We start from the raw sequence: 115343 nt of genomic DNA, 5'->3' as shown, positions 1-115343 counted from the left end.
AAGAACAGGAGCGCTTTGAGACTAACAGCTATACTGTAATCTTACCAATCAGAGGTGGAGGAGAACGACTAGGAACTTTGGTTATTGGTAGAATGGATAGTGACTTTAAAGATGATGATTTAGTATTAGCTGAATATGCATCTACAGTAGTAGGAATTGAAATTTTACATGAAAAACAGGATAAAGAGAAAAATCTAGCTCGTGATAAAGATATGGTCAATATGGCTCTAAATTCATTATCATTCTCTGAAAAAGAAGCTATAGAACATATCTTTAGAGAATTAGATGGTACTGAAGGTTTACTTATCGCTAGTAAAATTGCAGATAGAGTAGGGATTACTAGATCTGTAATTGTTAATGCGTTAAGAAAACTAGAAAGTGCTGGAATTATTGAATCTAAGTCACTAGGTATGAAAGGAACTTATATTAAAGTTCTAAAGGAGTATTTCTTAGAATTAATGTTTTCTAATGAATTTTAAAAAGTAAAATTGTAAAAAAAGAAAGATCGTTTGTTTACGGTCTTTCTTTTTTCGGTTTACGATAGTTTTTATATTTCTTATGAAAGTTTGTTTAAAAATTTTTCATTGTTAATTATAACTCTTGTATGTGTAGCGTCCCCTATTTTCTTATCTGCTTCGAAAGCTTCTAAAGAAAAAATAATAATCTTTTCTTTGATAATATCTGTTATCTTACCTTGAACTGTAATTTCCTTACCAACTAGAGTAGGAGCTAGGTGATTAATATTGATGTTGCTGCCAACACTACCTAACTCATCTGATAAAAATGTATTTAAGTAATTTTTTGCTGTATTCTCCATGAAAGCAACAAGGCTAGGTGTTGCAAGAACTTCTAAATCACCACTTCCCATAAATTTAGCAGTGTTATTATCTTGAACTAAATAATTTTGTTTGAATTCTTTATTAATTTCTATATTCATAATATTGTCCCTCTGTTATTCATAAAATGTTACTTCGTAGTCTACAAATTCGTTGTTTTTATAGTTGAATTTAGCTGAGAAAAATGGTTTATCTTTGACAAGCCAGTCAAGAAAGATGTAATCTCCTTCCCAAGTTTTTATATTTTGTATCTCTGATTTTTTTACCCATATTAGATCACCTTCGTTGCAATCTTCAGTCAAAGTACCTTTGTAGTCAGTTGCGGTATACACATATGTATACCAATCTTTTTCACCATCAAAATCGGGGAAGGTTATAATTCCTCTTAATTTAGGTTTTATAATATCGAGGTTTGTTTCTTCTTTTACTTCTCTAATAACGCAGTCTTCAGGACTTTCTCCTGGTTCAAATTTTCCGCCGACGCTAATCGTCAAGCCTTCATGAATATCGTTTTCTTTTTTATTTCTTTTTAACATTAAAAAGTTTTCTCCGTCATCAACGTAGCACATGGTTGCTAGAACATTGTTCATTTAATTATCTCCTATATTCAAATAAAAAGTAGGAAGGAGGAAATGAACTCCTCAATGCCTACTTTATAAAATTTCTATGATATTAATTGTTAAAATTTACTTTTCTTCGCGTTTTTTATCGATACCTACTACGTCAAATAAAGCAGCAAAAATTGTAAATAATACAGCTAAAATTGCGCAGTCACGAATTGTATTGATTTCACCATTGCTACCTAAAATAGATGATACGATAAATACTATAACAGCTGCAAATATAAATGACCAAAATAGTGAAATAATATATTTCATTGCTACCACTCCTTAAATAATATCTATATTTCCTATTATACAACTATTCTAATAAACTAGCAAGATTTTTGTTGATATTTTCTACATTTATATATCTTTTAAATTGTAAAAAATAGGTGTAAAATAAAAGTATACTTGATATATTGAAAAATAATGGAAAGTTTAACGAAAACATGTTGATTAAATTACAATATGTTATAGATATAATTTTAAAATGTGTTATAATATATACAAAGTTATGGAGGTTGCTAATGTATCAGAAAATATATATAGACAAAAAAATTAAAAATTTAATTACTGAAAAAATTGAGAAAGTTTTTAGTGATCGTAGTATACCTTTTGAGTTTTTAGAAGATCTGAGTATAAATGATAGAAATTCATTATATATAACTGATAATAAAGAAAGACTTAGTGAGAATTTAATAAATGTATTTATACTAAGAAAAGAATATGATTTTCTAGATGTTAAGAATGCGATATTTATTAGAAATATTGAAGATGTTGTTAATGTATTAAAAAATGATGTTTGGAAAAAGTGGGCTCAGGAGTTACAGTTTTTAGCACAATGTAGTTTAGCCTACAGTAAAGATAAATTTGATAGAGAACGTTCTGAGAGAATTCGTGATATTGCTTGTGAGATGTTATCTTATAAGTATGATTTACCTATCGAAAAAATAAAAATGGACTTTGCTTCTGAAATTGGTTATCAAACTCCTAAGGTTGAGACAAGAGCAGCAATAATTAAAGATGATAAGATATTATTAGTAAAAGAACAGCTTGATGGGAAATGGGCGCTTCCTGGAGGTTATCAAGATGTTAATGTAAGTATTCGAGAAAATGTTATAAAAGAAGCAAGCGAAGAAGCTGGTGCTGTTGTACAGCCATTAAAAGTTGTTGCTGTATTAGATTATAATAGGCATCATCATGTGAACTTTCCACTAGGGATGGTTAAAATATTTGTTTTATGTGAGTATATTAATCATAGTTTTAACGAAAATACAGAAACTTTAGGTGCAGAATTCTATTCACTTGATGATTTACCAGAATTATCATTAACAAGAACTACGAAAAAACAATTAGAGATGTGTTTTGAATGTTATAAAGATCCTCAAAATTGGGATACAATTTTTGATTAGATTATGTAAGGAGCTGATTTATAGAGTATGAATTTACGTGAGACATTAATTAATAAAAATCTTCCTGTTCATGAGCAACTTATTTTTTGCTTATTATTAACAATGGTTGGTGGATTTTTCGATGCATATACTTTTGTTAATTGTGATGGTATATTTGCAAATGCGCAGACAGGGAACTTAATTTTTGTTGGAATAGACTTAATTGAGGGTAACTTTCGAGAGGTTTTACATTACTCAATACCAATCCTATCATTTGTAGTAGGGGTATTAGTAAGTAAGTGTATCGAAACAAAGTATAAAGAGTTATCTATATTTAAACATATTTACATTTTATTACTTATTCAAATTTTTGCTTTATTTGTAATTTTGATTAAGTATAAGTATTTTGGTTTAGATATTAGACCGATTGTAATTTCTTTTATTTGTGCTATTCAATTTGATGGTTTTAGAAAAGTAAATAATTTAGTTTTTGCTAGTGTATTTTGTACTGGGAACTTGCGTTCTATGAGCGAGCATTTATATAAGTTTTTTGTATTGAAAAAGAAAGAGAGTAAAATCCCATTATTAATATACTTTACTCTTATTTCGGTGTTTCTAACAGGGGTAATTTTAGGGGCTGCAATGTCAAAATATTACCTAAATAAAGCAATTTTGTTACCTTTAGTTATCATATGCATTAATCTATTTTTTGTTTCAATTATTTACCACAAGTTTGGAAGAAAAAGAATATAAAATAATAAAATTTCAAGGCGATTTTAGATATCATTTTTTATCATTAAAAAGCGTCTTGAATTTTTTTATATTTAGCTAAAATTTCTTGTAAATGCATTTACATAAAGTTTTATAGATGATATAATCAATATAGAAATAAAAATTAGGGTAATTTTAATACTAAGGGGGTAATTTTATGAACGAGACAGTATTAAAAAATTTCAATGAATATTTACTAAATAGAAAAGAGTTTTCTACAAACACTATTAATTCTTATGATAGGGATTTAAAGAAAATCTTTTTATATTTAGAGGAGAAGGGATATTCAACACAAGACTATTCATGGTTAAATGAAGAATTTATTTCTAGATATATTGATTATTTAAGAGAGAAAGAATATTCTTCTGCAACTCTTTCAAGAACAATCTCTACTGTTCATATTTTTGTAGAGTATTTATGGTTTGAAAAATTTATTCCTAACAGAGTAAATATTGATGTACATATTGATAAAGAAGAACACCAAGATTTAGTAATTTTTACTAGACATGAAATTTCTAAAATTTTGGATGTCAATACGAAAAATTTAATAGGTTATAGGGATAAAGCTATATTTGAATTATCATATTCGATTGGTATTAAACCAACTGAATGTATTAATTTAGAACTTAGAGATGTTAATACAACTATCGGATATTTAAAATATAGAAAAAAAGATGGATATAGAACAATAGCTCTTAATAAAGAATCTGTTGAAGCTATAGAAAAATATATTGTAGAGTTGAAAAAAGAGTATCCAAACATTAAAGATGATAGTAAGTTATTCTTAAATCATGATGGTGAGGGTATTAGTCGCCAAGGTTTTTGGAAAATATTCAAGAAACGTCAGCAAGAATTAGGATTAACTAAAGAATTAAATACTATGAATTTTAGAAATTCTCTAGCTATCCACTTACTTGAAGATAAAGTGCCAGCTGAAGAAGTTCAAGAACTTTTAGGTTTGAAAAATATTCATAGTTTAAAATTATATTTCTCTAGTCTAGAGGGGAATAAATCGAAAAGAATGATAACGAATCATCCAAGAAAAACGATTAATTAAAGGATAAAATAAATGTATAATGTTAACTTAGAGGTTTTTCAAGGTCCACTTGATTTACTTTTGCATTTAATTGAAAAGATGGAAATTGATATTTACAATATACCTATAGCTCGTCTAACAGAGAGTTATTTGGAATATATTAATAATAGTGATGAATTTTCATTAGAAAATGCAGAAGAATATATTGTAATGGCAGCCACATTGCTTCATATAAAAAGTAAAAATTTACTTCCTAAGTTTGAAGACGAAACTATAGAGGATGAAGAAGATTTAGTGCAACAACTTCTTGATTACAAAAACTATAAAGAACTTAGTGAGAAACTTGATAATCTTCAGAAGATCAGAGCTCAATTTTTAGATAAAGAGAGTATGAATATTGAAGAAGAAGGTAGTGTTGAAACTCTAAGAATTCCTTCTTCAAAATTATTACGAGCGATGGAAAATATTCTTAGATCTCTTGAAGATAAAGAAAATGAAGTATCTTTAGTAAGTTATCGAAGAGAAGTGTCTTTCGAACAAGTGAAAGAAGAACTAGTCAATAAGTTTAAAAACAAAAGAAATATGTCTTTTTTTGATTTGATTAAATCATATCCTCAAAAGAACGAGGTTGTTTTAGTGTTTATGGGGATATTAGCGATGATTAAAGATCAAGAGTTGCTATGTGTTGACAATGATAGTGAAATCATTCTAGAATATAAATCAAAGGAAAATTAATATGCTATTAGATGAGATAAAAAAAATAATTGAGGCTTTACTTTTTATGAAAGGTGAAGAAGGGCTTAATATTGAATATTTCTCTACTTTTATGGAAGTCGAGCCTCATGAAGCTGAGAATATGCTTAATATCTTTTGTGAGGAGTACAATAATGCTAATAATTCTTTAATTATTAAGAAATTTGGTACAACTTATAAAATGTTATTAAGAGATGAAATGGCTGAGGTTATTAAGAAAGCTGTTATTTCTAAAAACCTTGTTAAGTTATCTAAAGCTTCTTTAGAAACTTTAGCGATTATTGCATATAATCAACCGATAACAAAAGTTCAAATCGATAAAATAAGGGGTGTAAGTAGTGATTCTATATTACACTCTCTTGTTAGTAAGGAGCTTATTGTTTCTAATAAAACATTAGATACTATTGGTAAACCAAAGTTATATGAAACAACTGATATATTTTTAGATGTTTTTGGATTAGAAAGTTTAGAGCAATTACCAAAATCGGAAATTGTTACTAGTGAAGAAATAAATAAATTTTTACAAAATTAGGAGGATAAGATGGCAGAAAGATTGCAAAAATTAATAGCTGCATCAGGATACACATCAAGAAGAAAGGCTGAACAGCTTATTTTAGATGGAAAAGTAAGTGTTAATGGAGAAGTTGTTAAGGAATTAGGTGTTAAAGCTGAACCAAGTGACATTATTATTGTTGAAGGTGTACGTTTACTAAAAGAGAATAAGAGATATTACTTATTCTACAAACCAGAAAAAGTAATTACTTCAATGTCTGATGAGAAAGATCGTACATGTGTAAAAGACTTTTTTGAAAATGTTAATGAACGTGTAGTACCTGTAGGAAGATTAGACTATGATACGTCAGGTGCACTTATTATGTCTAACGATGGTGAGTTTATTAATTTAATAACACACCCTAAGCACAAGATTAAGAAGACATATGTTGCTAAAATTAATGGTAAATTAGAAGATAATCACCTTAGAATTCTTCGTAACGGGGTGAGAATCGATAATTATAAAACTGCTAAAGCGGAAGTTAATGTTGTTAAAAATAAAAACAAGAGTGGTAATACTTTAGTTAGATTAACAATACATGAAGGGAAAAACCGCCAAGTAAGAAGAATGTTTGAAGCATTAGGTTATGAAGTGATTAAGTTAAAACGTGAATCTATTGAAGATTTAACGTTAGAAGGATTAAAAAAAGGTGAATATAGACCTCTTACTATTCATGAAGTAAAACGACTTATTAATAAGGCTAAGAATGGTGAGAAGTAAATAAGAAATTAGGAAGTGATGTATTGTGTCAGAGAGAATATTAATAATAGATGATGAAGAAAGAATAAGAAAATTATTAATAATGTATCTTGAAAAAGAAGGGTATATTGTCGATGAAGCTAGTAATGGTCATGATGGTTTAGAAAGATTGAAATATATGGACTATTCTTGTGTACTTCTGGATGTCCAATTACCTATGTTAAATGGAAAATCTATTTTATCAGAGCTTAGAAAAACTAAGGCGACACCTGTAATAATTATGTCTGCTCAAGCTGATGAACAGAGTAGGGTTGAAGGATTTGAATTAGGTGCAGATGACTATGTTGTTAAGCCGTTTAGTCCAAGAGAACTTATGTTAAGGATAAATGCGATTCTTCAACGAACGAAACGTAGTGTTTTTTATACTCCAGAACTTTACGCAAAAGATGTTCTTGTATTTCCTGGATTAATAATTGATGTTAATTCACATAAAGTTATTGTTGATGATACTGAAGTATTATTAACACCAAAAGAATTTGATCTTTTATTATTCCTGGCTAAATCACCGGATAAAGCATTTAAACGTAATGAGATTCTACGAGCTGTTTGGGATTATGATTTCTATTCGGATCTAAGAACAGTGGATACGCATATTAAAAGAGTTAGGAAAAAATTTGATAAAATATCTCCGATAGTTGCTCAGATGATTGTAACTGTTTGGGGGATAGGATATAAATTTGATACATCACAAAATAGTCTATAAAAGGAGAATATATGCTAGCATTTTATAGAAATTTAGCAAAGTTAACTAGAACTGCAAGTAAATTAGCAGGAAAAAAGGGAACAGATTTACCAGGTAAGGTATTAAGAAAAGTAAATGATAATGTGCTTACTAAATTAGCTAGTGATTTCGATGAAATTGTTTTTGTAACAGGGACTAATGGAAAAACGACAACATCAAATCTTATAGGTCATACTTTAAGATCTGCTGGTGAAAACTTTATTAATAATTTTGAAGGAGCAAATATGTTAGATGGTATTATCTCAACGTTTGCTATTCAAGGGAGAAATAATACTAAATTAGCCATTATTGAAATTGATGAAGGTTCTATTAAGCGTGTTATGAAATATATTACACCGACAAAATTTGTTATCAATAATTTCTTTAGAGATCAAATTGATAGATTTGGAGAAATTGATACTCTTATTGCAACAATTGGAGAACAACTTGAAGGTAAACAAATCCAGTTAATCTTAAATAGTGATGATCCTTTTGTTACAAGACTTTCTAAGTATGGTGAAGATAATATTTATTTTGGAATTGCAAAGGAAGCATATCAATTTTCTGATTTTGGAATTTCTGAATCTAAATTCTGTCCAAATTGCGGTATGGAGTTGATTTATGATCATGTTCATTATAGTCAACTTGGTTTTTACCATTGTTCTAAATGTGATTTTGAACATCAAAGTGTAAAATATGAAGTAACAAAAGCAACTGTTGAGCCTTTTATTAATATGAGTATTAATAATGGGGAAGTAATTGAGACGAAACTTGCTGGTGATTATAATATTTATAATCTACTTGCTGCTTATTCTCTACTTAAAGAATTAGGGTTATCTGAAGATAAAATTAAAAAAGGTTTAGGAACATATACTCCTACTAATGGACGTATGCAAAGTATAAGTTTTGCAAATGGTTCTACAGTGTTATTAAATCTTGCAAAAAATCCAGCTGGATTAAATGCATCACTAGCTATTGCTAATTCGATTAAGGAAGAAATAAATTACTTATTAGTACTTAATGATAATGGTGCTGATGGAATTGATATATCATGGATATGGGATACAGACTTTGATATATTATTAGGTCAAAATATTAATAATATTGTATGTTCAGGAAAAAGAGCAAAAGAATTAGCATTAAGATTAAAATATTGTGGAGTTAACGCTAATGTTGTAGTGAATGAGGCAATACCAGAAGCTGTAGCTAAACTGAAAAGTTATAATGAAAAGTATGCAATTGCTATTCCGAATTACACAGCTTTAGTAGAAACTCAAAGAGAATTGGAGAAATAATTCTATGGATTTAAAATTATATCACTTTATGCCAGATAAATTAAATTTATATGGAGATATAGGTAATGTTATAGCATTAAAGAAACGTTGTGAATGGCGTGGAATTAACCTTGAGATTGAAAATATAACTTCAACAGATGGTGTGAAATTAACAGATTGCGATATGTTTTTTATTGGGGGAGGATCTGATAGAGAGCAGTGCATAGCGACAGAGCAATTTAGTAAGATTAAAAATGAGTTTAAGTCTGCTATTGAAGATGGTATTCCAGCTCTTACTATTTGTGGAGGTTATCAATTTCTTGGTGAGTATTATAAAACTGTAGATGGTGACAAACTTCCGGGATTAAATATACTAGATTTTTATACAGAATCAAAAAAAGATGCACCGCGTCTTATAGGTAATATACTAGTTGAATCTGAGAAATTTGGTAATATTGTAGGGTTTGAGAATCACGGTGGAAGAACATATCACAATTATGAAACTCTAGGTAATGTTGTGGTTGGATATGGAAATAATGATGAAGATAAAAAAGAAGGGATATTATACAATAATCTGATTGGAACTTATCTTCATGGTCCAATTTTACCTAAGAATCCTAATGTAACAGATTATTTAATCAAAGCTGCATTAGATAACAAATATGGAACTTATGACTTTATAGAATTAAATAATGATATAGAGTTAAATGCCAATAAACACATGGTCGAATTATTAAAAAAATCTGTAAAATAAATAAAAACTAGGTGAATTTATATTTGATTCACCTAGTTTTATTTTTAAAATTGTTGGATACATTCTTTGAATTTAGTTATTAATTCAGGAATTAATTCTTTATCTAAGCATGAGAAAGCTATTCTTATATGCTCGTTATCCATAGAATATACCCCATACTTGTATTCGTTTAAGAATTTTAGTCTAAATTCATGAGCGTTAATTGTGTTTGGTAATTTAATAGTGAAGAAATAGCCAGAGTTGAAAGGTAAAACTGTGACTAAAGTATCTATTTGTTCTTTAGCGATAGCTGATTTTAGTTCGTTGTATCTGTCTTCGATAATACTATCATTTTCTTCTTTTTCTTTAATTGATTCTTCGTTATCTAATAATCTTATTGCGATTTGTTGAGATAAGTTTGAAGGAGAAGATGTAGTACTTCTTAAATATCCTTGTGTTTTTTCTTGAAGTTTTAGTCGTAATGAGTCATCCTTTGTGTAATATGTGATGAAGCCTACACGTAATCCCCAACTATAATATTCTTTAGTGATTCCATCTAATTTAACTATTAAGCAGTTTGAATTCTCTGCAAGTTTATACGTAGCACTAAGAGTAGGAGTTTTGTGATTATTCTCGAAAAATAGTCCGAAGTATGCATCATCAGAAACGATAATAAGTTGTTTATTTGGATGCTCTTTAGCGAAAATATTAATTACTTCGACTAATTGAATTAATTCATTATCAGATGGTGTGTATCCTGTCGGATTATTTGGAAAGTTTAATATTAAAGAAATTTTATCTTCTTTTATAGCATAAAGTGTATTTTTGAAATTATTAATACTAAATTTATTATTTTCATCAAATTGATTGTATTTATAGATGTTATTACCTAACTTAATAGTGTATATTTGAGCATAGTTTTGCCAAAACAGATTTGGTAAAAGTAGAGCATCTCCTGCTTCACTAAATAAGTTTGCCGCAATATCAATACCTTGCGTAATACCTGTAGTTACCATTGGTAAAGATAAATATTCATCATTAATTTTTGGATTATCTTTTAAGATTTTTTCTTTCCATAATTCTCTCATTTTAGGTAATCCTGGTGTTGGAGAATATGGTAAATATTCTGAATTATTAATTTCTGTTATTACTTTATTAATTGACGGTAATGCCATCGCTTTTTTATTTGCTGTAGCAATACCGATAGTAGCATTTATTGCTCCTGGAACAACTGCTGTTTCTTTCGATTGAATTAGTACGTCTTGAGGTAAAATAATATTTTCACCTAATTTTGAAAAAAATGACATAGTATTCCTCCTATTTCGTATATAAATTAATTATACCACTAATATCTGATTACTAAAAGATTTTAACAAGAGTATTTTTATAATCGTAGCTAAAATTTGTTATTTGTGTTAGGATAGTAATATCTGATTAAAGTAGGAGAATTTGAATGAAAAGTGTAGCTTTATTAAAAAATAAAGGTGTAATGAATTTTACTCCGATATTCTTATTAATTATTGCATATTCATTTATGCAAGGAATACTCTTTGAATATGTCTTTAAAAGTCTAGTTGGTTATAATATTATATCTGTTTTATGTTCGTATATATTTTCAGCGGGTATTTTATTATTTTTTGTTAAGTATTTTGAAAACACAACGTATGATTATTTTGGTTTTAGTAAAGAAAATAATTTAGTAGCTATTAAAGCAGGTTTTGGATTAGCTATATTTAGTGTTGTGGGAGTAGTAGCTATTTTATTGATATCGAATAATATATCGCTAACATTATCTAATGATTTTAAAATTAGTACAATAATTATACTTATTATATTAGTTTTAATCCAAGGTTTTCTAGAAGAGATTGTTTTTAGAGGTTATTTGATGACTAGATTAGCAGCAAAAAAAGGGAAATGGGTAGCAATTATATTGAGTTCACTATTTTACCTAGTATTCCGTATGTCTAATCCGATTACATCAAAACTAGATTTAATAAATATATTTTTAATATCAATTGTCATGTCATTATTATATTGGTATTTTGATAATATTTTAGTTATTGCAATTTTTCATGCTTTTTGGAATTGTATTTCAGGTGTGATACTTGGATTTAATATAAGTGGCATTAGAGTATCGGATTCACTATTTGCTGTTAAGGCAATTAGTGATAAACAAATACTAATCGGAGGAAGTTATGGAATAGAAGGTAGTATTATTGCTACAGTTTTCTTTGCTATTTTAGGACTTTTAGTGTATATGGGCTTATATCTAAAAATGTTTAGAAGAATAGCAAAAAATAAATAGAAATTGAATAAGATATAAAATTTTAAGATTTAAATTTTATATCTTATTTTTTATTTGGAAAAAATATAAATAGATATGTTAAATTGTGCTCTAATAGCACTTATATTAATTATTATATAGTATTATTTGCTAGTAAATATAGTTAGAATATGTTATAATAATGTGTATCTTTTTGGGCTTTATATCGATTTGATAATAAGAAGATAATAAGATATAAAAAAAGTTCAATAATGTGAGGTGTAATTATGGTTAAAAATAAAGATGAAGTAAGATGTTCTTTTTGTGGAAAAAATACTAACGAAGTTTTTAAAATGATTGCTGGGAATGACGTATTTATTTGTGATGAGTGCGTTGATTTATGCTCAGATATAATCGAAGAAGAAATTGACTATAGAAATGCGAAAAATAAACCAGTATTTAAGTTATTAGAACCTCAAAAAATCATGGAACATTTAAATGAGTATGTAATTAGTCAGGATAAAGCTAAAAAATCTGTAGCTGTAGCTGTTTATAATCATTATAAAAGAATTATAGCTAAAGAAAATAATGATATTGAATTACAAAAGAGTAATATTGCTTTAATAGGTAGCACAGGATCTGGGAAAACATTAATTGCTCAAACATTAGCGAAGATGCTTGATGTACCTTTTGCGATTTCTGATGCAACTACATTAACAGAAGCAGGATATGTAGGTGAAGATGTTGAGAATATTCTTCTTCGACTTATTCAAAGTGCAGATTATGATATAGAAAGAGCAGAAAAAGGTATTATCTATATCGATGAAATTGATAAAATCGCTAAAAAAGGTGAGAATGTTTCGATTACACGTGATGTTTCTGGGGAAGGGGTTCAACAAGCTCTTCTTAAAATTTTAGAAGGTACTGTCGCTAGTGTTCCGCCACAAGGTGGAAGAAAACACCCTGGTGAAGAAATGATAAAAATAAATACGAAGAATATACTATTTATTATTGGTGGTGCATTCTCAGGTATTGAAGAAATTATTAAACGTCGTCTTGGAGAAAAAGTTATTGGTTTTTCTAAGAGTGATGAGTTAAATGATAATGAGGATATCATTTCTAAAGTAAAACACGAAGATCTTGTTAAGTTTGGTATGATTCCAGAGTTTATAGGTCGTATCCCAGTGGTTTGTTACCTTGAGGAACTAGATGAGAAGGATTTAGTTAGGGTACTAACAGAGCCTAAGAATTCGGTAGTTAAACAATATGAATATTTATTTGAACTTGATGGAGTAAAACTAGTATTTGAAAAAGAAGCATTAGAAGAAATTGCTAAAGAATCGATTAAGAGAAAAACAGGAGCTCGAGGCTTACGTTCTATTATCGAAGAGTTACTTTTAGATGTAATGTTTGAAATTCCAAGTAAAAAAGATATTAAAACTTGCACGGTAACACGTGATAATGTAATTAATAAAACAAAACCAATTTTAAAATAAATAGGTTAGAGAGGAGTTCGTTTTGACAAAATATTATTTATTAGAGAATAGAGATTTATTCTTTCCGTCTAATACTTATACAATAGATGTAACGGACAAAAAATTTTTAAAAACGATAAAAACTGTAAAAAAAGATAAAATTCCAGTTTTTGTAACGTATAAGAGAAAACCAATTGATAGTTATGATGATTCATTTTCTGAAGAGGATGTATTTGATAGTAATGGGTTCAATGTTTTCTTTGGTACTTATGGTCAACTTACAATTGACAAAAAGAATAAAAAGTATGAATATCATTGCTACGGTATAGCTGAGGTTAAAAGTGGTGTTTATAACAATAATATTGTAGAAAATTTAGATATTAATATAAGAGAAATTGTAGATAATGGATTTGATAAAGCCGGATTATTAAATAGCATTAAAACAAAATTTGAAAGTTATTTAAAGAGAGAGAACTTTGATATAGACTATTATAAAACTGATGATTTGGAGAAATTTATAAATAAAAATATTAAATTTTTCCCAATCGATAAAATGCTTAAACAAAGAGTGTTGTTTCTACTAGATTTAGAGAAAAAAGCAATCTTCTTAAACAGAAGTCTAGAAGCATTCTTAGTTGGTAATAGTTTTAAACGAGAAATCGATGAAAAAGTTCGTGCAAATATCGATAATCAGCAGAAAGAATACTTTTTACGCGAGCAGATGAAAGTAGTTCAGGATGAACTAAGACAAATTTCACCTGAGGATGATGATATTGAAAAACTTCGTCAGGCGATTAATGAAATCGAATTATCTGAAGAAGATAAAGCAGTATTATTAAAAGAAGTAGATCGTTTAGAAAAGACACCAGTTATGAGTCCAGAACATTCGATTATAAGAACATATCTTGACACCGTGGTTGCTTTACCGTGGAATACTTTAACAGCAGATGAAATCGATATAAAAAATGCAGAAAAAATTCTTAATGAGGATCACTATGGACTAGAGAAAATTAAAGAAAGAATATTAGAGTTCTTGGCTGTTAAGAAGTTACGTGATGATATGAAGTCACCAATATTATGTTTATCTGGACCTCCAGGTGTAGGTAAGAGTTCTTTAGCTAAATCTATAGCCGCTTCTATGGGAAGGAGTTTTGTACGTATCTCTTTAGGAGGAGTTCATGATGAAGCTGAAATTCGTGGTCATAGAAGAACATATCTAGGTGCATTACCAGGTAAGATTATTCAGTCGCTGAAAAAAATTAAAACTAAGAACCCTGTAATACTATTAGATGAAATTGATAAAATGGCTTCTGATATTAAAGGAGATCCAGCAGCTGCGATGCTAGAAGTAATTGATCCTGCTCAAAATAATGAATTCGTGGATCATTATTTAGATATTCCATTTGATTTATCAAAAGTATTATTTATTGCTACAGCTAATAATTTAAGTTTGATACCTGCTCCACTAAGAGACAGAATGGAAGTTATCGAACTAGAATCATATACAATTAAAGAAAAAGAAAATATTGCTGCTAAATATTTAATTCCACGTCAAACTAAAGAAAACGGTCTAAAAAAAGGACAAATCACTTTTAGTAAACAAGCTATTAATAAAATAATTAATGGTTATACGTATGAAGCGGGAGTAAGGAATTTAGAGCGAGTTTTCGGGGCTATCTGTAGAAAAGCTGCTTTAAAAGTTCTTCAAGGTGAAGAAAAAATTAAAGTTGGAGTTAATAATCTAGAGGATTTTGCTGGTCCTGAAAAATATAGTGCTAAAGATAAGAATGTAAAACCTGAGATTGGTTTAGTTAACGGATTAGCGTATACAGTAGTTGGTGGAGATACATTAGAGATTGAAACGAGTATCTCGAAAGGTACAGGTAAAATTATCCTAACAGGTAAACTAGGTGATGTAATGAAAGAATCAGCTCAAATGGCTATTTCATTCTTACGCTCTAATGCAGAAAAATTAGGAATTGAAGGTGTTAATTTCTCAGAAATTGATATACATCTACATGTACCGGAAGGAGCAGTTCCTAAAGATGGTCCATCAGCGGGTATTACGATTACTACTTCAGTATATTCAGCTTTAACTAAAAAGCCAGTTGATAACAATATTGCAATGACTGGAGAAATGACTCTACATGGTAAAGTGTTGCCAATCGGTGGAGTTAAAGAGAAAATCTTAAGTTCTGAGAAAATGAATATAAATACTATTATTATTCCAACTAAGAACAAAAAAGATTTAATTGATATACCTGAAGAAGTTCTTGAAAAATTAACTATTCACACAGTAGACAATATTCAAGAAGTGTTTAAAATAGTATTTGGAGAATAATAATGAAGAAGTTAAATACACATAATGTAGATTTACTTATAAGTGCCGTATCAAAAAAACAATATCCAGAGCATGAAAAACCAGAAGTTGCGATGTGTGGTCGTTCAAACGTTGGGAAATCATCTTTTATTAATACAATTTTAGAGAGAAAAAACTATGCTCGTGTTTCATCTAAACCAGGGAAAACTCGTACACTAAACTTTTTTGATGTAGATGATCAAGTAGTCCTAGTAGACGTACCGGGATATGGATATGCAAAATTATCAAAACCTGAAAAAGAAAAATTATATGATATGATTGTTGAGTATTTTACTAATAGTGAAAATCTTGGATTTGTATTACACTTAATTGATAGTAGACATAAGCCTTCTCAAGATGATATTGAGATGAATGAATTTTTAAATTACTACGAGATTCCATTCGTTATAGTTATGACAAAAATTGATAAAATATCAAAAAATGAATTGGCTAAAAATACAGGGATTATAAAACGAGAATTAGACCTAACGAACAATATGGCGATTATTCCATTTTCTTCGGTTACTAAAATAGGTAAAGATCAAGTACTTAATGAAATTGCTAAAGTATTAGAAGATTAAAAATTGAAATAGAGGTGAGAGGTGACTTAAAATTCGTGATTTCGGGGAAATCAATTTTGTCGAGTCACTTCTTATTTTTTGATTTTACTTATGGTATAAATGGTGTTTTTTTATAAATATTTTATCTTTACATGGCAAAATAAACCTGGTATAATAAGGTTTAGGTGAGTCAACAAAAAAAGTTGACATTTTTCACCGAAAAGTATTGACATACTTTTAGTTTAATGTTAGAATAATATCTAGCTTAGAAAACTTAGCGTTATAGATTCAACTTTTTCATTAAAACACTTCATAAACACACACACACATAAAATTAATAAAAAAGTTGAAACATAAGGAGTACAAACATGGCAGTAAAAATCCGTTTAAAAAGATTAGGTGCTAAAAAATCACCTTTCTACCGTATCGTTGTTGCTGATTCAAGATCTCCACGTGATGGACGTTCTATCGAAACTATCGGTACTTACAATGCTGTTAAAGAACCAGCAGAAGTTAAAATCGATGAAGAGTTAGCATTAAAATGGTTAGGTAATGGAGCTCAACCTTCTGACACAGTTAGAAGTTTATTATCAAAAGAAGGAATTATGAAAAAATTCCACGATTCAAAATTAAATAAATAATATATTTAGCCCCTTAGTTAGTAAGGGGTTTTTGTTTTATAAAAATTGTGCTATAATAAAATATAAAATTTTTAAAACAGCCAACTTCATTAATTAGCATGAAGAGAAATTAATATAGAAGGAGGATAATATATGGAATATTTAATAGAAATATTACCTAGTCTGATTAATGGTGGACTTATAACATTAGAAGTGTTTTTTCTAGTTTTAGTATTATCGATTCCGTTAGGTGTAGTAATAGCGTTTATTATGCGCTTTAATATAAAGTTATTAAATTACTTTATTAATATCTATATATGGATTATGCGTGGGACGCCGTTGTTACTACAATTGATTTTTATCTACTATGTATTACCATCTGTGGGGATACGATTCGATAGATTACCTGCTGCAATAATAGCATTTACGTTAAACTATGCAGCTTACTTTGCTGAGATTTTCCGTGGAGGTATTGAATCAATACCTAAAGGTCAATATGAGGCAGCAAAGGTATTGAAATTTACTCAATTTCAGACAATTAGATATGTTATTTTACCGCAAGTAATAAAAATTGTATTACCTAGTGTGTTTAATGAAATAATGAGTCTTGTTAAGGATACATCTTTAGTTTATGCATTAGGAATTAGTGACCTAATATTAGCAAGTAGAACTGCTGCTAATAGAGATGCTAGTTTATTACCAATGTTTGTTGCAGGGGCAATATATTTAATCTTAATAGGTATTGTAACAGTTGTATCTAAACAAGTTGAAAAACGTTATAATTACGACAGGAGGTAATGTATGTTAGAATTAAAAAATATTAGTAAAAAATTCAAAGATAGACAAATACTTTCAGATTTTAATTTAACTATAGAAGAGAATAAAATTTTAGCGATAGTTGGTCCTTCTGGTGGTGGGAAAACAACCCTATTAAGAATGTTAGCTGGTCTTGAAAAAATAGACTCAGGTGAAATTATCTATAATGGTGAGTCTCTTCCGATTGATGAATTGGAAAAAAGAAATCTTTTAGGTTTTGTGTTCCAAGATTTTCAGCTTTTCCCTCATCTTACTGTCCTAGAAAATCTAGTTTTATCTCCAATTAAAACTATGAATATGGAAAAAAATGATGCTGAGAAAAAGGGGATTGAATTGTTAGAAAAACTTGGTTTAGAAAAACAGATTAATAATTATCCAACGTCATTATCTGGTGGACAGAAACAGCGTGTTGCATTAGCTCGCGCTATGATGATAAATCCAAAAATTATAGGTTATGATGAACCAACTAGTGCATTAGATCCTGAATTAAGATTAGAAGTTGAAAAATTAATACTTAAGAATAGAGAACTAGGTATTACACAAATTGTTGTAACTCATGATTTGCAGTTTGCTGAAAATATTGCTGATAGTATTCTGAAAGTAGAACCGAAATAAGAGGTGGTTAAATGAGAAAATTAAGATTCTTTCTAACACTTGTTATTACTGTTTTAATAATTACAGGTTGTGCATCTGGAGGAAAAGATAAACCAAAAAAAGATAATTGGAATGATTTTCAAACAGATAAGAAGATTGTTATTGGCTTTGATAATACTTTTGTACCGATGGGCTTCCAAGATAAAAGTGGAAAAAACGTTGGTTTTGATATAGATTTAGCGAATGCTGTCTTTGAAAAATATGGGATTAAGGTAGAGTGGCAAGCTATAAACTGGGATTTAAAAGAAACAGAATTAAAGAATGGAAATATTGATTTAATTTGGAATGGGTATTCGAAAACTGCAGAAAGAGAAGCTGTTGTTCAATTTACTAAACAATATATGGTAAATGAACAGGTTGTAGTTGTAAAGAAATCTAAAGGTGTCAAAAATGTAACAGACTTAAAGGATAAGATTTTAGGTGCTCAAAATGGTTCATCCGGATACGATACTTTTAATGAAAATCCAGAAGTTCTTAAAAATATTGTGAAGAACAATGATGCTACTCAATATGAAAGCTTTAATGAGGCTTTAATCGACTTAGAAAATGATAGAATAGATGCATTATTAATTGATAGAGTGTATGCGAACTATTATTTAAAACAACAAAACAAATTGGAAGACTTTGATATTTTAAATGCTGGATTTGATAGTGAAGCTTTTGCGGTTGGAGCAAGAAAAGCAGATGTAACACTTGTTAAAAAAATTAATGAAGCATTCTATGAGATGTACAAAGAGGGGAAATTCCAAGAGATTTCTAAGAAATGGTTCGGAGAAGATGTTGCAACTGAAGAAATAAAAAGTAAATAATAATATTCGAGGTAATCAAAATATTGATTACCTCGCTTTTTGTAATATGATATAACAATATATATCTTTGTATGTAATGGTTAAAAAATATATAAGGGTGTCAACAAAAAAAGTTTACAAATATTAGTAAAAGTACTTGATTTTTTTTAGAATATTATTTATAATAAGTAGGTATGTGATTAACTCACTGAAAAATAACTCTGTTCGTATTAAAAGCGTTCAGGGCAGAAGGAGACGATAATAATGAGAGAAGGAATTCACCCAGATTACCGTAAAGTTGTATTCATGGATACTACAAGTGGTTTCAAATTTTTAAGTGGTTCAACTAAACCATCTAAAGAAACTATCGAGTGGGAAGATGGAAATACATACCCATTATTAAAAGTTGAGATCTCTTCAGATACCCACCCATTCTACACAGGGCGTCAAAGATTCGCTCAAGCAGATGGTCGTATCGAACGTTTCAACAAAAAATACGGTATCAAGTAAGAAAAATAAAACAGACATTTCTTTATTGGATTGTCTGTTTTTATTCTATTAGTAATTGTATAATATAAGCCCGAGGGGATATGTAATGATAGAAAATAGAAAATTCGGATGGATAGAATGTATTTGTGGTAGCATGTTTTCTGGTAAGTCAGAAGAACTGCTAAGACGTATAAAACGTGGAGTAATTGCTAAACAAAACGTGCTTCTATTCAAACCGTCTATAGATAATAGATACGAAGAGAACAAAGTCTCTACTCATAATGGAAATAGTTATGAATCTGTAAATATTGATAAAGCAGAGCAGATTTATGACTATATAAATGATAAAAAATATGATATCATAGGAATTGACGAAGTGCAGTTCTTTGATGATAAAATTGTTGAAGTTATAAATAAACTTGCTGATGATGGAGTTCGTGTTATTGTTGCAGGTTTAGATATGGATTTCAAAGCAGAACCATTTCATCCTATGCCTGAGATTATGGCTATTAGTGAAATGGTAACTAAACTTCATGCTGTATGCAATAAATGTGGAAAAGAAGCAAGTAGAAGTCAAAGGTTGATAAATGGTGAACCTGCTAAGTATGATGATCCAATCGTAGTTATTGGAGCTAGTGAATCATATGAAGCTAGATGTCGTCATTGTCATGAAATTAAAAGATAAATTAGGAGGAACAAATGGAAATTTTTGGACAACTTGAGATAGTTGAAGAGCGTTATGAAAAGTTAAACGAATTACTTAGTGATCCAGATGTTGTAAGTGATACAAAGAAACTTATGGAATATTCAAAAGAACAACGCTCTATTGAAAAAACAGTAGCTGTATTTAGAGAATATAAAGATATAGTACAACAAATTAAAGATACAAAAGAACTTCTTGAAATTGAAGAAGATAAAGAAATGAAAGAAATGATGCAAGAAGAAATTAAGGAATTAGAACCAACTCTTGCACCTATGGAAGAAGAATTAAAAATTCTATTATTACCGAAAGATCCTAACGATGGTAAAAACGTTGTTGTTGAGGTTCGTGGAGCAGCAGGTGGAGATGAAGCACAATTATTCGCAGGTGATTTATTACGTATGTACACTAGATTTGCTGAATCTCAAGGATGGAAAGTTGATGTACTAGAACGTTCTGAAACTGGAATTGGTGGTATTAAAGAAGCAATCTTCATTATCTCTGGTGAAGATGTTTACTCTAAGATGAAATTCGAAAGTGGAGCGCACCGTGTACAACGTGTCCCTACAACAGAATCAAGTGGACGTATCCACACTTCAACTGCAACAGTAGTAGTATTACCAGAAGCTGAAGAGATTGAAATTGATATTAATGAAAATGATATCCGTGTTGATACATTTGCATCAAGTGGTGCTGGAGGTCAATCGGTAAATACAACAATGTCAGCTGTACGTTTAACTCACATTCCTACAGGGGTTGTAGTTTCTATGCAGGATGAGCGTTCTCAGATTAAGAATAAAGAGAAAGCTATGAAAGTATTACGTGCTCGTGTATATGATAAATATCAACAAGAAGAACAAGCTAAGTTTGATGCTGAACGTAAATCTAAAGTTGGTACTGGGGACCGTTCTGAACGTATTAGAACATATAACTATCCTCAAAACCGTGTTACTGATCATAGAATTGGTTTAACTATTCAAAAATTAGACCAAATTATGGAAGGTAAACTTGATGAAGTTCTAGAAGCACTTCGTATTGCTGAACAAGCTGAAAAAATGGCGGAACTTAATAAAGGTGAAGAACTATAATGAACAGAAGGCAAGCTATAACAAAAGCTTGTCTTCTTTTAAGAAGACAAGGAAAAGAAGAGTCTTTAGCTAGATTTTTACTAATGTATATACTAGACGAAAGTCCACAGTTATTCTCGAATAGTCTGTCAGAGCAAATATCTAAAGAAAATGAAGAAAAATATTTTTCTTTGATTGAAAAACATATTAAAGAAGATGTTCCATTAAGTCATTTAGTAGGTTTTGAATATTTTTATGATAGGAAATATAAAGTTACTAAAGATGTCTTATCACCGAGAATGGAGACTGAGGAGCTTATATATAAAGTTATTGAATATATAAATACCTCTAATAAGAACAAATTCAAAATTCTAGATCTTTGTACAGGAAGTGGTATAATAGCTATCACGCTAAAAAAAGAATTAGAACAAGTTTCAGTTGATGTTATTGCTAGTGATATTAGTAAAGAAGCTATTGAAGTTGCAAAAGAAAATTCACAATCTCATGATGCTACTATTAAATTCATAAAATCGGATATTTTTAATAATATTGATGATAAATTTGATATTATTGTTTCAAATCCTCCATATATAGACCGTAAGGATAAGGTTACAATGCAGGATAATGTACTAAAATATGATCCACATCTTGCATTATTTGCTGAAGAAGAAGGTATGTATTTTTATAGAAAAATTATAGAACAGGCGAATGATTATTTAAATGAAAATGGAGTCATTTTTTTTGAAATAGGATATGATCAGAAAGATAAGATTATAAAACTAGCAGATATGAATGGCTATTCGGCTGAAGTTTATAAAGATATAAATGGCCGAGATAGAATGGCGTTTTTAGTTCGTAAATAAAAAAAAGCGAGAGTTACTTAGAAAAGTATCTAAGTAATTTTCGCTTTTTGCCGTTTGATAATCTGTTTAAAAACAAAAAATTAAAGTTCCCTATATACTCCAACACATTCTCCAATTATTTCTACGTTACGTGTAACGATAGGCTCGTAATCAGGATTGCAAGGATAAAGAATTACATTGTCATTTTTAACGAAGATTTTCTTTAAAGAAGCTTCGTTCCAATCAGTTAAACGAACTGCGGCAATTTTCCCATTTCTAACTGAACTTTGTTGGCGGATAAATACTAAATCACCATCAAAAATACCAGCTTCAATCATACTATCTCCCTTTACTCTCAGTGCGAAATCAGCTCTCATTCCTTGATCTATGAAAATATGCTCATCATATTCCTCTTCAATATAAACACCATCACCAGCACAGATAGTTCCAAGTATAGGTAGTTTAGAAACATCATCAGAAAAATCTTCTGTGTTAAATGACTTTTCTTTAGGAGTTTCGATATCCATTGTATCACTGTCACCAACAAGCCAATCTGGATTAACTGATAGGTATTCGGCTAATATAATAAGCTTATCTCTTTTTGGAGTATATTTTCCTTTAGACCAATCGCTAATTGATGATGGAGTAATATTAGTAGAACGAGCAAGTTCAGCTTGCTTTATATTCTTTTCTTTTAAACATTGTTTAAATCTAATACTAAATGTTGTAGTCATAATATTTTTTCCAATCTTTTTTTATCTATATATAAATTATAAAGTAAACCGTATATAAAATCAAGTGACTTTATAAAAAAAATTAAGAAATATGAATTTTTTACTTGATTTTCGGTTTTCCGTATGTTATTATATAAGTACGATAAGAAATTAAGTTTTACGTATGAAAAGAAAGAAGGTAATTTTATGTTTATATATTGGATAATCATACTAGTTTTATTAGCAAAAGTATTTACATTTTTTGAGACTAATAAATTAAAAATTGTAAAAAGAGGGAAATTGAACCGTAAAGTGTATTAATATAAACATTTTCTGTTCTGTAGGTTATTATGATAAAAAAATATTGTTTACTACTTTAAGATTAGGTGTACCGTAATTAGAGCCTAATCTTATTTTTATATACTAATATATATCAGTCCATACTACAACATAAATATTTTTACTAATTCTTATAGTTATAACGTTTTCAATTGTGTTTTCGACATAAAAACTATGTACTAATACTAGAAAATATTGTATAATAAAAATATAATAACAAAACTAGGAGGATTTCTTAAATGAAATTAGTATTAACTAGACATGGTGAAAGCCAATGGAACCTTGAAAACAGATTTACTGGATGGGTTGATGTAGACATCACTGATAAAGGTAGACAAGAAGCTATTAAAGGTGGACAAACTCTTAAAGAATTAGGTCTTACTTTTGATGTGGCTTACACTTCATACCAAAAACGTGCTATCAAAACATTAAACCTATTCTTAGAAGAATTAGATTTATTATGGATTCCAGTACACAAAAGCTGGAGATTAAACGAAAGACACTATGGAGCTTTACAAGGTCTTAACAAAGCTGAAACAGCAGAAAAATACGGAGACGAACAAGTTCACATCTGGAGAAGAAGTTTTGACGTAGCTCCTCCTGCGTTAGATAAATCTAGCGACATGTACCCAGGAAACATCGATAGATATAAAGAAATTCCAGAAGGAGAAATCCCATCAGGAGAAAGTTTAAAACTTACTATTGATCGTGTATTACCATACTGGGAAAGCGATATTTCTAAACAAATTAAAGCTGGTAAAAACGTACTTATCTCTGCTCACGGTAACAGTTTAAGAGCGTTAATCAAATACTTATTAAACATCTCAGATGAACAAATCTTAGATCTTAACTTACCAACTGGTACTCCATTAGTATTTGAAATCGACGAAAACTTAAACATTATCTCAGCACCAGAATTATTCTAATAAGTAATGAAAAAGCTGATAATATTACTAACAACCTTGCTAATTTTGCAAGGTTGTAGTTCTAAAGGTGATATTTCTACTGAACAATTACAAAACCTTACAAATTCTGTTTCAATAAGCCAGCTAGAAAAAACAGAATTTAATAAAAAAGATAACAAATTAGTAATCACCACTAATGAAGAAGTAATTACTAAAGAAGGTTTTGAGACACTTCTAAAATCGTTAAAATTAGATAGTTTTAATGGAAAAACAGTTAGTGTTGATGGTATTAATTCGAATGAGTTTAATAATAAAGACTTCAATATTGTAATCGTTACTAAAAATAATAATACTGCTACATTCAGTGTTAAAGATAGTGCTAATAAGAGTTTTGAAATTTCTAATAAGAAATATTCAAAAGATTTTATGAAAAATAAACTTACTGCATTTTCTAAAGAGTTACTTAGTTTCGATGAATTAGCAGGAGCTATTCAAACTGATCTTGATAAAGGACGTTCTTTAGGAGATAAAGTAAATAAATTCAAAGAAGTAACAGAGAAGGTAAATGCTTCAATGTTAACATTAAAATCATTATCTAACGATACTATTGAATATGGAAAGTTAGATGAGGTTAAGCAAATAGTTCAACGTTTAGATTCTTTAACTAAAAATGTTGTTACAGCTGTGAATACTTCAGTAGAAAGTAAGAAAGGTGCTGCAATAGATGCCGCTTTCTTAAATATTAATGATATAGATAAGATTGCACGTGATCTTGCAGTAATGTAAAATAAGAAAACCTAGAAGTAGTTTTAGCTACATCTAGGTTTTGTTATTTGTACTTAAATAAAATCTGTTGGTTTTATATTGTCCATACCAATCATTGGATCGATAGAGTTAATATTTTGAAAATCTAATATATATTCTTTAATTTCTTCTAATTCAATATTTTGTATTTCCGCTTCTCTATCAGTAGTGAAGAACCACTCTAGTGAGGTTTGTCTAGTTACGACATTTGTTGGTTCAATAGATTTATAAAATACCTTTGAATCACCACATAATATTAATTTTTTCTTAGCTCGTGTTATTGCCGTATATGTAAGATTTTTATTTAACATAAAATTATAATTATCAATAAATGGAATTATAACATTTTCAAATTCGGAACCCTGTGCTTTGTGAATCGAACAAGCATAAGAGAGAGTAATTTGATTTAGTTCTGTCTTTTCGTAGGTTACATAATTGCCGTCATAATCTATTACTATTTTAAATTTATTTCCTTCTTTATAAATTTGTTCTATATATCCGATATCTCCATTAAATATATTATCTTCAGGTCTATTAACTAACTGCATAACACGATCGTTAACTTTATAAATTAATTCTCCATATTCAATTTGCTCTTCATTATCGTTAAATCTGGATTGAATAGCCATATTAATTTCGTTGATTCCACTTGTACCTTTGTATATTGGAGCTAGTATTTGAATATTTTCTTTTGCAGAACCTTTTATTAAATCATCATAAATGGCAGAGATGACATTTATCATTTCATTTTTGTTTGCTGAGATAAATTCTTTATCATCGAAATTCTCCAAAACATCAAAGGGAATGTTATTTTTTATTGAGTGCGAGATATTAATAATACTTGAATGTTCACTTTGTCTAAATATTTTATTTAATTTCACTGTGGAAATCGCTTTGGAATTAATTAAATCATTAAGGACATTACCAGGAGCAATAGAAGGTAGTTGGTCATTGTCTCCAACTAGTATAATTTTAGCATCTTTGTTAATGATTTTTAGTAAATTGTACATTAAAAATACATCAATCATACTAGATTCATCGATTATAACTAGTTCTGATTTGATATGTTTTTCACTAACAAATTCTTCCATATTCTCGTCTTCTGTACTCCAACCAATAGCTTTATGAATTGTTGAAGCATAAAAGCCAGTACTTTCTGACATTCTTTTTGCAGCCTTACCAGTAGGTGCACATAAAGTAAGAATACTTCTAGATTCATCAAGTAAGTCATGAATACTGTAGTTTTTAATTTTTTGGAAAATTTTTATTACAGCAAGTATTATTGTAGTTTTCCCTGTTCCTGGACCACCAGTTAAAATAGCGAAGTTATTTTTAATACAATTTTTGATTGCGGCTATTTGCACGATATCGTATGATATCTCTAATTCATCTTCAACCTCTTCTATATATTTATCAAGTAAGCTGTCGCTTATATCAAAATCATCTTCAAGTTCTAATCTTTTACTAATGTCACTGTAAATAGAGTACTCAGAATAGTAAATTTCAGGTAAAAATACTCTGTCTTCAATTTCTATTAGTTTACCGCTATCTAATGCGTAGTCATAAGAACTTAGTATATCTTCTTTAGCTACGGCTATATTTCTAGAGCTATATAGTATATTAAACGTATTATAGAGTAGTGTGTTTTTTGATATATATGTATTACCGGTTGAAAAACAAAATGAGTTTATTGTGTAAATAAAACCATATAGGATTCTTTCGCGGTCGTTTGCAGCTATTTCATTAGTTTCGGCTATTTTATCTACTGTTTTAAAGTTAATACCTTTAATATCTTTTATTAAGGAGTAGGGACTTTCCGTAATAGTACGAAGTGTATTATGTTTATAGAAGTTATATATTTTTAGAATCAAATTATTGCTAAGATTATACTCGTTAAGTTTAAGGATAATGTCTTGTGTTTGTTTATTTGCAACAATAGTAGCATATATTGTATCTTTTCGTTGTTCTGGAATACCTTTTATGTTAAATAGAGAATCTTTATCTTCATAAATTTTATCTAATGCATCAACTCCAAGTGTATCAACTATTAATTCGGCTGTTTTTCTTCCAACACCTTGGAATATAGAGCTTGAAAGATAAGAAACAATAGCTTCTTTATCTTTTTCAATCACAGGTTCTACAACAATTGCAGATAATTGTGTTCCATATTTTCTATGTTGTACAATTTCTCCTTTAAATGAATATAAATCATCTTCAACGAATTCGAAGTCGTTAAATGTACCGACAACACTAAGATAATCTCCATCAACAAAATCGTACTGATCATTTAAAAATATAGATAATATATAATAATTATTCTCTTTGTTGTGAAAAATAATTTTATTTAAATAACCTTCTACAGTTTGCATAATTAACTCCTACTAATTTCTTTATATGAACAATAATAATATATTATAGAAAAAATGTCTAGTGTATATGAGGTTAATATAAAGTTTATTAATGTTTATAAAGTATTAATAGAAACTATAATTTTATAGAGTTAGAAAAATTATTATAGAAAATAAATATGTTATTTTAATTACAAACTATGTTTCGTTATGGCAATATTTTTTATAAAGTGTTATAATAATATGATAACAATTAAAGGAGGTTAGATTTGTGATCACTGTAAAAGATGTATATAATCAACTTAATGAATTAGCGGATGTTAAACTTGCTGAAAAATGGGATAATGTTGGTTTAATGTTAGGTGATAATAATAGTAATGTTAATAAGGTTTTAGTTTGCTTAGATGTAACTACAAAAGTAGTGAAAGAAGCTATAGATAATAATATAGACTTAATAGTTTCCCATCATCCTCTTATTTTTAAACCACTGAAATCATTAGATTTTACAGATGATTTCAAGTCTAATATTATTAGAGATTTAATAAAAAATGATATTTCAGTAATTTCATTTCATACTAACTTAGATTCAGCGAAACTAGGGCTTAATGATTACTTAGCCAAACTGCTTGACTTAGATGATATTAGAGTCTTGTTTGAGCATAATTTAGATAAGGAAGCTGGGTTAGGAAGAATAGGGAGATTGTCCTCATCATTATCTATTGAAGATTTTATAGTATATATTAAAGAAAAATTCTCATTAGAAACTGTTTCTGCTGTTATTGGAAATAATAAAGAAATAAGTACAGTAGCACTATTAGGAGGAAGTGGGGCTGATTTCCTATATTCACTACCGGAAGTTGATATCTATTTGACAGGAGATGTAGGGTATCATGCTGCACTTGATGCAGTAGAAATGGAAAAGAATATTATTGATATCGGCCACTTTACAGAAAATTTAGTAAAAGACTTATTACAAGATTATATTTCTAAGCAAGGTATTGAAGTTATTAAATCAAATGTTGAAAAATCACCATTTAAAATTTTATAAAGGAGGAATGTAATATGGCAAAAGCAACACCAACTATGGAAGATTATATTGAAGTTATTTACTCTTTAGTAAAAAACAAAGGCTATGCACGAAGTGCGGATATAGCAGAAAAGCTAGATGTTTATCCATCTACTGTAACTAAAATGTTAAAAAAACTTGATGTTGAAGGCTATATTGTATATGAAAAATATAGAGGTATTGCCCTAACCGAGCAAGGAGAAAAAATGGGGGAATATGCTTTAACAAGACATGAACTATTAGAAGATTTTCTAAGATTAATAGGGGTAGATGAAGATAAAGTTTACGAAGAAGTAGAAGGTATTGAGCATCACTTCGGTAAAAGTTCATTAGAAAAAATTAAAGATTTGATGAAATATTTAAGAGAACATAACTATAAAGCGTAATGGAGAATTAGAGTGGCAGATAAAGAGTATTTAAAATTATGTAATCATATTTTAGAAAATGGAATAGAAAAAGAAGATAGAACAGGTGTTGGTACTAAGAGTATATTTGGATACCAAATGAAGTTTAATTTATCTGAAGGGTTCCCATTATTGACTACAAAAAAAGTAAATTTTAATTTAGTATGGTCTGAACTATTATGGTTCATCAAAGGAGACACTAATATTAAGTTTTTACTTGAAAATAAAAATAATATATGGAATGAATGGGCTTTTAAAAAATGGATAGAAAGTGATGAATACACTGGACCAGATATGACAGATTTTGGTCATAGAACACTAGTTGACGAAAAATTTTCTAAACAGTATAAAGAACAAATGACTATTTTTAAAGAAAGAATTCTTTCAGATGAAGAGTTTTCTAAAAAGTTTGGTGATTTAGGTAATGTTTATGGAAAACAATGGAGAGATTTTAATGGAATTGATCAATTAAAAAATGTTGTCGAACAAATTAAAACTAATCCATCTTCTCGTCGTTTAATAGTTTCGTCATGGAATCCAGCAGAAGTTGATACTATGGCACTTCCACCTTGTCATTCATTATTCCAATTTTATGTGAACGATGGGAAATTAAGTTGTCAGTTATATCAAAGAAGCGGAGATGTATTTTTAGGTGTGCCATTTAATATTGCATCATATTCATTACTTACTATTTTAATTGCTAAGGAATGTGGTCTTGAAGTAGGAGAATTTGTTCATACGTTAGGTGATGCTCATATTTATAAAAATCATTTTGATCAAGTAAAAGAACAAATGTCTAGAACGCCTTATTCATTACCGGAACTAAAAGTTAAAGATTTTGAAAGTATCTTCGATCTTAAAATTGAAGACGTTGAGATTGTTAATTATGAAAGTCATCCATTTATAAAAGCACCAATAGCGGTTTAGGAGGTATAATATGTTATCATTAATAGTTGCATACGATAAAAATAAATCAATAGGTCAGGAAAATACTATTCCATGGCGTTTGAAAAATGATATGCTAAGGGTTAAAGAATTAACAACTAACCAAACTATTATCATGGGACGTAAAACTTTAGATAGCATTGGTAGAGCACTTCCAAATAGAATTAATAGGGTTTTAACTCGTGATAAGGATTCTTTAAGTCACTATTCAAATATTGAAGTATATACAGATGATTCTATTTTAGATAATATAGAGACGGAAAAGGCTTATATTTTCGGTGGGGGAATGATATATAATAAATATTTTGATAAATGTGACGAAATGTTTATAACAGAAGTAAATACAATCGTCGAAGCTGATACGAAGTTTCCTGAATTTGATGAAAACGAATGGGAACTAATTAGTAGAGAAGAATTTTTTAAAGATGAAAATAATGAATTTGATTTTGTGTTTATACATTTTAAAAGAAAGAGGACAGAGTAAATGGTAGAAAAAGTAAAAGTAATTATTGATTCATCTAGTGATTTAACTTTTGATGAAATTGAAAAATATAATGTGGATGTAATTCCTCTGACAATTAATATAGATGGTACAGAGTACGATTATCGTACAATTAGTAATGATGAATATATTGAGAGAATGAGAACAGCAACTTCGTATTCGACAAGTCAACCTGCAATTGGAAAATTTATAGAAGCTTTTGAAAAATGGACTAATGAAGGATATAAAATAATTGTTTTAACACTGTCTTCGGCTTTAAGTGGAACTTATAATACAGCAGTTACTGCTAGTTCAGAATTTGAAGGAGTGTACGTTATTGATACTAAGACTACAACACGAGGTATGGTTTTCTTACTTAAAGAATGTCTAAAACAACTAGATGAAAATGTTGATGTAGAAGTAATTGCAGAGAACTTAAGAGAAAAAGCTAAGAATATTTTAACGTATGTTACAATCGATAAACTTGACAATTTGGTAAAAGGTGGTAGACTAAGTAAGTCACAAGCTTTAATTGGGGGATTACTAAATATTAAAGTTTTAACGCAGTTAAAAGAAACTGAGTTAGTTGCTTTAGATAAAGTACGCGGTAAGAAAAAACTTGTTCATACTTTAATAAAATATATTGAAGAAGAAAAGCAAAATAGAACTATAAAAAATATCAGCTTGCCGAATGCTTTAGCTGATGAGTATGTAGATCTAATTAAATCAGAATTAAAAGAAACTTTTGGGTATGAAGTAAGTGAAGATGAAATATTTACAACAACACCAATTATTTCGACACATACAGGAGAAAATGCAGTAGGTATCTTAGTAGAGTTAGTATAATCGGAGGTAAAGATTATGACAAATTTCGATGAAACAAGATTATTTGATAGCAACTTTTATGATAAAAATGATATTCACAACATTCTAAAAAATGTTGTTGAGACAATTAAGCAGCGTGGATACGATCCTATTAATCAACTAATGGGATATATTAAAACTGCTGATCCAGTATATATTCCTAGAGATAATCATGCAAGGGAGCAAATAAGATTAATAGAAATGGATGATATACTAGAGTACTTATTATACTTTTTTATACAGGAGTCTTAAATGTTAGATAAAAGAATTATGGGCCTTGATTACGGATCAAAAACTATCGGTGTTGCCGTTAGTGATTTGTTAGGGTTTACTGCTCAAGGTATAGAAACCATAAATATTAATGAGCAGGTTAAAGATTTTAAAATTAAAAGAATTAAGGAATTAGTTCAAGAGCATAATGTAGGAACAATAGTAGTTGGTCTTCCTAAAAACATGGATAATTCTGTAGGTTTTAGAGGAGAAGCAACACTGTATTTTGTAGAAGTATTAAAAAAGAAAATTAAAAATGTTGAAATTATTTTACAAGATGAACGTTTGACTACAATGGGTGCTGAAAGAGTACTTCTTGAAGCTAATGTTTCAAGAAAAAAAAGAAAAAATGTTATTGATAAAATGGCTGCGGTATTAATACTTCAGACATATTTAGATAAATTAAATTAATATATATATTTTAGGAGGATAATAAAATGCAAGAGAAAGATTTAAAAAACATTAGTATCGATAATACAGAAGAGGTGTACACACTTAGTACATTAGAAGGCGAAGAAAAAGAATACCGTAAAATTTTAGAATTTACTAATCCAACAAACGGTAACTTATACTACATTTTCGCTGAAGAAGAAACAATTGACGAAGAGGAAATTAGCATTTTCCCAATGGTATGTGTTGAAGATGGTGAGGATAGTGTTAGATTTGAACCAGTTGAAACAGATGAAGAATATGATATGATTTCAGAAGTATTAGATACTTTCTACTACGATGAAAGCGAGTAAAAGATGAGAGAAGATAAAATTAGAAGAAGTAGAGAACTAAAGAAAAAAAATAGGAAGAAAAAATCAATCATTCCTGTAATTATTACTTTCTTTGTTGTTCTAGGAATAGTAGTCTTATCACTGTTTTACTATATGACAACTCCAGTTGATAAGTCTAATAATAAAGATATTCCCGTTGAAATTAGAGAAAATTATGGTAGTGCTAAAATTGCACAGGAGTTAAAAGCTAAAGGTTTAATAAAAAACGAAGAAGTATTTAAAATCTATGCAAGGTTACACCCAAATACATCATTTTACGTGGGTAACTTTAATTTAAAACAAAGCATGAGCTTATCTCAAATTATGCAAGAGCTTGGTGCTAAAAATAAAGCTAGCTCAGGTAATTCATTTGCTTTAATAGAAGGTGATAGTATTATTAAAATTGCTAAGAATTTAGAAAAAACCAAATTAAGTAGTGATGAATTTTTAGAAAAAGTTAATAATGCTGAATTTATTAAAAAATTACAGAAACAGTTTCCTGAATTAATCACAGACGATGTTTATGGAAAAAATATTAAATATGCTTTAGAAGGATATTTATACCCGGCTATTTATGATATAAGTGATAATGAGACTGTAGAAAGCTTAATAACTAAAATGGTTAAGTTAACTAACGAAAAAGTAGTGCCATTATACAAGAAAAATAATAAAACATGGAAAATAAATGGACAGGATAAACAAATTTCTATTCATGATTATATGACAATGGCAAGTATTCTTGAAAAAGAATCTACAAAATCAGATGAGAATAAACTTATTGCAAGTGTATTCTTAAACAGATTAGCTCAAGGAATGAAATTACAGACTGATCCTTCAGCAAACTATGCAGCTGATAAGTTAACTGGAGCGCCAACACAGGCAGAATTATCGCTAAATTCACCTTATAATACATATGCAGTTATTGGTTTGCCGCCAGGACCTATTTCATCGATTGGGTCTGCGTCGTATGAAGCTTTAAATAATGCTGAGAATACAGACTATTTATTCTTCTTGCATGCTACAAAAGATGGAAAAGCTTATTTCTCAAAAACTTACCCAGAACATGAAAAATTAGCTAAAGAACATATCGAAGGTTATATTCCAGCTGGAAGCTAACTAATATATTTTAAATGTAATATTAATGTCAATTTTGTTTGAATTAATTTCAAGATATAATTGATAAAAAAGGTAACGACTTGTAAAGTAAATTTACGAGTCGTTACTTTTATATTAGGATTGCTACTATTGAATTAATATGCATTATAAGGTAAAATTAGTTGTAAGATTAAAATTTAGGAGTTTTTATGCAACAGTATTTTATAAATGAAGATTTGAATGTTGAATCAACATATGAATTGTCTAAAGATGACAGTAATCATATTGTAAGAATTATGAGAAAGAAAATAGAAGATAAAGTATATGTTGTATTTAATAATGAAATTAAATACATTTGTACGATTGTTGATAATAATGTAGACAAGGTTCTTATTACGCCGTATGAACAAGTAATAGGTACTAATGAATTATCGACAAAGATAACAGTGGCTATTCCGCCATTAAAAAATGATAAAATTGAATATTTAATGCAAAAATTAACTGAATTAGGTGTTAGTAATATAGTTTTATTTAATTCTGAGAGAAATATTGCCAAAATAAAAAAAGATAAGGTAGATTCTAAGTTGAATAGATGGAATAAAATTGTAAAAGAGGCTGCTGAGCAATCTAAGAGAAATGTAATTCCTGATATTACTTATGTCGATAGTTTAAAAGATTTAATTGTATTTTCTGAAAAATTTGATAGTAAAGTTGTAGCTTATGAGAAGGAATCTGTTAATGAGGAAAATATCAACTTGAAAAATTTATTGCATTCTGATTTAAGTAATAAAGAGGTTATAGCTGTTTTTGGAAGTGAAGGTGGACTTTCTGAGCAGGAGGTTGATTTTTTAACTGAAAATAAATTTGATGTGATAGGATTAGGAAAAAGAATACTGAGAGCTGAAACAGCACCGCTATATTTTGTTAGTTGTGTTGCATATTTTAGTGAATTTAATTAAAGGAGTTAAATTATGAGTGTTGAATTAAATTTAACAGCAAAAGAAATTTATGAAAAAGAGTTTAGAAAAAATAGAGTCAAGGGATATAGTGAAGAAGATGTTAATGACTATTTAGATTTAATAATTGAAGACTATATGAAGTTAGATAAACTTATAACTAGACTTAAAGAATTAGAAATAGAAAATCAAAACTTAAAAATTAAAATTGAAGCTTTAAAAAATACAAGTCGTGAAGATAAACCTGTTCAGGTAACAAACTTAGATATATTAAAAAGACTATCAAAACTTGAAACAGCGGTTTTTGGAACAAATAATATTGATCATGACTTATATTAATTAAGTTTAAAGGAGAATTCCATGAATATTTTATTAATAGTTTCGGGGGGGATTGCAGCATATAAGTCAATTGATTTATGCAGCTCTCTTGTGAAACAAGGTAATAATGTTAAAGTAATACTTACAAAAAATGCTGAAAATTTTGTTACACAGCTACCATTTCAAACTTTAACAAAAAATAGAGTTTACACAAGTACTTTTGAAGAAGTCGATGAAAATGAAATACAACATATAGACTTAACAAAGTGGGCGGAGAAAATAATTGTAGCTCCAGCAACAGCTAATTTAATTTCAAAATTTTCAAATGGAATTGCAGATGACTTAGCTACTTCATTAATGCTAGCAGTTAGAGATACATCTGCTGTTTATATTGTTCCAGCGATGAATACATTTATGTATAGAAATCCAATTATTCAAGATAATATGAATAGATTAATTAAACTTGGTTTTAATTTTGTGGAACCTGATAGCGGGCTTTTAGCATGTGGTGATGTAGGAGAAGGTAAATTTCCAACTATTGATAAAATTGAAAGTTTTGTGTTTCAAGAAGTTGAACAGGATTTAAAAGATAAAAAGGTATTAGTAACAGCGGGACCTACAAAAGAATTCATCGATCCATTTCGATGCTTAACAAATCCGTCTACAGGGAAAATGGGTATCTCTATTGCGAATGAGTGTGCAAGAAGAGGAGCGGAAGTAATCTTAGTATCTAGTGTTGATAATGATAGTATTAGCAATAATGTGAAGAAAGTAAAAATCACTAGTACAAATGATATGTTTGAAGCAGTAAAAAATAATTTTAAGGATTGTGATTTTATTATAAAGGCAGCTGCTGTTTCAGATTATACACCAGTTCAGATTTTTGATAAAAAAGTGAAAAAACAAGATGGGAATTTAACAATTGAATTTCAAAGAACACAAGATATATTAAAATATGTTGGCGATAATAAACATGAGGGGCAAAAAATCATTGGTTTCGCAGCTGAAACAAATAATTTGATAGAGTATGCAAAGGAAAAGATTGTTAAGAAAAATCTTGATTATATTGTTGCTAATGATATATCTAAAAAAGATATAGGTTTTGGTAGTGATGATAATGAGGTCTATATAATAGACAGACACGATAATATTAAGAAAATTGATAAAAGTAGTAAAAATAATATAGCAAAAGCTATAGTTGATGAAATATCAAAATAAATGGATTTTAATTTGAAGGAGGTGAGATTATGTATGCTGAGGTAATAATTGATGTAAATAATCATAATGTTAATCAAGTATATTCTTATCTTGTACCTGATGAATTTAAAGATATAGATATAGTAGGATACAGAGTCGAGGTTCCTTTTGGAACAAGAACGGTTCAAGGTTATGTCGTTGATACTAGAAGTGGGAATTCTGAAGTAGAAGTAACGAATAAGTTTAAATATATTAAAAGACTAAAGGATGACTTTCCAATATTAACAAAAGAAATGATTTTATTGTCTAAAGTAATGGCTGATGAACTATTTTGTACAAGAATACAGGCAATTGAAACAATTGTTCCTACAAGCCTAAAGAATAAGTATATAGAATACTATGAGCTACTTGATGGTAATAAAACATTACTTTTAGATTATACAAAACACTTCAATACGGATAACTTAATCGAAAAGAATAAATTCGAGAAGATATTATCAATTGAACAAATAGGATATTTAATCTCACTAAAAGCAATTAGACTGATAAGTAGAATTAAAGAAATTAAAAACAACGAAACAGAAGAGTTTTATGTGCTAGATAAATATGAAGATGTTAAATTAACAAAAAAACAAAAAGAACTAGTTGATTATTTAATTACTAATAATAAAATAAAAAAATCAAAGGTTAAAGATAGACTAAATATAGGAAACTCTGTTACGAAAAAACTACTTGAAAAGAATGTAATTAGAATTATTGAAGAAGATGTTAAACATGATATAAATACATCTATACTAGACAATAATACGAAATTAAGTGGACATCAACAAGAGATTTATGACAGAATTAGTGAGAATTTCAATACTAATAAATTCAATGAGTATCTTTTACATGGTGTAACAGGTGCAGGGAAAACAGAGATTTATATAAAACTTGTTGAAGCGGTTATTAGAGTAGGGAAAGAAGCTATTATTTTAGTACCAGAGATAATATTAACACCGCAAATTGAAAAGAAATTTAGAAAAGTATTTAGCGATAACATAGCAGTTATACATTCTAGACTCAATGCAAAAGAAAAGTATACTGAGTGGAAAAAAATTCGTGATGGTAAAGTTAAAATATGCTTAGGGACTCGTTCAGCAGTTTTTGCACCGTTTAATAATCTTGGTATTATTATCATTGATGAAGAGCATGAAAATAGTTATAAACAGACTGAGTCACCAAGATATGATGCTAAGGATATTGCTAGAAAGCGTGGAATCTATAATAAATCTACTGTAGTATATGCTAGTGCAACACCTTCAGTTGATCTATATTATAATTTTGAAAAGAATAATCCCAATAATTTATTAAAGCTTACACATAGGTTTAATAATAAATTGCCGATGATAAATATAGTTCATACCGCAGAAAAAGAAGATGTAATTGCTAGTGAATTACTTACTAAGATAAAAGAAAAAATAGAGAAGAAGGAACAAGTACTCTTATTAATGAATAAACGAGGATATACTAATTTTATTCGTTGTTTTTCGTGTGGACATTTATATAAGTGTGAAAATTGTGATATAAGTTTAAACTACCATAAACATGATAATTCACTACACTGTCATTTTTGTGGATATCAAAAGAAAATTTCTAATATACTTAAGTGTTGTGAACATCCAGAATTAGTTTCGGGGAATTATGGTATACAGCGCGTTGAAGAGTACCTGTATCAAAATATACCAGGTGTTAGAATTACAAGGATGGACTCTGATACCACTAGTAGAAAAGGCGCATATGAAAGGCTACTTACTGATTTTAAAAATCACAAATCTGATATTTTATTAGGAACGCAGATGATCTCAAAAGGACTAGATTTCCCAAATATTACTTTAGTTGGTGTATTATCTATTGATAATATGATAGCACTACCTAGTTTTAAAGCAAATGAGAAACTATTCCAATTACTAGTTCAAACTGCTGGTAGGGCTGGACGAAGTAAGAAGGAAGGAGAAGTTGTCTTTCAAACTAATATAGCCAGCAATATACTAGATTATGCAATTGAACATAGCTATGAGAAATTTTATAAATATGAACTTAACAGAAGAAAGTTAATAGACTATCCTCCATTTTGTAAAATCTCATTTATAACAATAAAAGGATATGATGAAAAAAAGACAGAACGTGTAGCTAAGATGATATTCGATTTTATTAGTAAGAAACAAACTAATTTATCAGTATTAGGGCCTAATAAGAGTCTATTTTATAAAATAAATAATGAATATAAATTCAATATTGCTATAAGATATCAAGATGAAGATTATAATAAACTTTATTCTTTATTAAAGTATATTAATGATTACTTTGCCGAAAGTTTTTCTAGGGAGAAAATTACAATAACGATTGATAATTCTGCACTGGATTATATGTAAATAATTCAAATTAATTTGTATTAAAAATAAATTATATATTTTAAAATAAATGTAAATAAATCAGCTCAAAATAGTTTTAATTTGAGTTGATTTTATTTTTTAAAAAAGCGGTAAAAATTTGAAAAAAACGCGATTTTATCGTATAATATAATGATGTAGATTTATATTTAATGACTGGAGGAACATTGTGGAAATAGAACAAGTTATAAAGATTTCACAACTCTATGATTTTTACTCTGAATTACTTAGTGATAAACAAAGACAGTATTTAGATGACTATTATTTTAACGATTTGTCGCTAACAGAGATTTCTGAAAATTATAATATATCAAAACAAGCTGTATCTAATAATATTAAGAGAACAATATTAGAATTAGAACAGTTTGAAGAGAAGTTAAATTTAATTAAATTAAACAATCAGAGATTGTTTTTACTAAATGAGATAAAAAAATCAACTACTGATACAGAAGTACTAACGTATGTTGAAGAATTGATAAAACTAGAAAATTAGGAGAGCTTGTATGGCATTTGAGAATTTATCAGAAAGATTACAAAACACAATAGCTAAGCTTACTGGAAAAGGTAAAGTTTCAGAAGCGGATGTAAAAGAAATGATGCGTGAAGTTAGATTAGCTTTATTAGAAGCGGACGTTAACTTCAAAGTTGTAAAAGAATTTGTTAAGAAAATAAGTGAAAGAGCTGTTGGAACAGAGGTTATGAAATCTCTTACTCCAGCACAACAAGTTGTAAAAATCGTAAATGAAGAATTAGTTGACCTACTAGGTGGATCTAATGTTGAATTAAACCAAGGTGGTAAAATTACTACTGTTATGATGGTTGGTCTTCAAGGGGCTGGTAAAACAACAACAGCAGGTAAATTAGCGCTTAAAGTTAAAAAGACTATGAAGAAAAAACCGCTTCTTATTGCTGCTGATGTTTATAGACCTGCTGCAGTTCAACAATTAAAAACATTAGGTAAGCAACTTGATATCGAAGTATTTTATGTAGATAAAGATCCAGTAGATATTGTTAAGGATGGATTAGCTTTTGCTAAAGAAAATTATTTCAACTATGTAATCATCGATACAGCTGGACGTTTACACATCGATGAACTATTAATGGATGAATTAAAAAACATTAAAGCTGCTACAACACCAGATGAAATATTACTTGTTGTCGATTCTATGATAGGGCAAGAAGCAGTTAATATTGCGACTTCATTTGATGAACAACTTGATATTACTGGTTTAGTACTAACTAAGTTAGATGGTGATACTCGTGGTGGTGCTGCACTATCTATTAAGTCTATTACAGGAAAACCAATTAAGTTAGTCGGTATGGGTGAAAAAATGAATGACCTTGAGTTATTCCACCCAGAACGTATGGCATCTCGTATTTTAGGTATGGGTGACGTACTTACATTAATTGAAAAAGCACAAGCTTCTATTGATGAAGATGAAGCTAAAAAAATGCAGGAAAAAATTCTAAATCAAAGTTTTACTTTTGAAGATTTCTTAACTCAATTAGAACAAGTAAAAAAATTAGGTAGTCTTAAAGACATACTTGGAATGATTCCAGGAATGGGTAAACTAAAAAATATGAATTTAGATGCAGTTGATGAAAAACAATTTGTCTATATCGAGGCTATTATTAAGTCAATGACAATTGAAGAAAGACAAAATCCTGATATTATAAACGTACCACGTAGAAAACGTATTGCACAAGGTAGTGGTCGTCCTCTTAATGAAGTTCATAAACTAATCAAACAGTTCGAAGAAATGAGAAAAATGATGAAACAATTCGGCGGACTTATGAATGATAAATCTAAAAGAAAGGGTCTTGGAAGAATGTTCGGTGGCAAACTTCCATTCTAGTTAATTATGAATAATATAGTTTTATTCCAACCAGAGATTCCAGCTAATACAGGAAATATTGCACGTACTTGTGTTGGAACTAATACAAGATTACACTTAATTAGACCGCTAGGATTCTCTATTGATGATAAACATGTAAAAAGAGCTGGTTTAGATTATTGGGAACATCTAGATTTAGTTGTTTGGGATAGTTTTGATGAGTTTTTAGAAGCAACTAATGATAAGCACTATTATCTTATAACTAAATTTGGAACAAAAAATTATTGTGATTTTGATTTTTCAAATACAGATAATGAGGATATCTATTTTATCTTTGGTAGAGAGACAAAAGGTTTACCAAAGGAATTTAGAGAGAAATATAGTGAACAAGCATTACGTATTCCAATGAGCGAAAATGTTCGTTCTCTAAACTTGTCTAATACAGCTGCATTAATAATTTATGAAGCTTTAAGACAACAAAATTTTAATAAATTAAAATAGTATGTGAGGGGAGAATTTAGGGTTTTTGTCTTGAATTAGCCCCTCTAAATAAGAATATATAAGGAGAAAATCATGACATTTGTTGAAATTATAGATGATAATAACTTAGTAGAAGATAGTACAAAAGATATGTTACTGAAACTATTAGAATGTGCTGCAGAGTATGAAAATATTGATACTGAAATTACTGAGATGTCGTTATCATTTGTTAGTAAAGAAGAAATACAAGAAATTAATCGTGACTATAGAGGCAAAGATGTACCTACAGATGTTATCTCTTTTGCATTAAATGACGAGGTTGAAGATGAAATTGATATTATTGGTCTTGAAGATGAGATTAATTCTATTGGTGATGTGATTATCTGTGTAGATATTGCTCATGAACAAGCAAAAGAGTACGAACATAGTTTTGATAGAGAAATAGGTTTTCTTGCAGTACATGGATTTTTACACTTACTAGGTTATGACCACATGACTGAAGAAGATGAAAAAGAAATGTTTGGTAAACAAGATGAGATTCTTGAGAAGTTTGGTTTAAGGAGATAAGCATGTTTGAAGAACAAATTAAAACGGGATTTGTCACAATTATAGGTAGACCTAATGCTGGTAAATCTACGTTATTAAATAATATTTTAAAACAAAAAATAGCAATAATGTCGGATAAACCACAAACGACACGTAACATTATAAATGGTGTTTATACTGATAATGATTCACAAATAGTTTTTATTGACACACCAGGTATTCACAAGCCAAAACATAGACTTGGTGATTATATGATGAAACTTGCTAGTAGTGCAATTCAAGAATCTGAGATAGTTTACCTAATTATAAATGCGAGTGAGAAGTTTGGGCCTGGAGATCAACACTTAATAAACATAGTTAAGGAATTAAAAGTTCCAACATTTTTACTAATTAACAAAATCGATTTAATTTCACCTGAACAATTGATTCAGATTATTGAATTTTATAAAGATTTATACGATTTTGTTGAGATAGTTCCAATTTCAGCATTAAAATCAATAAATGTTGATAATCTATTAAATACAACAAAAAAATACTTACAACCAAGTTTTAAAATGTATCCTGATGATGTAATTACGGACTCTCCGGAGTATTTTGTTATTTCAGAATTTATTAGAGAGAAAGTATTACAATTAACAGAGCAAGAGATTCCTCATTCAATTGCTGTTGTAATTGACAGAATAGAGAAACAACCTGGTAAAAAGAAAAATATTATCGCTACAATTGTTGTTGAAAGAAAATCACAAAAAGGTATGATTATTGGAAAACAAGGTAAAATGATTAAAGAAATTGGTTCTAGAGCAAGAAAAGATATAGAGGTTCTTCTAGGAGAGAAAGTGTTTTTAGAGCTTTGGGTTAAAGTAATAGATAACTGGAGATCAAAACCAAATCAAATTCGTGACCTTGGCTATAGGGATGATATCTTTGACTAATAGAAATTTTATTACAGGAATAATAATAAAAAAAATAAGATATAGAGATTACCATGAAATATTACACGTTCTAACTGAACAAGGTAATATAGAAAGTTTTTTTTACGAAAATGTCCATAAAAGTAAGAAGAAAATTAAGGTGAGTACACCATATGAGGTATCTATTAATTTTTTTCCTACTAGTGGTATGAACAAAATTACAAACCTTGAGATAGAAAACACGTATACAAATATTGTATATGACATATTAAAAAATAGCTATGTTGCCAATATGTTGGAATATGTTAATTTAATAAATGATGATATTTTTAATATGTATAAGTTATTGAAGGTATGTTTAAAAAATATAGAAAATGATGTTTCTGAAAAACTTGTTTTAATATATTTTTTGTGTCAAATTTTAAAAGGTCAGGGTTTTATGTTTAAATATCAAAAAACAGATCAACCTTATGTAGGATATAGCTTTTTAAAGAATAGCTTTGTTGATAAGTTTAATATTGATCATAGTGTATATGGTCTTAGTGATTCATTAGTGAAACTTACATATTATATGACTGTTAAAAATATCGACTTTTTAGAAAGTTTGGAAATAGAAAACAAAGATTTAATTCGATTATTCTCATTTTTAAATATGGTATTTAAAGAATTTGTAGGAATAGAAACTAAATCTTATACTAAAATATTAGAACTGGAAGAGATGCTCGGTTCTAATTAAGAAAGAGGCCATATATGAATAATGCAATAGGAGTATTTGATAGTGGAGTAGGTGGACTAACAGTTGCTCGCGAAATTATGAGACAGTTACCCAATGAAACTATCTATTATTTCGGCGATGTTAAAAATTGTCCCTATGGTGATAAGACAAAGGAAGAAATAATAAAAAATACGGATAGAGCAGTAAAATTCTTAATAGATAAGGGAGTAAAGCTAGTCGTTTTAGCATGTAATACTGCAACAGCTGCGGCACTAGACTATCTGCAAAATAAATATGAAGTACCTATTATAGGAGTTGTTCAACCTGGTGCAAGACGAGCTATACAAGCAACAGAGAATAATAAAGTACTGGTATTAGGAACCAAATTTACAGCAAATTCAAAAGTATATGATATAGAAATCGAAAATATCAATTCTGATATTATAGTTTTTGATAAAGCTTGCCCAGCTTTTGTACCGTTTATTGAGTCAGAAGGAAATCTTGATAAAGAGGCTACTAAAAATTTAATATCTGATACATTAGGTAATACTAATACACTAGGAGTTGATACTGTAGTTCTTGGTTGTACACATTATCCTATATTGAAGAAAGATATAGAAGAATATTATGGTAATAATATTAAAGTTATTTCTTCAGGAAGAGAAGCAGCACGTGAAGTAAGTACTGTTTTAGGATATACAAAATTACATCAGAAAAAGTTTAATAAAAAAGAACACAGATTCTTTATTTCACAAAAAAGTGATAATTTTGATAGCATTGCTTCTAAGTGGTTAAAGAAAGATATTAATGCAGAAGTAGTTGAAATATAGGAGTGATAAAATGAAAGAATTGATTTTAGCATCGAATAATGCACATAAAGTTGAAGAAATTAAAAGCATATTGAGTGATTATAATATTCTAACTTTAAAAGATATTAATTTTACTGATGAAATTATTGAAGATGGATTAACATTTGAAGAAAATGCTTTGATAAAAGCAAGAACAATCTCAAAATATTCAGGAAAAACTGCAATAGCAGATGATAGTGGACTTAGTGTTGAACTATTAGAGGGTCGTCCTGGAGTTTATTCTGCAAGATATTCAAAAGAACAAACTGATGCAAAGAATATAGAGAAAGTATTATCTGAGTTAGATGGTAAGAAATCAAAAGCTAAGTTCGTATCAGTAATAGCGTTAGTTAAACCTGATGGTACGGAACTTACTTTTAGAGGAGAATGTCATGGTGAAATTATCTCTGAACAAAGAGGTAACAATGGTTTTGGATATGATCCTATATTTTATGTTCCAAGTTTAGAAAAAACATTTGCAGAATTAAGTTCTGACGAAAAAAATAGTATCAGTCATCGAAAAGAATCGTTGGAGAAATTTTCTAAATTTTTGAAAGAAGAAAATAATGAAAACTAAAATAATACGAGAAGATTGTATTGCCTGTGGTAATTGCAATGCGATATGCCCTGATGTATATGATTATGACGAAGACGGAATAGCGTATTGCATTATCGACGATAATAAGATGACTGAGGAAGTTGCTGAAAAGTATCGTAGTTTAGTTTTAGAAGCAAAAATTAATTGCCCTACTGAGGCAGTTTTTGTAGAAGAAGACTAGAAAGGAGAGAAGATTGAGCAATAAAAAGACAAAAAGCACAAAAAAAACAAGTAAAACTAATAAAAACAAGAAAACCACTAAGGTAAGTGGTAAAAATACAAGTGTAAAGAAAAGTCCAAAGAAAAATGTTATTCCCGTTTTGTCTAAAGAAGCCTATCGTGGATTATATTTTGTAATTTCTGTTCTTATAGTAATTTTAGCTGTTTTACAAATGGGATTTATTGGTAGATTTTTTGATGCATTTTTTAAATATTTATTCGGAAGTTTTAGTTATCTTATCTATATAATAATAGTTGCAACGCCAATATATTATATTATGAATAAAAAGCTAAAAACTCCAGCAATTATAGTAGTATTATTAATTTTAGTAGATTTTCTATTTCAGTTAATTTACATTGGTAATAGTGATAATAATTTATTAGGTTTTAATGATATTTACAATAATAGAGTTAGTTCATATGGTGGAGGATTATTATCATATTATCCTGTTAAATTCTTAATTTATTTATTATCTTATTATGGTTCATTATTGGTAATAATATCAGCTATAATAACAGTTATATTTTTATATTTTAATATTAATCATAGGGAGTTAGTCTTAAGGATTAAACATCATATAGTTAATGCATTTGATAAAAATGAGTATATAGAAGATACTTTAGACGATTACCAAGAAGAGGATGATATTATCTATGACGAATATAATTCGTCTAATATTAATAGAGAAAACTCTAATGAACAGAGATATAATAAAATTAAAGATAAAGATTTAGTTGTTGATATAAGAGAATTCAAAGAAGATGATGAATTCTATGATGAGGAAATTGTACAACGTCCTTCTAGAAAACAGACTAAATTAAATAAAGAACATATTACTGTAGAAGATGAAACAGTTAATGAAATAGTTTCGGAAGAGTCATATGATAATTATCAACTTCCACCAGTTACACTACTTAATAACCCAGTTAAGAAGCAAACTATTACTAAAGGTGACGTAGTAGAGAAATCAAAAATTCTTCAAAGTACATTTAATAACTTCGGTATTGAGGTTAAGATTGTCAAAGCAATAGTAGGACCATCAATTACACAGTTCCAAATCTTACCAACCCCAGGAACTAAGGTTAGTAAGATAGTAAACTTGAGTAATGATATAGCACTAAATCTAGCAGCTAAGGATGTGCGTATTGAAGCACCAATTCCCGGTAAATCATTGATAGGTATAGAAATACCTAATACGGTAAATGAGCTAGTAACGATGAAAGAGGTTTTTGTTAATGATGAAGATAATTCACCACTGTCTGTTGCATTAGGTAAAGATGTATCCGGTGAATCAATTTTCACTAGAATTGATAAAACTCCTCACTTATTAATAGCAGGTTCTACAGGAAGTGGTAAGTCAGTTTGTGTAAATACGATAATTACAAGTATATTATTAAAAAATAAACCAGATAAGGTTAAACTGATAATGATAGATCCTAAGATGGTTGAACTATCAATTTATGATGGTATACCACACTTACTTACTTCTGTTGTTACAGATCCAGTAAAAGCAGCCGATGTTCTTCATAAAGTGGTTCTTGAAATGGAAAACAGATATAGAGAATTTGCAAGAGCTCGAGTTAGAAATATGGAAGGTTATAATAAGATAGCTGCAAAAGATCCAGACTATAAAGAACTACCATATATAGTAGTTATTATAGATGAGTTAGCTGATTTAATGATGGTTTCTTCAAAAGAAGTAGAAGAATCAATTGCTCGAATAGCACAAAAAGCAAGAGCAGCTGGTATACATATGATAATAGCAACTCAAAGGCCATCGGTTGACGTTATTACAGGAGTTATTAAAACTAATATTCCATCGAGAATTGCATTTGCTGTAAGTTCTAGCATTGATTCAAGAACTATCCTTGATAAATCAGGTGCAGAAACACTACTAGGTAAAGGGGATATGCTTTACTTATCAGCTGATTCAAGTAAACCGGTACGTGTACAAGGAGCTTTCTTATCCGATGAAGAAGTAGAAAAAGTGGTTGATTTTGTTAAAAGTCAGTCTGAAGCACAATATGATCCAAATATGACTCCAAGTGAGGTAAGTTCACAAAATGGAGGCTCATCTGCTGAAGATGTAGATCCATTATACAAAGAGGTACTATTATTTATAGCTAAAACTCAAAAAGCTTCAGCTTCGTTATTGCAAAGAAGATTTAAAATTGGTTATAATAGAGCAGCAAGAATAATAGATATGCTTGAGGAAGATGGATATATTGGACCTGTAGATGGAAGTAAACCAAGAAAAGTATTTCTAGAAAAAGAATATGCAGAAGATTACGAATAAAATGTTTACATGATATAGTTTACGTAAAATATATTATGTAAACCATAAAGATAAATTAGAGGTGAATAAAAGTGAAAAAAAATAGTAAATTATTAATAGGATTACTAACTATAGTAATTTTAGCAGTTATTGGATTATCTGCTTATGCTTATCAAAAGCAACAAGCAATGAATAGTAATAAACCAAAAGTTGAAAATAAAAAAGAAGATCCTAAATTAGAAAAATTTATTAAGGATACAGTTTCTAAATTTGATAAAGAGAATGATTTAAATAAAAAAATTGAAATATTTAAATTACTTGTTGATAAAAAGGGCGATGTAGCAAAAGAGAATAAAGATAAGCTTAATAGTGAGTATAATGATGCAATTAAAAATATGCGTGAAAAACTAATTAACGTTGTTAAGGATAAAATCAGAAATGCATCATTAAACGATGAAGATAAAAAAAATAATGGGAAAGTAGATTCTGTGAAAAAAGAATTAAACGAATTACAATCTACTTTTGAAAAAGAAAAATCAGTTTTATTTGAAAAAGAAGAAGACTACAATTCTATCGCACAGAGTATTAAAGATGCTTTAACAGTAATAGAAGCTCCTAAGTCTACAGAATCAAATCAATCTCAACAACAAGGAGCGCAGGCTCAAACACAAGCTACAGCAGAACCATCTGAATCACCAGCTCCTCAACAACCTGCAAATACCTACACACCAAGCAGTAACTCTTCTAGTAATAGTAGTTCAAGAGCTAATATTAGTAGACCAAGTACTCCAGCAAATAATACAGTAGTTAATGAAACACCAACTAGTAGTGGTTCTAGTACAGTTCAAGAAACACCAGCAGCACCAGTAGTGCAAGCTACACCTACTGAATCGACTGCTACAGTAAGTTCAGGTACTGGTGAATAATACTTTTGAAATACAGGATAATTGGTTTTATCCTGTATTTTTTATTGTAGCAAATTATAGAATATGATATAATTATTATGAATTGAATTTATACTTTAAGTTAGAAGGGTAAGTAAAAATAATGAATCTACCAAATAAAATAACATTATTTAGAACAATATTAATACCTGTATTTATAGTTTTTTTACTAGTTGATATGGGCGGAAGTATTTCTATTCTAGGAGGAAGAGACATATCCTTAAATATTTTTATAGCAGCATTAATATTTATTTTTGCATCATTTACTGATTTTATAGATGGTTATTTAGCAAGAAAATATAATTTAGTAACCAATATGGGGAAATTTTTAGACCCATTAGCTGATAAACTTCTTGTAGGTAGTGCATTTATAGTAATGGTGGAATTAGGACTGATGCACAGCTGGATGGTAGTTGTGGTAATTGCAAGAGAATTTGCAGTAACAGGTCTTAGATTATTAGCTGTTGAAAAGGGTGAAGTTATTCCGGCAGGAATACTAGGAAAATTAAAGACTATTAGCCAGTTAGTTGCTATAATTCTTATATTATTAGGAAATCCTATTTTTAATACTATAGGATTTAAACTAGATTATATTCTATTGTGGATATCAGTAATTTTAACGATACTATCTGGAATCGAGTATTTCAAAAATTCATTACATGTATTCAAATAATGTTAGTGATAGGGTTATCCTATCCTAACATTATTATTTTTTGAGAGGTGTTTTGTAAATGAATAAACTATTAAAAGAGAAGGATTTTAAAAGAAAATTCCCGATTAAACTTGTAAAACATAAAAGCGAATGGATAACTTCGTATGAAGATGAAAAAATAAATTTACTTGATATACTTAAACAATATAAAGTAACTTTATATCACATAGGAAGTACAGCAATTCCAAATATTTATTCAAAGGATATAATAGATATAATTTTAGAAATCAATAAAAGTAATGACTTTGATAGTATAATTGATATTCTGAATGTAGAATGGAAACTACGTTGGAAAGAAGACAATAGAGCTTTTCTAGTTAAAGGATATGGGGAGGATGGTTTTCAAACTAAAGTCTACCATCTTCACATAAGAAAAAAAGGTGATATTGAAGAAGTTAAATTTAGAGATGTTTTAATAAAAAATCCAAAAATAGCAAAACAATATGAAAGATTAAAATTAGACTTAGAACTAACGTATAAGTATGATAGAGAAGGCTATACTGCTGGAAAAACAAAATTTATAAAAGATATTATAAAAAGATATAGTTTACATAAATAACTTTATGTAAACTATATCTTTATTTTACTTCTTTTTTATTGAAGTACTTAAATAATCCTTGAATTGCAACTATTGACCAAACACCTTCAAGTAAAACAAATCCCCATTGTTTTCCGATAAATGCATCTATTCCTAAAATTAGAGCACCAATGGCATTTAGTAATAGATAGTTAAGAGAAGTTGTCTTAAGTTTTCCTAATTGACTAAATACAAATCCTATTAGTATTAATAGTGATCCTAAAACTTGTACAATAATACCCATCTTTAACCTCCTAATTTTTAGTAACTTTTATATTTTACCTCAATAGAAGATATAATTCAATACTAATCATCAAGTTTATCAATATTTTGCTTAATAATCTTTTTTGATTCATTAATGTATAGCATTGATGTATCACTGTTAGAATGTCCCATTTGAGTCATAATTATTGGTATATTACCATTAGTTTTTAAAGCTAGTTTTGTACCGTAACTGTGTCTTAATTTATGAGGAGACATTGGAACATTAAAAGTATCTGTATATTTCATTACTAATTTTTGAATAGCTCTTATTGATAGTCCTGTTTTATTTTTACTAATAAATACATAATCTTCTCTATTAAGTTTAAAAGATAGGGAAGTAATGTATTCATTTAGTCTATCTAAAGCAGATTTTGTTATTATTACTGTATCTACCTTATTTCCTTTTCTGATAACATTAATTTCGCTATTTAGAAAGTCTATGTCTTTTACTTTTAAATTAGCAAGTTCGTTAACACGAATACCACTCTTTAAAAATAGTGTTAGTATAGCTAAATCCCTGGCTTTGTCTCTTAAGAAAAATGATTTACCGTGATTAGACAAAGTCTTTTCATATTCAAATTCAACATACTGTAAGAATTCTTCATCTTGAGAATCTAAAAATATCTTTTCTGATATTTTCTTTGATCTTGAAGACAATGTTTCTTTAACACGATTAATCGGGATTTTAAGCATAACATTTCTTTCGAAATAAGCTTTACCTTGCTCAGTTTCACTCGTTACTGTAAGGAACTTATAAAGTGACCTCATAGCAGCTTTATAGTTATTTATAGTAGTTTGACTACGGTATTTACCATTAACTTGTTCACGAGATAGACTCTTAAAATAACTTTCCATTTCTTTTTTTGAAATATTTTCTAATGTAGAAAGACTGACATCTTTTATAAGTTCAGCATCAGATATAGTTTCTCTGATAGTCCAATTTAAAAAGTTCTTATAGGTTTCTAGATATCTGTGCAAAGTTAACGGAGATAAATTGTCATAATATGTATCAATAAAATCTTCTATATAGTCAGGAAACTCTGGAAGTATTTTGTTGATTTTTTGTTTATAATAATCACGTTGATTCATTGGTATTACTACATTCTCCTTAATTTTACAAATTATACATATAATATGTATTATACGAACAATTATATTATAACATATTTGGCTGGTTCTTTCAATATATGTTTGTCCCCTAATATTTTAATCTTATAATTTTATTATAATAGTTATTCTTACTATTAGTTTTTAAGTATTATTATTTTAAATTAATTTTGTATCAAAATATGATATTGTATATTGTATTTCTTAATATTAAAACTAATTACTGTGTTTTTTTGTTTTCTGCTCTCTATAAAAAAATATCACCTATTTAAACGTCGTATAAGCGTCCTAAAATTATTTTTTGTATAATTATACCAAAAAGAACTAAAAACGCTCAGAATTGATTTAAATGCCTGTTCTTGGTATTTTTCTCATTTTTATATCATTTTTTATTAAATTAATGTAAAAAGCTATCTAAGTTTCCTTAGATAGCTTAAAGTTTATCGCTTAATTATACACGCTCAACTTTTCCAGATTTTAAAGCTCTAGCAGAAACCCAAACTTTTTTAGGTTGTCCGTCTACTAAAATTGTTACTTTTTGTAGATTAGCTTTGAATTTTCTTTTATTTGCGTTCATTGCGTGTGAACGAGTATTTCCTGAACGAGCTTTACGTCCAGTTACGTAACAAACTTTTGCCATGAATTAATCCTCCTTTTGGAAATAGTTTATTCATAACATTTACTACATACACAAGTAATAATATAACATACCTTAACATAAATATCAAGTAAAAACTTTGATTTATAAAAATTTTCTTTATGCAAACGATGTTATAAACAATATTATAATAAACGCTATGACAGAAGATACTGTTGTTCCTAGTGTCCAGGTCTTAAATGTAGTTTTAAAATCTAAATTCAAATATTGTTTAAATAACCAAAATCCAGGATCATTCACATGTGAACAGAACATACTTCCTGCTGTGATGCTTAGCATTATAAATACTGGTGAGTAACTTACAGTACCAACTAGTGGTTCGACAATAGCAAGTGTTGTTATTGCAGCTATTGTAGCACTACCTAATGATATTCTTAATATGGCAGCTACTAGGAAACTAATAACAATTGGTGATAGATTAAGACCATTAGTCAGTCTAACAATTTCATCAGTAACTTTAGAATCAACTAATACTTGTTTTAAACCACCTGCAGCACCATTAATTAGTAACACTACTGCAATTGTTTTAAGAGATTGGCTTAGTAATGGAACAATACTTCTTATTCTTAAATGTTTTGCTATCATTAATTCAATAATAGCTATTAATAAACTTATTATTAATGCAGTAACTGGATTACTTATAATTGTTAAGATACCTTTTATTGTTTCTGACAAATTAGGTATACCTAAAGCTATTGTAGGAATTGTAATTAAAAGTACTGGTAATAACATTAATAAGATAGCAAAAGAAGTACTCATAGTTTGATTTTCAATCTTTAGAACGCTTATATCCTTTTCTTTAGTATCTGAACTAACTCTTGTTTTTACTAAATTAGAATTAGTTAGTAGTAAACCACCAATAAAAGCTGTAGGAATAGCGACTATTAATCCATAGTAAAATACTTCGGCCATATTTAAATTGAATGTTTTAGTGATAATACTCGGACTAGGGTGTGGTGGGAATAAAGCATGAATAGTTAGAACCCCTATACTTGCGGGAAGGGCTAAATATATTTTATCTAGTTTTAACTCCTTTGCTACTGCAAGAATAATTGGAATTACTAAAATAAAAGCTACATCAAAGAATAAAGAAAAACTTATACACATTCCAGCTATAAGTAAGCCTAATTGGATTCTCTTAAGTCCAAATACACTAATCATTTTCTTTGCCGTAATCTCTACTGCACCTAATTCTTCCAATATTTTACCAAACATTGCTCCTAGACCTAATATTAATGATAAATGTCCTAGAAGAGATCCAGTCCCCTTCTCTATAGAATCTATCAATTTATTAGCGGGAAGTCCTAAAAATAATCCTAGAATAATAGCTACTATTAATATTGATAAAAATGGCTCAAAATGTAATTTTGTTATTAAAAATATAAGAGCACTAATACCAATAAATACTAACAATAATTTATAGGAATAATTTCCTAAAAAAAATGCTAATGAAGAGTATACTATTAATCCTAAGATAATAAATATCTTATCTAATTTCATTATATTCTCCTTAATTTTTCATTAGGTAATTATAACATTATTAATATAGATAAGTAAAGATAAACGTTTTATAATTTATTTTTTTAAGAGATCAGCTATTTTTTCAAATGTTCTAAAATTTCGTATAGTAATGGACCCATAGAAACTTTCTTTTATTAAGTACTTATGATAGGAAGTTTTTAAGTAACTTGTTTCGTTGTATTTACCCCAGAACACAGCATATTTACCAAAATGAACAGCTTCATCTTGTAGAGGCATTTTTTCTATACGTTCTCTCATAATTGAATAGTCTATTTCATTAGTATAGAATAATACATCTTTTCTATATGAATCGTTAAACCACCAACTCGGTAAGTTCTCAAGTTCCTCAAGATACTCACGCTGACTAAGTATTACTTTATTAATTTTAAATGGATAAGTATTCAATATTATTGATATGTTTTGATTAATAGTTTCGATAGTATCAGAAGTATCAAATATTATATTACCACTATTTATATATGAAATAACATTAGTATAACCTAAATGTGAAAGCATCTCTTTAAACTCAGCCATAGAGACTTTATTCTTTCCACCGACATTAATACCACGAAGTAAAAGTACGTATTTCATTAGTTTCTCCTTTTATAAAAAACTCTCTATCATCTAAATAATAGAGAGTTTTATTATTATTCTTAAATTATGCTCTTGATACGTAAGAACCTTCAGCAGTATTGATAACTAATACATCTCCTTCTTTAACGAAAAGAGGTACTTGTAAAGTGTATCCAGTCTCAACTGTAGCAGCTTTAGTAGCTCCTTGTGCAGTATCACCTTTAACACCAGGTTCTGTTTCAGTTACAGTAAGTTCTACTGTTGTTGGTAAGTCAATTCCTAAGATTTCATCACCGAACATTAAGATTGAAACTTCCATGTTTTCTTTTAAGAAGTTTAATTCATATTCTAATTGTGCTTCAGGTACTTCGATTTGCTCGTAAGTAGCGTTATCCATAAATACATAAGCTTCACCAGTTGAGTAAAGGTATGACATTTTTTGGTTGTTAATTTGAGCTTTTGCAACTTTTTCACCAGCTCTGAAAGTTTTATCGTTAACAGCACCAGTACGCATATTTCTTAATTTAGAACGTACGAATGCAGCTCCTTTACCAGGTTTAACGTGTTGGAATTCCATTACTTTCCAAATGTTTCCATCAACTTCGATAGTAACTCCAGTTTTAAAATCATTAACTGATATCATTATTGTATTTCTCCTTTAAATTGTATTAATATTATTATAAATAAATTTTTTTTTAAAATCAAGGTAAAACTCACTAATTTTAGTGTAATTTATACAAAGTTCTCTAATAAATAATTTTAGGTTTACATAATTATATTTACGTAAACTATAATTATTTGCTTTCTATTACAGCTTCTACCATGTAGATTCTATTACCTTTTTTAATAAACTTATCTTCATACTCAGTATGAACGTTCTCTTCTTCATATACACTATTAGTTAAATCTAACGAAAGTCTATTAAAAGTAAATCCATATTTAGCATAGCTCATTAAACTGTATTCAAATAAACCTTGGTTGTCAGTTTTTTGAACTATTGTTTTGTTTCCATTTAAAATAGCTTCGTAACGAGCTAAAAACGTATGGAATGTTAAGCGTCTTTTCTCATGTCTTGTTTTAGGCCATGGATCAGAGAAGTTAAGATATAATCGATCAACTTCACCTTCAGCAAAATACTCTAATAGATCTTCAGCATTCCCTGAGATAAGCTTTAAGTTTTCTCTATGAGTTTCTTCAACTTTATCTAATAGAAATGTTAAGACAGTTGGTTGTGCCTCCATAGCTATAAAGTTAATTTTTGGGTGTTTTTCAGCAAGTGTATGAATAAACTTACCTTTTCCACTTCCTATTTCTAAGTGTATTGGATTATCATTTCCAAAAATTTCTTTCCATTTTCCTTTATTATCCTTAGGTTGTAAAAATACAACTGGACTATTCTCTAGACGCTCTCTAGCATCTGCTCTATTTCGAACTCTCATTCATGCACCTTTCTATTTTAATTCTATTGTTTTATTAAATATTTGTTTGTTTTCTAATACTTTATCTTTTGAGCCTAATACACAAGTATATGCTTTAGATTTGATATTTTCAAATTCTGTTGCTAATTTTCTTAAATCTTCTACTGTTGTATTCTTTATTTCATTTACAAGTTTATCATAAACTTCAAATGGAGAATTAGTGATGTATTTGTTTAATGAATATGCAGCTTGCGCACTTGGTGACATTAGAACATCTAATGAATTTAGTGTACCTATAATATATTTATTAAGATCTTTTTCATCAGCATCAATATTGGCTATGTAGTTGTTAATATTATAATATATCTCTAGAGTTTCCGTTAAGTTTGGATCACGATATGACCATAAATTAAAATCACCAAAAGCATTAAATATCACTCCAGAACCATAGGCTCCATTTTTTACACGGACATTATTCCATAAATAATCTAAGCTTAATATATGTCTTAGTACTAAGTGTGTACCAGTGTAATCATTTATATTATAACCCGCACCAACGTATTGAACTAGTGAATCAAAGTAAAAACCTTCAGAATAACCTTGTTCTTCTAATTTAATTTCAAGACCTTTTTGTTTATCTAATTCACTAGGGTATTTAGCTAAATACGAAGATATAGTTTCTTTGAAGTTAGTATATTCTTCTTTATTACCGACAAAGTTTACTAATAATCTAGCTTGATTAAAAATTAGACTTGTAACAGTGTATAACTGTTCTTTAATTTTATCACTATTTTGCTCATAGTTGTTTACTAATTCACTTATAAACAAGTAGAAATCATATTCTCCATGATATGAAGCAAGTTTACTTTGAGGATTATAGAAACCACTAATACGACGTGCTACAAATGCATGTCCAGAATTTTTAAATCTACTTTCTAGCATTAACTTAATTTCTAAGAGAACATTGTATAGTGCTTCTTTATCTTCAAAATCTGCATAAAGTGTAGTTTCATCTAAAATCTTAGCTAGTTCTCCAGCTTTTTCTACTAAATTTTTCGCACTGATTATGAATTTCACTTCACATTCTTCACTCTTATATTTTCTAAAAACATCTACATAAGAACTAATACCACCAAGATTTGCACCTATTTCTTTTATTACTTCAGCTTCAGTTTTATTTTTTGTATTAAAGTTAAATAATAAGTATGATAATACTGATGCATATTGTAACTGTTCAACTTCGAAATCACTTATGTCAAATAGTAATTTAGAATATGAAATACCATTAGTTACAGTATCATAGTGTGAAAAATTTATACCTTTGTATTCTTCAAAGAATGTTTCTTCGAATGGATTTTTTAATTCTACTTCTTTAGCATCAACACTTTTGATTTTTTCTAAATCTTCTTTTTTATCTGTACTATTTTGCCATTCTTGTAGAGACTTAGTGTTTTTTACTATATCTGCTAATTCAGTTTCTGATAAAGTAGCTTTATATTCAACTAAATCTTTTTCCTTATTCTCTTTTTCTAATGTAGGAATTAAGTGTAATATAGCTTGTTTATTATTTTCAATTAGAAACTGTTTAGCAAGAGTTTCGTATTGTTTATTAACGCAATTTTCTTGTAAATGAGAAATTACGTTGTCTAAATCAAATGCATCTAATATATTATCTTCACTATATAACCATGTTCTTAATAATCTAATAGCATAAGATACACCCTTAGGTGACGAAGTTTTATTAATCTCTTCCTTGATAGAAAAGTTCTTTTTGTTAATTGAAGCTTGAACTTGTTCATAATCAAAGCCTTTATCAATAATACCTTTTAATAAAGATTTATATTCTGCATTAAGACTTTCTAATTTATCATCGCTTACGTATTTAAAGATAATTGAGTATACAGTTTCTTTACGATCTTTTTGAACGTAACTATATACATCTTCACAAATATTGTTATCAATGAAATATTTTCTAAATTCTGTATTACTACTTCCAAGAAGAATATCATCTATTATATCGATATTCTCGATTTTACTAAACTCATTACTATCACCAAGAATATAGTTATAAGCTACATAAGCTTTATCTTTTACATCTTCGTTAAAATATGTACGTTTAACAATATCCGCAGTAAAGTTTTCTTGACGTGTTAAGTTGTAATCGCTATACTCTTTATACTCGTAATTATTTAGATAACTATCAATATGATTCAGATATTGTTCAACATTTAAATCACCATATAAAAAGATATAGCTGTTGCTTGGGTGATAATTATAATTATAAGTCTCTAAAAATTCTTCTTGTGAAATTGAAGGGATAGCTTCTGGTTTTCCTCCAGAAGAATATTTATAAGAAGTATCACTAAATAGTTGTTCCGTTACATATTGATCTAGTACTTCATCTACTGATGAATAAGCACCTTTCATTTCATTGTAAACTACACCTTTATATATTAGTTCATCTTCTTTATCTTCAAGATGATAGTGCCATCCTTCTTGGGCAAGTATATTTGGATTGTTTTTTAGATTCGGATTAAATACTGCATCTAAGTATATATCCATTAATATTTCTAAGTCTTTTTCATTTTTAGACGATACTGGATACATAGTTTTATCAGGAAATGTCATTGCATTTAAAAATGTATTAAAAGAACCTTTAAGTAGTTCTACAAAAGGTTCTTTTACTGGATATTTCGCTGAACCACATAAAACAGAATGTTCTAAAATATGAAAAATACCATTATCATTGTAAGGAATAGTTTTAAAACTAATGCTAAAACTTTTATTTATATCATCATTTTCAAAGAAAACTAATCTAGCACGAGTTTTTGTATGCTCATAAAGATAAGCATTTGTATTTATATTTTTTAGATATTTCTTTTCTATAAGTTCAAATGTCATATTATTTAATTATTATAGTAGATTACATTTTAAGTAATGTAAGAACGTCATAACCTTGTAGTTTGTCCATACCGTTTAGACCATCTAATTCGATTAAGAACGCGATACCTACTACGATTCCTCCTAATTCTTCTACTAATTTAATAGTTGCTTCAATTGTTCCACCTGTAGCTAATAAATCATCAGTGATTAGAACACGTTGACCTGGTTTAATTGCATCTTTGTGCATTGTTAAAGTGTTACTTCCATATTCTAAATCATATTCGTATGAAATAACTTCACGTGGTAATTTATTAGGTTTTCTTACAGGAACGAACCCTATACCTAGTGAGTAAGATACAGGACATCCAATAATGAAACCACGAGCTTCTGGTCCTACTACTACATCAACTTGTTTTTCTTTTGCATAGTTTACAATTTGATCTGTAGCGTACTTATACGCTTCTCCATCCGCCATTAAAGTAGTGATATCTTTAAAGCTAATTCCTTCTTTTGGCCAATTTGGTACGATTGAAATGTATTTTTCTAAATTCATTTATATTTATTTTCTCCTAAATGTTTTCTTAACTCAATTATTATACTATAAAATAAGAAAATAAGCAATTTATAATACTGTTATTATAAGCAAGAAAGCGATAATCCTAAATACTATGCTTTTAATTTATTAGTGTGATAAAATAAAGTATATAATATTTTACGTGGAGGTTAAATTATGAAATTTACATTTACAGATTCAGCAATTGAATATATTTTAAAACAAATTAACAAATTTGATGAAATTACATATGATATTATAATTGACTACGCTGATGGAAATAGTCCTTATAATGAAAATATAAGTGGTTGTCACTGTCAAGTATACGATAAGTATAGAGTATTAATAGTGAGTAAAAATGATGTAAATATTAAGTGGAGTAAATATGATAAACAGGTTGAATCAAATCTTGGATCTGTATACTTCCCTTCTTACTATGACATGATGTTTGATAAAAATAATGTTTTTGACTATAAGGATTTTACTCTTAATTTAAAAAGTGAAGCGGGAATAATTGCTGATCAAGTTCAACTAATTATTAAATTATAGTTTAAGTTAATTTTAATAAACTTTGCTAATATATACTCTATTATTAACAATGAAAGGAGAATAATTTGAAATCTTTTCTTAACAGCAGAAAATTAACCTTTATTCTATTTTTTGTGTATTTATTCATACTTTCTTGGGTAATCGTGGCCAAAATGGATTGGAATTTATTAAAAAGTAGTAATCTTTCTTGGATAAATCATCCACGAGTTCTACTTCATCCAGGAATAACATGGAGAACAGTTAACTTAATACCATATAGTCATTTTGATATTGTGGAAGTCCTGTTGAATATTCTTTTCTTCATACCATTTAGTTTCTATATAAAGATGTTATACCCCAAATCTTCAGGTTTTAGAGCGATAATATTAGCTTTTATATTGAGTTTGACTTACGAATCAATACAGTATGTACTGACTATTGGTTTTCCTGATGTAACAGATTTAATTGATAATACTCTTGGAGCGATTCTTGGAGTGATTATTATCAATATTATTTCAGTTATCTTTAGAGAAAAATTAAGAATATACATGAATGTTATATTAATACTTTTTTCTGGATATATTATTTATGACATTCTTTATCTTATAATTTAATACAAAAAACCTAATACAAAAAACGATAGATTCTAAAATTAAAATCTATCGTTTTTATTTTTTATAATAGTAAATTAATCTACTTTATCTTTTTCTTCTAAATCCTATTGCAGCTAGTACTACTCCTAGTAATCCTAATAATGCAGCTCCTGCACTATTCTCAGTTAGACCAGTTTTAGGAAGTATATTGTTAAATCTTTGTGATACAGGATTTTGTGAAGTATCACTATTTTTCTTATCATCTACTGAAGGTGTACTTGGTTGTTCAGAAGGAGACTCTTGAGGTTTCTCTGCTTTAGGTTGCTCAGGAGTTATTTGCGGTTTTTCCTCTGGTTTAGGTTGTTCAGAAGGTGTTGTTCGAGGTTTTTCTTCTGGTTTAGGTTGTTCAGAAGGCGTTGTTTGAGGTTTTTCTTCTGGTTTAGGTTGTTCAGAAGGCGTTGTTTGAGGTTTTTCCTCTGGTTTAGGCTGTTCCGGAGTTACTTGTGGTTTTTCCTCAACTTTTGGCTCTTCTTTCTTAACATCAGCCTCAACTGTCGTTACAAGTTCAACTAATTTATCGTCGATATTTGTAGCATTTTTTTCGAATAAAATTTTAGTAACTCTATATTTATCTCCAGCTTTCATATCATTATCAGTAATTTCTAATTTTCTATCATCTTCATTAGAAACACTTGTTGAACTAAGTTCTTTAACTTCATTACCGCGGATACGTTCTACCTTAGTAACAATATACCAGTTACGACCATAATCATCACTCTTAAGTAGTTCGGCCATAGGTTTTGTTTGTTTACTTAGGAATTCTTTGTATTTATCTAAACCTTGTAAGATACCTTCTCCACCATAGAACTCAGAACGTCCTCTATACCAGTGTAGAAGATTTAGAATTGTTAATTTCTCATCTTTTGGTTGAATAGTGACCTTATTATCTTTTGCTACAACATTTAATTCAGTAGCTTGTTTTTGTGGGTAGTAACCTTGTGTTACTTCAGGAGAAATTCCTAATAGTTTTGTGTCAGAATCATTATACGGTAATGTTGCTGGTAAATTGTTATTAGCAATATCAAGGATATGTAGACTACCATTTGCTTTAATTAATTCTAATGGTATATTACTAATTTGGTTGTTAACTAATCTTACAGTTGCTTTATTTTTAGCTAGAGTTTTCCATAAATCATCAGATAAACTAGAAATATGGTTGTTATTTAAAGCAAGAGTATTTAATTTAGTGAAATTAACTCCATTTTCTGGAAGTGATGTTAATTTGTTGTTAGCCGCATATAACTGTGTTAAAGAAGTTAAATTAGCAACACTGTCAGGAAGTTTAGTAAGTTCATTGTCAGTTACAGATAAGAATGTTAAACCTGTATTATTTTTAAATAAATCATTTGGAAGTGAAACAATCTTATTATTTGATAAACTTACAGTTTTCAGCTTTTTATTATTAGCAAAAACATTCGCTGGTAATGTTGATAACCATGATTGACTGAATTCAACAGATTCTAATTCAGAGTTATTTGCAAATAAACCTTCTGGTATATTACCTAAGTTGTTAGAAGATAAGTTCACAGTTTTTAATTTTTTGTTATTAGCAAATAGGTTTTCAGGTAGTTTAGTAACACCATTTCCTCCTAAGTTAATACGCTCAATATTAACTGCATTTTTGAATAAATCTTCAGGCAATTCACCGAAATTGTTACTATCAGATGAGAATGATTTAACACCAGGTCCCATGTGTTTTAGTAAATCAAGATTATAAATAGCCCCTTTATCAACTTTCCCATCAATTTCTAATGATCCAATATTAATATCACCAGTAAAGTTTTTTAATTCATCTTCAGTTACTTTACCATCGTTATTAGCATCTACCCCATTAGCTATTAATTTCTTCTGAAGTAAGTCGTCGCTTTTCTTACGTTCTTCATTATTTTTCTCTACTAATTCAAATCCATTCCAGCCTTTTTTGATCTCAGGTTTAAATTTAAGTTTAACTGTAGTATATTTATCAAAGTTTCCTTTATCACTTTCTAGAGATCCCATATAAGAAACTATAACACCACCTAAGTGTACTTGGTCTAGATCTTCAACCGGAAGTGTAAATAATGCTCTGTCATATTGTCCCGCAGAGTTCTTCTCACCAAAGTTCTCTTTCACACCTGATTCCCATTTACCTTTATTTTGAATAGCAAAATCATATAATCCGTGAGCAAATAAAGTATTTAACATTGTTATACTCATTTTCCCATCTTTAACTACTAATTTTACATTTTTATCAAAGAATCCTTCTAACATTGAAGTTCCTTGTCTTCCATCAGCGTATAAAGCGTTAAATCCTAAAGTATATTCACCATCTTCTAATTTATCAGTAAGTGAATAAGTTTTTTCTTCTTGTTTTTCAGGAGTTTTTTCTGGCGTTGGTTTTTCTTCAACTACTTTATTACCAGTAGTATATGTTTTACTTTCGCTACCGTCATTTGCTTTAAATACAATTGTATTATCTCCATCAAAGTTCCAAGCTTTAAATGCTTTAAGACTTTCTCCACCATCATCGAAAGTAACTATTTGATCTTTCCAGTTTTTACTGAATAGTGATTTATCAAATGATTTTCCGTTAATAATTACTTCTTTAGTATTTTTAAGAACATCTTCCGGTTTAAATCCATTAACAAGTGTAATATTTAATTCATCAGCATAACTATTTTTCTCTACTTTAGAAACAAGGTCTTTTTGGGCATATGAAACACTAGTTGTAGGTGTCTCTTGCTTTGGTTCTGTAGGCTTCGTCTCTTCTTTTTTATCAGTTGCTGTTGGATATGAAATTATAGTTCCATCAACAAGTTTAACTTCTAGTTTATTATCTGAATCTTTTAGCGCTTTTACTAAATCTTCGTTAAAAATTCTAATTCCAAGATATTTTGATGTTTCTACTTTATCTTTGAATACATCTTTAGTCACAGTAGTTCCATTTAAAGTTACACTTGCTATTTCTTCAACAAAATTATCATAAACAGATGTATCAGATAACTCTAAAGTTAAGTGTTTTTCATCTTTCCAGTTTTTACCTTGATCTAATTTAGAAATAGTATATTTAGCATTTGAAGCTGGTTTGTTAGTATCAGTTTCTTTTGATGGTGTAGGTGTATCATTACTTGGCTCTACATAACCAGTATCCTCATATGTTGTTTTAGAACCATCTTCAAATGTAAACTCAATTTTGTGCTTATCTTGTTTTTTGTAATGTTCAGTAATAGCTTTATCTGCAGCAGTAACTTGACCATCGTAAAGTTTATAATATTTACTATTTGTATTTTGTTTATCGAATCCGAAATCTTTTCCATCTACTGTAAGTTTAGTTACTTTTGACCAGTAGTTTTTATAAAGATCAGAACCTTCCAAGAAGAAGATTAGAGAATCGTTATCTATTTGTGGTTCTAAAATTTTTAGACCATCACTAATTAATTTTGGTTTAGCGGTTGGATCTACATATCCTTTATCTTCATATACAGCTTTTGAACCATCTTTAAAAATAAATTCAATTTTGTGTTTATTTTGTTTATTATAATACGCCTCTATGTCTTTATTATTAATATATACGGTAGAATCATATAATGTATAATTTTTAGAAGTAGAAGATTCACTATTAAACCCAAAATCTTTTCCATCAATTAATACTTTATCAATTTTTTTCCAATACTTATTAAATATTGTATCTGATGTATCTTGAGCTTCGATAGTGAATTCTAAAGATCCGCTAGCACCAATTTCTGGTTCATAAATCTTTAATCCTGTACTCTGTTGATCTTGTGCATAAACTACATTAGAATTAAGACTAAATTTAGAATTATTGAAATCTACAGAACCTATACTTAAACAGATAGGTACTGCTAATCCAATTATTAGTTTATTATTATATTTTTTATTCATGATGTTCCTCCATAAAAACAATGATAATCAATATCGATTAATGATAGTTATATTATACTACAACAGGATAAAAGATACAAGTGAAAACGTTAAAAATAAAAAAAAATTAGAGGCAATTCCTATGAATTTAGCATATAAAATACTGAATTCATAGGAATTTCCCCTAGTAAATTTCGTTCATAAAATTGCCACAATGAAAAAATAATTAATATTAAAAATTAAAATCTTTTAGTGATTAAATCATAGTGAGTTTCAATGTCTTCAGGCTCTGTTGCATATCCTCTTAAATCATAGTATTCTCCATCTTTTTCCACAACAGCTGTTGGATAAGATTCAATCCCATAGTTAAGTGTTTTTATAAAATCAGGGTGAATAAGATTAGAATTTTTAAACGCAATTGTTAATTTTAGAGCAAGATCATAGCTATCTAGTCCATATTTTTCACACAATTCAACATATGTTTGAACATCACTAAGACTTTTTCCTTCAATAAAGAATTTACATTGAATGTCATAAGCAAAGTGTAATGTTTGTGAATTAGGAATTAGCTCTTTTACAATATCCATAGCAATTGCAGGATGAACAGAGTTTAATACCATTTCACCTTCTTCAAGTACTTTGTTATATTTTTCTCCAAATTCTACATTATACATTTCAGATATCTTTTTATTTCCTTCCTGGAAATATCCATATTCTTTGATTTTTTTACTATTATCACCAAAGAATAATCCACCAGAAATTATTTCAATTTCTACATTTGAATGATTTTCATAAAATTTAGTGAATATTTTATCGAATCCATAACACCAACCACAGTACGCATCCCAAAAGTATAAAATTTTCATTTAAATCTCCTTCTAATTTACATTAAACTTCAAGTATTTTATTAATATTAGTAATACTCTCTTTTAAAAGTAAGTTTTCAACTTCAAATATATTTTCCATACTTATAAAACTTGATGATTTTTTCAAATCAACAGTTTTATAATCTGGATTAAGTATTATAGTGTTATTTACAAAATTAATTAACTCTAGTTCTTTAAAAATTTGAATCATAATTTTTAAACTATCAACATTTGTTTTTAATACCGCTAGTAATTTATCTAATTGTTGAGCTACATTTATTTGTTTGTTATTTGTTGAAAGTATTAGATTAAATAATTTAATTAATCTATTTTTATCAATAAGATATACGTCAGATAAAACTTGCTTCTCTTCACATATTAAAAACACTTTTTTAGGTTTTAGATTTATTATTTTGTATAGATATTCCTTAGAAGTTGGTATATCTAGTAAATAAATATATTCAAATTCCTCGTCTATTAAGCTATCTAAATCCTTATATTGATAGAAATTATTATCTTTATCATCTTTGTATTTAGAGAGTTTTAAACAATTGATATCAATATTTGCAATATCATAGTTTATGAATCTCAAATCTTCGAATAAAAACTCTTTAATATGTATATCTATAATATGAGCCTGTAATTTTGTACGACCATTAAAGTTATTTTTATCTATGTTACACACTAAGTCAATAATATCGTTTTTCTCAACTTTATCAAAAGTTACACTGTCTTTGAAAGTAATACAATCTAAATTTCCAACCTCATCTGCTATTGTTAATCTTAAATATTGTTTTTCAGAACCAAAGTATGCTTTATTCAGAACCATTGCATTTTCTATTAATACAGTAGGTTTTTCAAAATCCATACCATATGGTTTTAGAGCATCTAATGAATTTAGAAATTGATAACTAATATCCTCTAGTGAAGTAACAATATCGATATTCTTATTAGCTTTCAAATTATTATTTTGTTTAAATTCTTCAAATTCATTATCTAAAAATTCTTCAATCTTTTCAAAATTAGATTTTTCAAAAGAGAAACCAGCAGCCAATGTATGACCACCGAATGCTAAGAATAAATCTGATATTTTGTTCATTGCTACGTAGATATTAAAATCAAAAATACTTCTCGCAGAACCCTTAAGAACCCCTTCTTTTTCGTTCATAATAAAAACTGGTTTTTGGTACTTTTCAACAATATTCGATGCTACGATGCCTAGTACACCTTCGTGGTATTCACCAGAAACCATAATAACATTCTTTTGTTTTTTTTCTGAATTTTCAATTTTACTTATTACATCTTTTACTATGTCTTCTGTAACCTGTTTTCGTTGAATATTATATTGTTCAATCTGTTCAGCTAAAGCTCTCGCTGTTACAGGCTCTTCTGCCATAAGAAAAGTTAAACCTAATTTAGCGCTATCCATTCTACCAATAGAATTTAATTTAGGTGCTATATAAAAACCTACAGTTTGCTCATCGATTTTTGTATCTATACCTGATAGTTCAAGTAACATCTTAAGACCTATTCGAGGATCTTCATTTATTAATTCTAGTCCCTGTTTTACAAATATTCTATTTTCATCTGTAATTGAGACCATATCAGCTATTGTACCAATTGCAACTAAATCCAATAAGAAATCAGGAAAGATTTCCAATAATGCGTGGGCTAGTTTAAAAGCAACACCTACTCCAGCTAATTTCTTGAATGGATAGTTACCTTCTGGATGTTCAGGATGAATTATTGCATATGCATTAGGTATAGTATCTTGAATTTTATGGTGGTCTGTCACAATAACATCACAACCTAATTCATTAGCTAAATCAACTTCTTCTACACCTGCAATTCCATTGTCGACAGTAATAATTAGAGTTATTCCTGAATCAATAATCTTTGTAAAAGCTTCTTTGTTTGGTCCATATCCTTCTTCAAATCGATTTGGAATATAGGATGATACATTTGCCCCCATAGATATTAATGTCTCTACTAATAATACTGTTGATGTAATTCCATCCGCATCATAATCTCCGTAGACAAGAATTTTTTCTTCATTTTCTATAGCTTCATTTATCCTATCTACAGCTTTTTGCATATCATGCATTAAAAATGGATCATAACCTTCTTCATATTCATCAGAAAAATACTTTTTAACAGAAGTCATATCTGTAATATTTCTTGCATTTAATATTTTAGCGATATTTTTTGAAATACTATATGATTCTAATTCTTTAATAAAATTTTCATCATAATTTGGATATATCCAGTTATATTTTATGCCCATTTTCTCACCTCTTTTCTTAAAAAGTTATCATTTATTCTTTTTTATCTTCTATTTTTTCTTTTGTAAATAATAATTTTTCTGTTCTTTCGTATTTTTTTACTAAACTTTTATACTTTTGATACCAATACAAGCTGGCAGCTAATATTCCCATAAAGAAACATACGAAGAATAAAATTGTTAAAGGTAATTTAACTGTAAAAAATATTAATGATACTGGTACTGAATTGTAGTTCATAATGAAAAATGTAATTATTGATACGAATACAATAACAATACCAAAAACTTTATAAGGTAATTTATTATCCATTATTCTACCTCTCTTACCATATTAGCAAATTGTTCTTCATTAATTACTTCAATACCTAATTGCTCGGCTTTAGTAAGTTTAGAGCCTGCTTTCTCACCAGCAATTACAAGATCAGTTTTTGAAGTAACACTTCCAGTAACTTTTGCTCCATTTTTTTCTAAAAATTCTTTTGCTTCATTTCTTGTCAATTCAACAAGCTTACCAGTTAAAACAACTGTTTTTCCTGAGAAAATATTGTTAGATTTAATTTCATTAATCTCATATTGAGGATTCATTCCAATATTAATTAAATCATTAATAAATTTAATATTATTATCATCTGATAAATAATCTAAAATTGATTCTGCGGTAATTTGACCAACATCGTCAAGATTAATAAGTTCTTCTAATGTCGCATTCATGAAATTAGAAAGATTCACATATTTTTCTGCAAGAATTTTCCCTGCTTTTTTCCCTACATTTAATATTCCTAGAGCATAGATAACTTTATCTAATGAACTTTCTTTTGATTTTTCTATTGCGTTTAATAGATTATCAACTGATTTTTCACCCATTCTTTCTAAAGCAATCAGTTTATCTCTATCCAATGAATATAAATCTATTGTATGGCAAATAATACCTTTATCATATAAAGTTGCTACTACTTTATCACCCAATCCTTCAATATTTAAAGCATCCCTTGAAGCAAAATGGATTATTTTTCTAATATTTTGATCAGGACAATCAGGATTTTTACATCTAGTAAAAGGATCATTATCTTTCACGTAAGTTTCCTGATGACACGATGGACAATTAGATGGCATTTGATATTTTGTACTTCCCTCGGTTCTTAACTCTTTAACAACACGAACTACCTTAGGAATAATCTCACCTGCTTTTTTAACTACTACCATATCTCCAATATGAATATCAAGATCATCTATTATATCCTTATTATGTAAAGATGCTTTAGATACCGTAGAACCAGAGATTACAATTGGATCAAGTATAGCAACAGGTGTAATTATCCCTGTTCTACCTACACTAAGTTCTACATCTAATAATTTAGTAGCAAGCTCTTCTTCAGGAAACTTGTATGCTGTAGCCCATCGTGGACTTTTTTGTGTAAAGCCTATTTGCTCTTGAACTTTATATGAATTAACTTTAATTACTATACCATCAATATCATATGGTAAATCTTGTTTGTGTTCAGTCCAGTAGTTAATATAGTCAATTACTTCATCAATACTTTTACAAAGTTTAAAATTTGGATTTACAGGAAGTTCATATTCTTTCGCTGTATTTAAAGCATTCTCTTGTGAAACAATGCTATCATCACCAACTATTGAATAAATAAAAGCCGATAACCTTCTTTTCGCTGTTATTTTAGAGTCAAGTTGTCTTAAAGATCCTGCTGCTGCATTACGAGGATTCGCAAATAATACCTCATTATTTTCTTCTCGCTCTTTGTTAAGTATATTAAAAGATTTCTTTGGAAGATAAACCTCTCCCCTAACCTCAAATGATCTTTTATCTTTTAACACTTTTGGAATCGAAAATATTGTTTTTATGTTCTCAGTAACATCTTCTCCGACAGTTCCATCTCCACGAGTAGCAGCACTTACTAATTTACCATTATCATAATTAATAGAAATGGCTAGACCATCTATTTTTAGTTCACATATATACTCAACATTTTCACTTGGAACTAATTTTGATACTCTGGCATCAAAATCTATTAAATCTTCAGTAGAAAATGTATTTGATAAACTTAACATCGGAATTTTATGAGTAATTTTCTCGAATTCATCGAGTACTCTATCCCCTACTCTTTGTGTAGGAGAATTTTCTAGTATTAATTCAGGATATTTTTCTTCTAATTTCTCTAATTGTTTATATAAAGTATCATACTCAGTATCAGTTATTTGTGGATTATCTTCAACGTAATACTCATATGAATATTTGTTTAATAGTGAAACTAGTTTTAAAATTTCTTCTTGAATTTGTTTCATAATATATTAATCCTTTCTAGTCAGATTAGCATACTCAATTAATAAAGTTTTTACACCAACCTCACTGAATTCAACTTTTACACTATCCTTAGATATGTTTAAGACTTTACCATCTCCAAATTTCTTATGAAGTACAGTGTCACCTACACTATAATTTGTACTAACTGAAGACTTAGGTTTCTCTGAAATTTTAATTTTTGGACTAAGTTTGCTAATAAATTTATTAGCTTGCTCTATATTTGAATCAGTACTTTCAAAACTTCCTCCAAATGAAGATTCAAAATGCATTAGTTTGTTAGGAACTTCATCTAAGAATCTAGAACGTTTATTCATTTTAATAGAACCAAATTGCATTCGTCTATTTGCATAAGACATAAATAATCTTTCTTTTGCACGAGTAATAGCAACATAGGCTAATCGACGCTCTTCTTCCATCTTATTTTTCTCATCAGCGCTACTCTCAGCATCTCTGATAGATGGGAATAAATTCTCCTCTAACCCCATTATAAAGACTACTTTATACTCTAATCCTTTTGAAGCATGAACTGTCGAAAGTACCACTGCATCTTCTTGGTTTTCATCATCAGAATCAGAAGTTAATGACATTTCCGAAATAAAGTCAATCAGGCTATCATTCATACTAGAGAATTGTTTAGCAGAAGATACTAACTCAGAAATATTCTCAATTCTACTTTCTGCATAAGGATCATTAGATTCTTTTAACATAGTCTCATAACCTGAATCTTTATAAATTCCAATAATTAACTCATCTATTGCGTACCTTTCTACTTCTGAATATTTTTCAATTAGATTAGTTAGTAATTTGATGTTAGTTACTATTTTTTTAGAGACTCCTATTGCTTCGATATTCTTTAAAGCTTCGAATAAAGAAATACCGTATTGCTCTGCATACTTGTCAATTTTATCCATTGAACTAGCACCAACACCTCTTTTTGGTACATTAATAATTCTTCTTAAACTAAACTCGTCAGCTCTATTAACAATAACGTTTAAATAAGCAAGTAAATCACGTACCTCTTGACGTTGTAAGAATTTTAGAGAACCAATTAACTTATATGGTATTCCGAAAGATAAACATGAATTCTCCATTTGACGTGACAGGTAGTTAGCTCGATATAAAATTGCAATATCTTTATAATCAATACCTTCTTTTTTCAATTCAAGTATTTTTTTAGCAATATCATCTGTTTCATCTTTATCATTAGAAGCAGCGTAAACAGATATTTTGCCTCCACCTTTATTTTCAGACCACAACTCTTTTTCTTTTCTATCAGTATTATTTTTAATTACCGCATTAGCAGCATCAAGAATTGTTGAATTAGAACGGTAGTTCTGGTCAAGGAACACTAGTTCAACATCGTCAAAATCTTTTTCGAAATTTATTATGTTATCACTACATGCACCACGCCAGCTATAAATACTTTGATCATCATCACCAACCACACACACATTTTTATGAACAGCAGATAACATCTTAATTAATCTATATTGAATAACGTTAGTATCTTGATACTCATCAACATGAATATATTGGAATTGATTTTGATAAATCGCTAAAACTTCGGGGAATTTTTTAAATAATACAATAGTTTTTAGCATTAAGTCGTCAAAGTCTAAAACACTATTTTTCTTTAAATAACTTTGGTAGTGTGCATAAATTTCTGCTACGTTTTTCATGAACCCAAAACGAGATTGTTCTCTCATTTTTTTTACAGAAACTAAACTATTCTTTGCATTTGAAATAATTTTTAATACGTTAGCTGGTTGATATGCATCTTCTGATAAGTCTAAAGACCTAACAATATTTTTTATAATACTTTTTTGCTCACTTGTATCAAGTATTGTAAAGTTTTTGTTATATCCTAAAAGTTCTATGTGTTGACGTAAAATTCTTACACACATAGAGTGGAATGTGTTTATCCAAATATATTTTGAAGTTTCACCAACTAGAGCATATATTCTTTCTTTCATTTCCTTAGCAGCTTTATTGGTAAAGGTAATAGCTAAGATATTATTTTCTAATATATTTTTCTCAGAAATTAAATAAGCTATTCTATTTGTTAAAACACGAGTTTTACCACTACCTGCTCCAGCTATAACCATTACGGCACCTTCTGTTTTTAATATAGCTTTTAGCTGATTATCATTCATATTTTGTACTAAATTCACTATTATTTCTCCTATTCATTCTCTAATAATATTTTATCATATTTTCAAAATAAAAGGGAGTGACTGAAAAATCGTGATTTCAGAGAAAACGATTTTGTCGAGTCACCCCCGCAAAGTTTATTGATATCTAAAAAACTTTTACAAAGCGTGTTTAGATATCAATAAACCACTGCGTCTATGAGTTCTCATATAAACTTTTTTTAAAATTTATGACTTTGGGGCATCCCCTTTTATTTTTATTTACTATGTATCTAGATTATAAGAATATTGCTATAGCTGAAATAAATCCACTAGCTAATATAATAAAAATCATTAACCATAATACAATTTTAAATAATTTTTTATTCATATATTACTATTCAACCTCACCTAAAGTTTCTATCCCTAAATCAAGTTCATCAATATTATCATTTGATTCTTCTTCATCTACTGAGTTATTCTTTTTCCCAGTTTTACTCATAATTTCATCCCTTACTAGGCCGTAAATTTCATTATATAGTTCTTCATTTTCTTCGAATACTTTTTTAACATTTTCACGTCCTTGACCTAATCGTTCTCCATTATATGAGAACCATGATCCAGATTTGTTAATAATATCTAAGTCAACTGCAAAATCAAGAGTTTCTCCGATTTTTGAGATTCCTTCACCGAACATAATATCCACTTCAGCAACTTTGAATGGTGGAGCTACTTTGTTTTTTACAATTTTTATCTTAGTTCTATTACCTAAAATTTCACTATCAGCACCTTTAATTGCTTCCCCTTTACGTACATCGATACGTACAGTTGAGTAGAATTTTAATGCACGTCCACCTGTTGTAACTTCAGGACTACCAAACATAACTCCAACTTTTTCACGAAGTTGGTTAATAAATAGTGCAATAGTATTAGCTTTATTTATTTGACCAGTTAATTTACGAAGAGCTTGTGACATAAGTCTAGCCTGTAAACCAATATGGTTAGCTCCCATTACTCCATCAATTTCAGCTTTTGGTACTAATGCAGCTACTGAGTCAATTACAATAATATCAATTGCACCAGATAAAATAAGTTTTTCAGCGATATCAAGTGCTTGTTCACCACTGTCAGGTTGTGATAAGAAGAATTTACCAGGAGTAAAGTCAACCCCCAATGCTTTAGCATATTCAATGTCTAAGGCATTTTCTGCATCTATGAATGCTGCAATTCCTCCTGTTTTTTGTACCTCTGCAATTGCATGAAGTGCAATTGTTGTTTTACCTGATGACTCTGGACCATATACTTCAACAATACGTCCTTTTGGATATCCGCCTATTCCTAGTGCTGAATCAATTGCTAATGATCCTGAAGATACTGCCTCTACTTTAATTGGATTTTCTGATGAAATATCCATAATAGCACCCTTACCGTATTCTTTTTCTATAACTTTAATAGCTTCATTAATCGCGGCTTGACGTGCTTTTAAATCGTCTTTTTCAATATGTGTAACTTGTTTGTCTTTTGATTTCTTTGCCATTGTTTTTCCTTTCTTTTTAGTCTCCAATAACAGTAGTTAATGTACCAATTCCTTCAACTGTAATTTTTATTTCATCCCCAGGTTTTAAAAATTTTGGTGGATTTTGAGCAGAACCTACTCCTGCAGGTGTTCCAGTAGCAATAATATCCCCAGCTTCTAAAGGAACTACTTTACTAATTTCAGCAAGAACATCATCAATTCTAAATAGCATCTCAGATGTCATAGCATTTTGTTTAATTTCTCCATTTACTTTCGTAACAATACTCATAGATTCAGGTGAACTAACTTCATCTTTAGTAACAAGGTAAGGTCCAACTGGTGCTGATTTTTCTAATGATTTTCCTAAGAAAAATTGTCCATGTTTGTATTGTAAGTCTGTAGCTGTTATATCATTCATAATTGTGTATCCGAAAATATAATCTAAAACTAGAGGTTTTAGTATGTTTTTCCCTGGTTTTGCTATTACTACAGCTAGTTCTCCTCCAAAATCTAAACTATCTGTAATATCTTTATGAGATGGCACTACTTCATTATTTCCAGCTAAAGCTGTTGTAGCTTTCGTAAAGATAAGAACATCTTTAGGAGTTTTTGCCAACTCATCACCAAGTTCATTAACATGAGCTTCATAGTTATGCCCAACACAAAGAATGTTTTTTGGTGTTCTTGTAATTGGCGAACGCCAAATTATTTTATCAAATGGTACTTTATAGTTATTAGCATTACTACTTTCTTCAACTAATTTTAGCACTCTTCTAACTTTTTCTATAAATGAAACACCATATATTTCAATTGCTTCTCTTAACGATTGAGGAATAGTTTCATTATTATCAAAATCTTCAAGTACTTTAATTAAGTCCCATGCACTTTCTTCACGTTTTACTTTTACTCCATATAATTCATTATCGTTATAACTGAATGATAAAAATTTCATAGTTGCCTCCTCGACATTTATAATTTCTTTACGTTATTATACCATACTTTTAAGAATATTACTATAGAATAATTCAAAAAAATTAAGTTATCCGTATATTTTATCTGATTAAAATATGGATAACTTAATTAATTATAATCTTTTCTTTAAATTTTTTATTACATCTTTAGGAATGCCTAGTTTTAAGAGTTTCTCATCTGGTGCATTCTTAATTTCTTCTAATGAAGAAAATGATTTAAGTAATAAATTCTTTCTAACTTTTCCAATTCCTTGTATATCATCAAGGCTAGATTTATACATATTTTTATTCTTTGTCGCCCTATGATAAGTTATAGCGAATCTGTGAACTTCATCTTGTATTTGTTTTAAGAATAAATATTCTGCTGATGTCTTAGGAAATTCTATAATCTCATAATCATCAGTTATAATGTACTCAGTAATATGTTTATCATTTTTTGCTAATCCAATAATCTTAATTTGTTTTAAATCAAGAGTATTATGAACAACATCAATGGCTACATTAAGATGATTTTTTCCACCATCCACTATTAATAATTCCGTATTAGTCTTCCTATCTTTATAATTCCTATAAAGTACTTCTTTCATTGTTTGAACATCATTAATTCCCATAGATTCATCAATTTTGAATTTTCTATAATTGTAAGTATTCTTTTTCCCATTGGTGAAATTTACTTTTACAGAAACTGCATCTACTCCCATTATATTAGAGTTGTCAAAAGCATCAATGCTATTGATAGAATTTACACCTAACTTTTCAGCAATATTATTAAGTGTAACTTGTAATTTTCTTTCCTTAAGTTCTTCAATAGCAAGATTATTGTTTAAGTAATAAGTTGCATTTTCTTTAACTGTATCGAGTATTTTTCTATGATTACCTCTTTTTGGAATTATAACTTTACAATCTACTACATCAGAAAGTAGATTATCATCAACTTCATCAATATATATTTCTTTCGGAAGTTTGTTTAGAGCGTAATATTGTAATAAATAAGAATATAAAATCTCTTCAGGTGTATCATATAAATTAAAGTATTCTACCTTACGTTCTATAATATTTCCTAATCTAGATAAAAATATTTGGATACATATATAATCATTATTAAAAGTAAAGCCAATATAATCTCTATCTACATTAGTACTATCTGCAACAACTTGATTTTGAACCGAAACTTCTATTGATTTAATATAATTATGAATTTGTCCAGCTGCTTCAAACTCTAAATTTTTAATGTGTTCTTGCAATTTACTTTGCAAATCAGTTAAAATTTCTTTTGTATTTCCAGTTAAGAACGATTTAATTTTAGAAATTTGAGACTTATAATCATCTGCAGTAATTTTTTTAGCACAAGGACCTATACACTCACCAATTTGATAATACATACAAGGTCTTTTCTCGACTGGATTACATTTTCGTAATGGATATATTTTATCTAGTATTTTCTTAACTTCTGTAGCTGATTTTATATCAACATACGGTCCAAAATATATATTTTTATTATTCTTCTTATATTTTCTAGTCATTAGTAATCTAGGATGTTCTTCTTTAGTTATCATTAAGTATGGATAGCTTTTATCATCTTTTAAACGGATATTAAAATATGGGCGATATTTTTTTATTAAATTATTTTCTAATAATAATGCCTCTTTTTCAGAGTTAACTATTATATATTCGAGATCTTCTATTTTGGATACTAAAGTCTGAGTTTTTTTATTATGAGTACCTGTAAAATAACTTTTTACTCTATTTTTAAGATTTTTTGCTTTACCTACATAAATAATCTCACCAATATTATCTTTATATAAATAACATCCGGGATTATCTGGAAGTAATTCTAGTTTTTTTTGTAATGTTAAATTCATATTAATCACCATATAATAAATTTATAACTTTTGCGAAAAAGCACAGATGAAATAAATATCTCCCCTGTGCTTTTATATTCACTAATTAGTTACTGTTGTTATTTCTATTGTTACTAGTAGAACTATTTTTTGTTGTATTATTTCTAGTAGTTTTATCATCATTCGATCTAGAATTCACACTCGAATCATCGCTTGATTCTTCACGAAAAGAGTTTCTCTCTTTTCCTTTAGAAATTACTATCTCTAAAGATTCATCACTTGGTACTATATTTGATCCAGTTTTAATACTTTGTGAGATAACAGTTCCAACTTCTTTGTCAGAGTATTCTTCTCTATAAGTAACATTCCTAAATCCGTATGATGCAATCGTACTTTCTACAGTTGTACTGTTTTCTCCAACTAGATTAGGCATACTAACCTTCTTTTTACCTGTAGAAACCTGTATTATTAATTCTTTTTCTTCAGGTATTATTTCCATACCTGCTCTAATGTTTTGAGATACAACTTTTCCAGATTCATAAGAATTACTTTCTACTTTTTCTACTGTTATATTTTTAAAACCTAATTTAGAAGCATTTTTCTTAACAGTTTCTTCATCCATACCTACAAAATATGGCATATCTACTGTATTTTTACCTGAAGAGACTCTTAAATCAACTTTAGAACCTTTTTTAATCTTTTTACCAGCTTTTGGATCACTGTCAATTACTATATTTTCTTTTACATCATCGCTAGCCACTTCAGTAATATCTCCAACCTCAAGTCCTGCTTTAACAATAGTAACTTTAGCTTCTTCTAAAGTTTTATTTCGAACATCAGGAGCAGAAACACTATTAGAACCAATAACGTAATTATAAATGAAAAATGTACCTACTACAATAGTAACAATAGCTAGTAATGCAAGAAAAATATGCTTTGCTTTAGATGTTTCTTCCTTTTCATCACGATTACTTACATTATTATAATTATTTTTTTGATTATTGACTTGATGGTAACGTCTATTATTTTGTCTATTATCTTCTTCATAATCATAATAATCATCTTCATTGTTATAATCATTATACCCGTATTGATTGACATTACTATTATTATCAAGATACTGAGTTTGATTATAATTTTTTGCTGGTTCAGCAGGTATTTTAAAACCTGTGTATTTATTTTCATATAAACGCTCTGGATTAAGAACCGTACTTAAATCCTCGAATAACTCTTTAGAGCTAATATATCTTTCATTAGGATTCTTCATAGTTGCTTGTAAAACTATATTTTTTACACTTTGAGGAACATTTTCTCTGTATTTATCTATATCCGGAAGCTCTTCCTGTAGATGTTTTAACGCAATTGCTACTGCTGATTCACCTTTGAATGGAATTTGTCCAGTAATCATTTCAAAAATTAAAATTCCTAATGAATAAATATCACTCTGAGCTGTTGCAACATTACCACGTGCTTGTTCAGGAGATAAATAGTAAACTGTTCCTAACATTTGGTTTGTTTGAGTAAGAGTAGTATCGCCATATGCTCTTGCAATTCCAAAATCAGTTATTTTACAAGTAAGATTTTCATTCATAAGAATATTTTGAGGTTTTATATCTCTATGTATAATCCCATTTTGATGTGCATGACTAAGTCCTGCAGCAATTTGTTTAGCAATATGAACTATTGTTTCAATCGGAATACGTGGATTTTTAATCATATAATCTTTTAAGGTCATACCTTCAACATATTCCAAAATAAGATAATAAAATTCTCCCTCATTTTCTACGTCATATATAGAAACAATATTAGGATGAGATAAGCTCGTTACAGCTTTAGCTTCTCTATTAAATCTTTTAACAGCATCTTCATCATTTGCATCTATTTTAAATGTTTTTATAGCTACTTGTCTATCTAAAATCGTATCATATCCAAGCCAAACTGTAGCCATTCCTCCAGTTCCTAAGTGATCCAGAATCTTATATCTATTGCATATAATTTTATTAATCATGGTTTTCCCCCCCTAGATTTTTTATTATAGCTACTGATATATTGTCTACTCCCCCACGTTCAACACATTTATCAATTAGTTTATTAACAGCAATTGATAATTCATCATTTCTTACTATATTTTGGATTTCTTCTTTTTCTATCATATTAGTTAATCCATCAGAACATAATAGAAAATAATCATAATTATTTAGATCATCAATAAAAGTGTGTAAATTAATATTATCTCTAGTAGCCAACGCTTGTGTTAACACATGTTTTTCTGGATGACTTTTAGCTTCTTCTTCAGTAATTGCTCCTGCTGAAATTAATGCTCCAACAAATGAATCTTCAACTGTAACAACAGTCATTACATTATCTTTTGTAAGAGCATATGCACTGCTATCCCCAATATTATATACAACAACTTGATTGTCAAAGATAGCAACAGTAACTATTGTTGTCCCCATCTTTTTTTGATTATCTTTAGACTTAGTATATAATTCTGTATTTAGTTTTTCAATTCTATCATATAACCAATTTTTCATATTGTTAAAATTAGCAAATGTTAAATCTTGCCATTCTTTTTCTAATGTTGATACTATATAGTTACTAGAATACGCTGCATTACTGTGACTACCAACACCATCACAAACAATGCCAATTACAGCACCTTGTTTATTTTTTGATACACTAACGGCATCATCATTTTTTTCTTTTCTCCCCTTATTACTATTATACGAATATACTAGTGGCATCTGGAATTCCTCCTTTTACCTCTTCCTTACGTTCTTTAGCACGAAGTTGACCACAAGCAGCATCAATATCGTCACCTTGTGTTCTTCTAATTGTTACATTAACTTTATTTTTCTTAAGAACTTTTTCAAAAGCGAAAATATCACTCTTACTAGTTCTAACATAGTTACGTTCAGGTACATAGTTAATCGGAATTAAGTTAACGTGGCAGTTTAAGCCTTTTATAATTTCCGATAATTTCTCTGCATGTTCTTTTTGGTCATTTACTTTACCCATTAAACCATATTCGAATGTAATACGACGATTCGTAGTTTCTTGGTAATATTTCAATGCTTCCATAAGCTTATCAATATTATAGGCTCTGTTTACAGGCATGATTTTACTACGTAATTCATTAGTAGGTGCGTGTAATGATACCGCAAAATTAATTTGAACTTTTTCATTCGCAAAATCATAAATTTTCGGCACAATACCAGAAGTTGAAACAGTAATATGACGAGCACCAATATTAAAACTCTCATCGCTATTTACAATTCTAATGAAGTCCATCATTTCATCGTAGTTTTCAAACGGTTCACCAATACCCATAATTACAATACTTGAAATACGTTCACCTTTTTTATCTAATTCTTGTTGAACTTTTAGTACTTGTGATACTATTTCTCCCGCTTCTAAGTTTCGTTTTAAACCACCAAGTGTAGAAGCACAGAACGTACATCCAATTCGACAACCTACTTGTGTTGTTACACATAATGAGTTTCCGTATTTATTTTTCATAAGAACACTCTCAATAGTATACTTATCTTGTAGCTCAAATAGGAATTTCATTGTTCCATCAGCAGATTCTTGCTTAATAATTGTTTTTAGAGTTGTTATCTCGAATTCTTCAGCAAGTTTTTCTTGCAGAGACTTAGGTACATTTTTCATTTCTGAAAAATCTGTAATTCTCTTTTTATATAACCAATCAAAGATTTGTTTCGCTCTAAATTTTTTCTCACCGATACTTACAATATATTCTTCTAATTGATCAAGTCTTATAGAATATATAGACATTTTATCGAAATCTTTTAACCATCTAGACTTTTTATAGCCTTTAAAATCTGAAATTAACATTTTTCCTCCATTTTTTTTAGTTTTGCGATAAAAAATCCATCGCAACTATATTCATCAGGTAGTATTTCTAATACACCATTTTCTCTCGTTTTTACAATACTATTTTTTAGAGAAATACTCTCTAAACTAAAATCTTTGTTCTCTTTTAAAAACTTCTCTATATTTTTTATATTTTCTCTCTTATCAATCGTACAAGTTGAATACATTAAAATTCCTTCTTGTTTTACATAGTGTTTGCTATTGTCTAAAACATCATATTGAAGTTTAGCAATATCTTCAACATACGAATTTGTGATTTTATATTTAATTTCAGGTTTATTTTTTATAACCCCTATTCCTGAACATGGCACATCACAGATTACTATGTCAAACTTATTATTAAATGAAGTATTGTTTAGAGTAGCATCTTGTTCTTTAACCTCAATATTGGTAATTCCAAGCTTCTCTTTATTATCTTCAATTAATTTTAGCTTATGTATATATTTATCACATGAAATTAAACTAGAATTAAAATACTTACTAGCTATATGCAAACTTTTACCACCCGGAGCAGCACAAGTATCTAATATTTTATATTTTTTATCTATTGGCAAGCCTATTGACGATGCAACTAGAGCACTAGCCTCATCTTGGACAATATAGTATCCTTTTGTAAATAAACTACTATCTAAGTTTAATTTATTTAAAACTAGGCTGTCTTCACAGATTTCACTCTCACTAACAGCAGACCCTAATTTTTCTATTAAATCTTTTTTAGTAATTTTTAATGGATTATATCTAATACTATTTTTGCTCTTTTCATTAAAAGATATAACTATTTTCTGAGCTTTTTCAACTCCATATTGTATTTTAAGTATATTATATAATTCACTAGGGCAACTATTTTCTATACAGAACTTTTCAGTAGCATTTTTATATTTAAGATCTAAATTGCTAGCATTTCGCTCAATATTTCTTAAAATACCATTTACAAATTTTCCTGTGATATTTCCTGCAATTTTTTTACCTAATTTTACAGCTTCATCAATAACTGCAAAATTTGGTGTCTTATCCATATAAAGCAATTGATAAATACTCATTAATAAAATAACTTTAACTTTAGGTTTTACTCTACCTTTAGAATAAGATTTGAGAATGTGTTCTAAATACAATTTATTTTTTATTGAACCATATACTACTTCACTAATAAATCTCTTATCTTGTTCTTCAACCTTATACTGATTAAAATATTTATTTAAAGTAATATTACTATAGCCATCTTCTTGGATAATTGTATATAAAACCTCGTAAGCAATATGTCGAGCATTAATATTACTCATTTTCTTCACCTAATACAGTACCCACATAGTCTTTTTTATTTGATAAGAAATTAACTACTGGCATACGTTTTTTACCTGAAACTTGAAGTTCATTGACTTTTAACACTGTATTTTTACCACATAGAATATAGATACTTTTCTTATCTTGTTTAATAATAGTTCCAACTTTGTCAAAATTAGATTCAAAGTCTTGTTTAACTTCTTCAGTTGACCAAATTTTTAGCACATTACCTTCTAAATAAGTAAATGCTCCAGGAGTTGGATCTAATGCACGAACTTTGTTAAATACATCTCTAGCTGATGTATTCCAGTCAATCTTCTCATCTTCTCTTAAGATATTGCGAGCAAATGTTGCTTCTTCGTCATCTTGTTTTTCTGGGCTAATATCTCCACTAAATATTTTTGGAAGAGTTTCATTTAATAGATCACGCCCTGCGATTGACAGTTTATCATGTAGAGTTTCGTAGTTATCACTATCTAGAATATCAACCTCTACTTTTGAAATCATATCTCCAGCATCCAGTTTTTTAACCATATACATAATTGTTATCCCAGTTTTCCCGTGATCTTCAAGAATTGAATACTGGATAGGTGCTCCACCACGTAATTTTGGTAGTAATGAGCCATGAACATTAATACATTTATGCTCTGGAATCTCTAATATTTTTTCTGGTACTAGTTGACCATATGCTGCGGTAATAATAATATCCGGATTCAACTCTTTTAATGTATTATAAGTCTCTTCATCTGTTGATATTTTTTCGGGTTGTAGTACTTTAATATTTTTCTCTAAAGCTACAACTTTTATTGGAGGTGGTGTTAGTACTTTCTTTCTACCAACTTTTTTATCAGGCTGAGTAATAACTAAATCCACACCGTAATTTTCTATTAACATTTCTAATACAGGAACAGCAAACTTTGGAGTTCCCATAAATACTATTTTTTTATCGTTCATTTATTTCTCCTAAAAAAGAATTTAATCTAATTAATTATACCATATTTTCGTATATTCTTCTATTGTTGTACGGTATTTCATTCTTTAATTAATAATGATTATTATCAGATTCTAGATTTAATAGAAATCTCTTATTTTCAAGACCGGCAGCATAACCTGTTAAACTTCCGTCTACCCCTATTACTCTATGACATGGGATAAAAATTAATAATGGATTATGCCCAACTGCTCCACCAACTGCTTGAGCCGACATGGTTTCTAAACCTTTAGCCTTAGCAATTTTTTCTGCTATATGTTTATATGTAACTAGCTCTCCATAGGATATATCTTTAAGTACTTCCCATACTTTTTTTCTAAATTCAGTCCCAATATAATTTAAGGGGATCTCATCTATACTTGGATTTTCACCATTAAAATATTTTTCTAACCAGTCTTTAGATTTTGCCAATATACTTAATTCTTCATTCAAATAATAGTTATCAATATTATTAGGAAAATACTTCTGTCCTTCTAGATAACATCCGATAAGACTTTCACCATCTGAAATTAAATATAAAAGCCCTATTTTGCTTTTATAAGTACAATAATACATTTAAAGCTCCTTTCTATTTCTACTAATATACTAATATTATAACAAAAAAAGAGAGCATGACCTAAAAAGTCCGCTCTCTATTATTAATTATCTTCCTTATAAATCTTAAATAGTAAAAATATTACTCCTACACAAATAAAACAGTCTGCTAAATTAAATATAGGAAAATCATAACCGAATATTCTAAAATCAAGAAAATCAACTACCTCATGTCTAGTTAATCTGTCAATAAAATTACCAATTGCTCCACCATATATTAAGGCAAAAGTACCCTTATCAAAGCTAGATAAAGTATTTTTTTGCTTAAATAAATAGTATGTTAAAATAGCAATAAAGATAACCGTAACAACTAAGAAAAATAAACGACTATCTTGTAAAATTCCCCATGCAGCTCCTCTATTCCTATGAGATGAAATACTGAAGAAATTTACTATAACTTCCTTGCTTTCTCCTAATGAGAAATGATTTACTATAAAATTTTTACTAAGTTGATCTAGTAATATTAGAAAACACGCTAATATAAATATAATTAACATATTCCGTCTCCTCTTATTTCAATACTAATAATTTTTCTAATTCTGGATCAATAGTTCGCTCACCTCTTGCTGGAAGTTTATAACGCCCTAAATGAATTAGTTGATGATGTATTTTCCCCCAACTTTCCATAGGGAAAACACTCATAAGATTCTTTTCTACTTGAAGCGGACTATCAGTTAATTCTGCTAATCCAAACATTTTTGCTACACGTTCAACATGTGTATCAACAGCAATAGCAGGGATATTAAATCCAACTGAAAGAACTACATTAGCAGTTTTTCTTCCTACTCCAGGTAGTTTTTCTAACTCTTCTCTAGTCTGTGGAATTTTATAATCATAAACATCCCTTAACATATTTGCCATACCTACTATATTTTTCGATTTTGCTTTATATAGCCCTAGTGTTCGAATATACTTTTCTATATCCTCTACCTTTGCATCAGCATAATCATCAATTGTCTTATAATTTTCAAATAATCCTACTGTTGCTCTATTTACGTATTCATCTTTACATTGTGCCGATAAGAGAACAGCAATAACCAACTCTAAGTTATTAGAAAAATCAAGTTCACACTCTACATCAGGAAATACTTTATCTAAGTACTCCATAACTTTTTTTGCTTTATTCTTTTTTTGTCTATTTGTTAAACCAGTCATAACCTAAACTACTTCCACTTTCTGATTGCAAATCATTATTCACTTTATTGTTTAATATACCATTAACATAACTAATATTTTTAGATAAAGTTAATGCTTCATCGATTTGATGTTTTGTATATTGTTTTTCAAACCAAGAAGTAACTATATCAATCTCTTTAGAAGTTAATATCCTTCCAGTAACTCTCTCAACCAATTTCAATAAGTCACGTAATGTGTAATAATCATCCTTATTGTTAAATATTATGAAATTAATTTTACTTTCTGGTGATATAACTATGCTTCCTTTATTAATTAAATTATCAAGCATAGAAAAAATTTCATTTTCTGATCTGTTTGATTCATTCTTAAATAAATCTATTGAAAATGGTATTTTCCCTTGATTTGTCAAATAACTTATCTGAAGAAGAAACATAGCTTCCTCTCCAGATAAGTTATGAGTTTTATAATTCATTAAAAAATCAGCATCAACTAAAAGACCTTTTATATTGATATTGATCATTTCAAACTCCTATGGTGTTAATCTGTTTAATAAACGTGGGAATGGAGCAGTTTCACGAACGTGTCCGTTACCTGTAATCCAAGCTACAGTACGCTCTAATCCTAATCCAAATCCAGCATGTTCTACAGAACCATATTTACGTAAATCTAAGTACCAACCATAGGCTTCAAGATTTAAATCATGTTTCTTAATATTTTCTAATAATTTATCGTAATCATCAATACGTTGTGAACCACCGATGATTTCTCCGTATCCTTCTGGAGCGATTAAGTCTGCACAAAGCACTACACCAGGCTCATTAGGATCTTCAATCATATAGAATGGTTTAATATCTAATGGCCAGTGAGTAATAAATACTGGTTTATTATAGCTGTTAGCGATAAATGTTTCGTGAGGTGATCCAAAGTCATCACCATATTCAATATCGTCAAATCCATTATCTTTTAATAATTGGATAGCATCTTTATATTTAATACGTGGGAATTCTCCTCTAGCATTTTCTAGAGCTTCTAAATCACGACCAAGAACTTTAAGTTGTTCTTGACATTTTTCTAATACATCTGTCAGTAAGTGATTAACATAAGCTTCTTGTAATGCTAAACTTTCATCATGATTACAAAATGCCATCTCAGCTTCAATCATCCAGAACTCGATTAAGTGACGACGTGTTTTAGATTTTTCAGCTCTAAAAGTAGGACCGAATGAAAATACTTTTCCAAATGCCATAGCTGTTGCTTCTAAGTATAGTTGTCCAGATTGAGAAAGATATGCTTCCTCATCAAAGTATTTAGTATTAAATAATTCTGTAGTTCCTTCTGGAGCAGAAGAAGTTAAGATTGGTGGATCTGTTTTTAAGAATCCTTCTTTTTCAAAGAAATCATATGTAGATTTAATAACTTGGTTTCTAATAGTTAATATAGCATGTTGTTTCTTAGAACGAATCCATATATGACGGTTATCCGCTAAGAACTCTACTCCATGCTCTTTTGGCGTAATTGGATAATCAATTGCTTCCGAGATTACTTCAAAGTCTTCAATCTCTAATTCAATACCAGAAAGTTCTCTTTCATTTTCTTTAATTAATCCTGTTACTTTTAATGAAGTTTCTTGTGGCAAGTGACGTAATTGTTGGTATCTTTCTTCACCTAAAGATTCTTTTAATGCGATAGCTTGGATAAATCCAGCTCCATATCTAAGTTGGAAAAATGCAATTTTACCACTACTTCTCTTGTTAGCAATCCATGCACCAAGAGTTACTTTTTGACCTAGTTGTTCTTTTAAATTATTAATATTCAACTTGAAGTCCCTCCTAATTTTAATTAATATTATGTTCAAAATTTAAATTATCATAGTTATATAAAAACTATTTATATTATATCATAAAATTACTATTTTTTTAATTATGACTTTTAATTTTTAGAATTTAATGTTCTAAATCACGAAATACAATTATACAATCAAAAATATCTTTTAGGAAATACCTGTATTCAAGTATATCCTTTGTTGCGTAACATCTACAAGCTAGACGATTATTATTTTTTACTTCACTATATAACTCATTAAAATTATCTTTAATTGAAAAATTAAAGAATTTTATATAACTCTTTTTTTCACGTTTATTAAAGTATAAATCTTTATATTTATTACTTTCAAAAATATATAATATAGTTTCAGTACTTTTAGTTGTTAGTAACTCCTCGTCTCCATTACTATATATATATTTTACTTTAGATTTTAAATTCAAGTACTTATGTTTTTTAGAATGGATTATATTAATTAATGATTTAACCTTCTTATCATTTACTACTGTAAGTTTTAAACTATTCTCTTGGTCAAGTACCAGAAATTTATAGGTATTTTTAGAATTCGTTAATACATTTCTTAATTTCTTCATGAATTTATATGATATTGGTAATTCGTCCTTATATTGTTTCATGTCAACTAATATTGCATCAACGTCTTGTAATATAAAACTTAAACTATCATTATATAAAAACAAACTCTCTGAAATATACATTTCATGAAGAAATTTCACCAAACCGTCAATATTGTTTCTTAAAATTTTAAAGTCTTTATTTTTTAAATTCCTAGATACAGCTACATTTAATTCCGTAATGGAATTTTTATAAAAATAATCTTTTGTGTTGATTGAATCTAATTCTCGACCGAGTATTTTTTTATGTTCAAAAACAAAAGTATAATTTTTAAAAGTATCATTTTCTATTAAATACTCAATAGAATTATAGTTTGTTACAATATTTTTACATAGTTGAGCAGCTTTATTCTTTTCATCAAAATAATATGCTTTCGAGCTAATAGCTAGACCTTTTTTTATACTATCTATGTACATTTTCTCAAGATATAACAGGTTTAATTCAGAAAAATCACCCGTTTTTGTCTCTAATATCCATACATACAACTTGATTAACAATTTATCCAAATTCAAATCTTCTTTTTTGGGGAAAAGAGAAAAAACATTTAGTGGAATATAAGAACTTTTCTTCTTCAAAATTACAAAATCTGTTATTTTAAATTTACTAACATAGTCGTCCTCATCAATTGATGAAAAAAGTATAAACTTATCATTATCACAAGTTTTTCTATTATCATATACTACTTTTCTAAAATCAACACCTTGATAATTTATAAATTCATCAGAATTAAATTCTACAGATTTAGCTCTATTTCTACAAAATCTAGCAAATTTATACATACTCAAATCAATTTTCTCTAGAAGATTTTCTATTTTTTTATAATTATCTGTATTTATCTTAGATATTTTTCTAGCAATCTCTTTTAATAGTTTGACAGTAACCTTCACATCTATTGCAGCGTTGTGATATTGATCACCTGTATAAAGGCCAAGAGAATTTGATAAATCAGATAGTCTATAACTTGTTTGTGAAGGTAAAAATAATCTAGATAATTCTACAGTATCCAATGATAATTTAGCTTTATACAGTATTCCTACATCATGAAATCTCTTCTTCAATATTACATAATCAGACGGCAAGCCATGACATACAAGTATATCTCCTTTAATATAATTATATAATTCATGAGCTACATCTTCAAAAAAAGGTTTATCGTGTAACATTTCATTACTAATTCCTGTTAGCTCAGTAACAAATGTAGAGACTTGTTTTTTCGGTTGAATATAATAATTAATCGACAAAATTTCTCTGAAATTTTCATCAAGTTTTGTTGCTGAAAATTGAATAATTTCTTTATCGTCTGTTAATTCTATATCGACTACACAAAATAATTTATTCATAAATTCTCTCACCTCTCTTTCAAATCATCTATATATTATCTCTTAAATTCGATAAAAAATCTAGTATATCTATTTTATTATTATTTAACCTGTGAAGTAAAATATCTTTTTCTATGATAGAAATTACAGTTTTAATCCATGGTCCTGGTTTTTTTTCAATATAATTTATAATTTCTTCAGATGTAATATCTATATCATCAAAAGAATTAATAGTTAAAATACATTTATCAATATTTTTTTCTTCATCATAACCAAAATAGTCACATACAAATTTAACATCTTCACGATTATACTTATATAAAATTAATTCTATTGGAGTAGTATTTTTAAATTCTTGATTTATTAAATCAAACTGCTTTATTAATTTTATTTCCTTATTTGATAATTTCAAAAATTTTAATTTTTCAAACAGAATATCGTTAATATCCGATAAAATATACAAACTCTGACAGAATGAATAACTTGATAAATCTTGAACCGTATTAACCTCTTTAAAGAATGGAATATACAAATTAAGCTTACTATCTAATAATAATTCTAAACTCCTTAAATTACCTTTACCAGCTAAAAGTTTTTTAAATTCATTTACAATACGCTCGATAGATACAAATTTTATAAGTTCTGCATTTTTCTTAATAGCATTTAATGTATTATTCTCAATTTCAAAACCTAACTTAGATGAAAAACGAAACGCTCTTAACATCCTTAAGGCATCCTCATAAAATCTCTCATTAGGATTATTTACGGTACGAATAATTTTAGAACTTAAATCGCTGTCTCCGTTATGATAGTCGAATAACTTCCCATTATAATCTAACGCCATAGCATTAATTGTAAAATCACGTCTATCAAGATCTTCTCGTAAATTACTTACAAACTCTACCTTTTCAGGAGAACGATGGTTTGCGTAGTCCTCTTCAGTTCTAAATGTAGTGACTTCATAACTATCACCATTAACTAAGATTGTTACTGTTCCATGCTGAATTCCTGTATCAATACTCTTACGAAACACCTTCTTTACTTGGTCAGGAAGGGCGTTTGTCGTTATATCAATATCAGAAAAATCTTCACCTAACAAATAATCTCTTACACAACCACCAACAAAATATGCCTCATAGCCATTTTGATTAAATATCTTTAAGATATCAATAGCTCCTTTAAACTTATTATTGAAGTTATTTCTTACCATAGTGTCCTTTCAAATTATTAAAGGGCTGGAGAGAAACCCCAGCCCTTGTGATCTTATTTATTATTTAGATAAGTTATAAGTATCTCTAGCAATCATAACTTCTTCATCAGTAGGAATTACAAAAGCTTTAACTTTAGAATCTGCTGTTGAGATTTCTGCAACTTTACCACGTACATTGTTTTTCTCTTTATCAATTTGTACACCTAGGAAAGTTAATCCTTCTAATACTTCTTCACGAACCCAAGTAGCATTCTCACCAACACCAGCAGTGAAGACAATTGCATCTACTCCATTCATAGCTGCTGCATATGCTCCAACGTACTCTTTAATTCTGTTGATGTATACATCAATAGCTTCAGCTGCGTGAGGGTTTGTATCTCTTACATCTTCAACGTCACGTAAGTCAGAAGATAGTGCAGATACACCTTTTAATCCTGATTCGAAGTTGAAAATACGTACGATTTCTTCAAGAGATAATCCAGTTTTTTGAGCAATGTAAGGGATAGTAGCTGGATCGATATCACCAGTTCTTGTACCCATCACTAAACCTGATAGTGGCGTGAATCCCATAGAAGTATCGTATGATTTACCATTTTTGATTGCGCAAATTGAAGCTCCGTTACCGATGTGACAAGAAATTGTTTTTAGTTCTTTAGGGTCTTTTCCTAAAATTTCAGCAACTTTTTCTCCAATGTATCTGTGGCTTGTTCCGTGTGCACCATATTTACGAACTCCATATTTTTCATAAAATTCTCTTGGTACAGCATACATGTATGTCGACTTAGGCATACTTTGGTGGAATGCTGTATCAAATGTTAATACGTTTGGAACTCCTGGTAATTCTTTTTGGAATGAACGAACACCTTTAATATTCGCTGGGTTGTGTAAAGGTGCTAAATCTTCGATTGAATCAACTTTAGCTAATTCTTCATCAGTTACTAAAACTGAAGAATCATAGAATTCTCCACCATGAACAACACGGTGACCAACTCCTTCAATTTCTTTAACATCTTGTACAATACCTAATTTTGTTAATTTTTCAAGTAGCATTTCAATAGCCACGTCGTGGTTAGGAATATCTAATGTTTCTTTATTTTTTTTCACCGTTGAATTCGATAGTGAATACACTGTTTTCAATACCGATTCTCTCAACTAGTCCTTTTGTAATAACTTTTTCTTCAGGCATTTCAAATAATTGAAATTTTAAAGATGAACTTCCTGAGTTAATAGCTAAAATCTTTGTCATAAGTATAAATCTCCTCTTAATCTATTTGCATTATATGTATTATTATCTCATTAAATATAATTAATTACAAGAGGTATTTTAATTTTTTTATAAATAAATTTACAAAAAAACCGATAACTAGAATACGCTATCTATATTTTAGTTATCAGTTTTCTCTATTTATATTATTTTTCTTTTAATGCAAAAATATTTTACTTCAATAATTATTATGAAGTAAATGTACTACTTACTACATTCCAACCACCATTTTCATAATGTTCCAATTGACCACTTGAATTAACTCTATATTTACCTACTGTAGTTCCATTTTTTTTCAAGTTAACATATGCTAAATGATCGCTAGCTAACCATACATCATATGAAAAATCAGAATTTGCTGAACCTCTAGAGTAATCTCTAATATACATTGCTCTAGCCCAATCCCCAACTTGAGAATCAGTAAGTTCTTTAGTATTTACAGAACTATTCTCTCTTAGAACAATACTTGTAGATGATGATCTATCTTTAGAACTATCTTTTGTTTTTTCATTTAAACCTCTGACTGTATAAGAACGTTTAAACTCACCTTTTAATGACAGTTTTTTTGCTTCAGCCGAAGTTTTACTCAAACTTATCGTAACCTCCACTTTTTCGCCATTTTTTAAGTTATTAGACTTACTATAAGTAATTGTTGGCTCTTGTAGAAATTTAGTAACTGTAGAATCTTCAGTATCTACTGTCGGTGTTTTCTTAATATCTGCAGAAGCTGTACCATCTCCATCAGTTCCATAAGGTTTGAAATCTATCTCATATTGATTTAAATCAACTACTGATTTTTTGTCTAGTACATATTTAGTATATCCAAAGTATGCAGTAATCGAAATTAAACCTATTACTAAAAAGCTAATTAAAAAAATTAGACCAGTTTTCTTTTTAGGCTTATCATATTCTACATAATTAAAATTCGGAGAAAAGTTTTCTTGATTATACTGACTATTGTTATTATACCCATTATAATCATTGTTTTCTAAATTATTATAATTTGTATTCTGGCTTGAATAACTATCATTATAATTATTTGAATTATGTACATACTGATTAGCATAATCTACATTATCATATTGACCAGTATAATCCATATCTTGATATTGCTGATTTTGATAGTTATTGTTTCCATATTCATAATTTTGGTTATTATATCTTTGATTATTATTTTTTCCCATAAACTATCTCCTATATTTTTTTATTACAATTATTTTTTAAAAAGAACTGTTTAACTCATAATAATATTAACATAAGTTCGCCTATTTTTCTATAAGAAACAATAGTTGCAGTAGTATTAAATAAAGTATTCTCCTAAGGAAAAGATTGTATAATATATTTTAGATAATCTCTAAATACATAATAATAAAATAAAGTTTAATTATTCCTATTTAATAATCAGTCTTATATAAATTTCTTATTAGTATAAAATACATATTTTATATGCTTTTAATACTCTCCTTCCACTGCACTTTGACAGTAATCGTATATAGTTTATTTATTAGCTGTTTATTCTAACTATCCTATTTCAATAATTTTTTAATGTAGTATTTATTACATTAATGTATTAGTTATAGTTGCTATTATTTTAAATAGATTTTTTAAATTTTAGTTTTAAAATTAATTTGCACTATTTATATAATTTTTTAACGAAACAGTATATTATTTACTTTATTTTCTTTATTTACATTATACCGTATTAGAAAATATTAGTACAACATATAATTATCATAATTTTTTTATAATTCCTCATAATATTATTATTATCCATATTTATTAATAATAGTCTATGTATCCAAATATATTAATGGTAATATATCATATGAAAATATTTATTAGTTTCTAATTCGAATTCTTTTATTATTATATTTTAAATTATATTTATTACTAAGAAAAAAACTCTGTAAACCTAAATAAAGATTTACAGAGTCAAATTTTATTATATTTTTATCCTATTGATCCTTCCATTTCAAATGAAATTAATCTGTTTAATTCAACAGCGTATTCCATAGGAAGTTCTTTGGTGAATGGTTCGATGAATCCCATAACTATCATTTCAGTAGCTTGTCCTTCATCAAGACCTCTACTCATTAAGTAGAATAGTTGTTCTTCTGACACTTTAGATACTTTTGCTTCGTGCTCTAAAGATACATTAGAGTTTTTAACGATGTTGTAAGGAATAGTATCAGATGTTGAGTATTCATCTAAGATTAGAGTATCACATTCAATGTTTGAACGAGACCCTTCAGAGTTTTTACCAAAGTGAATCCATCCGCGGTAGTTAACTTTTCCACCACGACGAGACATTGACTTAGAAACAACAGTAGATGATGTTCTAGGTGCTAAGTGAATCATCTTAGATCCTGCATCAAGCACTTGTCCTTCACTAGCCATAGCTATAGATAGCGTACTTCCGCTTGCTCCTTCTCCAACTAAAATACACGCTGGGTATTTCATAGTTAATTTAGAACCTAAGTTACCATCTACCCATTCCATAGTACCATTTTTCTCAACAATTGCACGTTTTGTAACAAGGTTATAAACGTTTGTTGACCAGTTTTGAATAGTTGTATATCTGAAACGAGCATTTTCTTTAATAAAGATTTCAACTACAGCTGCATGTAATGAACTTGCTGAGTATGTTGGAGCTGTACATCCTTCTACATAGTGTAGAGAAGAGTTTTTCTCAATAATAATTAACGTACGTTCAAATTGTCCCATTTTTTCACTGTTAATTCTGAAATACGCTTGAAGAGGTGCTTCTACTGATACATTTTCCGGACAGTAGATGAACGATCCACCTGACCATACTGCAGAGTTTAAAGCCGCAAATTTATTATCATTGAAATCAACAGCTTTTGAGAAATATTCTTTAAAGATTTCTTCATGATTTTTTAATGCTGTATCAGTGTCTTCAAAGATAATTCCTTTTTCTTCGAATTGTTTATGCATATTGTGATAAACTACCTCTGATTCATATTGTGCAGATACACCTGCAAGGTATTTTTGTTCCGCTTCTGGAATACCAAGTTTTTCAAAAGTATTTTTAATTTCTTGTGGAACTTCGTCCCACGAACGTTCTGTTTTTTCTGATGGTTTTACATAGTATGTTAAGTCCTCAAAATCTATTTCAGATAAGTCTCCACCCCATGTAGGCATTGGCATTCTGTAGAACTCTTTTAATGCATTTAGACGGTATTCTAACATCCATTGTGGTTCTTCTTTTCTTTCAGAAATTGTTTTAACGATTTCTTTTGTTAATCCTTTATCAGTCTTGAATATAGATACATCTTTATCTGAAAATCCATACTGATAATCGGTAAACATTTCTTCATTTTTATTCAATGCAATCACTCCTTCTTTTATTTATTTTCTTCTAAAATTTTTTCTGTAATTTTCCATGCTAACGTAGCGCATTTAACCCTAGCTGGAAGTTGAGAAATATTTTGTAATGAAATGCTATCTTCTAAGTTTTCTTCATTAAATTCATTTCCCATAATCATATTTAAAAAGTCTTTAATCTTGTCATTAGCTTTTTCTACTGATAAACCTTTTAATTCCTCAGTTAACATAGAAGCTGAAGCTAGTGAAATTGAACAACCTGTTCCTACGAACTTAATATCTTCAATAATGTCATCTACTAATTTCATACTAACTGTTATTTTATCACCACAAGATGGATTCAACATCTCCAACTTATAACTGCTCTCTATTTCCCCATTATTTCTAGGATGCTTACTATGATCTAAGATTACTTGTTTATATAAACTTTTTAAATCACTAAAACTCATTTTCAAAAAACTCCTTCGTTTCTTTTAATGTTTGAATAAAGAAATCTATCTCTTCTTTTGTATTATATAAATATAGACTCGCTCTAGCTACTGAGAATGTTCCTAGCTTTCCTAACAATGGTTGAGTACATTGATGCCCTGCTCTTATGCAAATACCTTTTTCATCTAAGAAACTCGTTAAATCATGAGGATGTACTCCTACCAAGTTAAAAGTAATTAGTGAAACTCTCTCATCAATATTCTTTGTTCCATAAATCTCTATGTTATCAATCTTAGAAAGTTCAGAATACATATATTTAGTAAGTTCTTTAGTGTACTTTTCAATATTTTCTAATCCTATGCTATCTAAATACTTAATAGCCGCACCTAATCCTGCTGCTTGCGCAAGTAGTGGTGTTCCAGCTTCAAATTTATCAGGAAGAATTGCCCAGGTTGCTGAATTATCTTCAACGATACCGATCATTCCGCCACCGAATTCAACTGGATCAAATTTTTCTAATAGCTGTTTTTTACCATATAAAACTCCAATACCTGTAGGTCCGCACATCTTATGCGCACTAAAGGCCAAAAAGTCACAGTTCATTTTTTGAACATCAATCTTTAAATGAGGAACGGATTGCGCCGCATCTACTACAAAATAAATATCCTTATCTTTTAATAAATCACCAATTTCATAAACAGGATTTATATTACCTAGTACATTAGAAGCATGACACATTGATACAATTTTAGTTTTGTCTGTAATAAATTCTTTTAACTGTTCAATACTAATTCTTCCTTGTTCATCTAATTCTAAATATTTAAGAACAAGATTTTTTCGTTTAGCCAGTTGCTGCCAAGGGATAATATTGGCATGATGTTCCATGTAGGTAAGAATAATTTCATCACCTTCAGTTACATCTTGTTCTAAAATTCTTGCTGCGAAATTTAAACTTTCCGTAGTTCCACTAGTATAGATTACTTCTTCATAACTACTTGCATTTATAAATTCTTTAACTAACTCTTTAGACTCTTCGTATATTTTCTCTGATTCATTACCTAAGGTATAAACAGATCTATGAATATTCGAATTATAATTTTTATAGTAATCTGTAATAGCATCAATCACTTGATTTGGTTTTTGAGTAGTAGCTCCATTATCAAAAAATATCAAATCATTCCCTGATATCTTTCTATTTAATATAGGAAAGTCTTCTCTATATTTACTAAAATCTATCATTATTACTCACTCTCGTTATTATTAATTTTTTCATCAATAAGCACTGTTACAAGTTCTTTAATTTTATCTACTGTTAACTCTGAGATTACTGGAGATAAGAATCCATGAACTAATAATCTACTAGATTCTTTTCTAGTTAATCCTCTACTTTGTAAGTAGTATAGTTGCTCTTCATCAATACGACCTAGCGATGCTCCGTGACCAGCCATAACATCATTCTCATCGATTAATAGCATTGGGTTAGCATCTGCTTTAGCTTCTGATGAAAGTGTCAGCATTCTTGAACTTTGGTAAGCATTAGAACCTGTCGCACCTTTTACGATAAATCCTACACCGTTAAATACGATATGTGATCTATCTAATAGTACACCGTGTTGTAAGATATCACCTTTACTACTTAATCCTTGGTTAACTACTTCACTATTGAAGTAAGTTTTTTGTTCTTTAACTCCTAGAGTTACAATCTTAAGATTTGCTTCAGAACCATCTCCTAGAATGTTCGTTGTATTATCGTGATATACATCTGCTTCATCCATTGCAGCAACATTCCAGTTAATTAATGAATCTCTATAAGTTAAACCACGACGTAAAATAGTTCCACGTTTTTCACCTGGTTGGTTCGTTATTGAACTATAGTTAATTTGAGCTCCTTCGTGTGCAACTACTTCAGAAACTAAACTGAATGGAGCCTTATCTTCTTTTTGATTATTTACGTAGTTTTCAATAAAGTTGAATTTAGCATTATTTCCAACCTGAATAGTTACATGGTTGAATAAACTTTGTTCTTTATCAGAAATCACGATATATTGAAGCGGTTCTTCAATTACTGCATTATCTTTAACATCAATAAATAATCCAGCATTTAATAGTGTATAGTGAACAGCTGTTACTTTACTTTCTGCATAGTCAACTACACTCATAAAACTATCTTTAATATGATCATCATTCATTGCAGTGAAAATATCTTTAATGATAACTTTATCAGCATATTTTTCTGGAATATTAATATGAACAATAGTATTGTTCTTTTGAACTACAGCAAAATCATCGCTATTAATACCATATTCAACTATATCTACATTCCCATCATTTTCTAATCTTAGAGTTGAAAAATCAACATTAAATAACCTCCATCTTTCTAACTCCATAGACTCTAATTTTGGAAAAGGTAATGTATAACTCTTATATAAAGCTAATTTTCTAGTATTTAAAAACCATGTAGGTTCATTTGTATTAGAAAAGATGCTTTGTAAAGTTTTAATACTTAGTTTTAATTTATTATTCTCCATATTAAACCTCTTCTTTTAACCAGTCATAACCTTCTTTTTCTAAACGAAGTGCTAGCTCAGGCCCACCTGATTTTACGATTTTTCCATCCATAAGTACGTGTACAAAATCTGGCTCAATATAATCTAATAATCTTTGGTAGTGAGTGATGATTAAGCAACCAAAGTTTTCTCCACGCATCTTATTAACACCTTTTGATACAATTTTTAGTGCATCAATATCTAATCCAGAGTCGATTTCATCTAGAATAGCAAATTTTGGTTCTAACATCATCATTTGTAATATTTCGTTACGTTTCTTTTCTCCTCCAGAGAAACCATCATTTACATAACGTTGAGACATTTTTAGATCCATTTCTAAAAATTCCATAGTCTTATCTAATTTTTTAATATATTGCATTAAAGGAATACTATCTTCACGTTGTGCATTAATTGCAGATTTAATAAATTCTGAAGTTGGTACTCCTGGTACTTCAGATGGATATTGCATTGCTAGGAATAGTCCAGCACGAGCTCTTTCGTCAACTTCCATTTCTAATACTTCTTCACCATCTAATAAAATACTTCCACCATCTACTTCATATTTAGGGTGACCCATAATAGCTGATGCTAAAGTAGATTTACCTGCACCATTTGGTCCCATTACGGCATGTATCTCACCAGATTTAATTTCTAAATTTAGTCCTTTTAATATTTGTTTTTCATTAATTGATACTTCTAGATTTTTTATATCAAGAACTGACATTTTATTTCCTCCATCTCATATATTTGTTGCGATCAAATCATATAAACTATTAATTATCGCAAATTACATAAGTATTATTATAAAGGTTTTCACATGTTTTATCAAATTATAGGTTCGAACATCTCTAGATAAACACTTCTATTTATAAAAAAAAATAAATCCTCAAATTTCATTTGAAATTCGAGGATATATCTATATAATTTATTTTGAAAATTCCCACATAGCTACTATTTCAGTTTTTAATTCGTCATAAGACCATTTTTTTAACGTTCTTGTGTAACTATTTGGATCATTAATTATAAATTTACCTTCATCATCTACTCCTGTTATCAAAATAATATGTCCAACAGTTGTAAACTTACCTGGGTGAACAGAAGCGATAATAGGATTCCCTTTACTTAAAACAGATTTCATTGCCTCTTGATTAAGAGGTACACCAGTTGATTTAACTCCATATTCTTTAGCAATATAATCGAAGAAACTCCATTTTGTACCTGCATCTGTAAAATGTCCACTGGCATCTTCTTTCTCAGCAATATTTTTTGGAGTAATTGATTTATCATCTAATATTCCACTTAGCGCCATTGCTACACAAGTTGGTCCACAACCACCTATAGCAACGTTTGTTCCACCTAATTTATCATAAGCCCAACGTTTATCCCATTGGATATAGTAAGGAAATTTCCTGTTAATTTCAACTGTTTCTCCTTGTTCAAACGGCGTTGCTTCTTGACCAGCAAGATAACCAAGTACATATTGAGTAGCATCCTTATTATTAACTAGTAATTTTTGTTCTGCTTCTGGAAGATTCTCTCTTTGTAAGTAAATTAATTGCCCTATAAGGCTACCATTAGCATTTTGAAGTAAATTATTTTCTACTCCATTTGGATTGGTAATAAATGGATAAGGTTGTGTTACTCCCTTAATACCATCTCTTGCATTAGCTACATTTTCTGTTTTTAACACATTTGTACTGTTACTTTCATCTTTTGAATTTTTATTAAACCAAGCAATCTTATTATTTTGAATAACATAAAGTACAACTGTACACAGGATAATGAACACTATTGTCATTATTTCAATTCTTTTTCTTTTCATTATTTCACCTCACTATTTACTTTTTATCACTAAAATTATTCCAACTGATATAACTATAATATATCCGATTAAACTTTGCAAGTCTGGCAACTCGCTAAAAAATATAAATCCTAAAATTCCCGAAAACAATACTTGTGAATAATCAAACACTGATATATTTTTTGCCGCTGCATATTTATACGCAAATGTCACTCCATATTGACCAATTGTCGCGGAAGCACCGGCTAATATTAGCATCGATAGTTGATACATAGTCATTACTCTATAATCAAAAATAAGATAAGGTAAGAGTAATATTGTTGATAATGAAGAAAAGAAGAATATTATAAATTCACCCGAAACATTATGAGTACCTAAATACCTTACACAAGTATATGCAATACCCGAACAAAATGCCCCAAGTAATGCTGCTAGAGCTCCTGTACTTATTAATCCATCACCCGTTGGCTTTATAATAAATCCAACTCCGATAAATGCTATAACAATTGCTATAAATTGGAATTTTGTCATTCGTTCTTTAAAAAAGATATACGATAAGATAATTATTACAAATGGTGAAAGTTTTTGTATGATAGTAGAATCAGCAAGACTAATATGAGAAATTGCATAAAAGTTAAATACCAATCCTATCGTACCAAAAATACTTCTTGAGATTAGAACACTCCAAGAAACTTTATTACTTGGTAGATTTATATTTTTCCAGTGCTTTATTAAAGGAATTGACGAAATTCCAACTGCTATAATATTTCTAAAAAATCCTTTCTGCATGGAAGGTAAATCGCCTGCTAGCTTTATAAATAACGCCATCAATGAGAAACCGAAACCTGACAATATTATACAAAATATTCCCATTAGTATATTATTCTTCTTATCCATTATTAAACTCCAATATATTAAATATTTGAACAATTGTATTTTCAAGATTCTCTTTAGAAACTTTCTTATCCATTGCTGTATTTAATGATATAAATCTTCTTTGAATCGAAAACGAAGCATCAATTAATTTTTTATCATCTTCATTTAATTCAGATAATTCATCATCTAGAATATTTCCAGCTAAAAATATAACTTTTTTATGAAACTTCTTAGCTACTCTAGCAATTTCAATTGGAGCTTTCCCCATAAAACTCTGTTTGTCTAGTTTTCCTTCTCCAGTAATAACAATATCCATATCTTGTATAATTTTTTCTAATCCTAAATAGTTAATCATAAATTGTGACCCTGATTGAATCGTCGCATTACTAAACGACATAAAAGCAAAACCTAATCCTCCAGCTGCACCACTACCCTCATTGAAAATATTGTTTTTCTGCACTACAGTATTTACAATATCCGCAAAGTTTTCAATATACTTATCTGCTTCTTGAAATTTACTCTCAGATAATCCTTTTTGTTTAGAATAAACATATGTAGCTCCATTTTTTCCTATAAGGGGATTATTCACATCACTTATTATAGTAAACTTGGCATTTTTAAATTTATCATTAATAAATCTTAAATCAATTTTGTTAATTTTCATTAAATCATTCATACCATGTTTACAAGGATTACCATTTTTATCAGTAAACTGTATGCCTAGTTCACTTAACATACCAATTCCACAATCATTAGTTGCACTACCACCTAATCCAATTAGAAAATGATTAATTCCTTTTTTAAGTAAAAACGAAATTAATCTACCTAAACCAACAGTAGAGGTTTTATACGGATCTCTCTGAATATCTTTAAGATGCTTAAGACCTATCACTTCCGCAATCTCAATAACTGCTTCTTTTCTTTTAGTATCTAACAGATAGTTTACTTCGCATTCTTGACGTGCTGCATTAATAGTTTTAAATTTCATTTTCTCAAATCCTTTAAATAATGCTAAAAAACCATCTCCACCATCTGCAATAGGTTGAATAAGTGTAGTAATGTTATCATAATTACTATTTAATTTATCAGAAATAATCTCTCCAATTTCTAGTGATGATAATGATCCTTTAAACTCATTTACTGCTACTAATACTTTCATAAAGTTACAACTCCACTTACAAAATTCTTATAATCATTTAGTTAATTTTATCATTAAATCAATATTTATAAAAGTTATAAACTTGAAAATTAAAATAAAAACATTTTCATTGATAAAATTTACACAAATACTTTAAATTTATTAATTTTTTTAGTATAATAATTATGTAAAGTATTTTACTTTATGTTTAGGGTTAATATTAGGACTCAATTTTTGATTATATCAAAAAATACAGTATTAATTTGTCAACTGTAGAAGCAAACTACTTTTAGTTTTACAATTAATAAGTAATCCTCATGTTTGTGCCAGTAATCTACAGCCAACATTTTAAGTATATTAGTTTACGAGTATCCTAAACCCTAAAGCTAAACTAATATTATTACTGTAAAAAACCACGAAGTTTACCCCTAAACTTTCGTGGTTTTTAGTTAATAACTTAAAAAAATAAAATTAAGATATCCTAGAAAACATGTTTGTTTCTAAGATATCTTTTTATTATCTATTTATCTCGTTTTAATAAATAATTAGCGAAATCTTCAAGCAAATTATTATTTAGACGCTTTGCTACAGTTATAGCATTAAATGTATGTTGTTTTAATAATTCTTCACATTCTTCAATTCCATAGAAACTAAGGTATGTAATCATATCTTCATCACTAGGTAATTTTCCAATTTTTTCAAAATCACCGTAATAATCTAGAATGTCATCTTTAATTTGATAGGCAATACCTAATTGTTGACCAAATTCCTTAACATCATCATAATCTTCTAGTTTATTGGCTACTAAACATGCAAAATCTAATGGCAATTCTATTAAACGTCCTGTTTTTAAACTATGCATTTTTCTTAAGTAATCTGCATCAACATCATAGTTCTTTTGTTTAACATCATATATTTGTCCTGCAATCATCCCCATTGCACCAGAATAATTGGCGAATTGCTTAATTAATCTTACCTTCAAATCTGGTTTGACATCTGCATCACTAAGAACTTCAAATGCTAATGTTAACATTGCGTCTCCTGTAAGTACCGCAACATCTTGTCCATAAACTTTATGATTAGTATATTTACCCCAACGATAATCATCATTATCCATCTCTGGTAAATCATCATGAACTAACGAATATGTATGAACTAATTCAATAGCTAATGCTATATCGAAATATTTACTATACTCTATTCCGTAGAATTTTAGTAAATATAGAAAAGATAACGGCCTAATTTTCTTTCCATCGTTAACCAAAGAATAGGTTATTGATTCTTTTAAAATATCTGGCATTTCTAGCTTTTCTACATAATCTTTTGCGAAAGCATTTAATTTATCTTTATTAGTTTCTATGAAAAGTTTAAAATTATTCATTGTCTTTAAAATCCTTAGTTAATTTCGCTACTTCTTTTTCAGCATTCTCAATTAATGCATTACAGTTTTTTATTAAATCTATTCCTTGTTTATATCTTTCCAGTGAATCTTCTAATGATAACTTTCCAGATTCTAATTCAGCAACAATTTTTTCCAAATTCATTAAACTTGTTTCAAAATTTTCTTTACTCATTACTTAACTCCTTTATCGGATATATTATTTACTTTACATTCAAGACTACCATCTACAAGTTGTACTGATATTTCATCGCCAGCATAAATTTCTTTTACTGTTGTAATTTTTTTATCACCCAAGAAAGCCACAGAATATCCTTTTTTCATTATATTCAACGGTGAATTAGCCTCTAATTTATTTATTTCATTTGTAAAGTTTTCCTTAAATTTTCCTAACAGATCGATATTTAAAAATTTCTCAGTTGATGCTTTCAATTCATGCTGTTTATCTTTAACAAATATTTGTAAAGATTTATTTAGCTCCTTTTCTAATAATTCAACTCTATTATTATAGTCAATGAAAACTTTTGAATAATTTTTATAATATGGATTATTCTCACTGTTAAGAACTCTAGTTTTATATGTTTGTATAATGTAATTAATAGTATTTGTTAGTTTATCATAATTAAACGATATTCTATTTTTTATATCCTCAATATTCGGTGTTACTAATTCTGCAGCTGCAGTCGGCGTTGATGCTCTTCTGTCTGAAACAAAATCAGCAAGAGTAGTATCTGTTTCATGTCCAATCCCAGTGACAATTGGTGTTGTACAGTTGAAAATTGCTCGAATTACTTCTTCAGTATTAAAACTCCAAAGATCTTCTATTGATCCTCCACCACGCCCCAAAATGATAACATCGTTAGTACCATCATCAGCTAGTTTAATATTTTTAACTATATCTTGTACTGAATTCTCACCCTGTACTAGAGTCGAATAAATATTAATTTTAGCAATAGGAAATCGTCTTTGAATGGTTCTTGTAATATCTTGTACTGCAGCTCCTGTTTTCGCAGTAACTACCGCTATATTTTGACTGAAGCTTGGGATTCTTTTTTTATATTGAGGTAAGAACAATCCTTCTTTCTCAAGTTTTTCTTTTAACTCTAAAAACTTCTGATACAATTCTCCTATTCTATCTTTTTTCATATCAAGAACGACTAGGTTTACTTCTCCGCGCTTGAGGTAAAAATCAACCTTAGTTTTTATTAGTACTGTATCCCCATCTTTAAAATTTTTCGATCTAGCTCCAAACCAGTTTGCTCGAATTACTGAATTTTCATCTTTTATTGAAAAATAAATATTGTTACCGTGAGGTTTAAAATTTGATATTTCACCTTTAATATATACTTCACCTAAATATGGATCTAATTTAAATTTACGTTCAATATATTTATTTAACGCTGTAACGGTTAGATATGTTTTTTCTTCCATCTAACTTTACCTCTTATTTTGTTGAGTTTTCTACAATACCTTTTAATACTCCATTGATAAATTTATAACTTTCATCTTTTTCACTATATTTTTTTGAAAGTTCAACAGCCTCATTAATTGAAACTTTATAAGGAATATCACTATATAGTATTTCGTATGCTGAAATACGTAAAATCTGTCTATCCATTTTTGAAAGACGTTCTAATTTCCAATCTTTTAAATTATTAGAAATAATTTCATCAATTTCTTCTTTTTTTTCTAGTATTTCTGTTAACGTTTTATTAACATAAATACTAGTTGAGATCTCTTCTTGTTCTAAATCTAAAAGTTCTATAAAATCTAATTCTGTATTTTCAACTTGGAATAAAATTTTAAAAACTGCTTCTCTAAGTTCGTGTCTGCTCTTCATTTATATCTCCTAAATTAAAAATCAATTCCTATAATATTAACATTTACAGTTTTAGTACTAATTTCTGTCATATTAAAAATAGAATTTCTAACATTCTCTTGAATTTTTCTTGCTGTTTTTGTTACTGAATATCCAGCCTTTAAGTTACAATACACATCTATAATTAATTCTGTACCTGCAAATTCTAATTCAACTCCACGTGAATATACTTTTTTTCCTAATAATTTAGAAACACCTTCTACCTCAGTTGTTGCAATATTTGCAATAACTTCTAAAGCGCTTGGGTTAATTTCTACTTTTCCTAATTTTTTTGTTTCCATTTACTTATCCTCCAAAATTATATTTAATATTAAAAACAATCTAATATTAAATTATTATTTGTCCATAATAATCCTATTAATTATACCATATTTTCAGAGAAAAAGGGAGAGATTACCTCAAAATAGTTATTGTTGAAAATACTATTTCATCTAGGTAATCCCTTCCTTATGGTTTATGTATCAGTAATTAAATATTAGCTAATAATTCATCGAATGCTTTATCGATATTGTCTTTATTTTTAGCTCCTGCTTGAGCCATATCTGGACGTCCACCACCACGTCCATCACATACCGTAGCTAGAACGTTTACTAGTTTTCCTGCATTATATTTATCAGTGATAGCTTTATCTACAGCTACTACGAAGTTTACTTTATCTTCATTTACTGAAGCAAAGGCAATAACGTAGTTCTCTAATTTAGACTTAGCGTTGTCAACTAGTTGTTTTAAGTGATTCATATTTTCAGATTCAACAACACTTGTAAGTACGTTAACGCCATTAACTTCTTTAATATTATTTACTAAATTGTTTAATTCAGCATTAGCAATTTTTTGTTGTAAACTTTCTTTTTCTTTAGATAGTTTCTTAATATCAGATTGTAATGAAGATACTTTTTCTACTACATTTGAAGAATTAGCTTTTGTTAATTTTTCAACAGAACGTAAAGTTTCTTCTTGTTCTCTTAGATACTCGTATGCAGCTTTTCCTGTTAGAGCTTCAATTCTACGAACCCCTGCAGCTACACCTGATTCAGATACAATCTTGAAGATTCCCACTTCCGCACTGTTAACATTGTGAGTTCCTCCACATAGTTCGATAGAGTAATCACCAATAGAAACAACACGTACAACATCTCCGTATTTTTCTCCGAATAATGCTTGAGCACCAAGTTTTCTAGCTTCAGCGATTGGCATTTCTTCTGTTTTGATTTCTAACGCATTCCAAATTTGTTTGTTTACTTCTTGTTCAACTTTTTCAATTTCTTCTTTTGTAAGTGGAGCGAAGTGAGTAATATCGAATCGTAATTTTTCATCAGTTACTAAAGATCCTGCTTGTTTAATGTGAGATCCAACTTCATGACGAAGTGCTTCATTTAATAAGTGAGTTGCAGTATGGTTTTTCTCAACATTTAATCTGTAAGGTCTATTAACTTCTAGTTTGTATTCTTTACCAACTACTAATTCACCTTCTACTACTTTTACAAAGTGAATGTGACGTTTGTCAGGAAGTTTCTTAACATCTACAACTTCAGCTTTGAATCCTTCAGCTGTTACTAAACCTTTATCAGCTACTTGCCCTCCACTTTCAGCGTAGAATGGAGTTCTTTCAAATACAACTTTTACAACTTCTTCACCTTTATAGTTTTCTAACAGATTATCTTCTCTATCAACTATTGCTAGTACTTTACCTTCATCTGTAAGGCTAGTGTATCCTGTAAATTCGCTGTCTCCTACTATTTTACTGTATAAGTCAGATTGTACTTGCATTGAAGAATCGTCTTGACGTGAAGAACGAGCACGCTCTTTTTGTTTTTCCATTTCTTCATTAAAGCCATCAATATCTACAGTTAATCCTAATTCTTCAGCATATTCTTCTGTTAACTCAATTGGGAAACCAAATGTATCATAAAGTTTGAAGGCATCTTTACCTGAGATGACTTTTGTAGTATCTTTAACTTCATTAGCAATATTATTTAAGATTGTTTCACCTTCATGAAGTGTCTCATGGAATCTATCTTCTTCTTTCAAGATAACATCTTTTACAAAGCTTGCACTTTCTTTTACATTTGGATAATAATCTACCATTATCTCTGCAACTACATCAGTTAGTTTATACATAAATGAGTTGTTTAATCCTAAAACTTTAGCGAATCTTACAGCACGACGTAATAATCTTCTTAAAATATATCCACGACCTTCATTCGACGGTAAAGCTCCATCGGCAATTGCGAATACTACTGTTCTAATATGGTCAGCTATAACCTTAAATGCAACATCTTGCTCAGTACTTACACCATACTTAGCTCCTGAAAGTTTTTCAATTTCTCTAATAATTGGGATAAATAAGTCAGTATCAAAGTTTGTTGGAACATCTTGTAAAACTGATACTATTCTTTCTAATCCCATACCAGTATCTATGTTTTTTGCAGGAAGTTCTGAGTAAGTTCCATCTGCATTATGGTTGTATTGACTAAATACAACATTCCAAACTTCAAGGTATCTATCATTTTCTCCACCAGGATACATTTCTTCCTTTGGAGACCATGTATCAGCTTCTTCTCCACGGTCATAGAAAATTTCCGTGTTTGGTCCAGATGGTCCTTCACCGATATCCCAGAAGTTACCTTCAATACGAATAATTCTTTCTTCTGGTAGACCAATTACATTTTTCCATAAATCGTATGCTTCAGTATCTTCTGGGTGAATAGTTACCGATAGTTTCTCTTTTTCAAGTCCTAACCATTTTTCCGAAGTTAAAAACTCCCAAGCCCAAGGTACTGCTTCGTTTTTGAAGTAGTCACCGATTGAGAAGTTACCTAACATCTCGAAGAATGTATGGTGACGTGCAGTTTTCCCAACATTTTCAATATCATTAGTTCTTATTGATTTTTGTGAGTTTGTAATCCTTGGATTTTCTGGGATTTCTCTTCCATCGAAGTATTTTTTCAATGTTGCTACACCTGAGTTAATCCAAAGTAAAGATGGATCGTCAATTGGTACTAAAGATGCACTTGGTTCGATTTTGTGTCCTTTTTCTACGAAGAAATCTAAATACATTCTTCTAATTTGTGTTGATGTTAGTTGTTTCATTAATTATTTCTCCTTTCAAGCTAACAAAAATAAAATAAAAATCCCTTGTGTAAATATATTTACACAAGGGACGATCATAATCGTGTTACCACCCTAATTTAAGCACTATGTACTCCTCATTAGTTTTTATAACGGCTTTATTGCCGATGAAGTATAACATAGGTAGCATAAAAGTTTTATTATGAATCCTTTTCACCACTAGATTCTCTCTGTTAAATAATATTCTTAACTTTTAATTCCTAAACTTCATTGTATATGTATGTTATTATAACTAGTTAAGTTACATTTGTCAATAGTTTTTACTTAGAATTTCTCATTTCAAAAATGGCTTTCTTTTGCCAAAGCTTCATATTTTGTTTCAGCGTATCAAAACCATATTGAAAATTCAAAGTATCTAAACTATTTATTTCTTTTTTATCAGTGTCTTTTTTTTGTTTAAAGTTTAATGTTGCATTAATTTTATTATCTTTTATTGATAATACTTTTACTTCTAAAATTTCATCTTGCTTAATATAGCTACTTATATCAAAAATAAAACAATTAGTAATTTCAGAAATATGAATTAATCCTACCATTTTATCTCGTGTTTCTATAAAGGCACCGTACGGTTTTACCGCTGTTACTTTAACCTTTATGATATCACCTGGACGAATTTCTCTATAGCTCATTTTTTATTTTCTCAACAACTGCTTCAACTGTAAATCCGTATTCTTCGATTACTTTATTCGCAGGTGCTGATGCTCCAAATTTATCAATTCCGATAGCTAATCCATCTAAACCTACATATTTGTACCAAAGAGAACTATTACCCATTTCTAACGATACACGACGACGTATATTTAATGGTAGTAATTCCTCTTTGTATTCTTTAGATTGTTCTTCAAATAATTCAACTGATGGCATACTTACAACACGCACTTTAAATCCATCTTTTTCTAATTCACGTGCTACATCAATTGCTAATGCTACTTCTGATCCTGTTGCGATTAGAATAGTATCAAAGTCTACTGCTGTTTCATAAACAACATATGCACCTTTAGAAACTTTTTCAAATGAAGAGTTTTCTAAGATTGGTAAATTTTGACGAGTTAGAACAATTGAAGTTGGTCTATTGTTAGTTTTTTGTGATAAGTACCAAGCAGCTTGTGTTTCAGTCGCATCAGCTGGTCTGAATACATAAGTATTTGGTATTGTTCTTAATGATGCTAAGTGCTCGATTGGTTCGTGAGTCGGACCATCTTCACCTACTGCAATACTATCGTGAGTGAATACATATGTTACTGGTAGGTTTTGTAATGCTGATAGTCTTAATGCACCTTTTAGATAGTCTGAGAATACGAAGAACGTACCACCGAATACACGTACACCACCATGTAACATCAATCCGTTTAATACTGTAGCCATTGCAAATTCTCGAACACCAAATTGAACATTACGTTCTGTTCTGTGAGTATCATCTTGTAAGCTATCACCTTTAATAAAAGTCATGTTCGAGTGAGAAAGATCAGCCGAACCACCGAAGAATGTTGGTAATACTGCTGCAATACTGTTAAGTGCATCTTGAGAAGAATTACGCGTAGCTTGAGCATCTCCTACATTTTTAAAGCTAAAACTTTCTTTTGATAAATGTTTAATATCTTCACGTGTAAGTGCTTCTTCTAATTCTTTTGCTAATTCAGGGAATTTAACTTTATAATCTGCATATAGTTTATCCCATTTAGCATATTCCTCTTCTCCACGATCTGCTACATTAGCTTTGAAATCAGCATATACATCTGCAGGAATATCGAATGGTTCATTTTCCCAACCGATTTCTTTTCTGAATAATGCAGTTTCTTCATTACCTAAAGGAGCTCCATGCACACCATTTGTTCCTTGTCTATTAGGAGAACCCGCTCCGATAATAGTTTTAACTTCGATTAATGTTGGTTTGTCAGATTTTTTAGCTTGTTCAAGTGCAGCATTAACCGCTTCAACATTAGCACCATCTTGAACTAGAATTGTATTCCAACCATATGCTTCATATCTAGCTCGAACATTTTCTGAAAATGCATCTTTAGTTTCACCATCTAAACAAATATCATTTGAATCGTATAATACTACAAGTTTATTTAGTTTTTGGACTGCTGCAAAACTTGATGCTTCAGAAGCTACACCTTCCATGATATCTCCATCACCACAAATTACATAAGTATAGTGATCAAATAGGTTATAACCTTCTTTATTATATTTAGCTGCTAAGTATCTTTCTGCTAAAGCCATACCAACTGCAGTAGATATACCTTGACCTAGAGGCCCTGTCGTAGCATCGATACCTTTTGTATGTCCAAATTCTGGGTGTCCTGGTGTTTTAGATCCCCATTGACGGAAGTTTTTAACTTCCTCTAAAGATACATCTTCAAATCCTGATAAATGTAATAATGAGTATAATAACATTGACCCGTGTCCTGCTGATAATACGAATCTATCTCTGTTTATCCAATCTGTTTTCTTTGGGTTAACTCTTAAATGTTTAGTAAATAAAGAATAAGCCATAGGTGCAGCACCCATTACTATTCCAGGGTGTCCTGATTTTGCTTTATTAATCGCATCAACACCTAAAACTTTTATCGCGTTTACTGATTTCTGTGACATAAATGTCCTCCTAATTTTATAATTCTATTCTACCTGAAATAGCTCTTGATAAGGTAACTTCATCAACATATTCAATATCGCTTCCGAAAGAAATACCTTGAGCTATTCTAGTAACTCTTATATCTGTATTTTTTAAATATCTCGAAATAAAACTTGCTGTTCCTTCACCTTCAGGAGATGAATTTGTAGCAAGAATAATCTCTTTTACTGTTTCATCTTGTGCTCGTTCAAAAATGGATTTTATGTTAATATCTAAAGGACCAATTCCATCCATCGGTGAAATTAACCCATCAAGCACATGATACACTCCCCTATATTGTTGCATATTCTCCATAGCAACTAAGTCATTATCATTGGCAACTACACAAATAGTCGACTTGTCTCTTCCAGGATCCGAACAAATATCACATACATGTTCTTCACTAAGTCTTCCACATACTTCACAATTAGTTAATTTGTCTTTAAGATTTACTAAACTATCTGCAAAGTTTTTGATATCGGTATCATTCATTTTTAAAGTGTGAAATGCCAATCTTACAGCTGTCTTCTTCCCTATTCCTGGTAATAAAGAATAACTTTCTATTAAATCTAAAATTGGTTTTGGATATTGCATCTTATAAACCTGGGATACTTAATCCGTTTGTGAATTTACCTAAAGTTTCTTCTTTTAGTTTAGTTGATTTTTCTAATGCATCATTTACTGCTGTTAACACTAAATCTTGAAGCATTTCAATATCTTCTGGATCTACTACTTCTTCTTTAATTTTAATATCTAAAATTTTACCGTCACCATTAGCAATTGCTGTAACCATACCACCTGATACAGTTCCTTCTACTGTTTGGTCTTTTAATCCTTCTTGGGCCTCTAGCATATCTTTTTGCATTTTTTGCATCTTTCTCATCATTTGTTGCATATTTCCCATTCCGCGCATAATAATTCCTCCTAATATCTAATTATATTATAATTCTATTTAAAATTTTACAACTTGTCAATAATTTGAAATTCATTTCAAATTATTTCATTTTATTACATAGATGTTTTTCATACTATCCAGTTTCTATAATAATATCACTAAATAATTCATCTATCTTTGTTAACTTTTCTTCTTCAACTTGTTCTTTTTCTTCATGTACTTCTTGTACTGAATTATCTATTTCATCTTTTAGTATTTCATATTGATGATCTTGTATTGTGTAAATTTCATACTCAACTCCGATGAATCTCTTAAATAAACTCTCTAAATACTTTTTATATTTAGAATTCGGAGCCATCTTAACCATATTATCCATTTCATTAAAAACTAATAAACCACCTATTTTTGAAGATGCTATAAGTTTACATGATTTAAATAACTCTCTCATAGTAGTTACTTCCGGATTATTTGTATTTAAACTCTCATTTATTATTTTTATAAATACATTAGATGCGTAATTAGTAAAATTAGGATTTGAATCCTGTATAAGTTTGATTATCTTACTTTTATCTTTTATTATTACTTCTTTAATTTCTTCTTTCGGTGTGTTTACCGCGCCTGTATTTTGAAGTGTATTACTATTTGTACTGTATTGAAGATTATTACTTTGAACTGACTCCGAAATATTCTTCATTTCATCTCTTAATTTGAATAACTTATCTTCCAATACTTTTATCCTGTTTTCTAATTCAATATTTCTCGAACTAGTCATAGAGTTTTGTCCACTTCCAATAGTTGAGTTATTTTGATTGATACCTTCTTCTTTAGAACATATTTTCACTATACAAATTTGCATATAACTCATATATTCAGTTGAAAATCTAATGTGCTGTTCTGTTTGAGATAAGTACTCTATAATTTTATAGAAGTAATCAAAACTAACACTATCTATTTCTGTAACAATTTTCTCAACATTATATGCAGTGTGTTTCGTATCTTTTAGATTTTTATATACTACAATATCCCTAGTTACATTTATTAAGTCATTAAGTAGTAACTTAGTATCTTTTGCTTGAGCTACAAATTCATTATATTTTAATAGTGATTTTGTAACATCTCCCTGTAATAAACCTCTATAAAATTCTAGTATATCATCTTCACTTATTGATGAAGTAACTTCTAATATGTGATTTAAAGTTATCTCTTCAGCATAATTAGAAACTTGATCTAATATACTAATTGCATCTCTCAACCCACCTTTAGCTAGTGTGGCAATTTTCTCTATCGCAGCCTCTTCAATAACCAAATTTTCTTCTTTTGCAATGTATTTTAATCTATCAATTAATTGTTCTTGAGATAAATTTTTAAATTCAAATCTTTGACATCTTGATAAAATAGTTGCAGGTATTTTATGAATTTCGGTAGTAGCAAGTATAAAGATCACATGTGCTGGTGGTTCCTCTAACGTTTTTAATAATGCATTAAACGCAGCAGTCGTTAGCATATGTACTTCGTCTATAATATAGACTTTATATTTACCTTCAGTTGGTAGAAATTTAATAGCTTCTTTTATATCACGAACTTCATCAACACCATTGTTACTAGCTGCATCTATCTCAATTATGTCAACATTTTCTTTTTGATATATCTCATTTCCATTAACCTCATTAGCAAATATCTTCGCTATAGAGGTTTTACCAGTTCCTCTTGATCCATAAAATAAATAGGCGTGACTTATTTGATCTTTGTCAATCGCATTTTTCAACACAGAAACTATATGATTTTGACCAACTATATCATTAAAAGTTTGTGGTCGATATTTCCTATATAATGCTTGAAACATACAAACCTCCTAAATTATTTTAATTAATTTATTATAACATATTTTTAATATATCTTATAGTAAAAAAGAGAAACAATAGAATCACATTATTATATAAATATGATTCCTTGTTTCTCACTTAATTCCTATATTTACTCTTAAACTTTATTATATTGATATCTTAATTAAAATGGATTTTCTGTTAAATACCATCTTCCGTTATATTTTTTTACTTTAATTGTTCTTTGACTATCACTATCAAGTAACTTAGATAAATCTAAGCCTTTTGTTTTTAACATTACTTTAGCAGTATTATCATCAACCATTTTTACATCTGACACTTCTGCTAATTCAACAATTGATTTTGCCATATCAAGTTTATACTTTTCAGTACGTTCTACTTCTTTTAATTCTTCTAGTGCAGCTTGCTTAGACTCCGAACTTTCAAAATGAATATAATCCATCATTTTATTAAAATCACCTTTTTTAATAGTATTCATCCAACCTTCAACAGCATCTTTTGGAGTTGATCCCCCAGCTCTACCACTACTTCCAAAAGCAATAAATACTACGACTAATACTGCAACTATGGCAGCTATTATACCTATAGTTTTATTATCAATTTTTTTCTTACCATACATCGGATGAAAATTCGGATTGTTTTGTCCAAGTTGTGGATTGAATTGATTAGGATTATTATATCTATTTTGATTATTAAATTGTTGCTGGTTATTTACATTATTGAACTGAGGATTTGTCTGTTGATAATTTTGATAACCTTGTTGAAAATTAGCATTTCCATTTAAATTTTGTTGAGTATATCCAGGCCCTCTGTAATAATTATTTTGTTGATTAGTATATTGTTGATTCTGCCCTACATATCCATTTCCACCATACGCAGAATTTTGTTGATTACTATAACCCTGATATTGCTGATTATTAAACTGATGATTACGATCAAAATTTTCATTCTTTTGATACTGCGACGGTATTTGGTGTTGATTTTGATAACCTGGTTGATTGGAAAAATTACCACTATAATCTTGCTGAGTTTGCTCATTATAGCCATTTTGACGATATTGATTATTCTGTTGAAGATATCCTTGTTGCGGGTAATTATTTTGAGGTTGATTATTAGAATTTTGCCCCCTATTGTTATTCATAATAGTTTCTCCATTTCTAAATTTTCGTCTAATAACATTAATATAACTTTTTTAATTTATTATAACTCTCTTAATTTATAATTATACTAAAGCTTTACTCCTTTTGTCAATGATATAAAAAGTAGCTAATAATAACAATCAAGTAACAGCGTATGCTACTAAAAAAATTAAAAAGATTATCCGACTAGATAATCTCTTTATTAAACAGAATATTTCTTCTTTTCAAGATAAATTACTACCATAATTGATTTTTCTTTAAAAACCATCTTCCATTATGCTTTTCTACAGTCAAAAAACCTCTGCCATCATTTATTAAGTATTTTTTATCAAAATTGTCTTTTTCATTTATTTTCTTAAATCTAACTATAAACGTATCCAAATCAATCATTTTATCTTCATCTATTTCATTATCATTAACAAAGGTCTTTAACATATCTAACTTGTATTTTTCTTCTTTGGATATTTTCTTGAATTCTTGAACGGATTCATCTTTATCTCTTTTATTATCAAAGTGGATATAATCAAACATTTTTTCAAATTCATCATTTTTTACAGTTTTCGTCCATCTTTTTACAACTTCTTTAGGTGTAGCTCCACCTTCCCTTTCATTTAAAACAATTGAAAACATAATTATCAATACTAATATGATTACAGCTAATAACCTTTTATTTTTTGTTTTATTATTTAATTGTCTCTTAAAACTACTATTTAATCCATAAGTCATATTCATTTGTCCTTTTCTATAAACTTTATAGAGTATTAATTAATCTATATCTAATTTTATCTGAATAAATTAAAATAAAATATTATATAATCCAACTACTAGGCAACCAACACCAGTTATTTGCAAAATTCTCCCATTTCTTTTACTATCCTTTGAGTACTTTTCAATATTTTCTGGTAACTTTGCTTCTTCATAACTTATGCTGATACCACTAATTAAATGAGCATTATCCCCCCTTAGAATATACTTGGCAAAAATAAATAATACCCCCGCGATATAAAACATTATAAAAGCTATTGCATAATCTATATATTCACTAGGCAAAAGGATAGACGAAAGAATTAAGATTTCACATGGTAACATCAGTAAAATCGCTGTACTTGTTTTCAAAGTAATGCACTCCTTTTCGTACTTCACTTAGCTATACTATATTTCAATTATATTATATAATATCAAAACAACAAATGTCAAAACTTATCCAAAAAATAACTCTCCTTACTGTAATTTTCATTCAGTAAAAAGTATCTTATATATACCATATAAATTCCTTATAATATTATTAAATAATTGCATTTTTCCTTGACTATATATATATATATATAATATTAGTATAAAAATTTTAAGGAGGAGTTATTATGTACAAAAAAAATTACAGATCAAGATGGAAATGTATATATTCAAAAAAAGCCTATCAATAAAAGAGTTTGGTTTATAGTTTTAGCTGCAATTGTACTTATATTAATTATTCAGCAAACAACTAATAACAAAAAAAAAGATGTAGAAGTTAAACATTCTACTCAAGAAACACAAAAAGCAAAATATGAAGTTTCTGAAATTAATATTGAAAAAGATTCATTTTCTAGCTATGTTACAGGAGTATTAAAGAACAATACTGATAAAGAGAAATCATATGTTCAAATTACTATCCCTGCGTATGATGCTAATGGTAACAAAGTTGGTGATGCACTAGCTAATGTCAACGATTTAAAACCAAATTCTACATGGAAATTTAAGGCTATGTATATTGGTTCAGAAAAAAATGTTACATTCAAAACTGAAGAATTAAAAGTAAGCGGCTTTTAAGAGTATTCACATAAATTTTAAATTATTAAGAGAGACTATCAAAAACGATAATCTCTCTTAATTTTATTTTCTATTGTTAATTTTAAACTTCAAGAATAGATCGTTGTAGAATTGAATCATTTTAGGATCTAAATCTTCATACACTTCAGCTTTATTTCCAAAACTTTCTAAATCTGGATAAAATTGTTCATTACTAGTTGTTTCTTCTGATAACATTTCTTTAGCTTTACCATTAGGAGTCGCATAGCCAATAAACTCAGAGTTTTTTGCTGCATTTTCTGGTTTTAACATAAAGTTAATAAATTTATATGCAGCCTCTTCATTTTTAGAAGTTTTTGGAATTACTATATTATCAAACCATAGGTTAGTTCCTTCTTTAGGTAATGCATAAACCATATTTTCATTTTCTTCCATAATTGATTTTGCATCTCCTGAGAATACTACTGATACCCATGCTTCATTATTAATCATAAGCATTTTCTTCTCATCAGAGTTAATTGCTTTAATATTTGGATGAAGTAACTCTAATTTTTTTTCTGCTAGGTTAAGGTTTACCTCATTAGTATCATTTACAGAATTTCCTTCTGATTGAAGAGCAATTCCCATCATTTCTCGTGCACCATCAATTAATAAAATATTATTTTCTAAACGTGCATCCCAAAGGTCATTCCATTTTTCAAATTTAAGATCTTCAGGAACTTTAGTTTTATCATAAAGTATTCCTAGTGTTCCCCAGAAATAAGGAATTGAATATTCATTTTTTGGATCAAAACTTTTATCTCTAAATTGTTCTTCAATATTATCAAATCCTTCAATTTTACTGTGATCTAATTTTTTTAGTAGATTTAGCTTTTTCATCTTTTTAATCATATAGTCAGACGGAATTACTATATCATAAGGTGTAGATCCTGCTTGAATTTTTGTAAGCATAGCCTCATTAGAGTCAAATGTTTCATATACTACTGAAATCCCAGTTTCTTCTTCAAACTTCTTAATTAAATCCGGATCAATATATTCTCCCCAGTTGAAAATTGTTAAAGTTTGTTTATCACCACTATTTGAACTATTAATAAAATTTCGACTATATAATAATCCTAAACTGATAACTAATATTGAAATTGCTGAAATAAGTAATTTTTTCATATTATCTTACCTCCCTTTTTAATTTACTAGTATTGATTACATAATAAATTAATACCGCTACAACAACAAAGATAGTTAAGACTGTAGATAAAGCATTAATCTGTAGGTTAATTCCTTGTCGTGCCATTGAGTAAATTTCAACAGAAAGAGTTTGGAATCCATTACCTGTAACAAAGAACGTCACAGCAAAATCATCTAATGAATAAGTTAATCCCATAAAGAATCCTGCCCAAATCCCTGGTGTAATATAAGGTATTACAATCTTACTCAATACTTGAGGATAAGTCGCTCCAAGGTCTATTGCAGCATCGACCATACTTCTTGGCATCTCATAAAGTTTAGGTAATACCATTAATACAACTATCGGAATACTGAATGCAATATGAGATAATAATACAGACCAAAAACCTTGAATAGTATCTAATCCTGTGTACTTAGAAATAAATGTAAACATTAATAAGAATGAACATCCGATGATAACATCAGGACTTACAATTAGAATATTATTTCCTACTAAGAAAGAATTCTTTTGTTTATTAGATTTTAAAGAATATATTCCTAATGCACCCAGTGTTCCAAAAATAGCAGAAAATAATCCGCAAAGTAGTGCAACTACTATCGTATTAATTACAATAACCATCATACGCGT

115 protein-coding genes and 1 pseudogene (2 of these 116 running past the window's edge) are annotated in these 115343 nt (G+C 28.8%); 53 read left to right on the top strand and 63 right to left on the bottom strand.

Going from position 1 to position 115343, the window contains the following annotated elements:
• On the top strand, nt 1–479 hold the 3' portion of the coding sequence (codY, locus tag GEMHA0001_RS08335; RefSeq protein ID WP_003145415.1) for a GTP-sensing pleiotropic transcriptional regulator CodY. The gene continues 304 nt to the left of window position 1, outside the view; only the last 479 of its 783 coding nucleotides appear in the window; its start codon lies beyond the left edge, outside the window; it ends in the stop codon at nt 477–479.
• A 77-nt stretch (nt 480–556) separates the two neighbouring features.
• On the opposite strand, the gene GEMHA0001_RS08330 is transcribed toward codY, so the two are convergent.
• From GEMHA0001_RS08330 to GEMHA0001_RS08320, 3 genes are all read right to left on the bottom strand, one after another.
• Nucleotides 557–937 carry a thioesterase family protein gene (locus GEMHA0001_RS08330; RefSeq protein ID WP_003145007.1) on the bottom strand — a complete coding sequence of 127 codons (381 nt, stop codon included), beginning with the start codon at nt 935–937 and terminating at the stop codon, nt 557–559.
• Nucleotides 938–952: 15 nt separating this feature from the next.
• A complete protein-coding gene (locus tag GEMHA0001_RS08325) occupies nt 953–1426 on the bottom strand; it encodes an NUDIX hydrolase (RefSeq protein WP_003145525.1) in 474 nt (157 codons plus the stop codon).
• Nucleotides 1427–1522: 96 nt separating this feature from the next.
• Nucleotides 1523–1714, bottom strand: coding sequence for a DUF2929 family protein (locus GEMHA0001_RS08320; RefSeq protein ID WP_003145179.1), 192 nt, complete (start codon nt 1712–1714; stop codon nt 1523–1525).
• A 251-nt stretch (nt 1715–1965) separates the two neighbouring features.
• Between GEMHA0001_RS08320 and GEMHA0001_RS08315 the strand changes: the two genes are divergently transcribed.
• The 9 genes from GEMHA0001_RS08315 (at nt 1966) to GEMHA0001_RS08275 (ending at nt 9450) form a co-directional block, all read left to right on the top strand.
• Complete coding sequence (locus GEMHA0001_RS08315; protein WP_003145520.1) at nt 1966–2850, top strand: NUDIX hydrolase; 885 nt, start codon at nt 1966–1968, stop codon at nt 2848–2850.
• 27 nt (nt 2851–2877) lie between these two features.
• The gene (locus tag GEMHA0001_RS08310) at nt 2878–3582 is read left to right on the top strand and encodes a YoaK family protein (RefSeq protein ID WP_003145393.1); all 705 of its coding nucleotides are present in this window, start codon (nt 2878–2880) and stop codon (nt 3580–3582) included.
• Nucleotides 3583–3757: 175 nt separating this feature from the next.
• Nucleotides 3758–4657 (top strand): tyrosine-type recombinase/integrase, encoded by a 900-nt coding sequence (locus tag GEMHA0001_RS08305; RefSeq protein ID WP_003145731.1) that lies wholly within the window; start codon nt 3758–3760, stop codon nt 4655–4657.
• Nucleotides 4658–4669: 12 nt separating this feature from the next.
• Nucleotides 4670–5371 (top strand): segregation and condensation protein A, encoded by a 702-nt coding sequence (locus tag GEMHA0001_RS08300; RefSeq protein WP_003144949.1) that lies wholly within the window; start codon nt 4670–4672, stop codon nt 5369–5371.
• A 1-nt stretch (nt 5372) separates the two neighbouring features.
• Nucleotides 5373–5921, top strand: a complete 549-nt coding sequence (gene scpB / locus GEMHA0001_RS08295) for an SMC-Scp complex subunit ScpB (RefSeq protein WP_003145046.1) — start codon at nt 5373–5375, stop codon at nt 5919–5921.
• A gap of 9 nt (nt 5922–5930) precedes the next feature.
• Entirely contained in the window at nt 5931–6662 is a 732-nt protein-coding gene (locus tag GEMHA0001_RS08290; protein WP_003145079.1) for a pseudouridine synthase, read from the top strand.
• A gap of 25 nt (nt 6663–6687) precedes the next feature.
• Nucleotides 6688–7404 carry a response regulator transcription factor gene (locus tag GEMHA0001_RS08285; protein WP_003145211.1) on the top strand — a complete coding sequence of 239 codons (717 nt, stop codon included), beginning with the start codon at nt 6688–6690 and terminating at the stop codon, nt 7402–7404.
• 11 nt (nt 7405–7415) lie between these two features.
• The gene (locus tag GEMHA0001_RS08280; protein WP_003145412.1) at nt 7416–8717 is read left to right on the top strand and encodes a MurT ligase domain-containing protein; all 1302 of its coding nucleotides are present in this window, start codon (nt 7416–7418) and stop codon (nt 8715–8717) included.
• A 4-nt stretch (nt 8718–8721) separates the two neighbouring features.
• Nucleotides 8722–9450 (top strand): type 1 glutamine amidotransferase, encoded by a 729-nt coding sequence (locus GEMHA0001_RS08275; protein WP_003145098.1) that lies wholly within the window; start codon nt 8722–8724, stop codon nt 9448–9450.
• A gap of 44 nt (nt 9451–9494) precedes the next feature.
• Here the strand turns inward: GEMHA0001_RS08275 and GEMHA0001_RS08270 are convergent, their stop codons facing one another.
• Nucleotides 9495–10736, bottom strand: coding sequence for an aminotransferase class I/II-fold pyridoxal phosphate-dependent enzyme (locus GEMHA0001_RS08270; protein ID WP_003145669.1), 1242 nt, complete (start codon nt 10734–10736; stop codon nt 9495–9497).
• Between the two features lie 146 nt (nt 10737–10882).
• On the opposite strand from GEMHA0001_RS08270, the gene GEMHA0001_RS08265 reads away from it, so the two are divergent.
• From GEMHA0001_RS08265 to prmC, 12 genes are all read left to right on the top strand, one after another.
• Complete coding sequence (locus tag GEMHA0001_RS08265) at nt 10883–11734, top strand: CPBP family intramembrane glutamic endopeptidase (RefSeq protein WP_003145017.1); 852 nt, start codon at nt 10883–10885, stop codon at nt 11732–11734.
• 245 nt (nt 11735–11979) lie between these two features.
• A complete protein-coding gene (clpX, locus tag GEMHA0001_RS08260) occupies nt 11980–13188 on the top strand; it encodes an ATP-dependent Clp protease ATP-binding subunit ClpX (protein WP_003145262.1) in 1209 nt (402 codons plus the stop codon).
• 22 nt (nt 13189–13210) lie between these two features.
• The gene (gene lon / locus GEMHA0001_RS08255) at nt 13211–15508 is read left to right on the top strand and encodes an endopeptidase La (RefSeq protein WP_003145138.1); all 2298 of its coding nucleotides are present in this window, start codon (nt 13211–13213) and stop codon (nt 15506–15508) included.
• 2 nt (nt 15509–15510) lie between these two features.
• Entirely contained in the window at nt 15511–16107 is a 597-nt protein-coding gene (gene yihA / locus GEMHA0001_RS08250) for a ribosome biogenesis GTP-binding protein YihA/YsxC (RefSeq protein ID WP_003145454.1), read from the top strand.
• A 347-nt stretch (nt 16108–16454) separates the two neighbouring features.
• Entirely contained in the window at nt 16455–16727 is a 273-nt protein-coding gene (gene rpsP, locus GEMHA0001_RS08245) for a 30S ribosomal protein S16 (RefSeq protein ID WP_003145074.1), read from the top strand.
• Between the two features lie 132 nt (nt 16728–16859).
• The gene (locus tag GEMHA0001_RS08240; protein WP_003145541.1) at nt 16860–17504 is read left to right on the top strand and encodes an amino acid ABC transporter permease; all 645 of its coding nucleotides are present in this window, start codon (nt 16860–16862) and stop codon (nt 17502–17504) included.
• A 3-nt stretch (nt 17505–17507) separates the two neighbouring features.
• On the top strand, nt 17508–18137 hold the full coding sequence (locus GEMHA0001_RS08235; RefSeq protein WP_003145738.1) for an amino acid ABC transporter ATP-binding protein: 630 nt from the start codon (nt 17508–17510) through the stop codon (nt 18135–18137).
• 11 nt (nt 18138–18148) lie between these two features.
• Complete coding sequence (locus tag GEMHA0001_RS08230) at nt 18149–18985, top strand: amino acid ABC transporter substrate-binding protein (protein WP_003145593.1); 837 nt, start codon at nt 18149–18151, stop codon at nt 18983–18985.
• A 243-nt stretch (nt 18986–19228) separates the two neighbouring features.
• Complete coding sequence (locus GEMHA0001_RS08225; protein ID WP_003145327.1) at nt 19229–19474, top strand: type B 50S ribosomal protein L31; 246 nt, start codon at nt 19229–19231, stop codon at nt 19472–19474.
• 85 nt (nt 19475–19559) lie between these two features.
• Nucleotides 19560–20138: a thymidine kinase gene (locus tag GEMHA0001_RS08220; protein ID WP_003145452.1), complete on the top strand. Its 579-nt coding sequence runs from the start codon at nt 19560–19562 to the stop codon at nt 20136–20138.
• A gap of 14 nt (nt 20139–20152) precedes the next feature.
• Complete coding sequence (prfA, locus tag GEMHA0001_RS08215; RefSeq protein WP_003145535.1) at nt 20153–21241, top strand: peptide chain release factor 1; 1089 nt, start codon at nt 20153–20155, stop codon at nt 21239–21241.
• On the top strand, nt 21241–22083 hold the full coding sequence (prmC, locus tag GEMHA0001_RS08210) for a peptide chain release factor N(5)-glutamine methyltransferase (RefSeq protein WP_003145193.1): 843 nt from the start codon (nt 21241–21243) through the stop codon (nt 22081–22083). Before prfA ends, prmC begins: the two co-directional genes overlap by 1 nt.
• Nucleotides 22084–22163: 80 nt before the next feature.
• Here prmC and GEMHA0001_RS08205 read toward each other — a convergent pair whose 3' ends face one another.
• The gene (locus GEMHA0001_RS08205; protein WP_003145299.1) at nt 22164–22796 is read right to left on the bottom strand and encodes a LexA family protein; all 633 of its coding nucleotides are present in this window, start codon (nt 22794–22796) and stop codon (nt 22164–22166) included.
• A 557-nt stretch (nt 22797–23353) separates the two neighbouring features.
• On the opposite strand from GEMHA0001_RS08205, the gene gpmA reads away from it, so the two are divergent.
• Entirely contained in the window at nt 23354–24040 is a 687-nt protein-coding gene (gene gpmA, locus GEMHA0001_RS08200; RefSeq protein WP_003145064.1) for a 2,3-diphosphoglycerate-dependent phosphoglycerate mutase, read from the top strand.
• 45 nt (nt 24041–24085) lie between these two features.
• Complete coding sequence (locus GEMHA0001_RS08195; RefSeq protein ID WP_003145692.1) at nt 24086–24805, top strand: hypothetical protein; 720 nt, start codon at nt 24086–24088, stop codon at nt 24803–24805.
• Between the two features lie 53 nt (nt 24806–24858).
• Here GEMHA0001_RS08195 and recD2 read toward each other — a convergent pair whose 3' ends face one another.
• A complete protein-coding gene (gene recD2 / locus GEMHA0001_RS08190; RefSeq protein ID WP_003145617.1) occupies nt 24859–27192 on the bottom strand; it encodes an SF1B family DNA helicase RecD2 in 2334 nt (777 codons plus the stop codon).
• A 250-nt stretch (nt 27193–27442) separates the two neighbouring features.
• Between recD2 and GEMHA0001_RS08185 the strand changes: the two genes are divergently transcribed.
• The 26 genes from GEMHA0001_RS08185 (at nt 27443) to GEMHA0001_RS08060 (ending at nt 48603) form a co-directional block, all read left to right on the top strand.
• Nucleotides 27443–28219 (top strand): Nif3-like dinuclear metal center hexameric protein, encoded by a 777-nt coding sequence (locus GEMHA0001_RS08185; protein WP_003144901.1) that lies wholly within the window; start codon nt 27443–27445, stop codon nt 28217–28219.
• A 14-nt stretch (nt 28220–28233) separates the two neighbouring features.
• Nucleotides 28234–28623 carry a transcriptional regulator MntR gene (mntR, locus tag GEMHA0001_RS08180; protein ID WP_003145030.1) on the top strand — a complete coding sequence of 130 codons (390 nt, stop codon included), beginning with the start codon at nt 28234–28236 and terminating at the stop codon, nt 28621–28623.
• A 12-nt stretch (nt 28624–28635) separates the two neighbouring features.
• Nucleotides 28636–29568 carry a thymidylate synthase gene (locus tag GEMHA0001_RS08175; RefSeq protein ID WP_003145110.1) on the top strand — a complete coding sequence of 311 codons (933 nt, stop codon included), beginning with the start codon at nt 28636–28638 and terminating at the stop codon, nt 29566–29568.
• A 10-nt stretch (nt 29569–29578) separates the two neighbouring features.
• A complete protein-coding gene (locus tag GEMHA0001_RS08170) occupies nt 29579–30070 on the top strand; it encodes a dihydrofolate reductase (protein WP_003145117.1) in 492 nt (163 codons plus the stop codon).
• Nucleotides 30071–30913, top strand: a complete 843-nt coding sequence (locus GEMHA0001_RS08165) for a DegV family protein (RefSeq protein ID WP_003145025.1) — start codon at nt 30071–30073, stop codon at nt 30911–30913.
• Between the two features lie 15 nt (nt 30914–30928).
• Nucleotides 30929–31183 (top strand): IreB family regulatory phosphoprotein, encoded by a 255-nt coding sequence (locus GEMHA0001_RS08160; protein ID WP_003144911.1) that lies wholly within the window; start codon nt 30929–30931, stop codon nt 31181–31183.
• The gene (gene ruvX / locus GEMHA0001_RS08155; protein ID WP_003145599.1) at nt 31184–31612 is read left to right on the top strand and encodes a Holliday junction resolvase RuvX; all 429 of its coding nucleotides are present in this window, start codon (nt 31184–31186) and stop codon (nt 31610–31612) included.
• A gap of 26 nt (nt 31613–31638) precedes the next feature.
• Nucleotides 31639–31944: a DUF1292 domain-containing protein gene (locus GEMHA0001_RS08150; protein ID WP_003145557.1), complete on the top strand. Its 306-nt coding sequence runs from the start codon at nt 31639–31641 to the stop codon at nt 31942–31944.
• 3 nt (nt 31945–31947) lie between these two features.
• Nucleotides 31948–33078 carry an endolytic transglycosylase MltG gene (mltG, locus tag GEMHA0001_RS08145; protein ID WP_003145416.1) on the top strand — a complete coding sequence of 377 codons (1131 nt, stop codon included), beginning with the start codon at nt 31948–31950 and terminating at the stop codon, nt 33076–33078.
• A 188-nt stretch (nt 33079–33266) separates the two neighbouring features.
• A complete protein-coding gene (locus tag GEMHA0001_RS08140) occupies nt 33267–34016 on the top strand; it encodes an RsmE family RNA methyltransferase (protein ID WP_003145656.1) in 750 nt (249 codons plus the stop codon).
• A 12-nt stretch (nt 34017–34028) separates the two neighbouring features.
• Nucleotides 34029–34352 (top strand): DivIVA domain-containing protein, encoded by a 324-nt coding sequence (locus GEMHA0001_RS08135; RefSeq protein WP_003145237.1) that lies wholly within the window; start codon nt 34029–34031, stop codon nt 34350–34352.
• Between the two features lie 21 nt (nt 34353–34373).
• A complete protein-coding gene (gene coaBC, locus GEMHA0001_RS08130) occupies nt 34374–35549 on the top strand; it encodes a bifunctional phosphopantothenoylcysteine decarboxylase/phosphopantothenate--cysteine ligase CoaBC (RefSeq protein WP_003145119.1) in 1176 nt (391 codons plus the stop codon).
• Nucleotides 35550–35578: 29 nt separating this feature from the next.
• Nucleotides 35579–37942, top strand: a complete 2364-nt coding sequence (gene priA / locus GEMHA0001_RS08125; protein WP_003145645.1) for a replication restart helicase PriA — start codon at nt 35579–35581, stop codon at nt 37940–37942.
• 187 nt (nt 37943–38129) lie between these two features.
• The gene (gene ylxM / locus GEMHA0001_RS08120) at nt 38130–38453 is read left to right on the top strand and encodes a YlxM family DNA-binding protein (protein ID WP_003144976.1); all 324 of its coding nucleotides are present in this window, start codon (nt 38130–38132) and stop codon (nt 38451–38453) included.
• Nucleotides 38454–38463: 10 nt separating this feature from the next.
• Nucleotides 38464–39816, top strand: coding sequence for a signal recognition particle protein (gene ffh, locus GEMHA0001_RS08115; protein WP_003145567.1), 1353 nt, complete (start codon nt 38464–38466; stop codon nt 39814–39816).
• Nucleotides 39817–39819: 3 nt separating this feature from the next.
• Nucleotides 39820–40296: a tRNA (uridine(34)/cytosine(34)/5-carboxymethylaminomethyluridine(34)-2'-O)-methyltransferase TrmL gene (gene trmL / locus GEMHA0001_RS08110; RefSeq protein ID WP_040464474.1), complete on the top strand. Its 477-nt coding sequence runs from the start codon at nt 39820–39822 to the stop codon at nt 40294–40296.
• Between the two features lie 69 nt (nt 40297–40365).
• Nucleotides 40366–40842, top strand: a complete 477-nt coding sequence (gene ybeY, locus GEMHA0001_RS08105; protein ID WP_197720172.1) for an rRNA maturation RNase YbeY — start codon at nt 40366–40368, stop codon at nt 40840–40842.
• Between the two features lie 2 nt (nt 40843–40844).
• Nucleotides 40845–41753 (top strand): GTPase Era, encoded by a 909-nt coding sequence (era, locus tag GEMHA0001_RS08100; protein ID WP_003145523.1) that lies wholly within the window; start codon nt 40845–40847, stop codon nt 41751–41753.
• Nucleotides 41737–42468 carry a DNA repair protein RecO gene (gene recO / locus GEMHA0001_RS08095; protein ID WP_040464541.1) on the top strand — a complete coding sequence of 244 codons (732 nt, stop codon included), beginning with the start codon at nt 41737–41739 and terminating at the stop codon, nt 42466–42468. The genes era and recO overlap by 17 nt, the downstream gene beginning before the upstream one ends.
• Before the next feature lie 14 nt (nt 42469–42482).
• Nucleotides 42483–43277, top strand: coding sequence for a glutamate racemase (gene racE / locus GEMHA0001_RS08090; protein ID WP_003145345.1), 795 nt, complete (start codon nt 42483–42485; stop codon nt 43275–43277).
• Nucleotides 43278–43287: 10 nt separating this feature from the next.
• A complete protein-coding gene (locus GEMHA0001_RS08085) occupies nt 43288–43872 on the top strand; it encodes an XTP/dITP diphosphatase (RefSeq protein WP_003145475.1) in 585 nt (194 codons plus the stop codon).
• Nucleotides 43862–44074: a ferredoxin gene (locus GEMHA0001_RS08080; RefSeq protein WP_003145089.1), complete on the top strand. Its 213-nt coding sequence runs from the start codon at nt 43862–43864 to the stop codon at nt 44072–44074. Before GEMHA0001_RS08085 ends, GEMHA0001_RS08080 begins: the two co-directional genes overlap by 11 nt.
• 211 nt (nt 44075–44285) lie before the next feature.
• Nucleotides 44286–46409 (top strand): DNA translocase FtsK, encoded by a 2124-nt coding sequence (locus tag GEMHA0001_RS08075; RefSeq protein ID WP_040464539.1) that lies wholly within the window; start codon nt 44286–44288, stop codon nt 46407–46409.
• 71 nt (nt 46410–46480) lie between these two features.
• A complete protein-coding gene (locus GEMHA0001_RS08070; RefSeq protein ID WP_003145498.1) occupies nt 46481–47314 on the top strand; it encodes a hypothetical protein in 834 nt (277 codons plus the stop codon).
• 121 nt (nt 47315–47435) lie between these two features.
• Entirely contained in the window at nt 47436–48005 is a 570-nt protein-coding gene (pgsA, locus tag GEMHA0001_RS08065) for a CDP-diacylglycerol--glycerol-3-phosphate 3-phosphatidyltransferase (RefSeq protein ID WP_003145103.1), read from the top strand.
• 58 nt (nt 48006–48063) lie between these two features.
• On the top strand, nt 48064–48603 hold the full coding sequence (locus GEMHA0001_RS08060; RefSeq protein WP_003145226.1) for a GrpB family protein: 540 nt from the start codon (nt 48064–48066) through the stop codon (nt 48601–48603).
• Nucleotides 48604–48622: 19 nt separating this feature from the next.
• On the opposite strand, the gene GEMHA0001_RS08055 is transcribed toward GEMHA0001_RS08060, so the two are convergent.
• From GEMHA0001_RS08055 to GEMHA0001_RS08015, 9 genes are all read right to left on the bottom strand, one after another.
• Nucleotides 48623–48865 carry a CBU_0592 family membrane protein gene (locus GEMHA0001_RS08055; RefSeq protein WP_003144863.1) on the bottom strand — a complete coding sequence of 81 codons (243 nt, stop codon included), beginning with the start codon at nt 48863–48865 and terminating at the stop codon, nt 48623–48625.
• A 62-nt stretch (nt 48866–48927) separates the two neighbouring features.
• Complete coding sequence (gene xerS, locus GEMHA0001_RS08050) at nt 48928–49974, bottom strand: tyrosine recombinase XerS (protein WP_003144880.1); 1047 nt, start codon at nt 49972–49974, stop codon at nt 48928–48930.
• A gap of 469 nt (nt 49975–50443) precedes the next feature.
• Nucleotides 50444–50632 (bottom strand): 50S ribosomal protein L28, encoded by a 189-nt coding sequence (gene rpmB, locus GEMHA0001_RS08045; RefSeq protein WP_003144993.1) that lies wholly within the window; start codon nt 50630–50632, stop codon nt 50444–50446.
• A 117-nt stretch (nt 50633–50749) separates the two neighbouring features.
• Nucleotides 50750–52150: a GntP family permease gene (locus tag GEMHA0001_RS08040; protein ID WP_003145573.1), complete on the bottom strand. Its 1401-nt coding sequence runs from the start codon at nt 52148–52150 to the stop codon at nt 50750–50752.
• 75 nt (nt 52151–52225) lie between these two features.
• Nucleotides 52226–52762, bottom strand: a complete 537-nt coding sequence (locus tag GEMHA0001_RS08035; protein ID WP_003145611.1) for a DUF1697 domain-containing protein — start codon at nt 52760–52762, stop codon at nt 52226–52228.
• Between the two features lie 67 nt (nt 52763–52829).
• Nucleotides 52830–53387 (bottom strand): elongation factor P, encoded by a 558-nt coding sequence (efp, locus tag GEMHA0001_RS08030; protein WP_003145634.1) that lies wholly within the window; start codon nt 53385–53387, stop codon nt 52830–52832.
• Between the two features lie 151 nt (nt 53388–53538).
• Nucleotides 53539–54183, bottom strand: coding sequence for a tRNA (guanosine(46)-N7)-methyltransferase TrmB (gene trmB, locus GEMHA0001_RS08025; RefSeq protein WP_003145309.1), 645 nt, complete (start codon nt 54181–54183; stop codon nt 53539–53541).
• A 12-nt stretch (nt 54184–54195) separates the two neighbouring features.
• Nucleotides 54196–57063 (bottom strand): insulinase family protein, encoded by a 2868-nt coding sequence (locus GEMHA0001_RS08020; protein WP_003145223.1) that lies wholly within the window; start codon nt 57061–57063, stop codon nt 54196–54198.
• Between the two features lie 22 nt (nt 57064–57085).
• Nucleotides 57086–57598 carry an adenine phosphoribosyltransferase gene (locus GEMHA0001_RS08015; RefSeq protein WP_003144963.1) on the bottom strand — a complete coding sequence of 171 codons (513 nt, stop codon included), beginning with the start codon at nt 57596–57598 and terminating at the stop codon, nt 57086–57088.
• A 177-nt stretch (nt 57599–57775) separates the two neighbouring features.
• Between GEMHA0001_RS08015 and GEMHA0001_RS08010 the strand changes: the two genes are divergently transcribed.
• Together GEMHA0001_RS08010 and GEMHA0001_RS08005 are read left to right on the top strand one after the other, a co-directional pair.
• A complete protein-coding gene (locus tag GEMHA0001_RS08010; RefSeq protein WP_003145441.1) occupies nt 57776–58147 on the top strand; it encodes an iron-sulfur cluster biosynthesis family protein in 372 nt (123 codons plus the stop codon).
• A 113-nt stretch (nt 58148–58260) separates the two neighbouring features.
• Entirely contained in the window at nt 58261–58740 is a 480-nt protein-coding gene (locus GEMHA0001_RS08005) for a VanZ family protein (protein WP_224207485.1), read from the top strand.
• A gap of 84 nt (nt 58741–58824) precedes the next feature.
• On the opposite strand, the gene GEMHA0001_RS08000 is transcribed toward GEMHA0001_RS08005, so the two are convergent.
• The 46 genes and pseudogenes from GEMHA0001_RS08000 to GEMHA0001_RS07780 form a co-directional block, all read right to left on the bottom strand.
• Nucleotides 58825–62661 carry a leucine-rich repeat protein gene (locus tag GEMHA0001_RS08000; protein ID WP_003145371.1) on the bottom strand — a complete coding sequence of 1279 codons (3837 nt, stop codon included), beginning with the start codon at nt 62659–62661 and terminating at the stop codon, nt 58825–58827.
• A gap of 218 nt (nt 62662–62879) precedes the next feature.
• A complete protein-coding gene (locus tag GEMHA0001_RS07995; RefSeq protein ID WP_003144995.1) occupies nt 62880–63506 on the bottom strand; it encodes a DsbA family protein in 627 nt (208 codons plus the stop codon).
• A 22-nt stretch (nt 63507–63528) separates the two neighbouring features.
• Nucleotides 63529–65790 (bottom strand): single-stranded-DNA-specific exonuclease RecJ, encoded by a 2262-nt coding sequence (gene recJ, locus GEMHA0001_RS07990; RefSeq protein WP_003145694.1) that lies wholly within the window; start codon nt 65788–65790, stop codon nt 63529–63531.
• Nucleotides 65791–65821: 31 nt separating this feature from the next.
• Nucleotides 65822–66097, bottom strand: a complete 276-nt coding sequence (locus tag GEMHA0001_RS07985) for a LapA family protein (RefSeq protein WP_003144918.1) — start codon at nt 66095–66097, stop codon at nt 65822–65824.
• On the bottom strand, nt 66097–68088 hold the full coding sequence (gene ligA / locus GEMHA0001_RS07980; RefSeq protein ID WP_003145076.1) for an NAD-dependent DNA ligase LigA: 1992 nt from the start codon (nt 68086–68088) through the stop codon (nt 66097–66099). Before ligA ends, GEMHA0001_RS07985 begins: the two co-directional genes overlap by 1 nt.
• A 6-nt stretch (nt 68089–68094) precedes the next feature.
• A complete protein-coding gene (locus tag GEMHA0001_RS07975; protein WP_003145685.1) occupies nt 68095–70278 on the bottom strand; it encodes an ATP-dependent helicase in 2184 nt (727 codons plus the stop codon).
• A 256-nt stretch (nt 70279–70534) separates the two neighbouring features.
• Nucleotides 70535–70627 carry a DUF4044 domain-containing protein gene (locus GEMHA0001_RS09005; protein ID WP_126512607.1) on the bottom strand — a complete coding sequence of 31 codons (93 nt, stop codon included), beginning with the start codon at nt 70625–70627 and terminating at the stop codon, nt 70535–70537.
• A 6-nt stretch (nt 70628–70633) separates the two neighbouring features.
• The gene (gene recA, locus GEMHA0001_RS07970) at nt 70634–71773 is read right to left on the bottom strand and encodes a recombinase RecA (protein WP_003145575.1); all 1140 of its coding nucleotides are present in this window, start codon (nt 71771–71773) and stop codon (nt 70634–70636) included.
• A gap of 16 nt (nt 71774–71789) precedes the next feature.
• Nucleotides 71790–72704, bottom strand: a complete 915-nt coding sequence (locus GEMHA0001_RS07965) for a fumarylacetoacetate hydrolase family protein (protein ID WP_003144972.1) — start codon at nt 72702–72704, stop codon at nt 71790–71792.
• A 132-nt stretch (nt 72705–72836) separates the two neighbouring features.
• Entirely contained in the window at nt 72837–74585 is a 1749-nt protein-coding gene (gene uvrC / locus GEMHA0001_RS07960; protein ID WP_003144871.1) for an excinuclease ABC subunit UvrC, read from the bottom strand.
• Between the two features lie 85 nt (nt 74586–74670).
• A complete protein-coding gene (pknB, locus tag GEMHA0001_RS07955) occupies nt 74671–76572 on the bottom strand; it encodes a Stk1 family PASTA domain-containing Ser/Thr kinase (RefSeq protein ID WP_003145132.1) in 1902 nt (633 codons plus the stop codon).
• Complete coding sequence (locus GEMHA0001_RS07950) at nt 76565–77308, bottom strand: protein phosphatase 2C domain-containing protein (protein ID WP_003144996.1); 744 nt, start codon at nt 77306–77308, stop codon at nt 76565–76567. The genes pknB and GEMHA0001_RS07950 overlap by 8 nt, the downstream gene beginning before the upstream one ends.
• Entirely contained in the window at nt 77286–78419 is a 1134-nt protein-coding gene (gene rlmN / locus GEMHA0001_RS07945; RefSeq protein ID WP_003145512.1) for a dual-specificity RNA methyltransferase RlmN, read from the bottom strand. The genes GEMHA0001_RS07950 and rlmN overlap by 23 nt, the downstream gene beginning before the upstream one ends.
• Entirely contained in the window at nt 78413–79738 is a 1326-nt protein-coding gene (gene rsmB, locus GEMHA0001_RS07940) for a 16S rRNA (cytosine(967)-C(5))-methyltransferase RsmB (RefSeq protein ID WP_003145408.1), read from the bottom strand. The genes rlmN and rsmB overlap by 7 nt, the downstream gene beginning before the upstream one ends.
• Nucleotides 79731–80693, bottom strand: coding sequence for a methionyl-tRNA formyltransferase (gene fmt, locus GEMHA0001_RS07935; protein WP_003144903.1), 963 nt, complete (start codon nt 80691–80693; stop codon nt 79731–79733). The genes rsmB and fmt overlap by 8 nt, the downstream gene beginning before the upstream one ends.
• A gap of 88 nt (nt 80694–80781) precedes the next feature.
• Nucleotides 80782–81285, bottom strand: coding sequence for a methylated-DNA--[protein]-cysteine S-methyltransferase (locus GEMHA0001_RS07930; protein WP_003145687.1), 504 nt, complete (start codon nt 81283–81285; stop codon nt 80782–80784).
• Nucleotides 81286–81368: 83 nt separating this feature from the next.
• Complete coding sequence (gene lspA / locus GEMHA0001_RS07925) at nt 81369–81821, bottom strand: signal peptidase II (RefSeq protein WP_003144936.1); 453 nt, start codon at nt 81819–81821, stop codon at nt 81369–81371.
• Between the two features lie 13 nt (nt 81822–81834).
• Complete coding sequence (nth, locus tag GEMHA0001_RS07920; RefSeq protein ID WP_003145271.1) at nt 81835–82479, bottom strand: endonuclease III; 645 nt, start codon at nt 82477–82479, stop codon at nt 81835–81837.
• The gene (locus tag GEMHA0001_RS07915; RefSeq protein WP_003145360.1) at nt 82460–82981 is read right to left on the bottom strand and encodes a DnaD domain protein; all 522 of its coding nucleotides are present in this window, start codon (nt 82979–82981) and stop codon (nt 82460–82462) included. The genes nth and GEMHA0001_RS07915 overlap by 20 nt, the downstream gene beginning before the upstream one ends.
• Nucleotides 82982–82990: 9 nt before the next feature.
• Nucleotides 82991–84277, bottom strand: a complete 1287-nt coding sequence (gene asnS / locus GEMHA0001_RS07910; protein ID WP_003145450.1) for an asparagine--tRNA ligase — start codon at nt 84275–84277, stop codon at nt 82991–82993.
• Between the two features lie 127 nt (nt 84278–84404).
• Entirely contained in the window at nt 84405–86255 is a 1851-nt protein-coding gene (locus GEMHA0001_RS07905) for an exonuclease domain-containing protein (RefSeq protein ID WP_003145440.1), read from the bottom strand.
• Nucleotides 86256–86283: 28 nt separating this feature from the next.
• Nucleotides 86284–87444, bottom strand: coding sequence for a CCA tRNA nucleotidyltransferase (locus GEMHA0001_RS07900; RefSeq protein WP_003145113.1), 1161 nt, complete (start codon nt 87442–87444; stop codon nt 86284–86286).
• A 60-nt stretch (nt 87445–87504) separates the two neighbouring features.
• A pseudogene (locus GEMHA0001_RS07895) lies at nt 87505–88630 on the bottom strand (acetate/propionate family kinase).
• 266 nt (nt 88631–88896) lie between these two features.
• Nucleotides 88897–89892 carry a hypothetical protein gene (locus GEMHA0001_RS07890; protein WP_003145023.1) on the bottom strand — a complete coding sequence of 332 codons (996 nt, stop codon included), beginning with the start codon at nt 89890–89892 and terminating at the stop codon, nt 88897–88899.
• 766 nt (nt 89893–90658) lie between these two features.
• Nucleotides 90659–92038, bottom strand: a complete 1380-nt coding sequence (sufB, locus tag GEMHA0001_RS07885; protein WP_040464531.1) for a Fe-S cluster assembly protein SufB — start codon at nt 92036–92038, stop codon at nt 90659–90661.
• A gap of 35 nt (nt 92039–92073) precedes the next feature.
• Nucleotides 92074–92502: a Fe-S cluster assembly sulfur transfer protein SufU gene (sufU, locus tag GEMHA0001_RS07880; RefSeq protein WP_003145033.1), complete on the bottom strand. Its 429-nt coding sequence runs from the start codon at nt 92500–92502 to the stop codon at nt 92074–92076.
• Nucleotides 92492–93718 (bottom strand): aminotransferase class V-fold PLP-dependent enzyme, encoded by a 1227-nt coding sequence (locus GEMHA0001_RS07875; protein WP_040464530.1) that lies wholly within the window; start codon nt 93716–93718, stop codon nt 92492–92494. Before GEMHA0001_RS07875 ends, sufU begins: the two co-directional genes overlap by 11 nt.
• A 5-nt stretch (nt 93719–93723) precedes the next feature.
• The gene (gene sufD / locus GEMHA0001_RS07870) at nt 93724–95010 is read right to left on the bottom strand and encodes a Fe-S cluster assembly protein SufD (RefSeq protein WP_003145216.1); all 1287 of its coding nucleotides are present in this window, start codon (nt 95008–95010) and stop codon (nt 93724–93726) included.
• Between the two features lies 1 nt (nt 95011).
• The gene (sufC, locus tag GEMHA0001_RS07865) at nt 95012–95752 is read right to left on the bottom strand and encodes a Fe-S cluster assembly ATPase SufC (RefSeq protein WP_003145337.1); all 741 of its coding nucleotides are present in this window, start codon (nt 95750–95752) and stop codon (nt 95012–95014) included.
• A gap of 201 nt (nt 95753–95953) precedes the next feature.
• A complete protein-coding gene (locus GEMHA0001_RS07860; protein ID WP_003145724.1) occupies nt 95954–96850 on the bottom strand; it encodes a C39 family peptidase in 897 nt (298 codons plus the stop codon).
• Nucleotides 96851–96862: 12 nt separating this feature from the next.
• Nucleotides 96863–97726, bottom strand: coding sequence for a DMT family transporter (locus tag GEMHA0001_RS07855; protein WP_003145554.1), 864 nt, complete (start codon nt 97724–97726; stop codon nt 96863–96865).
• Complete coding sequence (locus GEMHA0001_RS07850; protein ID WP_003145011.1) at nt 97719–98864, bottom strand: glycerate kinase; 1146 nt, start codon at nt 98862–98864, stop codon at nt 97719–97721. Before GEMHA0001_RS07850 ends, GEMHA0001_RS07855 begins: the two co-directional genes overlap by 8 nt.
• 499 nt (nt 98865–99363) lie before the next feature.
• Complete coding sequence (locus tag GEMHA0001_RS07845) at nt 99364–100224, bottom strand: polyprenyl synthetase family protein (protein WP_003144876.1); 861 nt, start codon at nt 100222–100224, stop codon at nt 99364–99366.
• A complete protein-coding gene (xseB, locus tag GEMHA0001_RS07840) occupies nt 100217–100417 on the bottom strand; it encodes an exodeoxyribonuclease VII small subunit (RefSeq protein WP_003145059.1) in 201 nt (66 codons plus the stop codon). Before xseB ends, GEMHA0001_RS07845 begins: the two co-directional genes overlap by 8 nt.
• A complete protein-coding gene (xseA, locus tag GEMHA0001_RS07835; protein ID WP_003144951.1) occupies nt 100417–101673 on the bottom strand; it encodes an exodeoxyribonuclease VII large subunit in 1257 nt (418 codons plus the stop codon). The genes xseB and xseA overlap by 1 nt, the downstream gene beginning before the upstream one ends.
• 13 nt (nt 101674–101686) lie before the next feature.
• Nucleotides 101687–102082: a transcription antitermination factor NusB gene (gene nusB / locus GEMHA0001_RS07830; protein ID WP_003145384.1), complete on the bottom strand. Its 396-nt coding sequence runs from the start codon at nt 102080–102082 to the stop codon at nt 101687–101689.
• Nucleotides 102083–102096: 14 nt separating this feature from the next.
• Complete coding sequence (locus GEMHA0001_RS07825) at nt 102097–102402, bottom strand: Asp23/Gls24 family envelope stress response protein (RefSeq protein ID WP_003145278.1); 306 nt, start codon at nt 102400–102402, stop codon at nt 102097–102099.
• 187 nt (nt 102403–102589) lie between these two features.
• A complete protein-coding gene (gene alaS, locus GEMHA0001_RS07820) occupies nt 102590–105211 on the bottom strand; it encodes an alanine--tRNA ligase (protein ID WP_003145539.1) in 2622 nt (873 codons plus the stop codon).
• A 299-nt stretch (nt 105212–105510) separates the two neighbouring features.
• Complete coding sequence (locus GEMHA0001_RS07815; protein ID WP_003145432.1) at nt 105511–105879, bottom strand: S1 RNA-binding domain-containing protein; 369 nt, start codon at nt 105877–105879, stop codon at nt 105511–105513.
• Nucleotides 105869–107845, bottom strand: coding sequence for a transketolase (gene tkt, locus GEMHA0001_RS07810; protein WP_003145188.1), 1977 nt, complete (start codon nt 107843–107845; stop codon nt 105869–105871). Before tkt ends, GEMHA0001_RS07815 begins: the two co-directional genes overlap by 11 nt.
• A gap of 16 nt (nt 107846–107861) precedes the next feature.
• On the bottom strand, nt 107862–108458 hold the full coding sequence (recR, locus tag GEMHA0001_RS07805) for a recombination mediator RecR (protein ID WP_003145265.1): 597 nt from the start codon (nt 108456–108458) through the stop codon (nt 107862–107864).
• A gap of 1 nt (nt 108459) precedes the next feature.
• Nucleotides 108460–108777 carry a YbaB/EbfC family nucleoid-associated protein gene (locus GEMHA0001_RS07800; RefSeq protein ID WP_003144870.1) on the bottom strand — a complete coding sequence of 106 codons (318 nt, stop codon included), beginning with the start codon at nt 108775–108777 and terminating at the stop codon, nt 108460–108462.
• A 115-nt stretch (nt 108778–108892) separates the two neighbouring features.
• Nucleotides 108893–110602: a DNA polymerase III subunit gamma/tau gene (gene dnaX / locus GEMHA0001_RS07795; RefSeq protein ID WP_003145061.1), complete on the bottom strand. Its 1710-nt coding sequence runs from the start codon at nt 110600–110602 to the stop codon at nt 108893–108895.
• A gap of 164 nt (nt 110603–110766) precedes the next feature.
• A complete protein-coding gene (locus tag GEMHA0001_RS07790; RefSeq protein WP_003145388.1) occupies nt 110767–111744 on the bottom strand; it encodes a DUF4878 domain-containing protein in 978 nt (325 codons plus the stop codon).
• A gap of 235 nt (nt 111745–111979) precedes the next feature.
• Nucleotides 111980–112468: a hypothetical protein gene (locus GEMHA0001_RS07785; protein ID WP_003145579.1), complete on the bottom strand. Its 489-nt coding sequence runs from the start codon at nt 112466–112468 to the stop codon at nt 111980–111982.
• 69 nt (nt 112469–112537) lie between these two features.
• Entirely contained in the window at nt 112538–112858 is a 321-nt protein-coding gene (locus tag GEMHA0001_RS07780; RefSeq protein WP_003145321.1) for a hypothetical protein, read from the bottom strand.
• Nucleotides 112859–113116: 258 nt separating this feature from the next.
• Between GEMHA0001_RS07780 and GEMHA0001_RS09405 the strand changes: the two genes are divergently transcribed.
• Nucleotides 113117–113551, top strand: coding sequence for an FxLYD domain-containing protein (locus GEMHA0001_RS09405; protein WP_211204824.1), 435 nt, complete (start codon nt 113117–113119; stop codon nt 113549–113551).
• A gap of 63 nt (nt 113552–113614) precedes the next feature.
• On the opposite strand, the gene GEMHA0001_RS07775 is transcribed toward GEMHA0001_RS09405, so the two are convergent.
• The gene (locus GEMHA0001_RS07775; RefSeq protein WP_003145401.1) at nt 113615–114694 is read right to left on the bottom strand and encodes an ABC transporter substrate-binding protein; all 1080 of its coding nucleotides are present in this window, start codon (nt 114692–114694) and stop codon (nt 113615–113617) included.
• A gap of 1 nt (nt 114695) precedes the next feature.
• Nucleotides 114696–115343, bottom strand: partial view of an ABC transporter permease gene (locus GEMHA0001_RS07770; protein ID WP_003145718.1) — the 3' portion only. 153 nt of this gene lie beyond the right edge of the window; only the last 648 of its 801 coding nucleotides appear in the window; its start codon lies off the right edge, out of view; its stop codon occupies nt 114696–114698.

Source organism: Gemella haemolysans ATCC 10379, assembly GCF_000173915.1.
Classification (GTDB): Bacteria; Bacillota; Bacilli; order Staphylococcales; family Gemellaceae; genus Gemella; species Gemella haemolysans.
Note: the sequence above shows the minus strand (reverse complement) of the source record. Positions and strands in the feature narration are given on the sequence as shown.

What these genes read in the sequence shown, in the direction of transcription:
- GEMHA0001_RS08330 (WP_003145007.1), bottom strand. Translation starts at nt 937, where the DNA reads ATGAATATAGAAATTAATAAAGAATTCAAACAAAATTATTTAGTTCAA.
- GEMHA0001_RS08325 (WP_003145525.1), bottom strand. Translation starts at nt 1,426, where the DNA reads ATGAACAATGTTCTAGCAACCATGTGCTACGTTGATGACGGAGAAAAC.
- GEMHA0001_RS08320 (WP_003145179.1), bottom strand. Translation starts at nt 1,714, where the DNA reads ATGAAATATATTATTTCACTATTTTGGTCATTTATATTTGCAGCTGTT.
- GEMHA0001_RS08315 (WP_003145520.1), top strand. Translation starts at nt 1,966, where the DNA reads ATGTATCAGAAAATATATATAGACAAAAAAATTAAAAATTTAATTACT.
- GEMHA0001_RS08310 (WP_003145393.1), top strand. Translation starts at nt 2,878, where the DNA reads ATGAATTTACGTGAGACATTAATTAATAAAAATCTTCCTGTTCATGAG.
- GEMHA0001_RS08305 (WP_003145731.1), top strand. Translation starts at nt 3,758, where the DNA reads ATGAACGAGACAGTATTAAAAAATTTCAATGAATATTTACTAAATAGA.
- GEMHA0001_RS08300 (WP_003144949.1), top strand. Translation starts at nt 4,670, where the DNA reads ATGTATAATGTTAACTTAGAGGTTTTTCAAGGTCCACTTGATTTACTT.
- scpB (WP_003145046.1), top strand. Translation starts at nt 5,373, where the DNA reads ATGCTATTAGATGAGATAAAAAAAATAATTGAGGCTTTACTTTTTATG.
- GEMHA0001_RS08290 (WP_003145079.1), top strand. Translation starts at nt 5,931, where the DNA reads ATGGCAGAAAGATTGCAAAAATTAATAGCTGCATCAGGATACACATCA.
- GEMHA0001_RS08280 (WP_003145412.1), top strand. Translation starts at nt 7,416, where the DNA reads ATGCTAGCATTTTATAGAAATTTAGCAAAGTTAACTAGAACTGCAAGT.
- GEMHA0001_RS08275 (WP_003145098.1), top strand. Translation starts at nt 8,722, where the DNA reads ATGGATTTAAAATTATATCACTTTATGCCAGATAAATTAAATTTATAT.
- GEMHA0001_RS08270 (WP_003145669.1), bottom strand. Translation starts at nt 10,736, where the DNA reads ATGTCATTTTTTTCAAAATTAGGTGAAAATATTATTTTACCTCAAGAC.
- GEMHA0001_RS08265 (WP_003145017.1), top strand. Translation starts at nt 10,883, where the DNA reads ATGAAAAGTGTAGCTTTATTAAAAAATAAAGGTGTAATGAATTTTACT.
- clpX (WP_003145262.1), top strand. Translation starts at nt 11,980, where the DNA reads ATGGTTAAAAATAAAGATGAAGTAAGATGTTCTTTTTGTGGAAAAAAT.
- yihA (WP_003145454.1), top strand. Translation starts at nt 15,511, where the DNA reads ATGAAGAAGTTAAATACACATAATGTAGATTTACTTATAAGTGCCGTA.
- rpsP (WP_003145074.1), top strand. Translation starts at nt 16,455, where the DNA reads ATGGCAGTAAAAATCCGTTTAAAAAGATTAGGTGCTAAAAAATCACCT.
- GEMHA0001_RS08240 (WP_003145541.1), top strand. Translation starts at nt 16,860, where the DNA reads ATGGAATATTTAATAGAAATATTACCTAGTCTGATTAATGGTGGACTT.
- GEMHA0001_RS08235 (WP_003145738.1), top strand. Translation starts at nt 17,508, where the DNA reads ATGTTAGAATTAAAAAATATTAGTAAAAAATTCAAAGATAGACAAATA.
- GEMHA0001_RS08230 (WP_003145593.1), top strand. Translation starts at nt 18,149, where the DNA reads ATGAGAAAATTAAGATTCTTTCTAACACTTGTTATTACTGTTTTAATA.
- GEMHA0001_RS08225 (WP_003145327.1), top strand. Translation starts at nt 19,229, where the DNA reads ATGAGAGAAGGAATTCACCCAGATTACCGTAAAGTTGTATTCATGGAT.
- GEMHA0001_RS08220 (WP_003145452.1), top strand. Translation starts at nt 19,560, where the DNA reads ATGATAGAAAATAGAAAATTCGGATGGATAGAATGTATTTGTGGTAGC.
- prfA (WP_003145535.1), top strand. Translation starts at nt 20,153, where the DNA reads ATGGAAATTTTTGGACAACTTGAGATAGTTGAAGAGCGTTATGAAAAG.
- prmC (WP_003145193.1), top strand. Translation starts at nt 21,241, where the DNA reads ATGAACAGAAGGCAAGCTATAACAAAAGCTTGTCTTCTTTTAAGAAGA.
- GEMHA0001_RS08205 (WP_003145299.1), bottom strand. Translation starts at nt 22,796, where the DNA reads ATGACTACAACATTTAGTATTAGATTTAAACAATGTTTAAAAGAAAAG.
- gpmA (WP_003145064.1), top strand. Translation starts at nt 23,354, where the DNA reads ATGAAATTAGTATTAACTAGACATGGTGAAAGCCAATGGAACCTTGAA.
- recD2 (WP_003145617.1), bottom strand. Translation starts at nt 27,192, where the DNA reads ATGCAAACTGTAGAAGGTTATTTAAATAAAATTATTTTTCACAACAAA.
- mntR (WP_003145030.1), top strand. Translation starts at nt 28,234, where the DNA reads ATGGCAAAAGCAACACCAACTATGGAAGATTATATTGAAGTTATTTAC.
- GEMHA0001_RS08170 (WP_003145117.1), top strand. Translation starts at nt 29,579, where the DNA reads ATGTTATCATTAATAGTTGCATACGATAAAAATAAATCAATAGGTCAG.
- GEMHA0001_RS08165 (WP_003145025.1), top strand. Translation starts at nt 30,071, where the DNA reads ATGGTAGAAAAAGTAAAAGTAATTATTGATTCATCTAGTGATTTAACT.
- GEMHA0001_RS08160 (WP_003144911.1), top strand. Translation starts at nt 30,929, where the DNA reads ATGACAAATTTCGATGAAACAAGATTATTTGATAGCAACTTTTATGAT.
- ruvX (WP_003145599.1), top strand. Translation starts at nt 31,184, where the DNA reads ATGTTAGATAAAAGAATTATGGGCCTTGATTACGGATCAAAAACTATC.
- GEMHA0001_RS08150 (WP_003145557.1), top strand. Translation starts at nt 31,639, where the DNA reads ATGCAAGAGAAAGATTTAAAAAACATTAGTATCGATAATACAGAAGAG.
- mltG (WP_003145416.1), top strand. Translation starts at nt 31,948, where the DNA reads ATGAGAGAAGATAAAATTAGAAGAAGTAGAGAACTAAAGAAAAAAAAT.
- GEMHA0001_RS08140 (WP_003145656.1), top strand. Translation starts at nt 33,267, where the DNA reads ATGCAACAGTATTTTATAAATGAAGATTTGAATGTTGAATCAACATAT.
- GEMHA0001_RS08135 (WP_003145237.1), top strand. Translation starts at nt 34,029, where the DNA reads ATGAGTGTTGAATTAAATTTAACAGCAAAAGAAATTTATGAAAAAGAG.
- coaBC (WP_003145119.1), top strand. Translation starts at nt 34,374, where the DNA reads ATGAATATTTTATTAATAGTTTCGGGGGGGATTGCAGCATATAAGTCA.
- priA (WP_003145645.1), top strand. Translation starts at nt 35,579, where the DNA reads ATGTATGCTGAGGTAATAATTGATGTAAATAATCATAATGTTAATCAA.
- ffh (WP_003145567.1), top strand. Translation starts at nt 38,464, where the DNA reads ATGGCATTTGAGAATTTATCAGAAAGATTACAAAACACAATAGCTAAG.
- era (WP_003145523.1), top strand. Translation starts at nt 40,845, where the DNA reads ATGTTTGAAGAACAAATTAAAACGGGATTTGTCACAATTATAGGTAGA.
- recO (WP_040464541.1), top strand. Translation starts at nt 41,737, where the DNA reads ATGATATCTTTGACTAATAGAAATTTTATTACAGGAATAATAATAAAA.
- racE (WP_003145345.1), top strand. Translation starts at nt 42,483, where the DNA reads ATGAATAATGCAATAGGAGTATTTGATAGTGGAGTAGGTGGACTAACA.
- GEMHA0001_RS08085 (WP_003145475.1), top strand. Translation starts at nt 43,288, where the DNA reads ATGAAAGAATTGATTTTAGCATCGAATAATGCACATAAAGTTGAAGAA.
- GEMHA0001_RS08080 (WP_003145089.1), top strand. Translation starts at nt 43,862, where the DNA reads ATGAAAACTAAAATAATACGAGAAGATTGTATTGCCTGTGGTAATTGC.
- GEMHA0001_RS08075 (WP_040464539.1), top strand. Translation starts at nt 44,286, where the DNA reads ATGGGATTTATTGGTAGATTTTTTGATGCATTTTTTAAATATTTATTC.
- pgsA (WP_003145103.1), top strand. Translation starts at nt 47,436, where the DNA reads ATGAATCTACCAAATAAAATAACATTATTTAGAACAATATTAATACCT.
- GEMHA0001_RS08060 (WP_003145226.1), top strand. Translation starts at nt 48,064, where the DNA reads ATGAATAAACTATTAAAAGAGAAGGATTTTAAAAGAAAATTCCCGATT.
- GEMHA0001_RS08055 (WP_003144863.1), bottom strand. Translation starts at nt 48,865, where the DNA reads ATGGGTATTATTGTACAAGTTTTAGGATCACTATTAATACTAATAGGA.
- xerS (WP_003144880.1), bottom strand. Translation starts at nt 49,974, where the DNA reads ATGAATCAACGTGATTATTATAAACAAAAAATCAACAAAATACTTCCA.
- rpmB (WP_003144993.1), bottom strand. Translation starts at nt 50,632, where the DNA reads ATGGCAAAAGTTTGTTACGTAACTGGACGTAAAGCTCGTTCAGGAAAT.
- GEMHA0001_RS08040 (WP_003145573.1), bottom strand. Translation starts at nt 52,150, where the DNA reads ATGAAATTAGATAAGATATTTATTATCTTAGGATTAATAGTATACTCT.
- GEMHA0001_RS08035 (WP_003145611.1), bottom strand. Translation starts at nt 52,762, where the DNA reads ATGAAATACGTACTTTTACTTCGTGGTATTAATGTCGGTGGAAAGAAT.
- efp (WP_003145634.1), bottom strand. Translation starts at nt 53,387, where the DNA reads ATGATATCAGTTAATGATTTTAAAACTGGAGTTACTATCGAAGTTGAT.
- trmB (WP_003145309.1), bottom strand. Translation starts at nt 54,183, where the DNA reads ATGAGAGTTCGAAATAGAGCAGATGCTAGAGAGCGTCTAGAGAATAGT.
- GEMHA0001_RS08020 (WP_003145223.1), bottom strand. Translation starts at nt 57,063, where the DNA reads ATGACATTTGAACTTATAGAAAAGAAATATCTAAAAAATATAAATACA.
- GEMHA0001_RS08015 (WP_003144963.1), bottom strand. Translation starts at nt 57,598, where the DNA reads ATGAATTTAGAAAAATACATTTCAATCGTACCAAATTGGCCAAAAGAA.
- GEMHA0001_RS08010 (WP_003145441.1), top strand. Translation starts at nt 57,776, where the DNA reads ATGAAATTTACATTTACAGATTCAGCAATTGAATATATTTTAAAACAA.
- GEMHA0001_RS08000 (WP_003145371.1), bottom strand. Translation starts at nt 62,661, where the DNA reads ATGAATAAAAAATATAATAATAAACTAATAATTGGATTAGCAGTACCT.
- GEMHA0001_RS07995 (WP_003144995.1), bottom strand. Translation starts at nt 63,506, where the DNA reads ATGAAAATTTTATACTTTTGGGATGCGTACTGTGGTTGGTGTTATGGA.
- recJ (WP_003145694.1), bottom strand. Translation starts at nt 65,790, where the DNA reads ATGGGCATAAAATATAACTGGATATATCCAAATTATGATGAAAATTTT.
- GEMHA0001_RS07985 (WP_003144918.1), bottom strand. Translation starts at nt 66,097, where the DNA reads ATGGATAATAAATTACCTTATAAAGTTTTTGGTATTGTTATTGTATTC.
- ligA (WP_003145076.1), bottom strand. Translation starts at nt 68,088, where the DNA reads ATGAAACAAATTCAAGAAGAAATTTTAAAACTAGTTTCACTATTAAAC.
- GEMHA0001_RS09005 (WP_126512607.1), bottom strand. Translation starts at nt 70,627, where the DNA reads ATGAATAAAAAATTATTTAAAATTGTATTATGGTTAATGATTTTTATT.
- recA (WP_003145575.1), bottom strand. Translation starts at nt 71,773, where the DNA reads ATGGCAAAGAAATCAAAAGACAAACAAGTTACACATATTGAAAAAGAC.
- GEMHA0001_RS07965 (WP_003144972.1), bottom strand. Translation starts at nt 72,704, where the DNA reads ATGAAATTTTTATCATTCAGTTATAACGATAATGAATTATATGGAGTA.
- uvrC (WP_003144871.1), bottom strand. Translation starts at nt 74,585, where the DNA reads ATGAATTTAACATTACAAAAAAAACTAGAATTACTTCCAGATAATCCC.
- pknB (WP_003145132.1), bottom strand. Translation starts at nt 76,572, where the DNA reads ATGATTAATAAAATTATATGCAATAGATATAAGATTCTGGATCACTTA.
- GEMHA0001_RS07950 (WP_003144996.1), bottom strand. Translation starts at nt 77,308, where the DNA reads ATGCCACTAGTATATTCGTATAATAGTAATAAGGGGAGAAAAGAAAAA.
- rlmN (WP_003145512.1), bottom strand. Translation starts at nt 78,419, where the DNA reads ATGTTAATTTCAGATTTTAAAGGCTATAAAAAGTCTAGATGGTTAAAA.
- rsmB (WP_003145408.1), bottom strand. Translation starts at nt 79,738, where the DNA reads ATGAGTAATATTAATGCTCGACATATTGCTTACGAGGTTTTATATACA.
- fmt (WP_003144903.1), bottom strand. Translation starts at nt 80,693, where the DNA reads ATGAACGATAAAAAAATAGTATTTATGGGAACTCCAAAGTTTGCTGTT.
- GEMHA0001_RS07930 (WP_003145687.1), bottom strand. Translation starts at nt 81,285, where the DNA reads ATGTATTATTGTACTTATAAAAGCAAAATAGGGCTTTTATATTTAATT.
- lspA (WP_003144936.1), bottom strand. Translation starts at nt 81,821, where the DNA reads ATGTTAATTATATTTATATTAGCGTGTTTTCTAATATTACTAGATCAA.
- nth (WP_003145271.1), bottom strand. Translation starts at nt 82,479, where the DNA reads ATGACTGGTTTAACAAATAGACAAAAAAAGAATAAAGCAAAAAAAGTT.
- GEMHA0001_RS07915 (WP_003145360.1), bottom strand. Translation starts at nt 82,981, where the DNA reads ATGATCAATATCAATATAAAAGGTCTTTTAGTTGATGCTGATTTTTTA.
- GEMHA0001_RS07905 (WP_003145440.1), bottom strand. Translation starts at nt 86,255, where the DNA reads ATGAATAAATTATTTTGTGTAGTCGATATAGAATTAACAGACGATAAA.
- GEMHA0001_RS07900 (WP_003145113.1), bottom strand. Translation starts at nt 87,444, where the DNA reads ATGGTAAGAAATAACTTCAATAATAAGTTTAAAGGAGCTATTGATATC.
- GEMHA0001_RS07890 (WP_003145023.1), bottom strand. Translation starts at nt 89,892, where the DNA reads ATGGGAAAAAATAATAATCAAAGATATAATAACCAAAATTATGAATAT.
- sufB (WP_040464531.1), bottom strand. Translation starts at nt 92,038, where the DNA reads ATGTTTACCGATTATCAGTATGGATTTTCAGATAAAGATGTATCTATA.
- sufU (WP_003145033.1), bottom strand. Translation starts at nt 92,502, where the DNA reads ATGAGTTTTAGTGATTTAAAAAGTTTATATAAACAAGTAATCTTAGAT.
- sufD (WP_003145216.1), bottom strand. Translation starts at nt 95,010, where the DNA reads ATGGAGAATAATAAATTAAAACTAAGTATTAAAACTTTACAAAGCATC.
- sufC (WP_003145337.1), bottom strand. Translation starts at nt 95,752, where the DNA reads ATGTCAGTTCTTGATATAAAAAATCTAGAAGTATCAATTAATGAAAAA.
- GEMHA0001_RS07860 (WP_003145724.1), bottom strand. Translation starts at nt 96,850, where the DNA reads ATGAAAAGAAAAAGAATTGAAATAATGACAATAGTGTTCATTATCCTG.
- GEMHA0001_RS07855 (WP_003145554.1), bottom strand. Translation starts at nt 97,726, where the DNA reads ATGGATAAGAAGAATAATATACTAATGGGAATATTTTGTATAATATTG.
- GEMHA0001_RS07850 (WP_003145011.1), bottom strand. Translation starts at nt 98,864, where the DNA reads ATGAAAGTATTAGTAGCAGTAAATGAGTTTAAAGGATCATTATCATCA.
- GEMHA0001_RS07845 (WP_003144876.1), bottom strand. Translation starts at nt 100,224, where the DNA reads ATGAATAATTTTAAACTTTTCATAGAAACTAATAAAGATAAATTAAAT.
- xseB (WP_003145059.1), bottom strand. Translation starts at nt 100,417, where the DNA reads ATGAGTAAAGAAAATTTTGAAACAAGTTTAATGAATTTGGAAAAAATT.
- xseA (WP_003144951.1), bottom strand. Translation starts at nt 101,673, where the DNA reads ATGGAAGAAAAAACATATCTAACCGTTACAGCGTTAAATAAATATATT.
- nusB (WP_003145384.1), bottom strand. Translation starts at nt 102,082, where the DNA reads ATGAAGAGCAGACACGAACTTAGAGAAGCAGTTTTTAAAATTTTATTC.
- GEMHA0001_RS07825 (WP_003145278.1), bottom strand. Translation starts at nt 102,402, where the DNA reads ATGGAAACAAAAAAATTAGGAAAAGTAGAAATTAACCCAAGCGCTTTA.
- alaS (WP_003145539.1), bottom strand. Translation starts at nt 105,211, where the DNA reads ATGAAACAACTAACATCAACACAAATTAGAAGAATGTATTTAGATTTC.
- GEMHA0001_RS07815 (WP_003145432.1), bottom strand. Translation starts at nt 105,879, where the DNA reads ATGAGCTATAGAGAAATTCGTCCAGGTGATATCATAAAGGTTAAAGTA.
- tkt (WP_003145188.1), bottom strand. Translation starts at nt 107,845, where the DNA reads ATGTCACAGAAATCAGTAAACGCGATAAAAGTTTTAGGTGTTGATGCG.
- recR (WP_003145265.1), bottom strand. Translation starts at nt 108,458, where the DNA reads ATGCAATATCCAAAACCAATTTTAGATTTAATAGAAAGTTATTCTTTA.
- GEMHA0001_RS07800 (WP_003144870.1), bottom strand. Translation starts at nt 108,777, where the DNA reads ATGCGCGGAATGGGAAATATGCAACAAATGATGAGAAAGATGCAAAAA.
- dnaX (WP_003145061.1), bottom strand. Translation starts at nt 110,602, where the DNA reads ATGTTTCAAGCATTATATAGGAAATATCGACCACAAACTTTTAATGAT.
- GEMHA0001_RS07790 (WP_003145388.1), bottom strand. Translation starts at nt 111,744, where the DNA reads ATGAATAACAATAGGGGGCAAAATTCTAATAATCAACCTCAAAATAAT.
- GEMHA0001_RS07785 (WP_003145579.1), bottom strand. Translation starts at nt 112,468, where the DNA reads ATGACTTATGGATTAAATAGTAGTTTTAAGAGACAATTAAATAATAAA.
- GEMHA0001_RS07775 (WP_003145401.1), bottom strand. Translation starts at nt 114,694, where the DNA reads ATGAAAAAATTACTTATTTCAGCAATTTCAATATTAGTTATCAGTTTA.